We start from the raw sequence: 115,343 nt of genomic DNA on the forward strand, positions 1-115,343 counted from the left end.
GATACCACCGAGGTAAGGCCGACGATCGCGCCGGGCGACAGATCGATACCCTTGGACAAAATCGTCCACATAACGCCTACCGCCAGGATACCGATGATGGATTCGCTCATCAGCACCGACATGATATTCGCTTTGGTCACAAACGTGGGGCTGGCGAAAGCCATGGCCACACACATGACGACCAAAACCAGCCAAATGGAATTTGTGCTTACAAATTTCTTTACTCTTTCAGCGTTCATCATTCCGCATCCTTTCTTGTGCTGCCTTCGCCATGGCAAAGCGCCATGATATGTTCCGAATTCCACTGATCCGTGTTGCGCTCGACAATACCGGTCACCGCGCCCTCATACATCACGACCATGCGGTCCGACATACCCATGACCTCGGGCAGCTCGGAGGAGATCATAATGATCGACTTGCCCGTTCCGGCAAGCTGGGTCAGCAGCGAATGTATTTCGGCTTTCGCGCCCACGTCGATGCCGCGCGTCGGCTCGTCCACGATCAGGATGTCCGGATCGGTCAGCAGCCAGCGGCCGACGAGTACCTTTTGCTGGTTGCCGCCCGAAAGGTACATGATGAGTTGATCGTTGTTCGGGGTCTTGACATTCAGCTTTTTCACGAATTCATCCGTGTCCTCGCGGATCTTCTTATGGTTCATCGGCAGCCCGTACGCTTTTAGGTGCGCCAGCACGGTGTTTGCCGTGATATCCCGCACGCCGACGATGCCGTTTTTGCGGCGGTCCTCGGTCAAAAGGCCGATCTTGGCGGCGATCGCGTCCTCGGGCCGTTTGATATGCAGCTCCTTGCCATCCTTCCAAATGGCGCCGGATTGCCGCGTGCGCATGCCGAAAATGGTTTCCACGGTCTCGGTGCGGCCCGCGCCGACCAGACCGGCAAAGCCCAGTATCTCGCCGCGCCGCAGATCGAACGAAACGTTTTGTACCTGCCGGCCGGAGCAAAGGTTTTCCACCTTCAGCACGACTTCGCCGATCGGGCAATCCACCTTGGGGAACATTTCCTTGACCTCGCGGCCGACCATGCTCGCGATCAGCGCGTCCACCGTCGTATCCTTGGTAAACGCGTGGGAAACGTACTCTCCGTCGCGCAGCACGGTCACTTCGTCGCAGATTTGGAATATCTCGTCCATCTTGTGTGAAATATAGATCAGCGCGCAGCCCTGCGCCTTGAGGCCGCGAATGATCTCAAACAGATGCGCGACCTCGCCCTCGGTCAGCGAAGAGGTCGGCTCGTCGAGGATCATCACCTTGGGACGGTAGGAAAACGCCTTGCAGATCTCTACCATCTGCATCTGCGCGACGGTCAGGTTGCCCATTTTTTCTTCCGGGTCCAGTTCAAAGTTGATCTCCCGGAACAGCGCGGCGGTATCCTCACGCATTTTTTTATGGTCGATGACAGGTCCGCGCTTAGGTTCGCGGCCGACCCACACGTTTTGCGCCACCGTGCGCTCGGGAACGGGCATCAGCTCCTGATGGATCATGGAAATGCCGCTGTTCAGCGCCTCAAGCGGGCTGCGGAACGACACCTCCTTGCCGTCGAACAGGATGGTTCCCGAGGTCCTCTGGTAAATGCCGATCAGGCATTTCATCAGCGTACTTTTGCCCGCGCCGTTTTCGCCCATCAGCGCGTGTACCGTGCCCGGCGACATTTTCAGCTGCACGCCCTTAAGCGCGCGCACGCCGGGGAACTCTTTGACTATATCGCGCATTTCAAGCACATATTCGCTCATTTGTTCCACCTCCATTTAAGCTAAACTTCCCGGGCAAAGCCCCCAAAGGAAGTGCGGCGCCCGGCCCCCATGGGTAAGCCGGGCGTCACTGTGGGACGGTTTCCCATCCGTTACTTCATGTAATTTGCCACGTTGGACGCGTCGACAGGCTCAAAGGGCACCCAGTTATAGACCTCGCAGCTTTCGCCCTTGGCCAGCTTGATCGCGGCTTCCACAGCGCCCTCGCCCTGACCTACCGCGTTCTGGAACGCGCTGAATGCCTGATCGCCGTTCTTGATGGATTCCAGCGCGGAATCAGTGGCGTCCACACCGGCGACGGGAGCGGTGACCTTGCCCTCGCCCGTGGTCTTCATCGCTTCGACCACGCCCAGCGCCATCTCATCGTTGTTGCAGATGACCGCGTCGTACGGCTTGCCGGTGCCCATGAACTGCACGAATTTCTCCATTGCCTTGGCGCGGTCCCACTCGGCGGTGTCTTCAAACACATAGGTGACGTTCAGGCCGCTCGCTTCGAGCGCTTCCTTCGCGGAGTTGGTGCGCAGCGTGGTCGCCTGCATGCCGAGCGTGCCGGTCATGATGACGATGTTAACGTCCTTCTTGTTGGCTTCCTTCAACAGGTTTGCAATGTACTCGCCTTCCAGACCGCCGGCTTCGCTTTCATCGGAACCGACGTAAACGATCTCGTCGGCCTTGAGCAGCGCGTCCGGGTTGCCCGGGGTACGGTTGACAAATACGATGGGCATGTCGCCCGCCGCGTCGATCATTTCCTGCGCGTTGTCCGTGTTGACAAGGTTTACGATCATCGCGTCGTAATTATCGTTGGCGCACGCAGTCACATGGGAAAGCTGGGTCACAACGTCGACGTTGGAGTCAAAGCTTTTCAGCTCCACGCCGTTCGCCTTTGCGTAATCCATGGCGGCCTGCTCCATGGTGGAAAGCCACTGGTCGCGGTTGGACATCGTCAGACCGATCTTGAGCGAGCCCTCCGCGCTGGTCCCGGCATCCCCTCCGTCTCCCGCGGGAGCAGAAGTGTCGTTGCCGCCGCATCCGGCCAGCAGGCTTAGGGTCATAACGGACGCGGTCAAAATAGACAGGAATCTTTTCATTTGTAATCTTCTCCTTTTCATCTTCTGTTGTCTTCTGTCGGAACGTTTTCGCTCCTTTTCCATAACAAAATGATATCATTCGGCCAAAATAATGTATTTCTAATTCGTGCTCGGATTTCCGGGCGCCGCCCGAAAACCGCGCGGTATTCTTGCAAATTTATGCTTTCGTAATATTTTTACAGGAAAAAAGCGTGCCGAAAAACGTAAATATATAAACACGCGGGGACGGTTCTTCTGTGTTAACACAGAAGAACCGTCCCCATATGGTTGTGGTTTATTTATACTCATATAAATAAATGATCTTTTCTTTATGTTCCAAAATAAGTACCGTATCTTTCGTCCATCCCAATTCTCTACGAAATGCAATCGGCACAACAATACGATTATTCTCATCCACTGCTCGGATATAGGTTCGTTGATTAACTGGAATTTGCTGTTCATTATCCACTCTTTCTCTTATTTCATTTCCATTCTGGAGCGGAAGCTTTTGCTCATTTGTTGGGGTTAAGACTAGTTGCATGCTTTCTAATCGAATCTGCAAATTTTGTTTTGATACAATGTTAAAAGTTTTAGCGATATCGGATGTAAGCTGAATCCTTCCTAGTTCATCAAATTTGGTTTTCAATGTTTTCACTCCTATATTCATATTTGTCCTGTTATAGGACATAATGAGCTCGTTTCCATTATACACTATTTATGTCCTATTGCAAGACATTTGAGGTGTGATTATGGCGAGAATCATTGATAGTGAACAGTTAAATCTTATTGGTAAAAAAGTGAAACAAGCTAGAAAAAGGCTTAAAATCAGCCAAAAGCAGCTTGCAGACCGGCTGGAAACCGAAGCCGTTTATATTTGCCGCGGCTCGATCTCGCGAATTGAAAGCGGAGACAGAACTGTAACAGATATTGAGGTCGCGGGGCTATCAAAGGTTTTGATGGTTCCCATCAACGAATTATTTCCTGCCGATGCAGGTTTTCAAAAGTGACAGAGCACGACAAAGAGACACGTTTTATATCTCACACATGGCAACTGTTCTTTCCTATATCTTCAGTCTGCGAATAGTGCTTTCAAAATCAATAAAGATCGTCGCCTTGGCCGGCAACGATCTTTTTTATTGGTAGTATTTTTTCTTTTGCATTAGAAATCCAGTTGTACAATTTCCTTCATACAGGCCCGGCAAACGTTTTTAAAATAAAAATGCACGACATATTTAGCAATAGGGAAAACGATTCGTCCCAGTTCATCGATTTTCCGTAAAATACCAGTAGCTTTCATAAAGGATTACAATTTCATATTCAGCTTGCTTATCCAGCGAAATTCCCGCGCGGCATTCCTCTTTTAGGATATTCCAGCACATCCAACCAGATCAATTATATCTTATAGAGATTCATAGGTTATGAAAAATTATTCTTTTAGGATTATTTACTTCTTTTAGAATATTTCGCATTCTTTCAACGAATAGTAAAGTTTACACATCAAAATGCATTAAATGATTCAAATAGGGGTTTGAAATATGGATGTATTGATAGAATTTTCAAAACGGCTACGCACGTTGCGAGGGCAACGAGGCTATACCGCTGAACAACTTGCCGAAAAAAGTGATTTATCTGTAGGACATATCCGACAATTAGAAAAGGGCAGTAGAGCACCAACGCTTAGTTCTTTAATTACACTATCTAACGCCTTAGATGTTACGCCTATTTCAATGATGTTAAGTGATTTTACTGAGCAAAGCGAAACCAATATTGTACAGAACGAGGACATCTCTTTTTTAAATGATAAGCAGATATGTTTTATTTTAGATACGATTGACGGAATGATACTGCGTGTTAAAGGAATTTATGATGAATGCAAGTGAATTAAAAGCAGTCGGGAATCGAATTAGAATTGTCAGAGAGCGACAAGACCTTACCATTGCGCAGCTTGAAAACAAAACCGGACTTGCAGCAACACACATCCGAAATATTGAAAATGGCGCTAAGCCAATTAGCATAACCAGTCTTGTTAAAATTTGTAATGCACTGCATGCCGATATGAACTATTTGTTGTGCGATGTATCTAGAATATCCAGCATTTACGCGCTTAATAAACTTTTAAAGGATTGTACGCAATCTCTCAGCCATGACGAATATGCTTTAATCAGCTGCACGTTTAATATATTAATGCATAATTTAAAATCAGTTTGACCGTATGGCATAGAGTTGTTCAGAACAGGGAACCGGTCCGTTTTTTCTCGTTTATTGTGGCGTTTTGCTGGTTGGTGGAGACGTTTGCGTGTCCCATTGCAAGATGAGGTGTGATTATGTCTAGAATTATCGATGGTGAGCAGTTAAATCTCATTGGTGAAAAAGTAAAACAAGCAAGAAAGAAGCTTAAATTCAGTCAAAAACAGCTTGCCGACCGGCTGGAAACCGAAGCTGTTTATATTTGCCGCGGCTCGATCTCGCGAATTGAAAGCGGAGAAAGGACCGTAACAGATATCGAGATTGCCGGACTTTCTAAGGTTTTGCTGGTTCCAATCAATGAGTTATTTCCTGCCGACGCAGGCTTTCAAAAATGACAGAGCAGGACAAACAAGGGATTGACCGAGATTGTAGGGCGCGACGCCCTCGAACACATGGGGACGGTTCTTCTGTGCTGACACAGCAGAACCGTCCCCGTGTGTTTTGTGTTTTCCCCTCCCTCATATTCGCCGGGCGCGGCGAATAAAATGGGGCGAAGGGAGGGGCGCATATGCAGGAGGCACTGCGGGTCTCTATCCGCATTTCTGAAAAGGACAGCGAAAAGGCGCGCGCCGATGTCAAGACCGCGATCGCCGAGGCGCGGCGCGGCTTCGGCTTACCGCTTGCCGCACCGCGCTGCGGGCCGTGACCGCGGTTTACGCCCGCCAATCGGTCGAGCGGGCGGACAGTATTTCGATCGAGACCCAGATCGACCGCTGCAAAAGTCGGCTGACCGCCGGGGAGCTTGCCGATTGCCGCGTATATACGGACCGCGGCTTTTCAGGCAAAAACACCGCGCGCCCCGCGTTCCAATCGCTGCTTTCCGATATCGAAGCCGGGCAGATCGGCAAGATCGTGGTCTACAAGCTTGACCGTGTCAGCCGTTCGGTGCACGACTTTACCGGGCTGTGCGAGCTGCTGGGGGCAAAAAACGTGGCCTTTCTATCCTGCGAGGACGGGCTGACGCTGGATGAAACGCCCGCCGGTGCGGCCATGGCGCAAATTATGATGGTATTTGCGCAGTTCGAGCGCGAGACCATCGTGCGCCGCGTGACGGACAACTACTACGAACGCGCCAAAAGCGGCATGTATCTGGGCGGGCGGCCGCCCTTTGGCTTTGTCAAGGGACAAACCGCTGTTTTGGGCAAAAAGACCGCCTGCTTTGCCCCTGATCCGGACACCGCCCCGCTCGTGCGGGCGCTGTTTGAACGCTATTTGGAGCCGGACGCTTCGCTCGGCACGCTGATGCGCTGGCTGAACGACGAATTGCGCCTGCCCACTGGGCGCGGCGGCGCGTGGAGCACGGTGCAGCTGGGTCGCTTGCTGCGAAATCCCGCCTATGCGCGCGCGGACGCGCTGGTATACCGTTACCTGCGGCAAAAGGGGGCGCAAATGAACGATCCCGTGCTGGCTTACGCGGGCGAGCGCGGCTGCTACCTTTATGCCCCGCGCGAGGGGCGCACCAAAAGCAAATTTGCCGATTTGAACGGCGCGTTCGTTTCACTCGCGCCGCACCACGGCCTTGTGGAAGCCGATATCTGGCTGCGCGCCCAGCAGAAGCTTGACCAAAACCGCGCGCTGAAAAACACCGGGCGCGGCGCGCACAGCTTTTTATCCGGCATTATGAAATGCGCGCACTGCGGCTACGCCGTCACGGTGGTAAACAAGCCCGCGCCGCACCGGGAGCACTACATAAACTGCGGCGGGCGCAAAAAAGGGCGCGGCAATCTGCCCCGGACGGTCGCGCCCCATGACGCTGGAGCAGATCGAAGGCGCGGTGGAAAGCGTGCTTTTGCGTTTTTTGAAAAGCTACGCCGCCGTGCCCCTGCGGCCCGCGCCCATAGACCGTGCCGCCGGGGCAAAGCTGGACACTGAGATCGTCACGCTGGAACAGGAGGCCGCGCGGCTCAGCCGCAATCTAGCGCTGATCGACCTGCCCGACGTGGTGCGACAGACCGCGCGGGACCTGCACGAGAAAAACGAACGGCTGGCCGCCCTGCACCGGGAGCGGGACGCGTTGGCCGCGCCGCAAAGCGATACCGCGCTCGAACGGTTCTTCGCCGCCGTGCCGGAGGAATGGCCGCGCTATACCATTGAGCAGAAAAAGCGCATCGCGCGCATCGCGCTTGAACGAGTGGATGTTGGGGACGGTGAAGTGACCGTGACCTTTGCCGCCGGGTTTGGCGATTGCCCGCTCGCTATAGACAATTCTCTTTGACAACCGGGCCCAACCCGTATAAACTGGTGGTAAGCCAAAGGGACGGGAGGGGCCAACATGCAGCGGAGAGAACAGATCCTGCAAAACCTGCGCGCGCGGATACGGACGAACGGCCACTCAATCGGCGTGGCCGCGGGCAGCGGCATGACCGCGCGCTACGCCGTTATGGGCGGAGCGGATTTTATCCTCGCGCTCAGCGCGGGCAAGTTCCGTCAAGTGGGGCAAGGCTCCATCGCGAGCCTTTTGTGTTATGCCAATTCCAACGAGCTGGTGATGAATTTCGGCACCAAGGAGCTGCTGCCCGCGGTGCCCGATACGCCCGTTATTTTTGGGCTGAACGCCTCCGATCCCACCATTCATCTGTATGAATACCTGCAAACCATTGCCGCGTGCGGCTTTTCCGGGGTGAATAACTTCCCGACGATCGGCCTGATCGACGGAACCTTTCGCCGCGCTTTGGAACAGGAAGAGGGCATGAGCTATGCGCAGGAGGTAGAAGCCATCCGTCTGGCGCACTTTATCGGCCTGTTCACGATCGCCTTTGTCTTTAATGAGGCGCAGACCGCGCAAATGCTGGGCGCGGGGGCCGATGTGATCTGCGTGCATCTGGGCCTGACGGTAGGCGGCAAAAAAGGCGCGAAAAAAGCGGACACGCTGGAGCAAGCCCGCATCAAGACCGACCGCATTTTCGACCTATGCGATAAGACGCGGCCCGGCATTATCAAGATGATCTACGGCGGCCCGATCAGCAACCCGGCCGACGTCGCGTTTTTTTACCACAGCAGCGGCTGCATGGGGTATATCGGCGGTTCGGCGTTCGAGCGCATCCCGATCGAACGCGCCATCCTTGAAACCACGCAGGCCTTCCAGAGCTACGGCAACCCGGAGGAGGACGGCGCGGCGGCCCGCCCGCTCGCGCAGCGCGCGGCCGAGGAGGACGCGATTGCCGCCGTGCGCGGCTATATCGAAGCGAACTACCAGAGCGAGATCACGCTGCGCGACATGGCGGCCATGACGCACCTCTCCCCCTCTTATTTGAGCACCAAGTTTAAAAAAGAGACGGGCTACAGCTTTTCCGAATACCTGCTGCGCCACCGACTGGACCGGGCGGCCGCATTGATCCGAGGGAGCGAGCTGCCGCTCGTGCAAGTCGCCGACCGGGTTGGGTACCGCGATTACGCGCAGTTTAGCAAAATGTTTAAAAAATACCGCGGCCTTTCGCCCGCCGCGTTCCGCAATGCCAAGGCCGCGCCTTAAATTTGTGTTTTTATTTTTTAAGCTAATCTATATCCATCATTTTTTTGTTTTTCATGCCGGATAATTATAGGAAAAAGCAACAAAACCCAATATAAACACATGTGAAATTTTATGCTTTTGCGGTAGAATGGTCTTATCAAGAAAAGGCCGTTTTACCGCAATTTTCTTTGTACGAAAGCGGCTTACGCCAATGTGAAAGCGAGGGAGGAATACCGATGAAAACGATTTGCATTGCCGGCACGCTGGATACCAAGGGCCGCGAGTTCCAATATGTGAAGGAGCTGATCGAAAGCCTTGGACTTGGGGCCTTCACGGTGCATACCGGCGTTTACGAGCCGGCGTTTCCGCCGGACGTCGGCAACGACGAGGTGGCCGCCGCCGCGGGCTACGATATCGGCGAGATCGCCGGGCGGCACGACCGCGCCTATGCGACCGAGGCCATGAGCGAAGGCATGGAAAAGCTCATTCCCCGGCTTTATGAGCAGGGCAAGTTCGACGGTATCCTCTCCTTCGGCGGTTCGGGCGGCACCTCGCTCGTCACGCCCGCGATGCGCGCGCTGCCGATCGGCGTGCCCAAGCTGATGGTTTCCACCATGGCTTCGGGCAACGTATCGCAGTACGTGGGCACCAGCGATATCCTGATGATGCCTTCCATTGTCGACGTTTCCGGCCTGAACAGCTTTTCCACCAAGATCTTCTCCAACGCGGTATTCGCCATGGCGGGCATGGTCAGCTTTGAAAGCAAGCAGCAGATAGAACACAAGCCGCTTGTCGCCGCGACGATGTTCGGCGTGACGACGCCGTGCATCACCCGCGCGCAGGAATATTTGGAGCAGCGCGGCTACGAGGTGCTGGTCTTCCACGCCACGGGCGCGGGCGGCCAATCGATGGAGGCGCTGATAAACGGCGGCTTTATCAAGGGCGTGCTCGATCTGACCACCACCGAATGGTGCGATGAGATCGTCGGCGGCGTACTGAACGCGGGCCCCGACCGGTGCTCCGCCGCGCCGAAAAACGGCGTGCCCCAAGTTGTTTCTGTGGGCGCGCTCGATATGGTGAACTTTGGCCCATGGGACACGGTGCCGCAGCAGTTTGCGGGCCGCAACCTGTACCGCCACAACCCAACCGTTACCCTGATGCGCACAACGGCCGAGGAATGCAAGCAGATCGGCGGGGCGATCGCGGAAAAGCTGAACCTGAGCCAGCCCGGCAAGACCGTGCTGATGCTGCCGCTCGGCGGCGTTTCCGGTATTGACGCGCCCGGCCAGCCGTTCTATGGCGAAGCGGAGGACAAGGCGCTGTACGACACCCTGCGCGGCCGGGTAGACCAAAGCAAGGTCGATATCATCGAACGGCCCGAAAACATCAACGACCCCGCGTTCGCGGACGCCGCCGCGCAAAAGCTGATCGACCTGATGGAAGCCGGTTCATAACCTCACACACCTTACAATCATTTAACGGAACCACACATAAGGAGGATTTTATTATGCTGTACAAATCGAGAGCCGAGATCATTGCGGACTTTAAGGCGCAGGTAGCGCAGGGCAAAATACTCGTCGGCGTGGGCGCGGGCACCGGCATTACCGCCAAGTGCTCGGAAGCGGCGGGCGTCGATATGCTGATCATCTACAACTCCGGCCGGTTCCGTATGGCGGGCCGCGGCTCGCTCTCCGGCCTGCTGGCCTATGGCGACGCCAACCAGATCGTCGTCGAGATGGGGCAGGAAGTGCTGCCGATCGTTAAAAAGACCCCGGTGCTCGCCGGTGTTTGCGGCACCGATCCGTTCCGCGTGATGGATATTTACCTGAAACAGCTGCAAGCGCAGGGCTTCAACGGCGTGCAAAACTTCCCGACGGTCGGCCTGATCGACGGCAACTTCCGCGCCAATCTGGAAGAGACCGGCATGGGCTACGGGCTTGAGGTAGATATGATCCGCAAGGCGCACGAGCTTGACATGGTCACCTGCCCGTATGTATTCGATGTGGAACAGGCCAAGGCGATGGCCGCCGCCGGCGCGGACTGCCTCGTCGCGCACATGGGCCTGACGACCAAGGGTTCGATCGGCGCGGAGACCGCGAAAACGCTGGATAGCTGCATTCCGCTCATCCGCGACATCATTGCCGCGGGCCGCTCGGTCAATCCGGATATTATGGTCATCTGCCACGGCGGCCCGATCGCCGACCCGGAGGACGCCGCCTACATCATCAAAAACGTGCCCGAGATCGACGGCTTCTTCGGCGCTTCGTCCATTGAGCGTTTGGCTTCCGAACGCGGCATGACCGCGCAGGCCGCCGCTTTCAAGGCGATCAGCAAATAACCGTGCTCTTTCAGGAACGCCACCCACCGTGTTTACGAAAGGAAGGTTCTTTATGAGTAAATATTTGAGCATGGTATCACCGGACGACGTGGAAACACAGGTGCTTGACTGGGGCTCCTTCCAGTGGCTGAACGAACCGCGCGTGACCGGCGCGGATAAAATGATCGTCGGCATCGGCCGCATCAAGCCCGGCAAGGGCCACGCGCGCCACAACCATCCGGACAGCGAGGAATTCATTTACTTCATGGAAGGCAAGGCCCGCCAGATGATCGAGCGGCCGGACGGCACGCAGGAGCGCGACATGGGCCCCGGCGAGCTGATCTCCATCCCGCAGGGCGCGTTTCATTCCACTTTCAACGTAGGCGACAGCGATCTGGTCTTTATGTGCTGTTACCTGAACGCGGGCTCTGAGCTCGCCATCCGTAAAGACGCTATCGAAGTTCTTCCCCCGAAAAACAACTGGGCGGAAGAATGAGCTCCTCCCTTATACAGGCAGGGCCCGCGCTCAAAATGAGCGCGGGCCCTGCCGTAGCGTGTCAAATAACCCTTCGCGCCGCAGCGCGTAATAAAATTGAAAATTGAAGCTTTGCTTCAATTTGACCAAAAACCGGGAGCATGTATCTCGGTTTGCTCTCATTTAATCGCCGCACGGCGGCGGAAAATGGATAGAGGCCTATGGGCTGAACAAACCGGCGGCGAAGTGTGCCCAAAGGGCGCGCGCCAGAGCCGGAATTCTCGATCGAAATGGGGCTTTGTTTCGATCGACAGGCTGTCAAAATAGTTTTTTGACAGCCTGAGACAGGCCCGCGCTCAAAATGAGCGCGGGCCCTGCCTGTGTTTTTTGTTATGCGCCGAAGGGGGCGGCTGCAGCGGACCACTGCTTTTCTAGCTGGGTCCAGTCGCGCGCCTGCGCGAGCTCGGTCCATGTCTCGTATTGCGTCGGGTTTTCCCGGTCGTAATTATGCGAGTTGGTCGCTTCCTGCACGGCTTCATAATGCCATGCATCCTTCGGGTTATCCGGCCAAGATATGGCCGCATCCAGCACATTTTCCGCGTGCACGCGGCGGTCGAGCACCGCGTTGACCAGCGTCATCGCTTCCGCGCGGGTGATATACTGGTCGGGCTTGAAGGTGCCGTCCTCATAGCCCTTGATCCAGCCCTTTTGCGCGGCGCGGTTGATATAGGGCGCCGCCCAGTGGCCCGCGATATCGGTAAACATATCATTCCCGACATAGAGCGCGGAATCAAACCGGGCCGCGACGGCCGCGAACTCGCCGCGCGTAATCGGCGCGGACGGGCGGAACGCGCCGTCCTCATAGCCGGTCAGGATACCGGCCGCCGCCATGGTGGAGATTGCGTTGTTGGACCACTGTGTGGCCGATACATCCGAAAAGGCGTTGGTCTGGCTCCAATTTTCGGTGCGGCTGTCATCCTGCATCAGGCGAAAGAAGATGGTCGCGACCTCCTGCCGGTCGATATTCGCGTTCGGGCGAACGGTGCCGTCCGGGTAACCGATCACGTACGCAAAGTGATCTTCCGCGTTCAGGCCGGGAGCAAGCGGGATCTCCTCATCCTCGATGGTCTGATAACCGTCGTTGCCGTTGCCGCCTCCATTATCGCCGCTGGAGGTGCTTCTGCGGTAGTACTGGAAGGTCACCGCGTAGCTGCCGCCGCCAAGCGGCACCGCGACGGCTTCGGTATAGGTGTGCGCGGTATCTGGCGCGCCGTTGACGGCGACCGCCGTAGCCTGATAGCGCACCCGGCTCAGGCCGAAGAAGTCCGCGTTCGCATGCGCCGTGGCGGGCGCGGCGAGCGTCGCGACGGATTGCGCTTCATCAAAGAGGGGCTGCGCGTCCGATAGCTGGTGCCAAACCGTTAGGTCGTACGGCACATAATATACGTTGATAACCGCGCCGTCCGTAATGGTAAAGGTATGCGTTTGACTCAAGATCTCGCCCGCTTCACCGGTCGCGGTGTAGCGGCCGAACTTATAGCCCTGCGACGCCTTGCCCCTTACCTGTTCCTCCGCGAGCAGCGCGGCGGCGTCCAGCGTCAGCGTGGCGTTGGCAGCGTCGCTGCCCGGCACATAGGTTAGGGCAAAATCACTACGGCGATCGATCTCCACCTCGTTCTGGTAGATGACGACCGTATAATCCCGGTCCGCCGAGGTACGGGCGCGCCACTGAGCGGTGCTTACAAGGTCTCTTTTGACCGCCGCCGTCAGATCGATCGACGCATCCCAGCCGTTGAAAACATAGCCTTCCTCCGCTGTTTTGTCGAGGCTAAGCGTGCCGTTTCTGCCGGTGAACCACTGAGCCGGGACCGCGCCGTACGGCACGGTGAATACCGCGCTGCCGCTCACCAGTTCGCCCTTTGCGCCCTCGGCGAGAGCCAGCGCGCCGTGATCGCCCGGGCGGTAGGTGATGGTATGCCGCAGAAGCGGGTATTTGATGGCAAAATCATTCATGCCGGTTTGGTCGCTGATGACATAGGAAGCCGCGATCTCATTCGCGACCGCCTCACCGCGCCGGTTGAACATACTGCCGGTTTCGGTAACGCCTTCCGGCAGGGTGATATGCGCCGCGATCGCCTGTTCAAACTCCGCCTTTGTCACGGTATCGCCCGGATACTTGCGCGTGACGGAAATGGGCGTTGTTTCAAACGGGAAGGTCGTGGTCGAACCGCCCTCGATCTGCTCAAAGGCGTAGTAGAGCTTGACGTCGGTCTTTCCCTCGACCAGATCGGTCTCGGTCTGAGCTTCGGCCCTAGGGCCCTCCTGCGAGGTGGCGGTCGCCGTGTTTTTCACGCTTTTGCCCTCGTCCGCCTCGGTAACGGTGTAAGCGTAGGTCACCACGGCCTGACCGCCCACTTCGATCTCCCCGACCGCAACCGCGCCGCCGGAGACCTGCGCGGTCTTTCCGTTCACCTGTAGATCGGTCACCGTTTTCGGGAACATGGTGTCCTCCAGCTTGACGCCCGTCAGCTTTTGGTCGCCCGTGTTTTTAATGGTCACGGTGTACTTGACCGTGTCGCCGACGCGCAGCGTCGTATGGTCGCCGTTTCTAACGATTTCGTGCGTTTTCTCGATCGTCATGCCCGGCTTATACACAGGGATGATGGGATCGGCCTCGTCCTTTGGATCTTGGTCCTTTTCGTCCGGCGTTTTTACCGTCACGGCGTTGACAATCTCTTTGCCAAGATCATCGCCGGTGACGATATACTCGGCGTTGAAAATAACGGACTGCCCCGCTTTTACCAAAAAGTTTGCGGGATTGAGCGCAGGCGTTTGTGCCGAAATAAGCTTTACCTTGTCTGCGTTTACCGCTATGCCTGCCACGGTCAGGGTATCCATCAGGTTCAGTCCGCTATAATCCAACTGGCCCCCGTTCGTGACCGTGATCGTATAAACCAGCTTATCTCCCTCGGTTGCCTGCGTGCCCTTGCTCACCCACGCCGAATCGGAGGAGGGCTCCGCGATATCCGTCAGTTCTTTTGACACGGTCAGCGAGCGCGTCTGGGTGGTCCAGATCGCATACAGCTTAGTCGGATCAGAAAGTACCTCTACACCCGTTACCGCGGCTGTACTTTCCTTGAACGTTGCCCAGCCGACAAAGGTATAGCGGGTATTGCCGCTCTCAAAGGCGTTATCCGTCAAGCCTGAAGGCTTCTGTTTCTTGTCAGGGATCGTATAATAGCTGCCCTTTTGCACGGTTTCAAAGGCTGGCGCGGTTAAATCGCTTGGCTTCGATACGCCTGCGGGAAGGTTCAAATCATACTGTACCCTCGCTTTTTCCGAGGTATATACAATATTGATCACATTTTCGGCGCCTTCTTTTACTATAAATGGGCTGGTTTCTTGCTGCACACCCTTTCCATAATATTGCGCGGGTCTAAATTTATCCAGCTGTTCCGCGGTTAACGTAATACGATCACCGTTTTTTAAATTCTTGACAGAAGAGCTGTTTATGAAATGGGGGTCATCCTCTCCGCTTCCGACCGCATCCTTCCAATATCGAATATCGACCACCAAATCAGTCGTATCCGTTGGTTCTATGGTCAGCATATCCATGCCGCCGCCGCTTTTGGGGGAATTATCAAAACAAAACATATCGACAATAAAGGTGGTGCCTTCTCCGGCATCCGGGTAATGTGCGTACATCACATCGCCGATATTATCAATCTTTGCTTCGCAATACCAATTATCTGTTAACGGGATAGAATTCCCCTTTTGATATGCAATCGTGCCCGGCCTTTCATTCGAATACACTGCCCCATATTTATCAATAAATTGCTTGCGGGTCGATGTGCCGCTCCAAAAGGCCAGATAGCTCATAAAGTTATCGTTGGTCAGCTGTTCGCCCTCTTGGTAAACGAAAATGAATATATCATCGTTAATCGCAAGAATATTCTCCACTCGGTTCGGATTAGCCGATTTCAGACGATACTGGTCACGCGTACTAAAGCCCTCCGGCAGTGTGTATTCACCCCTAAACCGGCGAAGGGAAGGCGTTTTACCGCACAGCCAGGTTGCCGAAGGATATGAGCTGGTTCTCCCTTGTTTCAAAAAATGTTCGCAGTAATGATTTTGCTGCATACCGTCCCAAACCTTTGCCGGATCGGTAACACTGGTGCCAATATCCGCAACGTCGTCCCAGTTCCAGTTCAGCATCGCTTTTGTATCCGTTCCATGCACCGATTCCACAGGCGCTTTTGCCAAGACCTCTCCGGTATCCCCATTCACGATTTCTTCGCTGCGGCTCCAATTCTTAATGGTGGAGTGTTGTTCATAAAAATCGCGGCTAGACGACACAGCTATCGTAAGGATGCGGGGCTTGTTCTGTGTGATTGCAAGTTCATCCCCGCTGGTAAACACGGTGGAATCGCCGTTGCCATCCTGTGCTGTAACGGTCATGCTGTCTATCGTATAGCGTTCATTCGGGGTCACTGTGACCGTTCCCGGGCCGTTTTGCCCATATTGATACCCCTGTTCCGCCAGCTTGGCGCCATCCTGCACGACCTGTACCGTCAGTTTATACCCGGCGGCCGCTCCCGTCGTATTCGACGCTTCAAAGGTCACATACTTGCTAATTGCATCACCCTGCGCCGTTGTCGGCGCTGCCAGCGCCTGCGACGGCAGCATGCCGGCCAACATGGCGACCGACAGAACCCATCCTATTAATCTATTTTTTCTCATTGTGAAACCCTCCGTTCATAATGTCGCGCGGAAATCGGTCAAGACGCGGATCGACCGGCTATTGATAGCGCGTTTTTTTACGCGCGAAAGACCTGAGGCATCCCCTTATTGGGGATGCTCAGGCCTTTGTATCCTTTCAGATCACAGGATGACCCAACCCTCCTGGAGTTCATAGGTCAGCACATATGCGGTGGTATCGGCCGAAACGGTCACCACGGCGGCGTCGCACGTCAGGGTGATGCCGGGGGTCTCGGTCCATACGAAAGCGCCCAGATCAAGCTCGTCGCCGACGGTTGCTTCGATCGTTTGCTCTTCCATGTAAACGGTCGCTTCGCCGTCGTATACGATGCCGCACACCGTAATGGCAACAGGCGCAGCGGCCACGGGGATCTCGTTTTCCGGGATCTCTACCAAAATTTCTTCTTCCTCTGCGGGAAGCTCTTCTTCGGGAGCGATGACTTCTTCTTCGGTCGGAAGCTGCTCTTCAGGTTCGGTTACTTCGGGCTCTGCGGGAACTTCGGGCGTTACCAGCATGTCTTCGTCGACCGGCTCTTCGGACGGGGTCGCGGGCGCTTCGGATTCGGTGGCTTCGTCTTCCGCGGGAAGCTGCTCTTCGGGCTCGGTCGCTTCGGGCTCGGCCGGAACTTCCGGCGTTACCAGCATGTCTTCATCGACCGGCGCTTCAGACTCGGTCGCGGGAGCTTCGTTCTCGGCGGGCGCTTCGGGCGTTACCAGCATCTCTTCGTCGACCGGCTCTTCGGACGGAGTCGCGATCTCTTCGGACGGAGCCGCCGCTTCGGGCAGGACTACCGGAACGTTTTCTTCCACAGGGGCCGATTCTTCCGCAGCTTCCGTGATCTGCGGGGCTTGCATGTGCAGCTCGTTCTGCGGAGCGGAATCTTCCGCTGCAAACGCGAACGCGGTGCAGGTAAGGGCGACTGCCAAAAACATTGTGATCTTTTTCATGAGGAACTGCTCCCTTCCAAATAGAAACCTTATCGATCGATGATCGGAATGTTCATCTCTTTTTGATGTCTCTATTCTACAACGGGGCAGTTACATTTCGGTCACATATCCCGAAATGTACGGAAAAATTGTTTCCATTTTCAACAAAGCTTTTGCCTACTTTTTTGGTCATCTTTCATAAAAGCGCTCATGTGGCGGGTATGCACAGGCCGGTTATGTGTAAAGCGCCCGCCAAATGTCCCCACGCACGGGGCACGAAGAGGCGAGCGCTTTACGGAGTCTGTCGAAGCGTTGTGTATTCTTTTGTAACGCTGCCCGACCGCAAGGACCGCATGAGCATGTACTCCGGCCTTGAGGTCCGCGTGCCGTTCTGCGATCACCGCATCGTGGAATACGCCTACAACATGCCGTGGGATATGAAGGCGCTACATGGCCGTGAAAAGGGCATTGTGCGCAAAGCGTTCGAGCACGAGCTGCCCGAGGAGATCGTTTACCGCAAAAAGAGCCCTTACCCCAAGACCTTCCACCCGGTTTACACTGAGCTGTGCGCTTCCTATGTGCGGCGCATCTTTGCCGACGAACACTCGATCGCGGCCACGCTGTTCAACCACGACACCGTACAGGCGCTGATGCAGCAGCCCGAAAGCCTGACCGAGCCTTGGTACGGCCAACTGATGCGCACGCCGCAGATCTTCGCCTACATCGTTCAGCTGGACCGCTGGTTCAAACAGTATAAGGTGCGGCTTGCATAAACCGTGCGGTCACGCCTTGAAATGCTCGGCCAGTGTGTTGATAATCAGCTGGTGATCGTCCAGATGGGGCAGGCCGGAAACGCAGATCGAGCCGATCATGCCCGTGCCGCGCAGCAGGATCGGGAAGCCGCCGCCGCACGCGGCGTAATCATTTGCTGAAAGCTTGCGGCTTTCCAGCGTATCGCCGCCCGCTTCCATCCACGCCATGAAGCGCAGCGAGGACATTTCCATCAGTTCTACCGAGCGGCGCTTGCGGGCAAGCCAAAGCGCGTTGTCCGCGGTCGCGCCCTCCGGCAGGTAACGGAACACGGTCAGCCCGCCGATGGAGATTTCGATGCCGACCGGCTGGCCGAAGGGCTTTGCATTTTCATGAAGCGCAAGGCCGAGCGCAAGAGCGTCCTCCCGCGTAAAATGATCGAACTGAAAGGTTTTTTCCTGCTCTTCGCACATCGCGAGCAGCGTTTGATTATCCTGCATAAACTTGTCCATTCCTTTCCTGATAGGTGATCAAAATCCCTATTACCATTTCATTATAATGCACGCCCATCCGGAACACAAGGAGGTTTTTCCAAATGGAGGACGGAATATCCGTTTTGCGGGTCCTCGTTACGACCGCGCTCGGCGCGGTGCCGGTGCCAAACGCCGTTGTCACGGTATCCACGCCGGTGGATGAAGCCGGGAATTCCACGCTTTTATACTCGGTACAGACCGATCAGAGCGGCATGACGCCGCCGATGGAGCTGGCGGCGCCGCCGCGCGCGGCTTCGCTCACGCCCGGCGGCGGCAGGCCCTTTAGCCTGTATACCGTACAGGTCGACCATCCAGACTTCACGCCGCTCGCCGCCTTAAACGTCACCGCGTTTTCCGGCATTCCCGCCGTGCTGCCGATTACGCTGACGCCGCTGCCTGAAACCGCCAACACAGCCCCGCAGCAGTTAACCGCGGAAACCAACCCACAGGCTTTGTCAGAACAGGAGGGATAACCTTGGCTACAACCCCGGTCGTCATTCCTGAAACGATCACCGTGCATCTGGGCGCGCCCTCGGCGCCCGCGCAGAACATTACGGTGCCGTTTGATGAATACATTAAAAACGTCGCTTCCAGCGAAATCTATCCGACCTGGCCCGAGGAGGCCATCCGCGCCAACATTTACGCGCAGGTCTCTTATGTGCTCAACCGTGTGTTCACCGAATGGTACCGCGCGCAGGGCTACGATTTCGATATCACCAACTCGACCCGTTACGACCAAAGCTATGTGCCCGGCCGCGATATTTTTGAGAACATTTCCACCATTGTGGACGATGTATTCAACAACTATTTGACGCGCGGCGACGCGATCGAGCCGCTCTTTGCCCAGTACTGCAACGGCACCACGACCACCTGCCCCGGCGGCCTATCCCAGTGGGGCACGGTGCCGCTGGCCGAGCAGGGCCTATCGGCGGAGGATATCATCCGCTCGTTCTATGGGGACGACATCAACTTTGTGCGCGACGCGCCCGTTTCCCCCAACCTCGGCGGGTCGTGGCCGGGCGTGACCTTTCGGCTGGGCGACGTCAACGAGGATGTGCGCACCATCCAGAACCGCCTGAACCGTATTTCCACCAACTATCCCAATATCCCTAAGATATACCCGGTCGACGGCGTGTTCGATTCCAACACCGAAAACGCCGTGCGCGCGTTCCAGCGCCAATTCAACCTGACCGCAGACGGGCTGGTGGGCAAGGCGACCTGGTACCGCATTGCGTTTATCTATAACAATATCAAACGCCTTTCCGAACTGGACAGCGAGGGGCTGACGCTTGCCGACGTATCCCGCCAATACCCCACCGAGCTGAGCGAGGGGATGACCGGCTCCGGCGTGCAAATCCTGCAATACTTCCTCGCGGTGGTGGGCGAATATTACGACGAACTGCCGCGCTGGCAGCCCGCCGAGGTGAACGGCGTATTCGGCCCCAAAACCCGGCAGGCCGTAATAGACTATCAGCGGATGATGGGCCTGCCGCAGACCGGCGTGGTCGACCGGCCGACGTGGGACGCGCTCGTGTCCACCTATGAATCGGTTTTGCGCATCAGGCCGGTGAACGAATGGCTGCCCGAGATCGCGGGTTTTCCGGAAATCTTCCTTGTCATGGGCATGCGGGGCGACGCGGTGCGGCGCGCGCAGGAGCTGATCAACATCATTGCGCGCGGCTATCCCGAGGTGCCGCCCGTCGATCCGGACGGCATATACGGCCCGGCGACGCGCGACTCCGTATCCGTCATTCAGTCCCTGCTCGGCTTTCCCGCGAGCGGCACCATAGGCCCGCTGACCTGGGAAGGCATGAGCCGCCTTGCCGAGGATGTGGAGGCAGGCAGCCGGACGAGCGAAGGGCAGTATCCCGGCTATACCGTCGGAGAGGAGGGCACCGCCTAAATGTATACGGAAGAGCAATACAAAAAACACATATTTGATTTGCAGCGCTTTCTGCGGCGCATCCAGCTCGCGGCCAACCACGCCGCCCCGTTGGTGCCGGACGGCGTATACGGCCCGGAGACCAACGCCGCGGTGCGTGAATTCCAGCGTATGAACGACTTGCCCGTAACCGGTACGGCAGACTATGAAACTTGGACGCTGATCTACCAGCAGTACACCCGCCTTGCCGCCGGAGAGGGGGCCGACACATAAATGTATACGGAAGCGCAACTCCGGGAGCATATCTATGACCTGCAGCGGTTTTTACGCCGCATCCAGCTGGAAGCCAACCATGCCGCCCCCTTGGTGCCGGACGGGGTTTACGGCCCGGAGACCGCGGCCGCCGTGCGTGAATTCCAACGCATCAACGGCCTGCCCGTGACCGGCACGGCGGACTTTGCCACTTGGACGCTGATCTATGAGCAATACGCCATTCTCGCCGCGGGCGACGGTTTCCCGGTATGCACACAGTTTTTCCCGCCCGATTCGGACGCCACGCTGTCGCCGGGCGAAAAGGGATATTCGGTCTATGCCCTGCAGCTTATTTTAAACACGCTGGCCACGCACTTTGCAGACGCGCAGCGCGTGCCGGTCACCGGGGTGTACGATGAGAACACCACCGCTGCGGTAAAGCATGCGCAAGCGCATTTTAAGCTCCCCCAAACCGGCGTGACCGACCGCGATACTTGGGATGCGCTCGCGTCGTTCCACAATGTCTATCACCACCGTCCTCCCCTTTCCTGGACGCTGGCGGATCAGGAGCAGCCGCCCTGTTAAAAGCGCAAAAAAATCGCGCCACATGTTCAAATAAGCTCCGTGATAACACTCAGATTTTCGCTGCGGCAGGACGTCCGCTTCGCTCCCGCCGATAAACAATCTCTCTTTCCTCATTCATTAAAAAGCCTGACAGACCAAGCGCGTTGTACGCCGGGTGTGTCAGGCTTTGCTTCTATTCGTTCAGCTTTTACGGATTGGACTTTTCTGCTGATCGTTCAGAATAACGGGTTTGCGCACTACTGCCCAGTGAATGAAAACAGCGTCACTATTGCGCCCTCGGATCATTTCACGACTTAGAAAAACGTAGCGGATTTAGCCGTTTTATCAACCGTTTATTATAATGAACGCTTATTCTCAATCGCCTGTTTGATGATATTGAGAAAAGCGGCAACCTCATCAGAGGGATTTTGTGAATAGAGGAGGCCGTAGGAAACCGTATAATCCCATTCCACCGGGAGCGTCACAAGCGAAGGATGAATATCCGCCCATGCGTCAAGAGTTAGTAGCAGCGAGCCGGTTACTTCGCAAGCGTTAAAGGTTTCCATGTCGTAAAAATAAGGGGCATCCTCTATGAGTATCTGAGGGTGCGTCATTTTTAATATTTCCCTAAGCTTATCGAGATACAGCGCGTCTCCGCTTTTTACCACCACCAAATGTTCACCGTGTAAATCGTTCAAAGATAACTTTGTTTGGGATGCAAGCCGGTGATTCCGCGGAACCGCAATACAGAGCGGATAGCGACCCAGTTCATGGAACTTACTCATGCGCAGCATTTGCTGTGAGCCGAATACGCCAACCATAAAATCCATTGTAGTCCCTAGAGAGGCGACGACTGACAGAATATGTTCGTGATCATCACTATAAGGGACTATTTTGATCCTGTATTCCGTGCAGTCGGGCCGTATCGTATTCCATAAGTTGATCAATACATTGCCGGGATTTAAAAAGGACGAACCCACACGGATCGTTTTCATTTCGTTCTGCTGGATTGCTCTTGCTTGCAAGACGGCATCTTCTGACTCTGCAATGAACCTTCTTGCCGCTTTATAGATGAATTTTCCAGCTTCGGTTACTTCAATACCCCGATTGGTACGTTTTAAAAGAGTCACGCCCAGCCGTTCTTCCAACGCATTCATCTGTTTCATAATGGAGGCGGGCGTAACAAACAAGTCCTCTGCCGCTTTTGATAAACTCCCTCTGTCCGCAACTTGAATAAAGGTCTTTATCTGCTGACTGTACATGAATCACTCCGCCCCTCGTATTTACTTTTGGTAAATGCATCATATCATTTTTGGTCATTCCATGTCAAGGTAAATGCAGATACAATAAGAATAAAGAAATGCCAGCCGCTAAACAAATCTAATGCGAGGAGAACAAAAATATGGAGTACATTACTTTGAACAATGGGGTAGAAATGCCCATGTTGGGCTACGGAACCTTCCAGATACCGGCTGCGAACACGGCCCGTTGCGTACTGGACGCGATCTCCGTGGGCTATCGCAGCATCGATACCGCACAGGGGTATTTTAACGAGGAAGGGGTGGGGGAAGCTGTCAGCAAATGCGGCATAGCCCGTGAGGAACTGTTTCTAACCACAAAAATCTGGGTTTCCAACAGCGGATATGATAGAGCCAAAACATCCATTGATGCGTCGCTTCGCAAGCTGAAAACAGGCTATGTGGATTTGATGCTGATTCATCAGCCTTTTGGCGATTACTACGGCTCTTACCGCGCGATGGAGGAAGCGTATAAAGCAGGGAAAATTCGTGCCATCGGTGTCAGCAATTTTATGCCTGACCGGTTCATCGACATTGCCGGATTCATGGAGATCACACCGGCGGTCAATCAGTTAGAGGTACATGTGTTCCAGCAGCAGAAAATCGCAAGAGAAATTTTGCAAAAACATGGAACACAGTTAATGGCGTGGTCGCCGCTGGCGCAAGGCAAAAATGGGCTGTTTACCAATGAAACTCTGACTATGATCGGAGAAAAGTATGGAAAGACGGCGGCACAGGTCAATCTGCGTTTTCTGATACAGTCCGGCATTGTTATCATTCCAAAGTCCACTCACAGGGAACGCATGGAGGAAAACTTCGCATTATTTGACTTTAAGCTAACCGATGAGGAAATGTGCGAACTGAAAACGCTGGATTTAGGCCGGAGCCAGTTCATCGACCATCATGCTCCGGAAGTGGCGGAGATGTTTGTCGGGGCAGGAAAAATGTAAGGAGGCTAGAAAAATGCAATATTTAGAATTATCCAATGGGGTGAAAATCCCGCAGATCGGTTTTGGAGTTTATCAAATCCCGGATTATGAGCAAGCGAAAAAAGCTGTCCTAGCAGCGCTGAAAACCGGCTACCGACTGATTGACACCGCGCAGGGCTATATGAATGAAAAGGCTGTTGGCGATGCAATCAGGGAGAGCGGGATTCCGAGGGAAGAAGTCTTTATCACGAGCAAGCTCTGGCTTCAGGATTTTTCCTTTGAGGGGGCGCAGTCTGCAACACAGACTACGCTGGAGCGGCTTGGCTACGACTATATCGACCTAATGCTCCTGCACCAGCCTATGGGCGATTATATCGGGGCCTGGAGAGGACTTGAGAAACTCTACAAGGAGGGAAAGATTAAAGCGATCGGTATGGCGAACTGTTATCCCCATGTGCTTGCCGACCTCTGCGAAACCTTTGCAATCAAACCGATGATCAATCAGGTGGAGATGCACCCCTTCTTCCAGCAGCAGCTTAATCTGGATACCATGAAGGAATACGGCGTTATTCCCGAAGCATGGGCGCCGTTTAACGAGGGCAACCGGAATTTCTTTACCAATCCGATTCTCATGGAGATTGGAAAAAAGTATGGAAAGACAGCGGCGCAGGTGGCGCTCCGCTGGAACCTACAGCGAGGCGTAATCGTCATTCCGAAAACCGTTCACGAGGACAGAATGAAGCAAAATCTCGATGTGTTTGATTTTGTTCTTTCCAAAGCGGATATGGAGCAGATCGGGACAATGGATATCGGCCACAGCGAAATCGTAAATCACTTTGATCCGCAGTGGATCAAACTGTTACATTCTTTAAAGTTTTAAGTATTCATTTATTATATCAGCAAAACAGCCGTTTTATTGGTTTGACGGCAAATCGCCGCAGGGGATCACACAATTTCCCTGTCCAGAAAAAACGCGGCCTCCTTGATATCATGATTTACAATTTAACCAGTTTCGTTTCGGCTATGTGCCTTGACTAACTTGTTCCTCGTAAATATTCTTATCAAGAAGACCGCTTGGCATAATTTTTCTATTTTTCTTCGTCTGAAAGACGGTAGCAGTCGCGGCCCGCGGCCTTGGCCGCGTAAAGGGCCTTATCCGCCTCGGTGTACACTTCGTTGAAGCTTTGACCGCTGTTCGTCAGCGACGCGCCTAAGCTGATGGTGAGCGACGCGCCGTCCGGCATGACGATATCGTGCGCTTCGCGCGTCAGGAGCGCGCACTTTTGGCGCAGCGCGTCGCGGTGTTTCAGCCGGTGCATATAGACCACGAATTCGTCGCCGCCCGACCTGCCGACGACATCGCAATCGCGGAAGCTGCGCTGCAACATCGCGGCGACCTGCTGCAGCGCCTCGTCGCCCTGCAAATGGCCATAATTGTCGTTTACCTCTTTAAAATGATCCACATCCAGCAGCAACAGCGCGCCATGCTGTCCATCCGGCATTTCGGACAGGTATTCGCCGACCAGCTGCCGCACGGCGGCGGCGTGGAACACGCCGGTCAGCCCGTCGCGCTCGGCGCGCTGCCGCAGCAGGTCCTTTTCCCGCTTTTCCTCATCGATCACATTGATCTTACCGATCATGCCCACCGGCTTGCCCGTCTCGTCGCGCAGGGCCTGCTGCACGATACGCAGCCAGTGCTGCTGTCCGTCGATTCCGGCCATGCGCAATTCATGCGTGCCATCCTTGCCCTCTTCCAGAAAGGAACGGAATTTATCCCGATCTTCTTGCGACCACGTGCTGGACGCGGAAGTGCGATAGTCATATCGGAGTAACGCTTCGCTTTCTCCATCCCCCGTGTCGTTCGGGTTTGATACGAGCAGCGTTTGGGTGGCGTTATCATATTCAAAGAAATATTCCTGCGTCAACTGATAAATTTGCAGGCGCTTTTTCAGTTCCAGCGCATTTTTCTTTTCTGAACGCACACGCTGCACAAGGTTAAAGCCCAAAAGCGCCACGACCAACCCGCAAAACAGCATGACAAACAGTACGCTTTCCGCCGGGTGCTCCTTCATAAAGCTCCACAGGGTGGTCCTTCGGTAGGTAACCGTATTGCGGTAGACCATCGCCCGAAGCTCTTCCTCGGGTATGACGAGCAGCGCCTTGTTCATAATGCTCAAAAGCTGCTTGTGACCCGGCATGGCCACGCCAAAGCAGATTTCGCGCGGCTCGTCCGTCTGCGGCACCATACGCAGGTTGCCAAGGGCGGACTGATTCAAATAATACTGAGCGGCATAGCCGTCCGCATAGGTAAAATCGGCTTCGCCCTTACTGACCGCGCGGATGCAGTCCTCAAACGAGTCGTAAAACTGCGTTTTTCCGTCATAAGCAAAGCTATGGAGTGTTCCTTCCGGCACGGCAAGCGTTTTGCCTTCCATGCTGCCGTCCCAATCCTGCCGCATCAGCAAAACATATTGCGAGGATGCGTACGCATGCGTCATCGAAACGCCGTTTTCACGGGCCAGCGTGTAATTGTACGTCATACCGGCCACCATGTCTACCTTGCCGTCCCGCGCAAGCTCCATCAGTCCGCTTTCCGTGGATACCGGCACCAGCTCGAAGGTGAGCCCGGTTTGCTCCCCGATATACTGCAATAGCGCGGGCGCCAGCCCGGTCGTACTCCCATCTTCCGCATTGCGGTATTGAAACGGCGGTTCGTCCGTGCGCACCGCGACGCGGATCGCGCCGGTCGTGCGGATATACTGCTCCTCTTCATCCGTCAGCAGAAGATCTTCATTTTTGGGGGTAAAATACTTTTCCTGCAAGGAAATGGTGAAATACGGATCGATCTGCTGAATGCTCATGATCGCGGCGTTCAGCTCCTGCATCAGGCCCGGCTCCGCTTGCTTGGAAAGGACGAAATAAAAGGGCTTGGGCGCAAACTCCGCGATCGTCCGCATGCCGGGCATCGCGTTCAGGCTGGTATTGATCATGGCGTCCGCCCGGCCGGAAAGCACCGCGTCGATCAGCTCATCTTCTGTTTCGCACTCCACATAGCTGACGTGCAGCAGATTGATCTTTGCGTATTCCTCAAGCTCCTGCCTGCGCTGTACGCTTTTCCCATATACCGCAACGGTGAGCTGCTGCTCCTGCTGCGCGTCGATCACAATGCTGTCCGGCTGGTTGTGCGGCACCTGCAAAACAGTTTTTACCGTGCCGTAGCTATGGCCGGAATAGTCGTACAGGCTGTTCATCTCTTCGCTGAACAGCATACCGCCCATCAGGTCGACCTCGCCCTTTTGCAGCATATCCAGCAGCGTGGTCAGGCTGTTATCGATATCGCCGGGCACCTCGACAAATTCATACTGCCAGCCGGTGTACTGCGCCACCTCCTGCAAATACTCATAGGTATAGCCGGAATAATTTCCGTTTTCATCCCGTTCGCTCAATCCGGCTTGGATTGGATAGGCGACGCGGACCGTGCGTCCCCCCTGCTTTGTATCGGCGGCGAGTCCATATGGCAGCATGGCAAACAGCATAACGGCGGCCATCACCACGGCGGCAATGCGTTTCAAGCCTTTCGCCATATGATCCCACTTCCTTTCCCCGACAGCCGCGCAAACAGCCGCCTCTTACTTATATTTCTTTTATTATATAGAACCTGGCAACAAAGTACAAGGGGTACTTGCCAAACATACGCGGCAAAAGCCGGTGGAACGATGTTCCACCGGCTGAGGCTGTCGAAAAATAGTTTTTCGACAGCCTTCGATCGAAACAAAGCCCCATTTCGATCGAGATTCCGGCTTCTGCGCGCGCCTTTCAGGCACACTTGAAGTCGGTTTGTATAGCCCGTAGGCCTCTATCCATTAACCGCCGCTTTGCGGCGATTAAATGAGAGCAAACCGAGATACATGCTCCCGGTTTTTATGGATTTTGCCGCTTGCGTCGAAATCCTATTATATACACGCTGCGGCGTGAGGACTTTTTCCACAGACTGAGCCGGTGGAACGATGTTCCACCGGCTCTTGCGCGATTATAAACCTTACAGGCTGATCGTCTGCTTGAGCGCATCGACCGAGGTAACGACGCCCGCCTCGGTGGACATCGTGAAATCCTCCATTTCGAGCGATACGTCGCCGTTGTAGCCCATCATGCGGACAACGGAGAAGAATTCCTTCCACCACTGCAAATCCTTGCCGCAGCCGACGGCCACATAGTTCCATGTGCGGGACGCGGTATCGTGCACGTCCTTCCACTCGGTCAGGCCGTTTACCTCCGCCATGCCGCGCTCGATGCGGGTATCCTTGCCATGCACATGGTAGATGGCGCCCTTCAGCGCGCGGGCGGAGTGGATCGGGTCCGCGCCATAGGCGATCAGGTGCGACGGATCGAGGTTGATGCCGATGATATCGTCGCCCACGCCCTCGCGCAGGTGCCAGAACGATTCCGGATTGTGCACCATCATGCAGGGGAACTCTTCGATCGCGATCTTTTCAAGGCCGTGCGCATGGCAGAACGCGGCGAACTCTTTCCACCACGCAATGGTCGTCTTCCACTGGTAGTCTACCGCGGGCTGCATGTAAGCGGTCATCGTGACGCTGGAGGTGATCCAGTTCGGCGTGACATCGTTTTCGCTGCCGGCAGGCAGGCCGGACATACACACGATCTTCTTCACGCCCATTTTTTCCGCCAGCAGCACGCAGCGGCGCATGGACTCATCATATTGTTTGCCGGTCTCACACGGCCAAAGCGGGTTGCACGAGGTATTGAGCGCCGAAATGCGCATGCCGCGCTTGTCGAGCTCCGCCATGTACGCGGCGAGCTTGTTATCGTCCGCCAGCAGTTCCTCGGTCGGGCAGTGGGTGCGCGCGCCCCAGCCGCCCGCGGTCATTTCGACCGCGTCGACGCCAAGGCTTTTGACCTTGTCAAGCATTTCCGTATAGGACAATTCGGCATATACATCGGTGCAAATGGAAAGCTGCATCTTACTCGTTCTCCTTCTTTATATACGGTCGGCTTACTTCTGGTAGAAGGCCGGCATCTCGTCGTAGTGTACGTCCACGATGGTCTGGGTATCGCGCGCCTTGGAAGCCGCGGCGGCGGCAACCTGACAGGCATAGCCGTCCCAAGCGGAGGGGCCGTCCACGCGGCCGGCCTTGCAGGCGTTGATCCACTCTTGGAACTCCACGTTGTAGGCTTCGGTGAAGCGGGTGGACCAATCGGCGTCTACCGCGTTGCCGCGCACTGTGTCCGCCAGAACCTCGATGGTGGCGGGCTTGGGCAGGTTAAGGATCGCGTCCTCACAGACGACCTCGCAGCGGATATCGTAGCACTGGCCGTTGCACACGAAGGATTCCACATCGATGCGCACGCCGGATTTGGTGGTCAGCACCATGACCTGCGGATCGTGCAGGCCTTCCTTGGCCTTGCGGGTCGCCTTGCCGTAGCGCACTTCCGCCGTGGCGTAATCCTCGCCCAGCAGCCAGCGCAGCACGTCGATCTCGTGCACCATCGAATTTTCCACCGCGGAGGCGTTGTCCCACGGCTCGGTCACGTCCGGGTTGCGGTGCGCGCAGTGCAGCAGCAGCGGCTCGCCGTACTTGCGGCTCCGGATCACTTCCTTGAGCTGACGGTAGCCCGGATCATAGCGGCGCATAAAGCCGACCTGAACGAGCTGCTTGCCCGCGTTCATTTCCGCTTCCACAATGCGCTTGCAGGCTTCCGCCGACGGCGCGAGCGGCTTTTCGCAGAATACGTACTTGCCCGCGGCAACGGCGGCCAGCACATACTGCTCGTGGTAAGCGTCGCTCGTGGTGACCACGACCGCGTCGATATCCGGGGACGCGGCCAGCTCTTCACCGGATTCATATGCCTTCAGCGCATACTTTTCCGCGACCGACTTGCAGAAATCCACGTTTGCATCCGCGCACGCGATCACCTTCGCGCCCGACAGTCTGGTGTTGATCCGCTCGATGTGGGTACGGCCGATCGCGCCAGTACCGATCACGCCTACTCGCAGTACCTGATTTTCCATTTTTTCTTCCTCCTATAACACGGATGGTTTATATATTACGAGCTCGTGCTCGTAATCCTGCAAAAGAGAGACGCACACCCGGTTTACGATGCGCGGATGTGGTCTCGCTTTAAAGAAGGCTTTCCTTTACCAGTATTTTAATTTCCGTAAATTGCAGCGCCGGGCTTGGCGTGGCGCCAAAGATCAGCCGGTCCATGAGCAGCTGCAGTCCGTTCCTGCCCTGTGCGTGCAGGTCGGAACCCAACGTGCAGTCGACCACTTCCTCCTGCATCAGCGAAAGGATTTCGGGATAATCCTCGTGTGAAAGCACCTTTATCTCAAGCGCCCTGCCGGATTCCTTCAGCGCCCGGCCCACCTCGGCCACGCCGCCGCAGGTAATATACAGCCCGTTCAGATCAGGCTGACGCCGCAGCAGCTCCAGCATTTTGCGGTAGGTGATCTCCTTGTTTTCCAGACTTTCCACGTGATCGACGATCTCGATCGCAGGGTAATGCTTTGCCATGAACTCGCCGAAGCCCAATTCGCGGATTCTTATGTAATAGTCGTTATTTTCGCTCGCGATGGAGCTGGTCACGACGGCGACCTTGCCCCGCCCGCCTAAAAACTGGCCGAGCAGGCGTCCCGCCACTTTGCTTGCGTGTTTGGCGTTCTGCCCCACATGGCAGACGCGCGCGCAGTTTTCAATATCGGTATTGATGGTGACTACCGGAATGCCGCGCTGCGCGGCCCGGTCGATCGCCCGGCGGACGCGTTCGGAGTTAAGCGGGCTGAGCAAAATGCCATCCGCCTCGTCCTGCATGGCCTGTTCGATCAGCGCGCACTGCCGGTCCACATCGCCGAAGGGACCCAAGCGGCAGGACGCCGTGATATCGAACCCCGCCATACCGGCGGCGCCTTGCTCGATCCCCTGACGCAAATACGGCGCGGCGTCCACATCCATTAAAACAGCCGCGATGCGGTAGGTTTTGCCCTGCTTTTGCAGCGCGCGGCCGGTTGGGTTTGGGGTGTAGCCCACTTCATCGATGATCTGCTGGATACGCTGGCGCACTTCGTCGCTCACGCCAACGCGGTGATGCAGCACCTTATCCACCGTAGCGCGGTGAACGCCCGCCATCTCCGCGATCTCTTTGATCGTAATCATAATTTCTCACACCTGTCGCAGGAAAGAGCTCGAGCTCTTTTATTAGCGAGCACGTGCTCGCTCCTTACAAGTTCATTATTATCCTTTTGTCTCGGAATGTCAATGCCCTTTTTTCACTTTTCTTCTTTTCATGAATGCTGCACAAACCGGCTGCACTCTTTTTATATAAAACAGCAACGGCGCGTTGCAAAATAAAAGAATGTTCCAAATCCTTGTCATTCTGAGGAGCGAAGCGACGAGGAATCTCGCGCGAACGCGCGAAACCCACGTAAAATCCGCGCATTCGCGCGAGATTCTTCACTTCGTTCAGAATGACATACGAAAATTCTTCTATTCTGCAACGCGCCGTTGTTTTATTTCCGTTTATTCCGCGGCGGCAGCGTCGCCTTCGGCGGGCGTTTCAGCCGGAGCGTCCTCCGCGCCGGTCTGCTCGGCCGGCTTCTTGATCGGCGCATAGTCGTACACGGTCTGATAAGTGACCTTGTCGTACTCGTCCGTCGTCTGCACATCGGCCTCGCTCACCCACTGGTTGAGCAGCTCGTCGATATTCTTGCCCATGCCCATCACGATCGCGGAACGGTAGTTTTCCAGTTCGCCGTCATAATCGACCGGGATGCGCTTGATGATGTGATAGCCGTAATCCGTCTGCACCAGACCGGAGGTCTCGCCCTCGCCCAACGCCTTCGCGGCCTCGTAGAATGCGGGCATCATATCGCCTTCGGTGAAGATATAGCCGTCCGGATTACCGGCAAGGCCGGAATCCTCGCTCTTTTCGTTCATTACGGTATCAAAATCCTCGCCGCCGTTCAGGCGGTCCAGCACCGCTTGCGCTTCGGCCTTGGCCTCTTCCTCGGTGCGGATCTGGTTGCCCTGCGCATCCATGGTCTGGATCAGGATGTGCTTGGCGGCCAGATAGTTATCCTTAAAGTACTGCATCAGCTCTTCATCGCTGGGCAGGGCCACGCCGTTTTCGCCGAAATAGTATTCGTTCAGCTTGGAGAAGCAAGCCGAGGATACCATATAGTTATCATAGAACTGATCGGAAAAGCCAAACTGCGCGATGCGGTCCAGATATTCCTGCTTGCCGCCCGCGTTTTTGATTGCGACGCGGCGGTCGTCGCTCAGCTTCTTCTTGTCCCGCGCGCTCAGGGTAAGGCCGGCTTCGTTGAACTTCTCCTGCACGACGCGGACAAACACAGCCTGACTTCTTGCCATCTCAGGCATGGCGGGGCCCATCATGGCGGCGGCGTCCGGGTCGTCCCACATGCCGGTCATGCCGTAGGCCGCGTACATCTGCTCATAGTACTTCATCATATACAGCATATAGCTCGCGAATTCATCCGCCTTGACCTCGCTGCCGTTTACGGTCATCACGACCGGGGAATCGCTTTTGTTTTCGCGGTAATCCACCGCATAAGCCTGTGTATACGCCACGGTAGCGCCCAGCGATACACAAAGCATGATCGCCAAAGACACAATACGCTTTCCAATTTGCTTCATGAAATCAGACTCTCCTTATTCATACCTAAATCCCGATATAAAAGTAATATTCGGTTGCACACTTCGGTTATTATAGCACCACGACACGCAAAACACAAGTATGGACACAAAATCATCACAATTTGCGAGCTGCCGGACGGACGCCGCGACCCCAATATTTCGACTTGCAAAGAATTTTTCCGCTCCACCAAACCAAAAGCACCACATAATGTGAATTATGTGGTGCTTTTATTGATAACTCAGTAGCATTGTAGCATAATCCTTCCAATATAGCAATGGGTATTTCTCTTTATTTTGTGGAAACCCCACAAAGCTAAATGCAAATTTCAGAAGTCAAAAGTATCTTGTAATAGAAAAAACACCACATAATTCACATTATGTGGTAGACAACCATTTTTGGGGGGCGATGCCGTCTGACACTCACAAGAAGGGACAAAACAAAAAAATTCAGAACGGAGTGATTCAATGAAGTTACACAGAAAACTGGCCGGGCTGGTCTCGGCCGCGGTCGTGCTGTCCTCGCTGAGCGTGGGCGCGTTCGCCGCTTCGCCGTCGGACTTTGCCGACATGCCGAGCGACTGGTCGCGCCCCGCCTTGGAAAACGCGATTAACAACGGCCTGCTGAACGGTTCGGACGGCAAGATCAACGCCTCCGGCCTGCTCACCCGCGCGGAGCTGGCCGCCATCGTCAACCGCGCCTTCGGCGCGACCAAGACGGCGGATATTTCCGCCTATACCGATGTTCCGGCGAGCGCTTGGTACTATGCGGATATGCAAAAGGCCGTACATATGGGCACCTTTGAGGGCTCGAACGGCAAGCTCAGCCCGGCCAGCGCCATCACCCGGCAGGAAGCGTTCACCGTGCTGGCGCGCGCGTTCAGCCTAGCGGACGGCAGCGCTTCTTCCCTCTCGAAGTTCTCGGACGCTTCGGCTGTTTCCTCGTGGGCCAAGGGCCCGGTCGCGGCGCTTACCGAGGCGGGTTATGTGAACGGTTCGGGCGGCAAACTCAATCCGACCGCTTCGATCACCCGCGCGGAGTTCGCGCAGATCGCGGACAACCTCGTTTCCGCCTACCTGCCCAAGGAATACACGGGCACGGCGGACGGCAACGCGATGGTGCGTGAAGCGGGCGCGGTGCTCGACAAGGCCGACATCAAGGGCGATCTGATCCTTGGCGACGGCGTGGACGATGGCAACGTCACCATTCGGGACAGTAAGGTTGCCGGCCGTCTGGTCGTGCGCGGCGGCGGCGTACACTCGATCATTATTTCCGGCTCGACCGAGATCGGCACGGTCGTTGTTTCCAAGGTCGACGGCAACGTGCGCGTCGCGACCGAGGGCAACGCCAAGGTGCAGACCATCGTCGTGGACGACGGTAAGGACGATGTGATCATCGAAGGCACGGTAGGCAAGGTCGAAATCGCATCGGCCAACGTGCCGGTCGTGCTGCAAAACGCCAAGGTGGACGAGGTCGTCGTCTCCGCGGCCGGTGCGGATGTGACCGTGGACAAAAACTCCACCGTCAAGACCGTTACCGTGGACAGTGCCGCCGCGAACACGGCGCTGACCGTAGCGGGCAAGGTCGATACCGTGGCCGTACAGGGCGACAACACGACTGTGACCGCCGAAAAGGGCGCGACGATCGCCAAGGTACAGACCGCCGCCGCGAACACCGAAGTCAAGGGCGACGGCAAGGTGACCAAGGTAGAGGCGCAGGCAGGCTCGACCGGCGCGAAGGTAACGACCCCCGGCACCTCCATCACCGTTGATAAGGGCGCGGACGCGGTCAAGACCGATAAGGGCACGGTAGAACCCGGCAAGACCGGTTCGACCAGCGGCACGACCACCGGCGGCGGTGGCGGTGGCGGCGGTGGTTCGTCCACCACGACGGAAACGCTTGAGGGTTATCTCCCCGCTCCGCTGGCCGACGGCGCTGTAACGGATTATAAGGTAGATGTGACCAAGACCTCGAACCGTGATTATATCGACGTTAAGGTGAGCGGCACCAACCTGCAATATTCGCTGAACGCGGACACGACCTATCATCTGAACGACGATACCACCGCTGTCGGCGGCTTCTGGGCTGGCGTTGCGGTACCCGTTCCGGAAAAGGCTGATGCCGCGCATACACAGTTTAGCTGGACGGCCAAAGACTGGGCGGACGCGGAGACTTCTGCGCGTGCGTTTAAGGCAATAGACGGCCAAAGCTATGTTGTGGTGTACAGCGACTTGAGCATGACAGATAAGGCCGACCACCTGCAAATCGTCTGGAAGGACGCCGAGGGCAAGGAACTTTCGACCCAAAAATTTGTTCTGGATTATTCCGGTGTGACCGTCGATAAAGCAAGCAAGCCCGTTGCAGTCACGTGGACTATTGGCGAGGTGCTGGTCAAGACCGACTGGGTACGTACTGGCACCGTGGCGACCCTGCCCACCGATGCGGAACTTGCCTCGGCTGGGATAACTGTTCCAGAAGGGCAACAACTTGTTTGGTTCCTAAACGGCGAAATCTACAAGGATACCGCGATTGCCGATACCTCCGCGATCGTCGGCGTGATCGGTTCGGACAAGTTTTCCGGTGGCAACGGCACGGCAGACTATCCCTATATCGTGATGACTGCTGATCAATTTGCAGAGATCGCTAGCCTTTCGGAAGATATGAAAAGCAACGCTCTATCCTTTAAATTAGGCGCGGATGTTGACCTTTCGGCAGTGGACAAAACCTTTAACATCCCCTATTTCGCGGGTTCTTTTGATGGTAACGGACACAAGCTGACCGTGGATAAGGCCAATTATAAGCAGAACACCGAATTGTTCGAAATCGCGTTTAACGCTGTTTTCAAGGATTTGACACTGGATTATGTGGATACGCCCTATTCTTTGATCGGTTACGCAAAGGGAGACAGTATTCAGTTTGTCAACGTGGATGTTGAGGGCCGTATGAATTTTGGCGCCAGCAATAACTCCACCGCTTACATCTGGCTCACGCTTGCCGCACGAACCAGCTTTGAGGATTGCGATAACCGTGCGGCTCTGACCAATACCGATAACTCCGACACCAAAAAAGGTACCCTGGAACGCTGTATTTGTAGGCGGCTCTGTGGCTTCGGCAATATCTTTTAAGGACTGCAACAACTACGGAGACCTCAACATGCAGTTTGCAAGCGTATTCTATTGCAATCCGTATGCGGATAGCGCCAGTGCAACCACAACCAGCTTTGCATTTGAGAACTGCCATAACTATGGCGAAGTGGTAGGACGAAAGGGCGGCAGCATTTTCACCGCCGTATCTTCCAACTATTTTACAGGTACTGATGGCCGTGCGGATATTTCCGAATATACGGATGCATATTTTAATGCGGATGGTGGTTCTTTCACGATTGCAAACAACCATGCGTTTACCTATAGCATTTCGAACGACACGCAAATCACGTGGACAGATACAAGCCCACTGGAAGACGGCTGGTATGTTGTGACGTTATCGACGCCTTATATAGAATATCAAGTACAGGATAACGAAGCCGTAGAAATTACGCACGGCTTGGGCTATGATGTTTCAAAACGCGTTGATGTTGTGACAGGCACAACGAAATATACGGCGGACGATCTTCCTTTTGGACAATATCAGCAGACTCTCGGCAAGCTACCAGATGCAATCCAGTCCAAGCTGGCCGAGAAATATCAGGCAACAGGTGGAGATACCCTTCTGTTCGAGGCCGAAGCACGCGACGGCGATATCTATCCCGTTATTTCGGGTGATACGACGGTAACCATTATCGCTTTTAACTCCGGCGGCACACCGATTGGGTACGCTACATTGGCTGAGTAAGCGCCAATCATTATTTGTCCTCCCTCGCATTTGCAAAATGGAGCCCGGCGGTGTAAACCGCCGGGCTCCAACTGTTTTTCTTTACTTTTCCATCAGCCCCACGCAGTCGTAGAAGGGCTTTTTCGCGATGAGCTCTTTATTATCCTTGAACAGAGTGTGGCCAAGCGTGATGACCAGATAATCTGCTTTTTCCAGTATCTCGTCAAAGGAAACGTTCGAGATCCCGTTCAGATCGCCGTAGGGCGCGAAGGGATCGCAAGCGATAAAGTTTACGCCCTTTTCCTTTAGGATCTGGCACAGCTCGAGCGAGGGGGATTCGCGCATATCGTCCACATCGGGCTTATAGGACAAACCCAGAACGCCGACCGTATCGGTCACCTTGGCAAGGCTGCCGATCACCTTTTCCGCCACAAAGCGCGGCTTGTTTTCGTTGCGCACACGCGAAGCGTGGATCACCTTGGCTTCCTCCGGGAACTGCTCGTAGATGAACCACGGATCAACCGCGATGCAGTGACCGCCCACGCCCACGCCGGGCGTCAGGATATTGACGCGGGGGTGGCAGTTGGCAAGTTTGATGAGCTCGAACACGTCGATGCCCATTTTATCGCAGATGATCGAAAGCTCGTTCGCATAAGCGATGTTCACGTCGCGGAAGGTATTTTCGGTCAGCTTGCACATTTCGGCGGTCAAATCGTCCGTCTTGTGCACCACGCCCTTTTCCAGTACCTTTTTATAAATGGCGGCGGCCATTTCGGCGGCCTCCGGCGTGCGCGCGCCGACGATACGGTCGTTATTTTTCAGCTCGAACATCATGTTGCCGGGAATGACGCGCTCCGGGCAGTGGGCCACGTGGATCTTGTCCATATCGATGCCGGACTCCTCGCTGAGCACGCGGGCCAGCATCTCGGAGGTGCGGGGCGGCACGGTGGATTCGAGAATAACCAGATTTTCAGGCTTTAGCAGCTTGCCCGCCATGCGCCCGGCGGACTCGACATACTTTAAATCGGCCTTGTGCGCGCCGGAATCATCCTGATAAAACGGCGTGGGCACGGCAATATAGAACACGTCCGACGGGGCGAGCTCGCTGGAAAAGTGCAGGTGACCGCCCGCCACCGCTTCGTCAAACGCCAGCTGCAGGCCGGGCTCGACAATATGGATCTTTCCGCTTTGCAGCTGCTCGATGGTCTTTTGGTTCACGTCAAAGCCGCAGACCTCGAACCCCGCGCCCGACAGCGTGATCGCGGTCGGCAGGCCGATATAGCCCTGGCCCATGACAGTAATTTTCATAATTTTCAAACCTCGTTCAACAAAATCTTCTATTATTATACCACCTTTCCGCTGAAATTCAATTCTTGGGTTTGAATTTTTCGCCAGTATCGTCTATAATGTAGTATGTAAAAGAATCGATAATGATGGGACTGAGACAAACCGCCATGATTTTTAAAGGACTGCTGTCCGACGCGCGCACGATCCGCGACCGCGACCCCGCCGCGCGCACCACGCTGGAAGTCTTTTTGCTGTACCAAGGCTTCCACGCGCTGATCTATCACCGGCAGGCGCATTGGCTGTATGAGCATAAACACTTTTTCCTTGCCCGCGCACTTTCACAGTTTGCGCGGCATATGACCGGTATCGAGATCCATCCCGGGGCAAAAATAGGCCGCGGCCTGTTCATTGACCACGGTATGGGCATCGTCATTGGCGAAACCGCCGAAATAGGCGATTACTGCACCATTTACCATGGCGTGACGTTGGGCGGCACGGGCCACGACACGGGCAAGCGCCATCCGACGATCGGCAACAACGTGCTTATTTCAACGGGCGCTAAGGTGCTGGGCCCTTTTACCGTGGGCGATAATAGCCGCATCGGCGCAAACGCCGTGGTTTTGCAGGGCGTGCCGCCCAATTCGACGGTAGTCGGGGTCAAGGCGCGCGTCGTCAAGATCGACGGCCAGCGCGTCGGTTCTGTGCCCAGCTACGACCTCGACCAGATCAACATGCCCGACCCTGTTTCGCAGGAGCTGTGCCGCTTGCAGCATCGCGTTTATATGAACGAACAGCGCCTTGCACGCGAGGAGGAAAAGGAACAGCCCAAGCAAAACGAATCCGAACAGAAAGACGACCATACGCAACCTTAACAAATCCCGCGGGCCTTTCGGCTCGCGGGATTTTTCTATTTCTTGTTCTCTTTTCCCCGTGTTGCCTGCGGCTGTTCGATGCAATACATTTCCGTGTAGGCGGTGGCAGCCGGGTCGCCTCGCTCGGCGTCGTTATAGGGCCCGTTTGGCTGGGGGCCGAGCGCGGCGGAATCAATATGCCGGGCGTCGTCATAGCGAGGGAATCCTTTTTTATGGCACATAGCGGCACACTCCTTTCATTTTAAAGATAGTGTGCCGCGCGGCCGCGGATTTTAATCGCCCGCTTTTTTACATTGCCACCCGCTTGGACAAGAACTGTGCCGCGGTCTGGCTCAGCTTGGAATCGACCTCGCTCGCGGCGGCGGTCTCGTCCTCGCTCAAAAAGGCGACGCAGCCCGTCACATCGCCGTCCGTAATGATCGGCGCGGCGACGACGACGTGGTAGCCATCATGCTCGGAAACGGAAACATCGGTGGTATCGCCGAGCTTATGCTCGTAGATCGTGCGCTGCTCCATGAGCGTTTCGAGATCGGATGAAATGCTTTTTTCATAAACATCCTTTTTCGCGCCGCCCGCGGCCGCGATCACCGCGTCGCGGTCACAGATGGCGCAGCTGAGGCCCGCCGTGCGGCTGAGCGCTTCGGCCAGCTCGGTCGCCACCGCGCCAAGCTCGCCCATCGGAGAATATTTCTTGAAGATCACTTCGCCGTCGCGGTCTGTAAAAATTTCCAGCGGGTCGCCCTCGCGGATCCGTAAGGTACGGCGGATCTCCTTCGGAATTACGACTCGCCCCAGGTCATCAATGCGGCGTACAATGCCGGTTGCTTTCATGTGCGCGTTCCCTCCCAAATACGGAATTTCTGGTTGTGATTGTAGTATAACTGCAACTCCTGTAAATATGTATTTTTTCTAGATTGGGAATTTCTACTGCGCCGCAAAAAAAGAGGAAACGCGGTCGTTTCCTCTTTTTTCTTGTTTTTAATTCGATTCGACCCGCGCGCCGCAGATTACGCCGCGGGGCGCGCCGTGGAGCTGCATGCCGGTATAGGGCGTGTTTTGCGCCTTGGAGCGGTAGGTGCGATATACGGTTTCGCACGAAAAATCAAGCAGCGCCAGACGCGCAAAGTTACCGGGCGCGATTGCCCGCCCCGTAAGGCCGTATATTTCAGCCGGCGCTTTGCTCATTTTTTCGATCAGCTGCATTTCGGAGAGGTGACCCGCGCGCACCAGATAGGTGTTGCACACGGAAAACGCGGTTTCCAGACCCGTGATGCCCGAGGGCGCGGAAGCAAATTCCCGCGCCTTTTCCGCCGCCGTATGGGGGGCGTGGTCGGTCGCGATCATATCGATCGCGCCGTCCGCTAGACCTAAGAGCAGCGCCTGCCGGTCGGCTTCCTTTCGCAGCGGCGGATTCATGCGCGCGAGCGTGCCGTGCGCCGGCACGTCGTCCTCGGTCAGGCTCAGATGATGCGGCGTGGCCTCCGCATAGATTTTCGCGCCCAGCGCCTTGCCCGCGCGGATAAGCGCGACCGACTGCGCCGCTGAGATATGCTGAAACAGCACGCGCGCGCCCGTATCCAGTGCGAGCGCGATATCGCGCGCCACCATGGCGGTCTCCGCCGCGGCCATCGCGCCCGGTACCCCGAACGCTTTCGCCGCCTCGGAGCCGAAATTCACGCCCGGCGAGGGCACGAGCGAGGGCTCCTCCTCATGGAAGGAAAGCAGCAGGCCGGTACGCGCGGCGCGCGCCATCGCTTCGCGGCACAGCGCGGCGGAGGTGAGATTGATACCGTCGTCCGTCAGGCAAGGCGCGCCCGCGGCGGCAAGCGCGTCAAAATCGGTCAGCGTTTGACCTTTCAGCCCCATTGTCACCGCGCCCGCCTGCAACACCTCGACCGGCTCGTTTCGGGTCTCTTCGCGCACGCGGCGCACCTGCGCCGCGGTATCGCAGGTGGGCAGCGTGTTCGCCATGCAGATCACGGTGGCATAGCCGCCGGCCGCCGCGGCCGCCGCGCCGGTGTGCAGGTCCTCCTTTTCGGTCTGTCCCGGATCGCGGAAATGCACATGGCCGTCCACAAAGCCGGGCGCGACCGTCAGTCCGGCGGCGTCAAAGACCGTGCCCCCGGCGGCAGGCGCGATCGAAGGCGCGACCGACTGAATCACGCCGTCGTCCCCGATCAGGATGTCTCGTTTTTCATCAAGGCCGGTATAGGGATCGAGCACCCGCCCGTTTTGGATGAGCAGCATTTTCGTTCCTCCTTACATCTGATGGTCAAAGGTGACCACCGGATTATATCGTTCGTCTATTTCGCCCAGCTTGCTTCGCATGGCGAGCATCAGTTCGCGTTTTTCATCGTTCCCATAGCTGAACGGCAGAACCACGTCGAAAATCAGGTTGATATGCCGTTCGCCGTCCACCACGCGGAAGTCGTGCATGCTGAGCCGCTCGTCGATCTCGCGCAGTACGCCGTCCACCTGCTCGCGCAGCGCGGTGACATGCGCGTTATCGATATCCAGCGGGTCCATATGGATGACCAGATAAACGCCGGTCTGCTGCCAGACATGCTTCTCCGCCTCGTCGATCACTTCGTGCACGGCGACCAGATCGGCGTTGCACGGCACCTCCGCGTGCAGCGAGGCCAGCGAACGGCCCGCGCCGTAATTGTGGATGATCAGATCGTGCACGCCGTCGATCTCCGGATAGGACAGAACGATCTTTTCGATCGACTGGGCGATTTCGGGATCGGCCGGTTGGCCGAGCAGCGGATCGAGCGTGTCCTTGGCGATGCCGATGCCGCTCCACAGGATGAACAGCGCGACGATCACGCCGACATAACCGTCCACCGGCAGCGTGGTGAACCGGCCCGCGATCATGCCGACGATGACGACGCCGGTCGTCACCACATCGTTTAAGCTGTCCTGCCGCGCGGCCATCAGCACGGGGCTGTCGATCCGCACGCCGATCTTATGGTTGAAGGCGCCCATCCATAGCTTGACCAGCATGGATACCGCCAGAATCGCCAGCAGCACGGCGGAAAACTGCACCGCCTCCGGATGCAGGATCCGGCTGACCGAGGTTTTGAAAAATTCAACGCCGACCAGCAAAATAATCAGCGAAACGATCAGCCCCGCGATATATTCTGTGCGCCCGTAGCCGAAAGGATGCTTGGCGTCCGGCGCTTTGCCCGAAACCTTGAAGCCGACGATCGAGATCAGGCAGGAAAGCCCGTCGGACAGGTTGTTGAACGCGTCCGCCGCGATCGAGATCGACCGGGTCAGCAAGCCGATGACAAGCTTGAGCGCGAACAAAAACACGTTACACGCGACGCCGACCACGCCCGAAAGCACGCCGTACCGCTCGCGCACCTTGCCGTCGCGCGTATTGTCCGCATCCCGGATAAACAGGCGAATCAGTGTATTGGTCATATCGTTCCCCTCATATGCAAAATGTGATAGAGCCCGGCCAATATCCCCGCCTGCACCAGCATAACGGCGGGAATGCCCAGCATAAACCGCTTGTGCAGCGTTTTATGGCGGATCAGCAGCATGGTCGGATACACCCCCGGGCCGCCGCCGACCAGCGCCCAGAAAAACAGCGTCCGCTCGGGCACGCGGCCCCAGCCGCGCCCGGCCGCCAGCTTATCGTAAACACAAACGACCGCACCGATCAGGCTGACCGCTAAAAAATAATAAACCACTTGCCGCACGGCGTTTTTCTCCCTTCTCTGGAATAATGACCCTATTATTTTATCATATCGCGCCATGCGATGCAAAGCAAATGCGCGCGGCAGCAAAAAAATGCCCGGAACGACGATATATGCCGCCGTTCCGGGTCTTTTTTATCATGCAAAGTCGGTATCCGCCTGCGCGGCGAGCCGCTTGGGGTTGCCGTTGTCGAACGGGATGTCGAACGCCTGATGCAGGAACCAGCCCGCGTCAAACTGGGCGGCATACTGGCCCGCGAGCGCCGCCGCGCGTATGCGCGCAAGGCCGAACAGCTCGGGCACGGAATCGGTGCGCTGCTCCGCGGGCGACCAGAGGTTGCACCACGGGTCGTGCTCCTCGTTCAGGCAGTCCCAATCCGGCCAACCGGCCTTCATGTGCCCGGTCATCAGCGCGCCGCGCCCCAGACGGTCCTCGATCCAAGAGGCGGCGCGGTAAACGCCCCTGCTGTTTGAATACAAAAAGCTTTGCCATTTGACCATTTCGCCGAAGGCGGGGCGAAGTTCCTTGGTCGGCACGTTTTCATGGTACACCCGAAGAAGCGCCACATGCAGCAGGCAGGCCAGCACGGCCAGCTCGTCCGTTGCCAAGGCGTAGTACTCCTCCGGCTCGAACGCGGTGACGGCTTCGTGTTTTTCCGCCCGGTACAGCTTGCAGTCGATATCGCCCTCGATCTGGCAATGCACCGCCGAAGGGGAAAGCTTGGCATCCGCCGAACAGTACTGCATTTGCCGGCAGTACACGTAGGGATGGATTTCGCTATCCAGCGCGTAATGGCACAAAAAGCCGTAAAAATACGCTTCGGCCACCTCTCGCGCATCGCCGGACAGGCAATGCACGGCACGCGACAGCGTGAAAAACAATTCATCCGTTTTTTCCGCGTGCATGCGGTTGCCCGTTTTATGCAGCGGACTGCCGCCCAGCAAGCGGTGGTAAAACAGCGGATCCGGCCCCTGACAGCCCCAGCGGAAGCAGGCCGGCCGCTTGGCCGCCGCTTTTTGCGCCGGCGTGGGGAATACGTGCAGCGCCTGCTCGCCAAACATGTGGTGAGAAACAAAATCAGCCATAAAACACCCCGTCCTTTCGCCTATCATGTGTTTTCATTATACATGCTTTTCGACAAAACGCAAACCGCGTTACGAAAAATTTACAAAATACACGGCGCCGGTAAATGAATTGTATTATACCTCTGTTCATGATAAAATGGACTTAATTCATTGATATTAAAGGAGGCGTTTGATCTATGCGTGACGCGGCGCGGGAAAACATTCTCCATCTCGCTGAAAGCGACGGCGGCGAGCTCCCCTCCGGTCTGAGCCGGAGCTTTTTAGAGCTGCTTTGCATGAATATCTCCGGCGGTCTGCTGGGCGGTTACCTGCGGGACGGCTTTCCGCTGTACTGCGTTAACGACTATATGATCGAGCACCTAGGCTACGCGGACTACAGCGCCTTTGTCGCCGATATCGACGGGCAGGTCATGAACGGCATGCACCCGGACGACCGCGCGCAGATCGGCCGGCAGGTGAACGAACGCATGCGCGCCGGTCAGACCTACGAGGTACGGTACCGCATGCGCCGCGCGGACGGGGACTATATCTGGGTAAACGATATCGGCCGCCGCGTGGTAGACGACGCGGGCCGCGAAATATGCATCAGCACGATCCGCGACATCACCAAAGAAGTGGAAAGCAAGCGGGAGCTGGAACGGCGCGAACAGCGGTACGACCGCCTGTTTGAATCGGTGGTTTGCGGCATCGTCCAATACGAGCTGACGGCGGACGAGGGCCGCGTCATCTTCCACAGCGCCAACCCGGAAGCGATTCGCATTTTCGGCTATACCCCCGCGCAGTTTGCCGCCAAGGAGGATTGGCGGCTGCCCGCGCTCATCCACCCGGACGACCGCGCGCAGATTTTAAAAAGCGCCGCCAGCCTGCAAAAGCCGGGCGATAAGGACAGCTTTGAATACCGCCTGCTCCGGCGCGACGGCACAGCCTGCTGGATCATCGGCACAGCCGAGCGGATTGACGGGCCGGACGGCGTGCCGATGATCCAAAGCGTGTTTATGGACATAGACCGGCGCAAAAAAGCAGAGCTGCAAAATTTTGATCTGCTGCGGCGCAGCCGCATGTCCGACGAGCTGCTGCGCCTTGCGCTACAGGATACCGATATCTACGCGGTGCACTATTACCCCGGCGAGCGCCGCCTGATCGTTCCCGCCCGCACGCGCGAGCGCTATGGCTGGCAGGCCGCCTATGAAAACATTCCCGAAAGCCTTGCCGGCTTTGTCCATTCGGACGACCGCGCGGCCATGGGCGAGCTATTTTCCCATCTGGCCGCGGGCCGCCACACCGCGTCCTGTGAGTTCCGCACCGCGGACGGCCGCTTTTGGGTGCGGCTGACGCTTTCCGCCGTTGAAGCAGAGGAAAACGGACGGGTGACCTCGGCGGTCGGCCTGATCGAGGACCGCACCGGACAGCGGCGGGCGGAAAGCGCGCACTCCGCGCTTTCCCGCCTGAATCAGGAGGTCATGCGTTCGCTTGACCGGCTGTTCTTCGGCGTGTACCGCATCGACCTCCGCGCCGGCAGCATCCGCGCCGTGCGCGCCCCGGCCGAGCAGGACGCGAACGGCCTTACCGAACAAGACAGCCCGTACGATCCCATCCGCCTTTCCACGCTTTATCACCCGGACGACCGCGCGGCCTTTTGCCGGGAGCTTTCGCTTGATACGCTGCGCCGGCAGCAGGCCGAGGGCGTGCGCTCGGTCGAGGGCGAGTACCGCCGTAAGATCAACGGCGAATACCGCTGGGTCTCGCGCGTGGTCTATCTGAACAACACGGATTTCGGCAGCGAAAGCGCTATCATCGTGCTGACCGATGTATCCGACCGCCGCCGCCAGCAAAACGTGCTGCACGCGCTCAGCCGCGAGTATTTCGCCCTGTATTATATCGATCTGGAGGAGGACATGTTCCAGACCATTCGCACCTCGCCCACAACCGACGCGCTGCTCGACGTATCCCACCATACCCGGTACAGCGAGACCATACGCCAGTACATCCTCAAGCTGGTGCATCCGGACGACCGCGCCGCGGTCTCGGCTTTTTGCGCCCTGTCCAGCCTGCACGAGCTTACGGCGGAGCAGCCGGAACGCAGGCACACGTTCCGCAAGCTGGTGGGCGAAAACTATGAATGGATGCAGATGCGCTTTATCCTCAGCAGCGACAGCGGCGGCGCGCCGCCGTCGGTCACGCTCGCGGTGCGCAACATAGACGAAGACATTCGCCAGCAGTTGGAGACCAAGCAGCTTTTAGAGGACGCGCTGCGCCGCGCCGAAAACGCCAACATGGCGAAAAGCGATTTTCTTTCCAAAATGAGCCACGATATCCGCACGCCGATGAACGCCATCATCGGAATGACGGCGCTGGCTGCCGCCGGGACCGGCGATGAAGCGCGCGTGCGCGACTGTTTGGACAAGATCGCCCTATCGAGCAAGCACCTGCTCGGCCTGATTAACGAGGTGCTCGATATGTCCAAGATCGAAAGCGGCAAGCTTGACCTAAACCTTGCGCGCACCTCGCTGCCCGAGCTGATCGAAGGCTCGCTTTTGCTGGTGCAGCCCAATATCGAGCAAAAGCACCTGCATTTGACCGTCGATCTCAAGCATATCAAACACAAGCAGGCAAAGTGCGACGCGCTGCGGTTGCAGCAAATTCTGGTCAACATTCTGTCCAACGCCTGCAAATACACGCCCGATGGAGGCAGCATCCACTTTTGCGCCGCCGAGCTGCCCGCCTCGCGCCCCGGCCACGGCCAATACCGGCTGCTTTGCCGGGATACCGGCATCGGCATGAGCGAAGACTTCCAAAAGCATTTGTTTGAGCCCTTTGCCCGCGCCGACGATACCCGTACCAGCCGGCAAAACGGCACCGGACTGGGCATGGCCATCGCCTACAATCTGGTTCGCATGATGGGCGGCACGATCACTTGCGAAAGCAAGCTCGGCGCGGGCACGGCCTTTACCGTAACGCTGACGCTCGAACTGGCGGACGGCGCCGTCGAGCCTGCCGCCGTTCCGGTCGCTGAAGGCAAGCGGCGCTCGCTTGCCGGAAAGCGGCTGCTGCTGGTTGAGGACAACGCGCTCAATCAAGAAATCGCGCAGGAATTTTTGCGCATGGCCGGCGCGGAGGTCATTTCTGTCGACGACGGACAGCAGGCGGTGGACCGTTTCGCCGCCTCGGCGCCGCATGCGTTCGACGCGATCCTGATGGATATCCGCATGCCCATAATGGACGGCTACGCCGCGACGCGCGCCATCCGGGCGTTGTCCCGGCCGGACGCCGCGATCATCCCCATCATCGCTATGACGGCGGATGCGTTCGCGGAGGATGTGCAGCGCGCCAAGGACGCGGGCATGAACGCGCATATCGCCAAGCCTGTCGACGTGGATCAGCTGCTTCGCCTGCTCAGTCTCTGGACTTAACCCTGCAAACGGGACGCGGCGGCCGCTTAAAAGCGGCCGCCGCGTCCCGTTTGAGGAAAGGAGAAAGAAGCTGTGTGCGTCTACACAATGTGCCGTGGACGCGCACCTTAATCGTGCATACGCCACATGTTGTTTTTAACCTTCAGGTACTCGTGCAGGCCGTAGGTGCCGTATTCGCGGCCCGTTCCGCTGTTTTTATTGCCGCCGAACGGACAGGCCATATGCATGCCGTTAGGCAGGTTGACCCAAACCGAGCCCGCGTTGAGCCGCCGCCCGATCTGATACGCCTTTTTCAGGTCTTCGGTAAAGATATTCGCGCCAAGGCCGAAGTCCGTCGCGTTGGCCAGCTCGATCGCGTCCTCCAGCTCGGTATAGGTCGCCACGCAAAGCACCGGGCCGAATATCTCCTGCCGCCAAGCGTCCATATCGGGCGTTACGCCGGTCAGGATGGTCGGGCGGTAGAACGGCCCCTCCGCGCACAGGCCTTCCATATACCGTTCGCCGCCATAATACAGCGCCGCGCCTTGCTCAACCGCGCGGCGCACGTGGCCGTGCACCCGGTTCAAATGTTCCATGCTAATGAGCGCGCCCATGCGGGTCTCATCGTCCAGCGGGTCGCCGATGCGGACCTGATCGCACTTTTGGGCCAGCAGCTCCAAATACGCGTCCTTCACGCGCTCGTGTACGATGGCGCGCGTCATCGCGCAGCACACCTCGCCTTGGTTAAAGGTGAAGCCCTCGATCTGGCAGGTGGTCGCAATATCGAGATCGGCGTCCGGCTCGATGATTACACCGCCCTTGCCGCCCAGTTCGAGCACCAGCTTTTTGATGACCTTGGATGCGGCGGACAGGTGCATCAGTTGCCGCCCGACCTCTTCCGAGCCGGTAAAACCGACCACGTCCACCTCCGGGTCGCGCACCAGCCATTCGCCGACCGTCGCGCCGCTGCCCTGCACCAGATTGACCACGCCGCGCGGGAACCCGGCCTCCTCGCACGCTTCCGCGACCATGGCCGCAGTCGTCGGCGTGATGGACGAACCCTTGATCACGCAGGTATTGCCCGCCGCCAGCGCGGGCGCCATCGAACGCGTGAGCAGATGAATCGGGAAGTTATAGGGCGCGATGATCGCGGCCACGCCGTACGGCTCGTAGGTGACAAAATCAAAATCCCGGAAATTGCAATCGCCCAGCGGGATCACATCGCCCTTGATCTCAAGGGCGAGACCCGCAAAGTACTCGAACGCCCAAATGGCGACGCGGGTATCGAATCCAAACGTATCGAACACCGGCTTGCCTGTCTCGGCCGCTTCGACCTCCGCCATTTCGCGCTGCCTGCGCCGCATGACGGCGGCGGCTTTCCGCATATAGCCCGCGCGTGTTTCCGCATCCAGCCCGGCCCACAGGGGGGCCGCCGCCCGGGCGGCGCGGCACGCCTCGGCCACGTCGGCCTGCGTGGAAACCGCGAATTCGTTCACCGCCGCGCCGGTCGCCTTGTTATACGAGGCGAACCTTTTTCCCTCCGACCCGCCGCGCCACGCGCCGTCGATAAAAAGCGGAAAATAACGCATGAATAAAACCTCCTCACTCAATGGACGCGCGCATGATCGCGTCCTGATCAAACTGTGCCTTTGTGAATTCGCCGTTGATGCGGCCGCTGCGCACGACCAAAATGCGGTCGCAAATACCGAGCAGCTCGGGCAGCTCGGACGAAATGACGATCACGGCCACGCCCTTTGCGGTCAGCCGGTGGATCAACGTATAAATTTCCGCCTTCGCGCCCACATCGATGCCGCGCGTCGGCTCGTCCAGAATCATAATGGAGGGCTCGGCCGCCATCCACTTGGCCAAAATGCCCTTTTGCTGGTTGCCGCCGCTGAAATTGCCGATCTTCCGGCGCGCATCGTTCGGGCGAATCTGTAAATCCTCCATGCTGCGCGCGACCAGCGCGGCCTTGCGGCTGGAGATAAAGGCGCCCGCGACCGTGAGCCGGTCGTGGCTTGCCAGACAGATGTTATCCGCCATGGACAGGCCGAGCACCGCGCCTTCGTTTTTGCGGTCCTCCGGCACGAGCGCGATACCCGCCGCGCGGGCCTGCTGCGGCGAACGGATCCGCACGGGCTTGCCGCCCACCAGCACCTCGCCCCCGCTCGGCGTGAGCGCGCCGAAGATCGCTTTCATGATTTCGCTGCGGCCCGCGCCCACCAGACCGGAAAAGCCCAGCGTTTCGCCCCGGCGCACCGCGAAGCTCACATCGCGGAACAGCGTGGGGTGGGTCAGCCCGCGCACCTCCAGCGCGGTCTCCGACCCGATCGCGTTGTGCTTGGGCGGGTAGTATTCGCTCAGTTCGCGGCCCACCATCAAGCTGACGATACGGTCCTTTTCCACGGTACGCGCGCCGTTGTCCAGCGTTTGGATGAACCGTCCGTCGCGCAAAACGGTGATGCGGTCGCACATCTGGAGGATCTCCTCCAAACGGTGCGAAATGTAAATGATCGAAATGCCCTTGGCCGTCAGCTCGCGCATGACGCGAAACAGGCTTTCGGTTTCCTTGTTCGTGAGCACGGCGGTCGGTTCGTCCATGACGAGTATCTCGATATCGTTGAAGATCGCCTTGCCGATCTCAACCAGCTGCTGCATGGCGACGCTCAGGTACTTGACCTTTTGCGCGCAGTTACAGTCCGGCACGCCAAGGCGCGCCATGACTTCCCGCGCCTGCCGCTGCATCGCGCCGCGGCTGAGATGCATGCCCACGGTGGTCAGTTCCCGGCCGAGGAAAATGTTTGAGGCGATGTCGAGCGTTTTGACCAGATTGAACTCCTGATAGATCACGCCAACCTTGTTTTGCAGCGAATCGTGCGGGCAGGTGATTGTAACCTGCCGCCCGCCGATTTCGATCTCGCCCTCCTCCGGGCGGTAAACGCCGCCCAGCACCTTCATCAGGGTTGATTTGCCCGCGCCGTTTTCGCCGACCAGCGCGTGTATTTCGCCCTTTCGCAGGTCAAAATCCACATGGTCAAGCGCGAGCACGCCGGGGAACCGCTTGGTGATGCCCCGCATATTGAGCACCGGCTGCATACTAATCCCTCCCCCGCGCTCACTTTTTCTTTTTCGACTGCGCGAAATAGTCCACCGCACACACCAAAATGATGATCGCGCCGACCGCGACCGTCTGCCAGTACATGTTGACGTCCAGCATCACCAAGCTGTTTTTGATGATGCCGAGCAGCAGCGCGCCGAACAGCGTGCCGACCACCGTGCCCTCGCCGCCGGAAAGCGCCGTGCCGCCGACGATGGTGGCCGCGATGGTATCCATATCAAAGCTGTTGCCCGCGTTTGGGTTGCCCGCGTTCAAGCGGCCCACCATGATCACGCCCGCGATGCCGCAAAGCAGCCCGGCGAGCGAATACACCAGCACCTTATACCGCTTGACATTGATGCCGGACAGCATGGTGGCGGTCTCGTTGCCGCCAATGCTCAGAATGCGCGTGCCAAACGAGGTATAGCCCAGCAGATAGACCGCCGCCGCGACGATGACCAGCATGATGATCGCCATGATCGGGATCATGCCGATCGAATTGTTGCCAAGGGCGAGCACAAACCCGTTATTCGTTGAGATGGGAAAGCCCTGTGTGATGATGTACGTCAGGCCTCTGGCGATGTTCGCCATGCCCATGGTCACGATAAAGGGCGGCAGGTTCAGCCGGGTGATGAACAGGCCGTTGAGCAGGCCGATCAGCACGCAGGTCAGGACGCCGACAAGGATCGCGCCCCATGAATTCATGCCGATGGACATGAATTTGGTCATGACGATGCCGCCCAGACCGAGCGAATAACCGACCGATAGGTCGATACCCCCGGTGATCATGATAAAGGTTTGCCCGACCGCAATGATCGCGACAAGGCTGATCTGCTTTAAAATATTGACGAAGTTCTGCGTGGAAAAAAACGTATCCGGCCGGGCGACCGACATACCGACGAGGATAAGCACCAGAAAAATAAACATGGCGCTTTCGCGGCGCTGTACGATCTGCTTGAATGAGACCTGGGCCTTATGATTATCGGGGCTGCGCATCTTGCATCACGCTCCTTGGGGTAAAAAGTTTAAGAAAGGCGGGGCGGATGAAACCGCCGTTCATCCGCCCCGCCGGCCACGCTTTATGATTCGACGAAGGAAGGCTCGTCCGGATAGGTATCGATATTGTCAAGGGTGATCTCGATCGAGCCGGTGTCCGTGTAATCCTGCACCGTCTTGCCGTCGCACAGATCGTTCAGCAGATCGAGCACGCTGACGCCCCACGAGGTCTGCCGCTGGGCGACGATGGCCTTGATATAACCATCCTTCATGCCCTGCAGGTTGTCGGGCATGTCGTCAAACGTGATGATCAGGTGTTCGGGGTCGTTCTGCCAGCCCATGGCCTTCCAGACCGATACCGCCGCCGGGCCCGCCGTCGCGTCGATGCCGATGATGGCGTCAAAGTCGCTGTGCGCCTGAATCATGTTTTCCGTCGCGGTGACGGCCTTCTGCGCGTCGCCCTCGCTGGTCTGCGTATCGATGATCTGAATATCCGGGCACTTTTCGCCAAGGTATTCCTTGATGCCGCGAATGCGCTCGTTCAGGCTCATCTGCGTGGGCAGACCGGTCAGAATCATGATGTTGCCCTTGCCGCCGAGGTTCTTTTCGATCACGGCGCCCATGTGGCGGCCCGCGTTGTAGTTGTCCGTGCCGATGTAGGCCAGACGCTTGCTGTTCGGCGAATCGGTCTCAAAGCAAATGACCTTGATGCCCGCCTCGAGCGCTTTGTCAATGGTAGAAGCCAGCGCGTCCGGGTCGGTCGGGCCGACGGCGATGCCGTCCACCCCCATCGAGATCAGGTTTTCCACGATCTCGATCTGCTGCTGCGCGTTCGAGGAATCGGGCGCCTTGGTGATGACCTTCCAGCCTTTTTCCGCGCCGTACTCTTCAGCGTCCACGCCGATGGGTTCAAAGAACGGGTGGACGATCGGGAACACCACCGCGAAGGTGCGGCCATCCGCCCCGGCATCGCCCGCCGCGTCCGCCGGTTGGCCGGTCTGGCTCGGCTCGTCCTGCTTTGCGGCGGGCTTATCGCCGCACGCGGTCAGAGTCAGCGCCATTCCCGCCGCCAAAAATCCGGCAAAGATCCGTTTTAAATGATTCTTCATCTTTATTTCCTCCTTCAATCCGCATATCCTTGGGCCTCTCTCCCTGTGCTTTTATGCTACCAGATTATGCTTGCCCCGAATAGATAAATTCTTTTGATTAACCTGTCTTATTTTTCGTTTCTGCGCTGCACCTCTGTTTTTTCCAGCCGTGGTTTTCTATAATAAGAGAAGAGAAGTGTAAAGCGCCGCGACCGGGGAAGGAGCCGCATCATGCTGCAATCGTTTACCAAGAAAACCACGTTCCAGCGCATGCTGGTCTATTCCTTTTCCCTGCTGTCCGCCGCGATCATCCTATGCGTGGGCGGGTGGTCGGTGTACACGGTATCCCGCCACGCGGTGAAAAATATGGAGCACACGGTCGAGCAGAGCGCGAATTACATCAACCAAAATACCTCCATCTTGTTTTCAGACGCGATCGCCGCGTTTTCGCTTTCCAAAAATTACAGCGTGTCGCGTTTTCTCGTGCCGTCGGCGCAAACCAACGCGTACCGATCCGCGCAGGCGCTGCAAAGCCTGTTCGCCAACTGGCGGCTGGTGCAGGAAAGCGATTCCCCCATTGTCGATCTGAGCATTATCGGCATGCGCCGCAACGCTTACAGCGAACGAAACGGCTTTTTCTACGCCGACGCGGCTTTTCTGGAATCCGACCAATTCACCGAGCTGGCCAAAGCGCCGCGCGCCATCCATATCTGGGGCATGCCCGATCCGCTTTCCGATCAGGCGTGGGAACGCGAGGCGGTCTGTCTGGCGACGGGCATTTTCAAAACCGGCACGAACGAGCTGGCCGGGATCATGCGCGTCAGCCTGCGCCGCAACTACCTGACCGATGTGCTGATGGATTCCCGCATTTCAGAGGGCGGCCATGTGCTGATCCTAGACCGATCGGGCACGCTGGTTTTCTCGGACGCGCCCGAGGCCGAAACGCTGCTTTCCGCCGAACAGTGCGCGCGCATCGTTTCCACGGACGGACAGAGCGGCGCCTTCAGCGCCAAGCTGCACGGAGAAAAGTCCCTGATCGCCTACCGGGCGCTGGACCAGATCGACTGGTTCATCGTTTCGACCGCGCCGGAACACCAGCTGATGCGCCCGACACGCACGATCATTCTCTCGATCGGGCTTTCGCTGTTCGCGGCGGTGACGCTGATCTGCGGTATCAACATCCTTATCTCCCGCGGCCTGTCGCGGCCGCTGATCGAGCTGACCGGCCACATGCAAAAGGCCGCCGCGGGCGATCTGGACGTGATCGCGCCGGTCGGCGGCGGGCGAGAGATCCAGTTTTTGTGCGAAAGCTTCAACGGCATGCTGGTCAATATCAAGGCGCTGATGGCGCGCGTGGTGGAGGAACAGCAAAATTTGCAGCGCAGCGAGCTGAAAGCCCTGCAAGAGCAGATCAACCCGCATTTTTTGTATAACTCGATGGACAGCGCCGTGTGGGCCGCCGAAAACGGCGACAGCAAGGAGGTCATCGACCTTTTGATGTCGCTATCCAACTTCTATAAGCTGACGCTCAGCGGCGGCATGGATATCGTGCCGCTGAAACGGGAAATAGAGCACGCGCGGAGTTATCTGGAAGTGCTGCACATGCGTTACTTCGACCTGTTTGATTACGAGATCCAAACAAAGGGCGACCTCGCGGATATCATGTTTCCCAAGATCATCTTGCAGCCGCTGGCGGAAAACGCCATCTACCACGGCATCAAGGAGCGCCGCTATCCCGCGGGCGAAAAGGGCAAGCTGCTCATTGCGGTTCGGCGCGAGGACGCGTTTCTCCATATCGAGGTGCGGGACAACGGCGCGGGCATGGCGCCGGACGAGCTAAGCCGCCTGCGCGCGCGCATCGCTTCCGACCAGATCACGCCGGACGCCTGCTATGGCCTGCAAAACGTGAACCAAAGGCTGCGGCTGTTCTTCGGCCCGGCCTACGGCCTGCGCATCCGCGCAGGACCGATGCGGGGCTGCACGGTCTCGCTTTCCGTGCCCCTTTGCTTTGACCGAAAGGAGACCGAGGATGCGTTATAATGTGGCGTTCGTCGAGGATGAATACATGGTGCGCGCGAACGTGGCGCGCAGCCGCATCTGGCAGCAGGACGAATTCTGCCTGATCGGCGAAGCCTCCAACGGCGAGGACGCGCTCACCCTGCTGGAAGCCCACCCGGTCGATATTTTGCTGACCGATATCCGCATGCCCTTCATGGACGGTTTGGAGCTGTGCGCCGCGGTGCGCGAGCGTTGGCCCGCGATCCGCATCGTCATTCTAAGCGGTTACAGCGATTTTTCCTACGCGCAGCAGGCCATTCGCCTTGGCGTGAGCGAATACCTGATTAAGCCGTTCAAAGCGGACGATCTTTTGCGCGTGCTGCGTTCGCAAAAAGAGAGCATTGAGGCCGAACAGGCCGAGCGGCGCCTGCGCGGCCATTTTGCGCTGCAAAAATTTTTGAGCGATCTGGCAAGCGGCTTTTTATCCGAGGGCGAGGCGCGGCGGCAGTCGGATATCTGGGGACTCGATCTGTTCCACAGCGGCTATATCGCGGCTGTCGCGTCGGTAAGCTTTGGCGCGGCGCGTTCCTCCCAGCAGGAGGCGCTTCATGGGCTGGACCTGATGCAGGCCGTGGAAGCGCTGCTCGGCGGGCGGCGGGACGTATTTGTTTTTTCCAAGGCCGCGGATGATATCCGTTTTTTCCTTGCCGGCGAAGGGGACGAGCTGCCCGCGCAGGCGCGCCGCCTCGCCGCCGCCTTGCAGGACGCGCTGCTCGCATGCGACGGCGTGAAGGACTGCGCGATCGCGATCAGCCGCACGCAGCACTCGCTGCTGCGGCTGGGCGAATCTTTCGCCGAGGCGCAGTTCGCGCTGACCATCCGCCCGCAGGGGGAGGAACGCACCATTTTGGATGTACGCGACCTGAACGGCGACGTGACCCTGCAAACGCTCACGCTGGGCACGGAGGAAGAGCTGCTGCGGGGACTGCTTTGCTACGGCGGGGCGCAGGATATCCCGCCGTTCCTCGCGCAGCTGCGGGAAAAATATTTAAGCTGCAGCGCGCTGCTGTTCATTCATATCGGGCTGGACATGCTGTCCACGGTGCGCGAGACGCTGACCGAGCTGGGCGTGGACAACGCGGCGTTCAGTCTGGACAACTACCTGCTCGAACTGGGGCTTTGCATGGACCGGCACGATCTGGACGGTTTTTTCGACCTGCTCGACCGGTTGCTGCGCGCGGCGCTCGCCGCCCGTATCGCGCTGCGCGGCCGGAAAAACGGCGCGGTGATCGCGCTGGCGCAGCAATTTGTGCGCGAAAATTACCATGTGCCCGGGCTTTCGCTCACCGATGTGGCGCAGCATGTCAGCATGAGCCCGTCCTATTTCAGCTCGCTTTTCCGGCAGGAGACCGGGCAGGCGCTGATCGAATTCATCACATTCACCCGCATTGAGCAGGCCAAGCGCCTGCTGGGCGACCCCGCGCGCCGCACCACCGAGATCTCGTTCGACGTCGGCTTTACCGACCCGAACTACTTCAGCAAGCTGTTCCGCAAGGTGGTGGGGGTATCCCCGCGCGAGTTCCGTGGCCGCCTGAACGGCGCGTAATGCAAAAAAGCAGCTCTTCACACGGGCGAAACGCCTGTGTGAAGAGCTGCTTTTGTGTGATTTCATAGGAAGCGTTAGGCGGACGGGCGCGGGATCATCCCTCGTACTCATCCTCGTTCTCCCAGTTGTGCCAGACCGCTTGCACATCGTCGTTATCCTCAAGCCCGTCGAGCATTTTGCGCATTTTGGCCATGTCTTCCTCGCTTTCGAGGGAAACATAGTTCTGCGGCACCATTTCGATCTCGGCCTCTACAAACGAATAGCCCAGCGTTTCGAGCGCTTCGCGCACGGCGGAAAAATCCTCGGGCGTGGTGTAGATCTCAAAGGTGTCCTCGTCGGCCTGAAAATCCTCCGCGCCGGCTTCGAGCGCCTGCATCATGACGGTGTCCTCGTCCTTATCCTCGCGCTCCATGATGATGACGCCCTTTTTATCAAACTGCCAAGACACGCAGTTCGACGCGCCGAGACCCGCGCCGTACTTGTCAAACAGATGGCGCACATCGGCCACGGTGCGGTTGCGGTTATCGGTCAGCGTTTCGACGATCACGGCCGTGCCGCCTACGCCGTAGCCCTCGTAGGTGTTGGCTTCGTATTCGATCTGGCCGTTCGCGCCGGAATATTTATCCAGCGTGCGCTTGATATTGTCGTTGGGCATATTGTTGGCCTTGGCCTTGGCCACACAATCGCGCAGGCGGGCGTTGAAGTCCGGGTTTGCCGAACCGCCCTCCTTGATGGCGATCGCCATCTCTCGGCCGATCTTGGTGAAGATCTTTGCCTTTTTCGCGTCGTTCGCGCCCTTGCGCTTGGCAATATTATGCCACTTGGAATGTCCCGACATGATGGATTTCCCTCTTTCTATACTAACAATAAAATTTAAAACAGATGAAGCGCACAAAAGCGCACTATAATTTTATCAAATTTTTTGCCGCCGCGCAAGTATTCCACGCATATTTCACCGGAGTTTGGACGATACTAGGAACGAAAAATCAAGTAAAGAGGTGATTCGTTCATGAGCAAGCAGAACAATAACCAGAACAACAACCAGCAGAACCAGAACAGCCAGAACAATCAGAACAATCAGCAGAGCCAGAACAAGAACCAGCAGAACAAGAAGAACGACCAGCAGTTCTGATTTTCTCTGCAAAAACAACGGAAAAGCGGCCCTGCAGCAACCTGCAGAGCCGCTTTTTCTATTTTTTAATCAACGCGCGGCGCTTTAATTGGATGCGTCGGCGTCCTCCAGATCGCGGAACTTGATAAACCAATCGCAGAATTTCCATAGCCCAAGCTCGATCAGCAGGCCGATCACGATACCAATCAAAATCCCTGTCATCCGTAAGACCTCCTTTTCGTATCCCTCTACTTGCTATTGCCGGACGGGAAAAACCCGACCTTTACGATGGCGATCAATGTCGCCACGATACCTACCAGCAGTGCGATTTGCATAAGTAGCCTCCTTAATCCCGTTAAACCCGTTTGCGAATCAAAATATCATCGCGGCTCACGAGGGCGACGTCCTCCTGACCGCGCCGGTTTTGGAACTCGATCTCCCAATAGGGGCGGTGGATCAACTGATAATCGATGCTTTCCGCAAACTCGATCTTGCCCAGCTTGAGCGTGCGCGCAAGAAACCGGCGGGAGGAATACAGCTTTGCACGCGAGGGGAGTTCGCTGCTGGAAAGCAGCGCCTCCAAAACCTCGGCCTGCTCTTCCGGCCGCGTTTCCGTGGCCACAAAGTTGACTTGGTGATCCCGCAGATCGAGCGCGTCCGCAATCTTGCGTTTGTACACGCCGATGATCGACCAGTGCAGGATACGCGCGTCCGCCAGAAAGACGATGGTGCCCGACACCGGGCTGCCGTCCCGCTCGCGCGCCTGATAATCCGTCCGGCCCAGCCAGAACGGGCGGTATACCGCCTTGACCTGCGTGGGCGTCTGTTTCAGCCGGTGTGTCCGCACGACCGACCGGACGGCGTCCTCTCTGGTGGTTGTCTCTTTTACAATCAACATATGAAGCACTCCCCCGCCGTAAACTGTTCGCGCGTCCTCAACGATCCGAGGATCCGTCCTCCGCGCGCATGGTTTTGATCGCCTCCGGAATGCCCTTGATCAAAACCATCAGGTACAAAAACCCAAAGGTACCGAAGGATATACCGAGCGTGATCGCGTGAAACATACTCCAGTTCATAATAACCTTCCTTTCCGAAGCGGTTTAATCCATACCGTTTGCCAGACCGCGCCGTTCGCGGTAAACGCCAACAATCTTTTTCGGCGGATCCGTCTTCTGCGTCAGGAGCGAAAATACCACCATACCGACAACGGACGAGCCCATCGAGCTAAAGCCGATGACCCAAGCGTCCAGACCGAGGATATAGTTGGTGATCACCGCGGAGAGCAGGCCGAACACCAGCGACGCGCACGCGCCCCACTGATTCGCCTTTTTCCAGTACATACCGAAGAAGCACGCGACGGCTACGCCGGAAACGAACATCAGCTCCGCCAGCTTGACCACCCAGTAGATCATGCCGCCCTCGTAATAATAGCCGACATACAGCGCGCAAAGCGCGGTGAGCAAAATACCGAGGCGGATGAGGAGCGAGGTCTGCTTATCCGAAAGCTTTTTATTCTGTGGCAGCAGCGGCCCGATGATATCCTGCGGGATCATGGAGGCGCAGGTCATATAATAGGTATCCGCGGTGGACATAAAGGCCGACAGCATACCGGCGACGATCAGCCCTAGCAAGCCGGTCGGCACGATGGCCAGCATGGTTTCCGCATAGGCCGTGATGCCGCTTGTCAGGTTCGGCACAATGATCAGGCCGGCGGCGCCGATGATGACCGGGAAGCACGCGCGGGCCAAAAACGACGAGTAGCCAAGGGTAGAACCCTTGTAGCCCTCGCGCACCGAGCGGCAGGAGCACACGCGCGTGAGCGAGGTCGGATAGACCGCCATTGCGATAAAGAAATAAATAATCTGATACCAGATCGTGGGCATGCCGTAGCACGCCACCGGGTTGACGCCGGGTTCGCCCAGCGCGGCATACACGCCGTTGTACAGCGCGTCCCAGCCGCCCACGTGTACGATCGCGATAACGGAGCAAAGCGGAATGACAAGGCCCAGAATCAAAAACTGCACCAGATCAGTCAGCACAACCGACCACATGCCGCCCGTAACGGTGTAGGCCAAGGCCAAGATCAGCATCAGCGTCATAACCAGCTTGGGATCGGTGCCGAGGAACACGCCGAACATGTTGCCGAGGCCCTGCAAAAACGTGCCCAGCATGACGAGGAACGCCGCGACCATGGCAAAGCCGGCGATCGCGCGCGCTACTTTTCCGTAGCGGAATTCCATGATCTCCGGGATGGTCATGATCTTGAGCCGGCGCACCCATACGGCAAAATAGCCGCCCATGCCGGCGAGTACCGAGCCGATCACGATCACCACGCCGAGGAACATGGCGGACAGGCCGTTGTTATAGCCCGCCTCCGCCTGATAGACCATGGTGATGGCGCCCCATTCACCGGCCACGACGCTTGCCAGCATAACGTACATGCCGACGTTTCTGCCGGCTACCAGAAGCTCTTCTTTTTTACCATGCGCTTTTTTCGATGCCATCAGACCGATGGCGGTGATGCCGAGGATAAACAGTGCAACGATAACCCAATCCAATGCCGCGAGTCTCATGTAAAATCCTCCTTTTTTCTTTTCCCAATGTCTGTGCAAAAGGTAAGGAGCAGAGCACTTCTGGGACGCCCCGCCCCAGCGCAGTGTAAGCAGACCGCCTCGTCGGGCGATCCGGATATCCGATTAGTTAAACGTTTAATTAGACTATAACACCATGTATTTACCTTGTCCATATCAAAATAAACATTCTTTAAAAATCGTGAATAGCAACGAAAATCTTTCATTTTTTTATGAATGTTGTTGATTGAAAATTGTTTTCCCCCATGCAATACTAAGAAAAGAATAGTTAAACGTTTATATTTCTCCGTTTGAGAACGGGAGAGGGTGGGACGATCAGCTTAAACCGCGCGCGGCAAAACAAATGGAAAAGGAGCTTCGATCATGGAGAAAATCGGTTTTATCGGGCTTGGCAATATGGGCGGGGCGATCTGCAAGGCGCTGATCGCAGGCGGACTGGACGTAACGGTATTCGATTTAAACCCCAAGGCGCTGGCGGACGAGGCCTATCAAAACAAGGCGGCGATCGCGGACAGCACCGGCGCGGTGTGGAAAGCGTGCGACATTGTATTTCTCTCCCTGCCCTCCTCCAAGCAGGTCGTTCCCATCATAGAGGAATTTATCGCGGCGGGCGTTCAGGGCAAGACCATCGTCGATACCTCGACCAGCTACCCGCAGACGACGCGCGCGCTTTACGCGCGCATCAAGGCGGCAGGCGGCCAGCTGGTCGATCTGGCGATTTCGGGCGCGCCCGCGGACGCGCAGAACGGCAAGCTGATGGCGCTTTTCGGCGGCGACGCGGCAATGCATGAAAAGCTCGCGCCGATCGTGCGCTGCTTTGCCGACCGGTACCCTAATTTAGGCGAGAGCGGCGCGGGCCACGTGACCAAGATCCTGTTCAACTTCGTGGCCATGAGTTACGTCAATATCTACGCCATGGCTTTTCCGCTCGCGCAAAAGCTGGGGCTCGATATGGATCAGGTTTATGAATTGCTGCTCAGCACCGGCATGGGCTGCGGCACCATGCAGTTCTACGTGCCCAAAATGATCCACCAGACGTACGAGATGGCGTTCGCCCTTGAACTGGCGCACAAGGATCTGTCCTATTGCCGCAGCCTGTTCGAGGAATTTCAGGTGCCTGCCTTTTTGCTGGACGGCGAATTGGCCATGCTGCGCACCGCGATCCGCGACGGCAAGGGCAAAATGGATTACAGCGCCTGCATCGGCACGATGTTTGAATTTTTTGAGGGCAAGTAAAGACCTTCCCATAACGGAAGGCGGAAAAGAGTGCTATTATGCTGAAATGCTTTGATTTGACCGGCCAGACCGCGATTGTGACCGGCGCAAGCAAGGGGCTGGGCGAGGGCTTTGCCCACGCGCTCGCGCAGAGCGGGGCCGACCTTTTTCTGGCGGCGCGCCATCCGGAGGGCTTACAGCGGGTGGCCGAGGAGATTCGCGCGGCGTACGGGGTGCGGTGCCACTGGTGCGCGGCGGATATCGCCAAGCCCGGCGACCCGGACCGCATCGCCGCCGCCTGTACGGACGTTTACGGCAAGATCGACATTCTGGTCAACAACGCGGCGGCCATGCGCAATAACAAGCCCCCGCAGCAGACCACGCCGGAGGAATTCGAGGCGGTCATGTACCCCAACGTGATCGGCACCTACGCGCTTTGCCGCGCGGTGGGCGAAGTGATGCGGCGGCAGAAAAAGGGCAAGATCGTCAACATTTCTTCCATGTCGGCGCTGATCGTCAACCGCGGCGTATACGGCGGTTCCTACGAGGTCTCCAAGGCCGCGGTCGCCATGCTGACCAAAACGCTCGCGGTCGAATGGGCGGGCGACGGCATCAATGTCAACGCGATCTGCCCCGGCTATTACGGCACCGAGCCCAACCGCCGGTTTTTCGCGGCCGACCCCACGTTTGAGGGCAAGGTGCTCGACATGATCCCCATGCACCGTCTGGGCGAACCGAACGAGCTTTGGGGCGCGCTGATCTTGCTGTGTTCCCCGGCGGCGGACTATATGCAAGGCAGCGTGATCACCGTGGACGGCGGCTACACACTTTGGTGAGGAGGAAAGAACCCGATTATGAAATGCTTTGATACTTATTTTCCGACCAAGCTGATCTTCGGCGCGGGAACCATCGCCCGTCTTGGCGAGACCGCGAAGGCGTACGGCAAAAAGGCGATGATCGTCACCACGGGCGACGATATGAAAAACTTTGGCATTCTCGACAAGGCGACCGCGTCGCTCGAAAGCGCGGGCGTGGCCTACACGGTGTTCAGCGGCGTTGAGCCCAACCCCAAGGACCACAATGTGGACGAGGGCGTTTTGCTCTTTGCGCGCGAGGGCTGCGACATGACGATCGGCCTTGGCGGCGGCAGCGCGATGGACGGCGCCAAAGCGATCTCGATGATCAGCCGCAACGGCGGCGTGGTCATGGACTACATGCCCGGCCAAGCGCGCGCCGCGGAACAGCTGACAGAGACCAACCCCTGCATCTGCGTGACGACCACGGCGGGCACCGGTTCGGAAGCGACGTATTTTTCCGTGATCACCAACACCAAGACGCATGAAAAGCCCGGTCTCGGCTGCCCCTGCATGATGCCCGTGGCTTCCATCATCGACCCCGAGCTGATGCTTTCACTGCCGCGCGGCGTGACCGCGCAAACCGGCGTGGATGTGTTTTTCCACGCCATGGAGGCTTATCTTTCCACCGTGGCGACGCCGTATACCGAAATGGTCTCCTTGGAAGCCATGCGGCTGACGGCGCAGTACCTGCCGCGCGTGCTCGACCACCCGGACGATCTGGAAGCGCGCGGTAAAATGGCTTGGGCCAATACGCTGGGCGGCATGGCGATCGTTTTGGCCGCCACCTGCGGGCTGCACGCCATGGGCCACTCCATCAGCGGCGTGACCGATATCCCCCATGGGCGCGCGCTCGCCACCGCGGCGGTCGCTTTTATGGATTACACCTGGGACGCGGACCCGGAACGCTACGCCACAGTCGCCCGTATTCTGGGCGCGGACCCCGCGCTGCCGGACGAGCAGGCCGCCAGTGAATGCGGCAAGCTGATGGAACGGTTCCTGAAAAACAGCGGCATGCAGACGCGCCTGACCGAGCTGAACGTGCGCGAGGACCAGATCGAGGAAATCGCGGACGTTACCTGCAGCGCCATGGCCTTTTGCATGGGCGTGACGCTGAAAAAACTAGAGCGCGCCGATATCGTGGAAATGCTGCACATGTCTTTATGAAAACATTAAAGGAGTGAATCAAATATGCACGAGGAATTTTGGGTTGATCTGCTGCGCGTTCACTGCTATCCCTCAAGAGACGAATTGGGCGCGTCCTGCGCAAAGTTTGCCGCCGAGCAGATCCGGGCTATCCTTGCGGAAAAAGAAGAGGCGAACCTGATCTTTGCTTCCTCCCCCTCGCAAATGGACGTATTGAACGCCCTGCGCCGCGAGGACGTGGACTGGAGCCGGGTCAACGCCTTCCATATGGATGAATACATCGGCATCGCGCCCGACCACAAGGCTTCGTTTGTCGGGTATCTGCGCGACAACTTTTTTCAGTACCTTCCCCTGAAAAACACGTTTTATATGAACGGTCTGGCGGAGGATATCGAAGCGGAATGCGAGCGGTACAGCGCGCTGCTGCGCGAGCACCCGATCGACCTGACCTTTGCCGGCATCGGCGAAAACGGCCACATGGCGTTTAACGACCCCTATCTGGCGGACTTTTTCGACCCCAAGCTGGTCAAGCCCAACCTATCGCTAGACGAGGAATGCCGCATGCAGCAGGTGCACGATAAATGGTTCTCCTGCGAGGCCGAAGTGCCGCAGGGCGCGATCACGCTGACCATGCCCACGCTGCTGCGCGCGCCGGTCCTGATCGTCATTTCGCCCAGCGAAACCAAAAGCGCCATTGTGCAGAAATGTCTGGAAGGGCCGGTTGGCCTAGCCGTGCCCGCCACCGCCATGCGCCTGCACAAAAACGCGCAGCTGTTTTTGGATACGGCCGCCGCCGCCCTGCTGAACCGGTAAAGGAGGCGCTACCCTACCATGCGCACTGTATTGGAAAACGCCGTTATCGTCGCCCCCGCGCGGCTGTTCCGGGGCACGGCGGCGGTAGAGGACGGCAAAATCGCCTTTGTGACCGAAGGGCCGGATTATGACCGCCGGCCGGACGATCAGGTGATAAACGCGAAGGGCCGTTATCTTTCGCCCGGCTTTATCGATCTGCACACCCACGGCGCGGGCGGGCACGATTTTATGGACGGCTCGGTCGACGCGATCGCGGCGGCGTGCCGCACGCATATGCGGCACGGCACCACGGCGCTGCTGCCCACCACGCTGTCCTCGCAGGATGAGGAGCTGTTTGAAAACCTATCGAACATCGACCGCGCCGCCGCGCTGCGCGAAGGCATGCCCGAAATTTTGGGCGCGCATCTGGAGGGCCCGTATTTTTCGCCGGAGCAGAACGCGGCGCAGGATAAACGCTTTATCAAGAATCCCTTGCCGGAAGAATACCAGCGGATCTTCGCGCACTGCCCCTCGATCCGTATCTGGTCGGTCGCGCCCGAGCTGCCGGGCGCGCTGCAAATGGGCAACTGGATGCGCGCGCACGGTATCATCGGCTCGATCGGCCACTCCAACGCGGTCTACGAAGAGGTGCTGGCGGCGAGCGAAAACGGCTACGGCATGATCACGCACTTTTGGAACGGCATGTCCCGCTTGACGCGCAAAGAGGCGAAAATGTACCTTGGCGTGGCCGAAAGCGGGCTGCTCATCGACGATTTGACCGCCGAGGTGATTGCAGATGGTTGCCATTTGCCCCTATCTTTGCTAAAATTGATTTATAAGACCAAAGGGCCGGATCGTATCTGTCTGGTGACCGATTCCATGCGCGCCGCCGGAACGGATGTGGCGGAAAGCACGCTCGGCAGCCTGAAAAACGGACAGCGCGTGATCATCGAAGGCGGCGTGGCGTACATGCCGGGCAAGGCCAGCTTCGGCGGCAGCATTGCGACGGCGGACCGGCTGGTCCGTACCATGTACAGGCGCGTCGGCGTCCCGCTGCCCGAAGCCGTGCGCATGATGACGCTCACCCCCGCGAAGGCCTTGGGCGTGGAACGCCGTCTGGGCAGCATCGCGGCCGGTAAGGATGCGGACCTTTTACTCTTTGACGATGATATCCATATCGAGCTGATTATGATAAAAGGGAAGGTTTGGGCCGCCTCATGAGAATTACGATCAAAGATGTAGCCAGCGACGCCGGGGTTTCCACCGCCACAGTGTCTCACGTGATCAACAACACCAAGAATGTGAGCCTGTCCGTCGCGCAGCGCGTGCGCGAATCCATCGCCCGCCTGCACTATTACCCGAACCAGATGGGCGGGGGCCTGCGCAGCAAGAAATCCTACACCGTCGGGCTGATCATCCCCACCATTGCCAACGAAACGTTCGGCCGCCTCGCGGACGCCATTCAGTGCATCCTGTTCGAGCAGGGCTTCAATTTGATCGTATGCAACACCTACTATGATGTGGAAATGGAAAAGCGCGCGCTGGACACCATGCTGATGAAGCAGGTGGACGCTGTTTTCGCCATCCCGGCGGAGGACCGCTGCCCCAAGCTTCAGGAGATCGCCCAGCACCACTGCCCCATCATTTTGCTGGACCGTGTTTTACAGGACTTTGAGACCGACGTTGTCGCGGCGGACAACTACCGCGGCGAACGCATGGCGATCAACTACCTCATCCGCATGGGACACCGGCACATCGGTTATATCGACCGCATGCTGCAACAGTCGCATTCCGCCGCGCAGAAGCAGGGCTATATCGACGCGCTCGGGGAGCACGGCATTCCCTATAACGAGGCCTATGTCGTCAACGCGACCGGCCATTATTACGAAGCCGGTACCGGCGCGGCGCAAACGCTGATGCACCGCTGCCCGGATATCACCGCGATCGCGTGCTACTACGACCTAATGGCCTTTGGTGTGATTCGCGGCCTGCTCGACCTTGGGTTTCGCGTGCCGGAGGATGTTTCGGTCATCGGATACGACAACATGCTGGTGACCGAGGCCTCCTACCCGCGCCTGACCACGGTGGAGACCCCCTTGCAGCAGATCGCGGAGACCGCGTGCGGCCTGCTGATGCGCCGCCTGCAAGAAAATGAGGACAACAAGGACCATCCGCTCGCGGAACCGGCCAAGGAAAAGATCCTGCTGGAACCGAGGCTGGTCACGCGGGAATCCGTCGCCAAAAGAAGCGCTCCTGTAAAGCAGACCCCATAAAAAGGAGTGAAACCATATGAAAATGCTCGTTGGCGGCCGTCCCACGGACGCGCGGGACGGGGCCACCCTATCCGTCTACGACCCCGCCGCCGCGCGGCTGATCGACACCGTGCCCGCCGCGACCAAGCAGGATATCGAAGAGGCGCTGGAAAACGCCGAGCAGGGCGCGAAGGAATGGCGCGCCTGCCCGCTGCATCGGCGCATTGCCGTCATTCGCACGTTTCTGCAAAAATTTGAGGACGCCGCGGAGGAACTGACCGCGCTTTTGCAGCGCGAAACCGGTAAAACGACCGCCGCGGCGCGCGGCTGCATTCTGGGCAGCCGCGCGCTTGGCGAACACTACGCGGAGCTTGCGCGCACACTGGGCGGCGAGACCTTCGCGCCGGACAACTGGGCCGGGACGGAAAACGCGCTGGTGATGACGGTGCGCGAACCGCTTGGCGTTGTTGTGTGCATCCTGCCGTTCAACTTCCCCATTGATTCGTTCATGCACAAGGTGGTGCCCGCGCTGCTCATGGGCAACGCGGTGATCATCAAGCCCGCTTCCGAAACGCCGCTGACCGATATCCGCGTGACCGAGCTGCTGCTGGAAAGCGGCGTGCCGGGCAACGCGGCGCAGATCGTCACCGGCAGCGGCGCGAAGATCGGCGCGTGGCTGACCGCCGACGCGCGCGTGGCGCTCATCAACCTGACCGGCAGCACCCGCGTGGGCGTCGAAATCGCGCAAAACGCGGCCGCCCATCTGCACCGGCTGCATTTGGAGCTGGGCGGCAACGATCCGCTCATCATCCTGCCGGACGCCGACCTGAATACCGCCGTGGAGGAGGCGTTCGCCTCCCGCATCGGCAACGCCGGACAGGTGTGCTGCGCGGGCAAACGCTTCCTCATTCCAAGGGACCGCAAGGAAGCCTTTCTGGACGGCCTGATCCGTCGCTTGCGGGCCGTCCGCGTCGGCGACCCGGCCGATCCCCGGACCGATTGCGGGCCGCTCATCTCGGAGCGCGCCGCGAAGGAGCTGGAAGAAAACCTGCGGCACTGCGTTTCGCAGGGCGCGACCCTGCGCTTTGGCGGGCGCCGCCTGCAAGGCGCGTACTTTGAACCCACCGTATTGGAGATAACGCCCGAAGTGGACGCGGCGCGGGATCTGGAGCTGTTCGGCCCGGTCTGGTCGGTGCTGCCGTATGACACGGTGGACGACGCCATCGCGCTTGCCAACCACACGATGTACGGCCTGTCCTCCGGCGTTTTAGGCAAGGATCTGTCGCAGATGATGTATGTGGCCAGAAATATACAGGCCGGCGCCTGTGTGATCGGCGGTTCGGGCGCGTACCGGACCAGCGATCAGCCCTTTGGCGGCTATAAAATGAGCGGCCTTGGGCGCGAGGGCGGCCGGTATACGCTGGAAGAACTGAGCCAGCTGAAAACGATCGTACTCAAAACCCCCTACTCTTTTTAACCGCAGCCCGGCTGCAAACAAAGCCCCGGCGCGGGAGTCTGAACGGACTCCCGCGCCGGGACCTTTGCTTTTTCATTGCCCTTTTTCCCACCAGATGGTATGATAGGAAAGGGAAAACGCATACAAAGAGGAGAAGTATATGGAAAGCGCGGCGGCAAAGCAGGTTTTAAAGCAATATTTCGGCTATGATTCGTTTCGGCCCGGGCAGGATCGGCTGATCGAGGCCATTCTGGAGGGGCGCGACGTGCTCGGCGTGATGCCCACGGGCGCGGGCAAATCGCTTTGCTATCAGGTGCCCGCGCTGCTGCTGCCCGGGGTGACGCTCGTCATCTCGCCGCTGATCTCGCTGATGCAGGATCAAGTCGGCGCGTTGCGGCAGTCCGGCGTGCCAGCCGCTTATTTAAACAGCGCGCTTTCCGCCGCCGAAATGGGCGATACGCTGTACGAAGCGCGGCAGGGCGGCTACAAGCTGCTTTATGTCGCGCCCGAGCGCCTGACTGCGCCGGATTTTCTTGCCTTTGCCCGCGAAGCCGAGATCTCCATGGTCACGGTGGACGAAGCACACTGTATTTCCCAGTGGGGGCAGGATTTTCGCCCCAGCTACTTAAAAATACTCGATTTTCTTTCGCTTTTGCCGCGCCGTCCGCTCGTTTCCGCCTTCACCGCGACCGCGACAGCCACGGTGCGCGAGGATGTCGTGCGCGCGCTCGCCCTGCGCGAGCCGTTCACGCTGACGACCGGCTTCGACCGGCCCAATCTCTATTTCGCGGTCGAGCACCCATCCAGCAAGCCGCAGGCGCTGCTGCGCCTGCTCGCCGGGCGGCGGGACAAAAGCGGCGTGATCTACTGCGCGACGCGAAAAACCGTGGAGGATGTGTGCGACATGCTCTGCGCCAAGGGCCTTGCCGCGACCCGCTACCACGCGGGCCTGCCCGCGGAGGAACGGCAGCAAAATCAGGATGATTTTTTGTATGATCTGAAGCCGGTCATGGTGGCGACCAACGCTTTCGGCATGGGCATTGACAAATCGAACGTTTCCTTCGTGATTCACTACAATATGCCGAAAAACATGGAAAGCTACTATCAGGAAGCCGGACGCGCGGGGCGCGACGGCGAACCGGCGGACTGTATCCTTTTATACAGCGGGCAGGATGTGCACACCGCCCGCTTCCTGATCGAGCGCAGCCGCGAGGCCGCGCCCGAGGAGGGACTGGACGAGCAAACGCGAGCCGCCCTGCTGGATCGGGAATATGAACGCCTGCGCCAAATGACCTTTTACGCCACCACGACCGATTGCCTGCGCCGGTTCATCCTAGGCTATTTCGGCGAAGCCGCGCCGGTATCGTGCGGGCACTGCGGCAACTGCGACACCACCTTTGAAGAGGTGGACGCCACCTTGGACGCGCAGAAAATTTTATCCTGCGTGTACCGGCTGGCCGAACGCGGGCTGCATTTCGGCAAGATCGTCGTCAGCGCCGTGCTGTGTGGCAGCCAAAGCGAAAAAATAGAAAAGTTCGGCCTGCAATCGCTTTCCACCTATGGCATTATGGAAGAGCAGACGGCAAAGCGCGTGCGGCAGCTGATCGATACCTTGATCGACCGGGGCTGCCTGCAAAGCGACGCCGAACGCCACAACACGCTGTACCTGACGCCTGCGGGCAACGCGCTCATGCGCGGGCGCGACACCTTTGTAATCAAGCTGCCGCGCGAAAAGCCGCCCGCGCTCAAGGCCGCGGAAAAGGCCGGGGCCGCCGTGGGCACGGCCGATTCCACGCTGTTCGACCTGCTGCGCGACTGCCGCGCCCGTCTGGCGCGGCAAGCGCATGTGCCGCCCTATATTATCTTTTCCAACGCCGCCTTAAGCGACATGGCCGCCCGCAAGCCCATTACCGCCGAGGAATTCCTTGAAGTGCGCGGCGTGGGCGAAGCCAAGGCCGATCGCTACGGCGTACCCTTTCTGGAAACCATCAAAGCCTATTTGCGCGAAAAAGATTGAGGGAAACCGTTCGGTTCCCCTCGATCAGTCATTATTTCGCCCAATATGCAACGGCGTCGCGCAAAAACGCCGCGCAGCCCTTTACGTTTTGGTCATAATAAGCGGTGAAGCGCTCATCCGCCACATAGCCCTCGGCCAAACCGCGGTGCGCCTCGGCGCTGTAAGCGCGCCACGTCATGCCAAGCCAGCTTTTGTGCAGCGCGGTGATCCGCTGCCCCGCGTCGCCCTCGGGCGGCTCGTGGCTTTGTACCGCCTGCTCCAGCCGGCGCAGAATTTCCGCGCCAAGCGTTTGGAAGCGCTCGTAATCCGCTTCCGTCATGGCGAGCAGTTTGGCGTTCGACGCGTCCATGTCCGCGTCGCCGTATTTTTGGCGCGCCTCCGCGCCGTAAGCTTGTTCGTTTTCACGCACCACGCGCGCTTTGAACGCTTCAAACTTTTCTTGATCGGCCATTTTTGTTCCTCCTTCGATGCTTGCAATGGTTTTCTTTACGGTTTCGATGAGGCGCGCGGTCTTTGCCTGCCGCGCGTGCAGAGCGGACAAATGCCCCCGGAGCGCGTGCAGCCGGTCAAAATTATCCGCGTTGATCATGCGGGCGATTTCGGCAAGCTCCACGCCCAGCGAACGGTAAAATAAAATCTGCTGCAGCAGATCGACCTCGCGTTCGCCGTACCTCCGGTAGCCGGTCTCGCGTACGGCGCCGGGCTTTAGCAGCCCGATCCTGTCGTAATAGCGCAGCGTGCGGGTGGTGATGCCCGCGAGCTTCGCCAATTCTCCGATCGAGTATTCCATTTGCTCTCGCCTCCTCATGAGGTCAGTATAATGGTTGACGCAGCGTCAAAGTCAACGCTTTTTGAAAATCTTTTTTCGCGCCGTTTCCAGCTTTTTGGTATGACGGCGCCACGGGAGGCCCACACTATGATCTATACGGTCACGCTTAACCCTTCGATTGATTATATTGCCCATGTCGACCGGCTGAATCCCGGCGCGCTCACCCGTACAAACGGCGAAGCGATCTATCCGGGCGGCAAGGGGGTCAATGTGGCGCTGGTGCTTTCACGGCTCGGCCTTCCCGTGCGCGCGCTCTGCCTGACCGCGGGCGAGACCGGCGCCATGTTCGAGCGACTGCTCGCCCCCACCGGACTGCCCTGCCGCTTCTTCCGTTTAACGGACGGCATGACCCGCATCAACGTGAAGATCAAGGGCGAAAAGGAAAGCGAGCTCAACGGCACCGGCCCCCGGCTTTCCGCCGAAGCGCTGGGGGCGCTGGAACGCGAGCTTTGGCGGCTGGAGGCGGGCGATTGGCTCGTCCTTTCCGGCGCGCTTCCGGCGGGCGCGCCGACCGATCTGTACGCGCGTTTCGCCGCGCTGGCCAAAAGCCGCGGCGCGCGCGTGGCGGTCGACACGGCGGGCGCGCCGCTGACCAGCGCCCTTCCGGCGCAGCCCGACCTGATCAAGCCCAATTTGGCCGAACTGACCGAGCTGACCCGCAGCGCCGCGCAGACCCTTTTGGATGTCGCCGCGAGCGCCGCCGCCCTGCAAAGCGCGGGCGCGCAGACCGTTATGGTCTCTCTGGGCGGCAAGGGCGCGGTGCTGCTGGACGGCGCGGACGAAGCGCTGCGCCTGCCCGCGCCCACGGGCACGGTGCTCAACACGGTCGGCGCGGGCGATTCCATGGTCGCGGGTTATCTCAGCGGCCTTGCCTGCGGCCAAAACGGTCGCGAAGCGTTTCGCCTTGCCGTCGCGGCGGGCAGCGCCGCCGCCTTTTGCGATTGGCTGCCCGATCGCCACGTGATTGACGCGGTGTGCGCGCGCACCGCCCGGCCGCGCCCTATCCGCTTATGACCATCTTACCACAGAACCCATAGAAAAAGAGGTATTTCCCTATGAGTATTGCCACCCGTGTGTGGATCACCGGCGCGAGCGGCCGCCTTGGCTCGGCGCTCAGCCGCCTGTTCGGCGGTACGGCCGCGTATAAGCTGCTGACCAGCGACCACGACGTACCCGTCGGCGATAACCGCGCGGTCGACCGCTTCGCGGACATGAACCGGCCCGATGTGATCATCAACTGCGCCGGACTGACCGATGTGCGCGAATGCGAGTTAGACCCCGAACACGCCTACAAGGTAAACGCGCTCGGCGCGCGCAACCTTGCCGTCGCCGCCAGACGGCTGGACGCCAAGCTGATCCAGATCTCGACCGACGACGTGTTTGACGGCACGGCTTCAGGCGCTTTGTGCGAATTCGACGAGCCGCACCCGGTGACCATGTACGGCAAAAGCAAGTACGCGGGCGAAAAGCTGGTGCGCGAATTGACGGATAAGCACGTGATCGTGCGCTCCTCCTGGCTGTACGGCGCGGGCACGTACGACTTTGTGGACGAGGTGCTGGACGGCGCCCAAACCGGCGGCCCCCTTTCCCTGCCCGGCGACGAGATCTCCTCGCCCACCTCGGCGGACGCGCTCGCGGGCTTTATCAGCTATTTGGTGGACGCGCGCGAATACGGCCTTTACCACGCCTCCTGCGAGGGCGCGTGCTCGCGCGCGGATTTCGCGCGCGAGATTCTGCGCCTAACGGGACTGGAAAACGTACCGGTGGAGACCACGGTCGCCGGGGAAAGCCTGCGGCCCAAGTTCACGCTGCTTGACAATATGATGATGCGCATGACCGGAATTTATCAAATGCCCGGCTGGCAAGACTCGCTTGCCCGTTATCTGACGGATAAAAAGACGGGAGGCCGCGCATGAGCGAACCTAAAAAGCGCAAAAAAACCGGCCTGACCACCCGCATCTTCGTGGCGCTGCTGCTCGGCGCGGCGCTGGGCGTGGCGCTGCACTATGCCGCGCAGGGCAGCCCCGCGGTGCAGCGCATCGTGGTGGACGGCGTGTTTAACGTGGTCGGAAACGGTTTTCTGCGGCTGATGAAAATGCTGGTCGTGCCGCTGGTGTTCTGTTCGCTCATCTGCGGCGCGGCGGCCATCGGCGATACCAAAACGCTGGGACGCGTGGGCGTCAAAACCATATGCTTTTACCTGCTGACGACCGCGCTCGCGGTCGGCGTGGCGCTGGCGGTGGCGGGTATTATCAATCCCGGCATGGGGCTCGATATGTCGAGCGTTGAGACCGTGCAGCCCGCGTTGGCCACCAAAACCGCCTTTGCCGATACGCTGCTGGATATCATTCCTGAAAATCCGGTCAAATCGCTGGCAGAGGGCAACATGCTGCAGATCATCGTGTTCGCCCTGCTGATCGGCATCATTTTGGCAAAGCTGCAGGATAAGGTACAGCAGGTGACGAACTTTTTTCAGCAGGCCAACGATATCATGATGGAAATGACCATGATGGTCATGAGCCTTGCGCCGGTCGGCGTGTTCTGCCTGATCGCCAAAACCTTTTCCGAGCTTGGCCTTTCGGCCATGAAGCCGATGATCTGGTACATGGTCGCCGTGCTGCTCGCGCTGGCGGTGCAGTGCTTCGGCGTTTATCAGATCCTGCTGAAGCTGTTCACCGGCCTGAATCCCTTGCACTTTGTCCGCAAATTCCTGCCTGTGATGGGCTTTGCGTTTTCCACCGCGACCTCGAACGCCACCATCCCGCTCAACATCGAAACGCTGGAAAACAAAATGGGCGTATCGCGCCGCATTTCGTCCTTTACCATCCCGCTCGGCGCGACCATTAACATGGACGGCACCTCGATCATGCAGGGCGTGGCGGTCGTTTTTGTGGCGCAGGCGTTCGGCATTGCGCTATCTCCGGCGGATTACCTGACCGTCATCGCCACGGCGACGCTCGCCTCGATCGGCACGGCGGGCGTGCCTAGCGTCGGTCTGGTCACGCTGGCCATGGTGTTCGATTCGGTCGGCCTGCCGGTCGCGGGCATCGGCCTGATCATGGGCATCGACCGGCTGCTCGATATGGCGCGCACCGCGGTCAACATCACGGGCGACGCGGTCTGCACCACGATCGTCGCCTGTCAGGACGGCTCGTGCGACCGCGAGGTGTTCCGCGCAAAATAGCGTTTTATTTCCATTTTAGGGCGGTTGACATTTGACAGCAAGCCCTTTGGTCTGCTATAATAAATAAAGCGCGCCGCCATGGCGGAACTGGTAGACGCAAGGGACTTAAAATCCCTCGCTGGCAACAGCGTGCCGGTTCGATTCCGGCTGGCGGCACCATAAAAAACGCCCTGCATTTTAACGAATGCGGGGCGTTTTCATGCATTCTTTTAAAAAATCATTGCAAATAAGCTTGACATGGAGTGAACTCCAAGGAGTACGATAGGATCAGAAATAAATTTGGAGGAATGCAACATGAAGCAGAAAAAGGTATTGATCCTTTCCGCCAGTCCCCGGCAGGGCGGCAATTCGGACACCCTGTGCGACCAGTTCCGAAAGGGCGCAGAAGAGGCCGGACACGCGGCGGAAAAAATTTTCCTGCGCGATCACAAGGTGCAATACTGTACGGGCTGCGGCCTATGTGTCGGCCGTAAGGGAACCTGCTCGCAGCAGGACGATATGGCGGACATCGCGCAAAAGATGCTCGCGGCCGATGTGATCGTCATGGCGACGCCGGTGTATTTTTACACCATGGACGCCCAGATGAAGACTTTGATCGACCGCTGCTGCGCCTACTATACCGGCATGGAAAATAAGGAATTCTATTTTATCGTCACCGCCGCGGATCAGGATATTTCCGCCATGGAGCGCACGATCGAAGGCTTCCGCGGATTTACGCTCTGTCTGGACGGCGCGGTGGAAAAGGGTATCGTTTACGGTGTGGGCGCGTGGAACAGGGGCGAGATCGTCCATACGCCCGCCATGGCGCAAGCCTATGAAATGGGAAGGCGTGTATGACACGGGAGGAAAACCCTATGAAAAACTTTGGATTCGGCTGCATGCGCCTGCCGATGATCGGCGGGCTGGAAGGGCGGGTCGATCAGGCGCACTTCAACCGCATGATCGACCGGTTTCTGGCCGAAGGCTTTACTTATTTTGATACCGCCCACGGTTATCTGAACGGAAAGAGCGAGACCGCCATCCGCGAAGGGCTGGTAAAGCGCTATCCGCGCGACGCTTATCTGTTAACCGATAAGCTAACCGAAAACTACTTCCGGTCCGAAGCGGATATCCGGCCGTTTTTCCAGCAGCAGCTGGAAGCCACCGGCGTTTCGTATTTTGATTATTATCTGATGCACGCGCTGACCGTGGAGCATTATCAGAAATTCACTGCCGCGGGCGCGTTTGCAGTCGCCGGTCAGCTCAAGGCGGAAGGCAAAATTCGCCACCTTGGCATTTCCTTTCACGACAAGCCCGCCCTGTTGACCCAGATCTTGACCGAGCACCCGGAGATCGAAGTGGTGCAAATCCAGTTCAACTATGCCGATTACGACAACCCCAGCATTGAAAGCCGCGCCGTGTACGAGGTATGCCGTCAATTCGGCAAGCCGGTGATCGTCATGGAGCCGGTCAAGGGCGGCGGGCTGGTCAACCTGCCGGACGACGCCCGCGCCATTCTGGCCGGCCTGCGCGGCGGCAGCCCGGCCAGCTACGCCATCCGCTATGCTGCCTCCTTTGAAGGTATTTTCATGGTGCTCAGCGGCATGAGCACCTACGAGCAGCTTGAGGACAATCTGAGCTTTATGAAGGATTTCCGGCCGCTGGATGAAAATGAATTTGCCGCCATCGAGCGCGTGCGGGACATTCTGAAACGGCAGGACACGGTTCCCTGCACCGCCTGCCAGTACTGCGTTGCGGGCTGCCCCAAGCGCATACGGATCCCCGACCTGTTTGCCTGCCTGAACGCCAAAAAACAGTACGCGGACTGGAACAGCGATTTTTATTACGACGTCAGCACCGCCGGACACGGCAAAGCTTCGGATTGTATCGGGTGCAAGCAGTGCGAGCGCGCCTGCCCGCAGCACCTGCCCATTGCCGAACTGCTGAAAACCGTGACGGATACCTTTGAAGGAGGCGCAAACGCATGAACAACACCCTTACCCTGACTAGGACCACAGTCATTCAAACCGCGAAAGCCCGCACCGCCGCCACGCTGGCGGCCGTGATCGCCGCGGTGGCCGTTCCCCAGTTCTTCCATATGCTCGGCGCGGCTTCCGGCATGGGCGCCGCGTTGGGACAAACGCTGCTGCCAATGCATCTGCCCATTTTGCTGGTCGGCCTACTGGCCGGGCCCGCGGCCGGTCTGGTCGCGGGGGCGCTGGGGCCCATTGCCAGCTTCGCGCTTTCCGGAATGCCCGGCGCGGCCATGCTGCCTTTTATGATCTTGGAGCTCGCGGGCTACGGGCTTGCCGCCGGACTGCTGGCCGGGACCAAGCTGCCCGCTTTCGCTAAGGTACTGCTCGCCCAGCTTGCGGGCCGTCTGGTGCGCGCCATCGCGGTTTTGGCCGCCGTTTACGGTCTTGGCGCGCAGACCGTTGCCGTCGCTTCGATCTGGACGTCGGTCGCCGCGGGTCTACCCGGTCTGGTGCTCCAGTGGAGTTTGCTGCCCCTCATGCTGTTCTGGCTAGAGCACCGGGAGCACGGCGATGCATGATCTAGAGCAGGCCAAGGCTTTGCTGCGCGCGGGCGGCTATACCTGCGCGCTTTGCCGCGGCGGCGTTACCTATACCAGCACGGCGCGCGGCGTCGCGCCCATGCTGGAATTGATCTCCTCCGGCACCGAGCTGACCGGTTTTTCCGCCGCCGACAAGGTGGTGGGTAAAGCGCCCGCCATGCTGTTCGCGCTCGCGCGCGTGCGCGCGGTCTATGCGCCGGTCATGACCGAAGCCGCGATTCAGACTTTGACGCGGTACGGTATCGAAGCTTCTTATGACCGGATCGTCCCGATCATTCAAAACCGCGCGGGCACCGGCCGGTGCCCCATGGATGAAGCCGTAAGCGCGCTGGACGATCCGAGGCAGGCGTTGGAGGCGATACGCCGCAAGGTTCAGCTGCTCGCCGCCCAGCCCCCTCATGCATAGAACCAATTCAAACATCATGTAACGAATGAGCCGCCGCCGTTTTCACAGGCGGCGGCTTTTTTCGTATTTTGTTGGCACAAAGTGCTTCCGTATCACGCAGAATGCAAAGCGGCCGGCTTGTTTCGCCCCTGAAAGGAGCGTATAATATACGAAGAAGGGGTGTTTTATATGAGGAAAAAAAGACTTTGTGCCGGATTGCTCGCCTTGCAGCTCGTATGCTCCGCCGGCGCGGCGTATACGGACAACGGCGTAACGATGACCCGGCTGCAATACGCGGACGCGGCTTACGAAATGCTGCTTGACGCGGGCGCGGCGGAAGATGCGCAGACGGCGGACCGTCCGTTTACGGATACCGACGCTGCTTCGGTATCCGCTCTATACCATTGGGGCATTCTCAAAGGCACGAGCGACAAGGCCTTTTCCCCCGCCGACAGCCTGACGCGCGAGGAAGCCGCCGTTATCCTTGACCGGTTGCGAGCGCTGCTTCAGGTAACCCCGGCGAAGGCCTCGGGCGAGCCGTACCGGGACGACGCGGCCATTTCAGACTGGGCTAGCGGGAGCGTATATGCGCTGCGCGATCTGGGCCTGATGCTGGGCACCGGCGAAGGAAAATTTTCTCCGGCGGACAAGCTGACCGACCGGCAGGGCAAAACGCTGCTGACGCGCCTGCAACGGCTGGCAAGACCCGCCGCGCTGACCCGCCTATCCTACGAAAACACACTGGATTCCGTGGCGGACGAAAGCCGCTGGTCGGGCACGCCGGGCGAACAGGCCGCGGCAAAGGAGATTGCGGCCGCCATGCGTGGCTGGGGCTACGAGGTGACCGAACAGCCCTTCGATTTTACGGACGCGCCGCAGGGCAAGCAGATCAGCAAGCAAGCGACCAATGTGATCGCGGTAAAAAAAGCGAACCGCGACCCGAACGGCGACATTCTGGTGATCAGCGCGCATCACGATTCGATGCCTTCCACCGTGGGCGCGGACGACAACGCTTCGGGCACCGCTATGCTGCTTGAACTGGCCCGCGCCTTAAAGGATATCGAAACCGATACCGAATTGCGCTTTATCTCCTTCTCCGCTGAAGAGCAGGGGCTCAAAGGCTCTACCTACTATACCGCGCAGCTTTCCGACGCGGAAAAGACCCACATCGTCGGCGATATCCAGATCGACATGATCGGCCACTATATGAGCGATACCACGACGGTCAAGACAACGGACGGCGCGCCCTCGCTTTTGGGCAATATGCTGCTGGCCGCTTCTAAAAAAGTGACCGGCAACACATGGCCGGCCGGGATAGAGGGCGCGAGCGACCACATGGCGTTTCAGCGCGAGGGCATTCCCGGCGTATTGGTCGAACAGGACCGGTTGGGTACGGAAAACCATAAATGGAGCGACCGCCCCGCCGTGATCGACCCCGCCAAGGCCCTGCCCGCCGGTCAGGCGGTAGCCGAGGTTGTACGCGAGATCGCTTCGGCGGAGACCGGCCCGCTCGCGCAGCAATCGCATAGCATGCTGAAAGCCGATAGCGCCGTCACCATCACCGACCGTATGCCGATCTTTACCGGCATGCAAAAAAATGAGTTGGAGGTGCGCATCGGCGCGGCGGGCGCCTTTGAAAAAACCGAGTACGACGACGAGCTGGGTTGGCAGCTGGACCATTATGTGATGAATGCCAAATGGTTTGGCTGGAGCGAAGCGCTGCCGACCGACTTTGTCTATCGCCGGATCGACGACTCGCTTTGGCTGGAGAAGCTATACATTCGTACTGCAAGCCTTGGCCTAACCGACGAACAGCTGGCCGCGCGGCTGACCGCAGCGCTTGGACAGCCTCAAACCGAAAATAGCGGCGTCCAATACTGGGGCTTAAACTCCATGGATCAAAACCCGTCTATGCTGCGCTGGCAGATCAGCGCGCAAGACGGCGCGCAAGTGCTGACCATGGTGCCGGTCATCCACACGCTGGTGGGAGTAGATTTAAAAGCGTTTGACTTTAGCAGATCGCCCGCCTCCTATGCGGCCGAATGCGACGCTGAGGAAAAAATGCTGCTTGAGACGATGCATAAAATCATTCCGCCGGAGGACAAATATGTGAAACGCATTATTTCCCTGGACGGACGGTTACAGCGCGATCCTCGGTATGTGCCAGCCGCAAGACGCCAGCACCCTGACCGCTTTTGATATCCGTATCGACCGGTTCGATTGTTTTAACGAAGACGGCGCCCTTTACAACATAGACAAAACGTTGGCGACCATGGTTCATGAGTACGGCCACGCGCTTACCCTGAATGCAAGCCAGATCGACCCATCGAAGCGTGACGATTCCTCCGGCTTTAACGACCCCGCCGCCTACCGCGACGGCTCTTATCTCAAAGCTTTTTACGATCAGTTTTATGCGGGCGGCGCGGCATCCTACATTGACCGCCCGGAAAACTATGTGGATGAATACGCTTCTTCCAGCCCGTTTGAGGACATCGCGGAAACCTTCATGGTGTTTGTGACCGGCGGCAAACCCACCGGTTCCACCATGGCCGACCAAAAGGTCGCGTTTTTCTACGGCTACCCGGAATTGCAATCCGTACGCAGTTATATCCGCACCAACTTTGCGTTCCCGGCGGATTAACGGCGATAGCGCCAAAGGCCGCGCTGCGTTTAGTCTGTGACTGAGCGCAGCTCGGCCTTTCTTACTCGTCTTGCGGTTCCTTTGCTGTTTTAGCCATGATCGTGTTGAGTATTCTCGTTTGCAGGAAGGTAAAAACAATGCCGAAGGCGATGGACAGCCCTCCGTAAATGGCAAAGCCCAGCATCAAAATGATCATATTGATGCCGAACATCAGCCACGATACATTCAGGCGCTTGTATCGCTTATGCAGGATCAGCGCGATCGTATCAAACCCCAGCGCGGTGGACTGCGCGCTGATGCACAGGGCGTATCCCGCGCCGACAAGCAACGCCGCCAGCGGCACGCAGAGCGGCAGCGGCAGGGGCAGCGACCAGTGCAGCGATTCCAGCGCCGAAAACATCGCCATGTAGCAAACGCCCGAAAACAGCGCGCCAATCAAATAAACCTTTCCTAAGAAAATGCGGCACAGCAGCAGGAGCAGAACGGTCACGCTGTTCACGATCACCGGAATGGCCCATCCCGTGCACTGTGACAGGATCATCGCAAAGCTGGTGGTGCCTCCGTTGATGATGCCATGCGGCACCGTGATAAACGCGTAGGCGCATGTGATCAGCAGGTTGCCCAGCGCGATCTTACGGTATCTCGTCAGTTCGCCCCCGCGCCACTTCCATGGAAAGCATAGGCTCCGCCTGTTTTTCAGGCACTTTCGTATTCTCATTACCTTTTCCATCATTCATCCCCATCTCCAACTTATCGGTTCCATAAGTGTTTTACTTTTCGTAACCGATACTACCACGCCGTCCGACTTAGGTATATAGAAAAAACAAAGGACTTGAGGGCAATTTTCTGCAAAAGAGGCTGTAAAAAAACTGTTGCAAAATAGAAGAGTACCCAAATGTCATTCTGAACGAAGTGAAGAATCTCGCGCGAACGCGCGTTCCCAGCGTAAATTCCGCGCGTTCGCGCGAGATTCGCACTCATTAAAATGCCGCTAAGCGGCAGATTAAGGATAGCAGACTACGGTCTCGTCGCTTCGCTCCTCAGAATGACAGAATTGGTAGCATTTTTCGCTTTACAACAGTTTTCTATTCATTTGTGAGAACTTATTTTACAGCCCCCGATTTATTGACGGTCTTTCGCTTTTTCACGATATTCGCTTGGGGTAACGCCAAGATGCTGCTTGAATACCTTGGTAAAATAGTGCGCGTCCACAAACCCTAGCGAAAAGGCAAGTTCTTTCAAGGAAATATCCGGATGCTCGCGCATGCTTTGCGCCGCCAAATCCACGCGCAGAGAGTTGATCAGGGCGTTAAAGGGGCGGCCGGTCTTCTTTTTGATCAGCTGCCCCAGATAGATCTGATTAACGTGAAAAAGCTCGCTGAGCGACTGAACGGTGAGCGGCTGCGTATAGTGTTCATACAAATACGAAACGATCTGCTCCCCGATATCCGGCGTCGCGTCGGAGCGCTTGCAGCTATCCAGCAAGCCGCAGACCGCCTGTAAAAAGTGCTTTCTGGATGCGAACTGAAGCAGATACAGCTCCTGCGCGTTACGCAGGAAAAGCGGCTGGCCCGTTTGCTGCGTAACGCAGGTATTGACCGTACCCATTACGCGCTGCAACGCGGATACGAATGTTTCCGGCTGGCGAACGGCTTTTTCCATGGCGCGATGGAGGATATGCTTACATTCTTCATACATCTGCAAGTGGAACGCGACGGTGAATTCGCTTTGAAACGAACCGGTCGCCTGCTCCGCCGCTGTCTGTTCGCTTGGCGCAAATATCCGCGTTTCTCCGGTATCCTGTAAGAATCTGCGCAGCATTTGAAGCAGCGCATCGTAATACGCGCCGAAAAGGCTTTTTACCGGCATGGGGCCGCCGCAGGAGAGGTACAGCCGCCCGCGCAGCTCCGGCGCCAGCCGGCACACCGCGTCGTACACGCCCGAAAGCAGAAAAGGCGAAAGCTCCGCCTCCGCCGGTTCATTGAGCACCGCGGCGCAGACATGGCGGCTGACCGGGAGCAGCAGGCATTTGGCGGGGTAACAGAGCCGCTCCACAGCCTGCTCCGCCTCGCGCCGCAGTTCCACGGAAAGCGGCGCGTCCCCGGTCTGATCCGAAGGCAGATTCAGCAGCAGCACTTGGCAGCGCGGCATATCCAAGGGATAGGAAAGCTCCTGCAAAAGGCGCTTGAAGGCGGCATGATCCATGCGGGAAAAAAGAAGCTGGGCAAAGACGTTTTCAAGCTTTTCCCTATGGTACAGCGCCTTGTAATGGTGCGCCGTGTCCTGTACGGACGAAGCTTCTCTGTATTGCGCGATCTTTTCCGCCGCGTGCCGCAGCGTTTCGTGCAGCTCCTCCGTGCCGATGGGCTTTAAGATATAGTTCAGCACCTGTAGCTGAACCGACTGCTTGAGATACAAAAAGTCGTCATGACCGGAAATGACGATAAACTGTAAGCCGGGATGGGATTTACGCGCCTTCCGTATCGCAAAAAAACCGTCCGCGCGCGGCATTTTGATATCCGTAATGACAATATCGGGACGCAACCGGTCGATCTGCTCGCATGCCTGCCGTCCGTTTTCCGCCTCTCCGGCGCAGCACATGCCGAGCGCCTCCCATTGGATACGCTTGATGAGGCTTTTGCGGATCATCGCGTTATCATCCACAATCAAAACTTTGAGCAGCTTGGCTCCCCCCTTCCCGTGTTAGCCGCGGCGCGCGCGCCGCCATTCTGCCGCCGCGCGGCAGTCGAAGCGTCACTCTGGTTCCGCCCAGCGGGCTGCGATCAATCCACACCGCCTTTGCGACCCGGCAGTGCAGGCACAGGCGGGCGTTGACATTGCGCAGCCCGATGTGCTTGCTGCGGCGGATGAAACAGGCAAAGCTCTCGCTGTCGCTTTGCAGCGCTTGCTCCAGCGCCCGCTGCCGTTCCTGCGACATCCCTTCCCCGTCGTCCTCCACCACGATGCAAAGCGCCGTATTCTCAAAGCCGATCGTCAGACGAAGGCGGCACACCTCGTCCGACCGTTCCCGAAATCCATGCTGAAAGCAGTTTTCCAGCAAGGGCTGTAGGATCAGCTTGGGCAATTCGGCTTCCAGCGCCGCCGCGTCTATGTCGTACTGACAGGTGAGCAGCCCGTTGCGCAGGGCGTTCTGGAAGCGATAGATAGTCTTTGGCGTACGCCGCCTCCTGCCGGAGCGGAAGAACATCGGGCGCACGCAGACTATACCGGAACAAAACGCCCAGCTTTTGTATCAGGTACGCGGTTTGCCCGGCATCCTCCAAAATCGCCTGACTGTTGATGAATTCCAGCGTGTTGAACAGAAAATGCGGGTTGATCTTCTCCTGCAGCACCCCTAACTGGCTTTCAATGCGCAGCAGGTTTTCTTTCTGGTTTTTCTCCATCAACTCGTTTAGCTGCAACATCATGTCCCGATAGGACTGCGACAGCGTTTCGATCTCTTCCAGTTCCGAGCCATCGATATCGATATAGTTTAAATGACCCTGCCTATTTTGCCGAATGGAGGCGATCAGGGTGGTGATCGGGCGCACCAGCTTTTCGGAAAGCTGCTTGGCAAGCCAGTAATTGATCACAAAAACGAACAGCCCGATCGGCATCAGGCAGGCCAGATACGCCAATACGGAGCGATACCCGACCTCGGCGTTGACGATCGCAACGCCGGTCACGCCGCCCTTCAAACGCGCGGCGGCCTTTTCCTCGTAGCGGTAGGCCACGGAGGTATCATAAAGGATACCTCCCGCTTGGTCGTACAGCGCGAAAGAGACGGAGGCGGGTATCGTTTGCTCTAAAAACTCGGCAAGCGCGCTTTCCGGTAGAACCCATGTCAAATATCCGATTGGCTCGGTCCCCGTTGCCTCTTTAAGCGGAATATAGCACCGAAGCGACGACGGGGTCTCGCGCAAAAGGGCGGCGGCGTCCGTTACGCCACCGGCGACCGGCCTTAGGTCTTCCGTTCGCGGATAGATCTGCCGTTCCAGATCGAACAAGGCGAGGCCTTGCTCCAAATCCAAGGTTTGCGCGGCGGCCTTGTCCCCGGAAGCGTCGCGGCAATAGCGCTGTATCTGCGGGTCCTGCCGGTATCGCTCCGCCTGCGTTTCATACGGCTTTAAAAACCGTTCGACCGCCCGTTCGACAAAAAGAATATTCTCTTCCGCGCGCTGCACGTTTTGATAGTAAACAGCCGTATAGATCGCAAGCGTGGAGAATAAAAAAATCAGCAGGAGCAGAACAAAAACAATCTTCATCTGTTCCGATACGATATAGTCCCTAACGGACCGGATTCTCATACAGCCCACTCCCTTTTCGCGGCCTGCCGTATTATAAAAGCCGCCCAGCCATGCCGGGCGGCTTTTATGACAGCCTTGTTTACGCCGCCTGATCGGGTATGCAAACCGTCTGCCGGCGGCTCATGATCCGGCGGCCCAGCACGGTGGTCGTAGCGACGCCGGCGATCGCCATGCCGATCACCACGGTGAAAATGATTTGATACGCCTTTTGCGCATCAAAGCTATCTATGATCTTACCGTAAACCGGATAGGCCCACATCATGGGGGAATAACCGATCGCGCTTGCCACGGACATGGCGGTCGCGCTCATTTCACGCGGCACGCCGGCTTCCCCGATCGGCGCATAATAGATTCCGCGCACCAGATAAACGCACAGCGCGGAAGCCATCAGGATGACCATGCAGGGTATGACCATGACCTTTGTTTTGGGCAGGATGAGCGCGCTGGTCAGCATGATGGCCAGCCCGACATAGCAGATCCGCATCCAATGCGCGCTGGATTTGAATTTTTGATCGGCCAGTATTCCCGAAACCGGCGTGGAGCAGATCGAAACCACCTGCGAATTAACCAGCCCAAACACGCCGACCAACGCGGCGGGCAATAAAAACACATCCTGCAAATAGGGGATAAAATACGTGCTGGTGCAGCAATAGATCGCGTAAACGCAGGAGGCCGCGATACCGGTCAGCCAAACCTCCGGCATTTTCAGCGCTTTCAGCACGCCGGAAAGCGCCAGCTTGGTCTGGCTTTCGCCAGCCTGCGCACGAACAACGCCCACCTCCGGCATAAAGAACCAGATCAGCACGCCGGAGCCGATCGTCAGGCACGCGTTGATCATCATCGCGGTACGCATGCCGAAAACCGAACTGCCCAGAACGGTAAACACCATCAGCGAAAGCATCTGATAAATCAGTCCCGTCATGCTGCGGCCGGATTCCGCAAAGCCGAACGCCGTGGCCTGCTTGTCATCTCTGGCCAGCGAACGGATGCTCTTTAAGTAGCTCGCCCAGTACAGCGGTTCGCTGAACAGGCCGTAAATAGCAAAGCAAACCAGAAGCTTCGTATAAGTCAGGTTGGGCGCGAAGCAAATGTAAAGCGAGGTCGCGCCCACGATCATCGTATCGATCGCCAAAACCTTTCGCGGAGACAGCAAGTCCTGTATCCAGCCGAGCGGCACGTTGCCGAAAGTGGAAAGCGCGCCGGTCAAGCCGATCAAAATGCCCAGCTGCGCGTTGCTTACGCCCAGCACATCCAGATACGGATTATAAAGTACGCCGCGCACGCCGCTTATCGAATAAATCAAATTGCTGTTTACCACGACCAGTAAGAACGCAAAAAACATTTTTTTGCTGAAACCGAGTTTTCCCAGCAGCTTGTTGATCATTTTGTTCATCCCCCTGCAAATTTCATATCAGCGATAGGACCGCACCAGTTCTTCGAGCCGCGCCCCGCTTGCCTGCGCTTTTTTCAAAAACGGCTCGTTCTCGTCATTCCGGGAAACCTCCAGCGTCACCGGCAGTTCATACGGCGATTTTGCGATCCATTTTGCAAGGCCTGTCCAATCGAACGTGCCTTCAAACGGCAGCGCGTGCTGGTCATAATCCCCCCAATTGTCCGACAGGTGGATAAAGTACATCCTTTCCCAATACCGTTCGGGCAGTTCGAGCGGCGCGGAGGCTTTGCTGATCAGCGCATGTCCCGTATCGAAGCAGAACCCCATATAGCTTTTATCGTATCGGTTGAACATCAGGTCGAATTGGGCGATTTGATGTTCATTGGGAATGCCCTGCAGGTTTTCTAGGCACACCCTTACGCCGCGCACTTTACAGTACGCCTCCATTTCATCAAAGGTCTTAAAAATTGCTTGGTAAAACCTTTCCCGCGAACCCGGCTGCTCGTTGAACATGTGAAAGGGCGGGTGCAGATGTAAAACGATCAGATCGGTGCCCAGCGCAACCGCCAGATCGACACGGTTTTTCAGCAGCTCCACACCCGCCAAACGGTTCAGTTCATTGGGCGAGGTGAAATCCTTGCAGTTGGGGTCCACCGTGTCCAACTCCTCGTCCATCCAATGGCCCTCCGTCGCATGGACGCCCTTGGCTTTCAGACCGTAGCGGTCGAGCCACCGGCGGATCTGAATCATCTCGTAGGTTGAATACAAGTAATCGCCGCTCCACTGATGGCACCAATGAATATGGGTCATTCCTGCTTCCGCTAATTCGCGCAGCGTCGCCTCCAGTTCCTGAATATTTTTGCTTTCTCCATTCCAATCCGAATTAAATGCAAGCATTGCTTTCATCCTTTCCCCTGAACCTTACTGTCCGTTTCGGTATCCCTATCTTATGCGATTTGCGGATAGGCGTAAATGGAAAAAGATTTGTCTTGAGGTGGAATTTTTTTAGCGGCCCGGCTTGCCGCAAAAAACAAAACGTGCGTCCGCATAAGCGGGCGCACGTTTTGTTTTTGCTAGGTTGTTTGCCTTTCTGTCTGCGGTCAGCCTCTTTTTTTCATGTGCTTGCCCTTTGGCCGGAAGATCAGCTGCGACAGGCACAGCACGGCGGCCAGACCGAGGGAACAGGCAAGGCCAAGGGCCCACAGCGGAATGCGATCCCGCACGCCGGTTTCAGGAATTGACGAAACACGGTTGCCAGAAGAGGCCGTTCCGAAAGCACCCCCGGGGGTGCTTTCGGACGGTACGGTTACCGTACCGTCCCCCTTGCTGGGATCGCCGGGCTTATCGGGGTTTGCGGGGTCATCGGAACCGCCCGGCTTCGATGGGTCGCCTGCATCTTGGGGATCATCCGGGTTTGTCGGATCGTCCGGCTTCGCCGGCTGATCCGGGCCCGTGGGATCAGCCGGATTGACCGGGTCGGTCGGCCCGACCGGAACCACGGGCGTTTCCGGTTCCTCTGCGGGCGGTTTCGGACGCGAGGAGGACGACGAGCGCCGCCGCGCGTTCTCCACGACCTGTTCGACCGGCTGCGCGCCCTCGGCGCCCTCGCCCGTCTTGATCTCGATCAGGCCGTCCGTCAGAATACGGTAGCCGCTCGGCGCTTCGGTCTCTTTGAGATAATAGACGGTTTCGGGCTGCAGGTTCAGGAACTCGGTCACGCCGTTTGCGTCGGTCGCTTGCGCGGCGCGAAGCAGGCTTTTTCCCTCCGCGTCGCTGTACAGCTCAAATTTCGCGCCCTCCAGCTTGGTTTCCGGGTCGCCCTCGCGTACCTTGATCACCCGAATGCCGACGAGGATCTTTTCGTTCACTACCGTGGTGGCAGCGGGTTGGGCCGCGTCAAACGCACCGGTTTTGACTTCCGTCCACTCGTTTTTGATGCGGTAGCCCTTTGGCGCTTCGGTTTCCCGGATGTAATACGTGGTTTCGGGTTCCAGATTTGTGAAGGTGGTTTCGCCGTTCGCATCGGTGGTTTGCGCCGCGTGCACTAGAGTGGTTTTGTCTGCCTCGTACAGCGCGAGCTTTGCGCCCGGCAGACGGGGCCCCGCCGCACCGTCGCCTTTCTTTATCACGTGAAGGGATACCAGTATCTTTTCGTTTGTGATTTTTAATTCTTTTGGGACAAGGTCGGTAAAGTCCTTGGTCGTCACCTCGGTCCATACGTTTTGCGGGGTCTTGTAGCCCGTCGGTGTTACAGTCTCCTTGACGTAATAAGTAGTTTGGGGCTCCAAATTTACAAAGATAAGCTCACCGTTACTGTCGGTCGCTTTCTCGCTGCCCGCAATCGTTTGTTTATCGCTTTCGTATAGTTCAAACTTTGCGCCCTCGATTTTCGTAGCTTCCCTACCCTCGCGCACTTTAACGACCTTAATGCTGACGAGGATCTTTTTGTTTGATACGGTTATTTCTACCGGTAGATTAGCATTATTTTCTCCGGTTTCTATTTTGATAAGCTTATTCAGCAGCTCATCCTGATTCTCATAACCGCTTGGCACAACGGTCTCCCTTAGGTAGTAGATTGTATTCGGCCGCAAGCCCTTAAATTCTGCCACGCCGTTTTCATCAGTTTCCAGTTCATCGCCCTTTTGAACCGTGCCCTTTTCATCGGCAAACAGCTTAAACTTCGCGCCCGGAAGCTTGATATTTGGATTATCCTCGCGCACCTTGGTAATTCTAATCACGGCTTCGGCCTTGGCGTTTATAATTGAAAACTCCTGATTCGTCCCCGCCTCAAAGGCGTAAACCGTATCGCTTAGCACATGCGTATCCGGTGCGGCCAGCTCTTTGACGTAGTAGGTGGCGCCGGGGTACAACCCGGTAAAGGAGCACTTGCCTGCGGCATCTGTTTCAGCGGTTGCTAACTCGTTTTTCGCATCCGGGTCGCTGAAAAGTCCAAACTGGACGCCCGATATCGGATTGTTGGTATTATCCGTCTTGAGCAAAGCGATTTGTGCATTCAGCGTCGCATTTTCTTTAATATTCACCATGGCGATTTCGTATGGACTTGGCGTCGAATCAGTAATCGTGATCTCCAGCGGGTTGGGGTTCGGTTGATATCCGTCAGGCGCCTTGATCTCTTTGATGTAAAGCTTGCCATATTGAAGCGCTTCTTTTTTGGGCAGCCCCACCAACCAAACACCGGTGCTGGCAGTTGGCCCTGATGAAAGCAGTTGCTTACACGCGCTGTCTTGATACAATCCGAATACCGCTGCATCCTCCGGTTTCGTCCACGTAATGATATGGTTAGTGGCATCTGCCTTGGAAACTTCAATAGAGAAAAAATTCGGCGGCATGCCAAATGTTGCACCGCTAGAAGCAGAAAACTGCAGGTCATGATTGGTCGAATCCAAATTACTGTCATGAGGCATTCTACTGCCAAAAAGTGAAACATTGTTGTTTAATTCCACTCCCGTTCGAGTCGCGTAAGCGTTATAGGTAATGTAATACGGCGTTTTATCCTCCAAATTGGGAATCGTAATCGCATTTTGTGCTGAATCATATCGAATATCTGCAATGCTGACCGGTTCGCCGGCAGCCATATGAATTGCGCATGGGACCTTAGTCAAGTCGGCGGTCACCGCGCCCTTGCATACTTTTATGGAGTCAATATCCGGATACAAGCCGGGTGACAAGGTGTCGGTCAAAGAAAGTTTTGTTGTACCGTCATCCGGCAACAATTTGATACCCAATGGGTTGAGTTTCACCGTATAGGTAACCATATTGTTGTTAAACAGCTTTTCTGGCGCTTCTTTAGTCAGTGGCTGATTATCCAAAGCAAAGGTGTGCTTAACCGACACGCCATTAGGATACTGTTTGCTTATCAGTTTTGCCTGATTTTCAAATGAAACTGTTGACTCCTTTAAAAATTCGTTTACCTCGGTGGATTCAATCGAGGTATTATAGGAAAGCTCTGCTTTCTTTTTGTCTGCTTGATCTTTCAGGTCAAAGATAAGCGTCGGTTCATTATTCGTAATATTGCTTTCATCAAACTGTTGGTCGTCAATTTTTGCTGAACCGGGAACGTAATGTAGTCCTTTCGGCAAGGTATCCTCGATCGTAACACCTGTTAGCGGAACACCGCTCTTGTTGACGGTCAACTTCCATGTTATCTGTTTTGTCGCCGGGTCGTAATGTGTAGTTGCCTTTTGCAGCACTGTTACCGTAGCATTTTGCGACGCCTGAACAGTAATAGAGTTAACTGCTGTGCTGTTAACCGTTATATCATCAGCCTGAATCGTATTTGAGAATGTTTTCTGCCCATTGTTCGCCCAAATTCCGGGTTTGTCGACATAGGTGACATAATCGAATGAAAATGTCTTGCGCCCTATTGCGGGCAGCCTCATTGTCATCGTTTTGTGCGTAAGCGTATAACCCGCGTCTGCTACCGAATCGGTTATCCCCACGTTTTGGAGCGCGGCATTGACGGCGGCTAATAGCGTCGCCTTTGCTTCAGCCTCACTTACTTTATCATCGTTTTCATCTGTTTTTGAAAAGCTATGCGCGGGATCTACGCTGGTCAGATCTTCTTTCAGAGTCATGGCCGTCAGATCGACCCTATGCGGGTTTATCGTGACGCGCCACGTCAGCGCACGCGTAGTGGGGTCATATTTTACGGCGTTTTTTGAAATTAGAGTATCATCCAAACCCGTGATATCTTTAGGACCTTTTATAATTTCAGGAGACTTAGGTGTCTCACCCGGCCCAATTACACCGGTCGGCCACGCCCAATCCAGTGTTGCGGTATTGGTTACATCTTCGTCAGTTACCGTGCCGGTATGCTGGAAATAGTCTGGCTTTACTTCGGTGGTGTATGTGATCTTATATTGCAGAGCTGCTTGTTTAGATGTATTTGCAGTCGTGCCATCCGGGATCAATGCAAAGGCCACGTTTGTTGGAGCGTCCGCTGAGCCCGTGTGAGTGACCGTAATCTCATTTGTTACATCTTTACTGTCTGCAAGGATTTTTACATTGTTTTTGTCAAAGACCAGTTCCTTACCCAGTGTATCGTTTACAACCAGCTTGGTAAAGGTTTGCTTGGCGGCATTTACGAGGATTGTCCAGTCAATGTAGTACTTTCCACCATCTATACGTACGTCAGCGCCCTCTTTGCTCAATGGGTTGCGGCCTGACCAGTCATCCGGTATCGTCGCGGTTGCTTCTTTCTGTAGTATCGCATCATCGGAAAGTTTATCGTTAATATATCCCTGCACTATGTTCTTGAATGCAGAGGACCCTGCCGTCTTTTTTAGGATATTAACCATCTGTTTTGCTGTAATGCGCGTTTGATAGGTAAATACATGCTCCCCCGCCATTAAATCCGTCGGCAGTGTAATATCCATGATATTGTTTAAAACCTGCACATCACTTGGCGGAACCGTGTTGTCGATTTTAAACGAATTTGCTACATATTCCATGCCTTCCGGTAGGATGTCCTTAAGTTTGGTAGGGATATCACCCTTATATGCTCCGGTTGCGGGCGTATACTTAATAATCCAAGTGACCGTGCCGTCATCTGAGAATTTGCTATCCGTAGATTTTTCAAGCTTCGGTGGGCCCGGCATTTTTTCAGTTACCTTTATGGAAACCTCTTTACCTCCGGGCAGCTGGATTTTTACAACACCCTGATCATCTGCGTTTAACTGACCCTCCTGCAGCTTGCAGTCAAATTGAAGGTGAACATTCTTCGTATATTTCGTTTCCGTATTCGGCGCACCCGTCTGGTCCTTAATCTCCTTAAACGTGACCTCCAGTAAGTTTGAGCCTTTTTTAACTGAATAAGTAGCAACTGTAACATTGGGAAACCCGTCCAGCGTGATTTGTTGATCACTAATGTCCACATTTGCTACGCCCAGTTCTGGAGGAAACGCAAATTGATACGGGTTTCCAATCAGTACGCCGTCCAGATCACCTTTGTCCTCTGCTTTTTCCCCAGTCCATTTTACTTCCAGACCCAGCGTATCATTTAAACTAATTTGTTCTCCCGTTGTCTTGAGAGGTGTGTACTTTCCATCCGATCCTCGTTTTAAAATTTCCATCTCCGGCGCTTTCAATCCGCTTATAAGCAGTTGAACACCGCCAATGTTAATTTCTGCATTTTTCACCGTGGGGTCGATTTTACACGGCACCGAAAGGGTATAGCTGTCCCCTGCTGCGGCGGCATGGGGCACCAGAGAGAAAAACGCGGCGCTGAACAACGCTTCGGGATCAATACCGGCAGCGGGCTCCTCGGGCGTTTCGGACTGCTCCGGATCGGGGGCGGGCTCTGGCTCGCTGGGCGCAGTAGGCTCCTCCTGTATCTCCGGGTCGATTTGCGGTGAGGTCTGGGGCGCAGTCTCTTCGGGCTCTTCCGGCTGCGGTACCAACTCTGGTTGTTGAGGCTCGCTCTGCTCCGGTTCGGATACTTCCGGTACTTCAGGCTCGCTGGGTTCGGGCGCGGGTGTTTCCGGCTCCGGCTCGTTATCCTCCGGCTGTACATACTGAACCGGCAGCATATTCGCCACCGCCCCGGTATCTGCCGGTTTTGCAACAGTAATTTTTGTAGCAGCTATATCCACAGAAATTTTGTATAAATCCGAGCTGTCAGGCCTAAAAAGAATTGCATCCGCTCCCGTAGTTAGCAGCCCGGTTGGTAAATCAATAGTTTGGGTCGTATTGCTGTCAAAGATAACAGATTGCTCCCACGTCAGCGTATCGCTTTGCAGCACGATATCGTTATTCTTTAGTTCGATACCGCTCCGTTTAAGTGTTCCGCTGTCTGCGCCGCCTTCCGTAGCCAGCGCCATCTGGAGCGGCGCGCCCAATAGGGGCAGCAGGATCATGGCCGCCAGCAGATAGGCTGTGCCGCGCCGTCTGTTTCTTCTGTATGAATGCTTCATAATCTGTTACTTCCCCATTTCTTATTGCGCCGGTGCCGCACGGAGCCGCCCGACCAGCGCAAGCCGGGCATTCTCAAATTCATAGGTACAGGTGGACAGGATGACCAGACGGTCGCCCCACACCGCGCGCGCCTGCGTTTCAAAAAACGACTGCGCGCGCACTTCGTTTAGATAATCCGCCATCCCGGCTTCGTCCGCAAAGCCAATGGGATAGCTGCCGCTTGTGCCATCCACCAGATACGCGGCGAGCAGCTCGATCTGATACGCCTTCTGCGGGGTATAGAGCGCGATCGTCGGATGCGCGTCGTAGTAGCTTTGCTCCTTATAGCCGGATAAGCTGCCGAACAACTGCCCATCCCGCATATCGTGCCCATAGATGACGGATACGGGCGAGGACCAATCGCTTTCCGCCGCGCAATCCAAAAACAGCGCGCCGAGCTTATTAGGGCTGCCATCCGCCAGATGGGACAGGTAAAACTCGTTATCCACCGCCTGCATAACCGGGTAGTCCAGCTGCGTCCCCTCGCACCGCAGCCATGCGGTCATGCCGGGGAGGGTTTCCTTTGCCGCTGCAACCCAATCCAGATCGACCGTTTGTTCCTGTAAAGGCGGCGAATCGTCAGGCATTGGTATCGATATGGTTTGGCGCAGCGCCGCGTAGCTTTGCCGCGCGGACCGATAGGTGGCCAACTCGTGCAAAAGGCCGGTCAGGCAGACCGCGGCGGCAATTAGGCATGCGCCAAGCAGCATAAAAAAACGCCTGTGCGTCATACGCATTGCGCAAATTCCTCGCTTTCCCGTGCTCCCAGCAGTTTTACCCAATCTTATACGTTATTTTAAGCTTTCTATCTTTCTCTTTCAAGTACAAACGCTTCCATTTCACACGGTCTGACGCCGCTTCACACAATTAATCCCCCCAACCCTCTATTTTTACGTGAAGTAACACATTTATCCGCAAAATAGAGCAGGTTCCCCATCCGTAACCGGATAGGGAACCTGCTGTTTTATTGCATGAAATGCCTCTATTTATACATGAAGTAGTAATCGCACATCAACGCCTTGGTCGTTGTGATCACATCCTGCAAATGCACGGCCATTGCCTGCCCGGCCGCCTCCGCGTCGCCGTTTTCGATCGCCGCGAAAATGACTTCGTGCTGATCGATCGAACGGGCGATTCGCTGGTTGTTGCGCTGGTTTTGAAAAATCGACGCACGGCGGCACTGCCGGATGATCATTTCCATATAGGAAATCAGCCGGTGATTAAAACTGGCCCGGGCAATGCACATATGAAAGTTATCCTCGTACTCGGTGTTGTCGAATACGCCGGATTCAAACAGGCGGCGCTGGTTGGCGATGCAGGAGCGCATCTCCTCGAGTTCCTGCTCGCTCCGGCGCGAAGCCGCCAGCCGCGCGGAATGGCTTTCGAGCGCTTCGCGGATCTCATACAGTTCCAGCACATCGGTCAGCCCGACCTTAGATACCACTGCACCGCGTTCCGGCACCAAATCGACATACCCCTCGAACGACAGGCGATTGAGGGCGTCCTTGACCGGCGTACGGCTGATATGCAGCTGCTCGCTCAGATCCCGCTCGGACAACGTCGTGCCGGGAATATACGCATTGGTCAAAATTTTATGCAAGATCGTGTCGTACGCAGTCTGCGCCTTGCTCGCCGCTTTCTTGGGTTCCTTTTTGTTCTGGCTCATATCGTGTTCCCTCCGTCAGGCGGCCTCAAAACGGGCCTCCGCTTGATAACAGGTGTGCATACCGCCGGTATGTCAGCAGATTCAATTTTCATTCTTTCAGCGCCTCGGCATTCCACCTGCACGCCAATCGTGCCATTCAAAATGCCACCAATGAATTTGCAAGAATTTCGTTTATTTGCCGATAAATCGGCCTTTTCTTTCCATTTTCATCTACTATTATACTGGAAACCGTGTAGCAATCCATATGCATACTGCACAAAAAAACTTTTATTTTCTGGTTATATATGGCGTTGACAAAAAAACTTGCGCTTGAGATAATGATTTTGGAATTCAACTGGTATACCACTTAAATTTTAAACAGGGAGGATACAGAAATGAAAAAGCAAGTAACCGCATTGGGTCTGTCCCTCATCCTCGGCGTATCCCTGACCGCGTGCGGCGGCGCATCCGCCGGCGACGCTTCGGCCGGGGGCGGCCCTTCCTACCAGTGGACCGCCGCCAACGCGCAGCCCGCCGGTGGCTCTTGGGACGACGCGCTGATCGAATTTTCCCGCCTGCTGAGTGAAAAGAGCGACGGCGCCATCCAGCTGACCGTGTATTCCGGCGCACAGCTTGCCAGTGAAAAGGAAAGCATCGAGGGTGTGCAAATGGGCACCATCGATTTTGCGATCTGTTCCACGGCTTCGCTTTCCAGCTTTACCGATTCCAACAACGTATGGGATCTGCCCTATCTGTTTCAGGATTTGGAAAGCGCGCGCACGGCGCTTTTGAGCGACGCGTCCGAGCCGCTGCTTGCCGCGCTGTCCGAGGCCGGCATAAAGGGGCTGTCCTATTGGGAAAACGGCATTTACGCCATTGGCTCGACCAAGCCCATCCGTTCGCTGGACGACATGAAGAACCTGCGCATTCGCGCGATCGACAGCGCGCTGCAGGCCGATACCTACACCGCGATGGGCGCGAACGCGGTCGTACTTGCTTGGGGCGATATTTACACCGCGATCCAGCAGGGCGTGATCGACGCAATCAGCTCGACCACGGTTGTGAACATGCACAACTCCAACTTTGAAGAGGTCGCGCCTTACATCACCCTCACCGATCATGCCTATTCGCCCGCCCCCCTGCTGATGAGCCAAACGCTATGGGATTCTCTGCCCGAAAATATCCGGCAGATCGTGCAGCAGGCGGCGACCGAAGCGCAGCAGTACGAATTCCGTGCCATGGACGATTCCTTTACCACCGCTAAGGAGAAAATGACCGAGGCTGGCGCGGAATTTATCGATGTGGATACCGCTGCCTTTGCCGCAGCCGTGCAGCCGATCTATGATCGGTATGTCGGCACCTCGGGCATCGACGCAGCCACGGTCGAAACCCTGCGCAATGCAGGTAACCAATGAAAGGACCGGCGCTGTCCGAAAGGAGGAAGGGTCTGTACCCGGCAGACCGCGCAAGACCATGCTTGATAGATTGGATAATATCTTTGTAAAGATCGAACGCACGATCTGTGTTATTACCTTTTTAGCCATGGTGGCCGTTGTTTTATGGAGCGTGCTTTGCCGCCGCGTGCTGATGATCCCTTTTCTCGCGGGAGAGGAGTTGACGCGCTATCTTGCGATCTACAGCATCTTTTTCGGCACCAGCGTTGCCGTTAAAGAAAAAGGCACACGTCGGCGTTGAGGTATTCATCAACCTGCTGCCGCCACGGGCGCTGAAAGCCGCAAGGCTGCTGGGCGACGCGCTGACCTGCGTGCTGTTTGCCATAATGCTTGCACTTTCGGTAAAAATGCTGCTGCAATACGGACAGACCCGCCAGCTTACCACCATCACCAAACTGCCCATGACCCTGATCTATTGCTGCGTGCCCGCCGGAATGTTCCTGAGCGTACTGCATGGGCTGACCGGCCTTGTCCAAACCATTCGCGCCGGAAAGGAGGCTGACGCCGCATGACCACCTTTGTCCTGTTCGCGGGCTTTGCCGTCATCCTCATTTTGGGCATGCCGGTCGCGACCGCGCTGCTCGGCGGCAGTCTTGCCGCGCTTCTGGTCAACGACAGCGTGCCCTTGCAGGTCGCGGCGCAAAAGCTGTTCGGCTCGGTCGATAGTTTTACGCTTGCCGCCATCCCCTTTTTCCTGTTGGCCGGCGCGCTGATGAGCAGCGGCGGTATCTCGCGGCGGCTGACCGATTTCGCCAATTCGCTTTTGGGTTGGCTGCCCGGCGGTTTGGCCATTGTCGCGGTGTTCACCTGTATGCTGTTCGGTTGTCTGTGCGGCTCGCCCACCGCGACCGTCGCGGCCATTGGTTCGCTGATGGCGCCCGCGCTGGAGGAGGCCGGATACAGCCGCAAGTTCTCGCTCGCCATATTGGCTTCCGCGGGTATGTTGGGCACGATCATTCCGCCTTCGACGATGATGATCACCTATTCCTCCGCCACGGGCGCGTCTGTCGGCGATCTGTTTATGTCCGGCGTATTGCCCGGTGTGATTCTGGGCGGCATGATGATCCTGTACTGTGTATATTACGGGGTGAAGGAAAAAATCCCGCGCGTCGGCTTTTCCCTGCGAAAGCTTGCCAAGACCACCTATCACGCGATCGGCGCGCTGCTCATGCCGGTAATCATTCTGGGCGGTATCTATAGCGGCGTATTCACGCCGACAGAATCCGCGGCGGTCGCGTGTGCCTACGGCCTGCTGGTCGGCATCGTCTTTTACCGCGAGATCAAGCTGCGCGACCTGTTCCGCATCATCTCAAACGCCGCGTCGACCTCGGGCATGCTGATGTTTATCGTCGCATCCGCCGGTGTGTTCGGCCTTGTGATGACGCACGAGCAAATTCCGATGCACGCCGCGCAAGCCATTTTGAGCATTTCCTCCAGCAAGATCGTTTTTCTGCTGCTGGTGAATATTCTGCTGCTGATTGTCGGCTGTTTTCTGGAAGCGACCGCCGCAATCCTGATCATCGCGCCCATCCTGTATCCGGCGGTTATGGCTTTCGGCATCAGTCCGGTGCATTTCGGCATCATTATGGTGCTGAACCTCTGCGTCGGCCTGATCACCCCGCCGCTCGGCGTGAATCTGTACGTGGCGGCCGGATTGAAAAACGAAAAGATAGAGACCGTGATCAACCGGCATTTGATCATTTTGATCTTCATTTGTATCATCAATCTGCTGCTGATCACGTATTTCCCGCAGATTTCCCTGTGGCTCCCCGGCAAAATGGCCGGTTGACCCAATAAATCACATTTTTTATTGTTAGAAAGGACCGATGAAACCATGGATATTCACAATTTGACGATCACCGCCGCACAGCAGAAGGAACTGATGGAGAACCGCGCGAAGTGCCCCTATCTTGTCCCGGTCGAGTGCGGCAAGAACTACCCGATCCCAAAGCTTGTCGGCGCGGTGCGCAAGATTCTGGTCGATCAGGACAACATGGGCGCGGAGGATCTGACCATCGGCTACGCCGTGTTCCAGCCCGGCGATTACCACGAGCCGCACGCGCATAAGGAATGCGAAGAGTTCATGTACGTCATTTCCGGCAAGATCGTCGGCGGTGTGGGCGACGGAGAGGAAAGCATTCAGCAGGAAGGCGACGTTCTGTTCATGCCGCGCGGCGCCAAGCACTGGTTCTATAACCCCTTCGACGAACCCCAGACCCATCTGTTCGTATACACCCGCCCCAGTTTGGCTACCGCCGGTTACTCGCTGGAAAGCGAAGGCTTTGAGGAGATCGGCGCGAAGGTAGAAAGCGCACAAGGTGTGAACGCTTGAACCACAGTTTCTCTCTCTTCTTTATACATCCCGCAATATTTCCATACGAAACGGCGCGTTGCAACTCATTTTGCAACGCGCCGTTTTATGCCGCCGGAGAAGAGGTAGAAAAACAGCGGCCGAACTTGGTTTCAACATTTAGAAATTGGAAACGTTTTGGGCTGTGACCGCTTCAAACGGCAGGTAGACCGCGTATTCGCTGTCCGCCGCGGGCGTTACGCCCTCCATGCCCTCGTCAAAGGGCTTGCCTTCCAGCAGGTTGATGGCGGCGCGTACCGCGCCCCGCGCTTCCCCTGCGGCGTCCTGACGGGCGGTCATCAGCATTTTCCCTTCGGCAAGGGCTACCTTTGCGTCGTCCAGCAGATCAACGCCGACCACCGGCAGCGCTTCCGCGCCGTCGCCCTGCGGCTCAAGGGCGGCCAGCGCGCCCAGCGCCATCGCATCGTTATTGGAAATGATGCAATCATACGTTGTTCCAGCGGGTAGGTTTTCTACCGCGGTCTGCGCCTTGGCGCGGTCGTAATCGCAAACGAGCGGCTCTACCGCGGGCGTCGCCTGAATACCGGCTTGTTCCAGCGCGACCAACGCGCCCTGTGTGCGCAGTACGGTGTGCTCCAAACGGTCTCTGCCGCTGAGCAGCAGATAGGAGATCTGCTTTTTGCCCGCCGCTTCAAAATATGCGGCAAGCGCCTCCCCCTGCAGCCGTCCGCTTGTCGTTTCATCCGCGCCGATATAGACCGTGTTTTCATTCAAAAGCGAACGGTCCGCCGGGCAGCGATTGACGAAAACAACCTTCATGCCTTCGGTCTCCTCGAGCAGGTTGGCGGCAAGCTCGCTCTCGGTCAGGTTGACGATCAGCACCTTCGCGCCGCTGTTTTTCGCCGCGGCGATGCAGTCCATTTGCTTTGCCGGATCGGCGCCCGCGTCATAGCTTTGCAGCTCGTACCCGGCCTTGGCCGCTTCGCTTTCGATATTTTGCTCCAACACGCTCAAAAACTCATCGCGCTCCGCCATCAGCAGCGCGATATCCGCATTCCCCTCCGCATCAGGTGTTCCGGTCTGTCCGCCGCACCCCGTAAACCCGAGCAGCATGCAAAGCCCCAATGTGAGCGATAATACCTTTTTCATAATCAATGCTCCTTTCCCAAATCTGGTTATGCGATCATCTGTTGTCAAAAAGTTTCATTTCGTTTATAATCGGAAGTATCTGGAGGTACGTGCGTAAAAATGTTTCCATATCGATGGTACCGCCTCACCGTCGTGCGATCTTGAAGTAAGCCGCGCGACAAATACGGATTTTTCTTTCCGGCCTATGCGATGTTTTGCCGTTCCACGGTGAGCGCGGGCAGCGGCGCGGCGCGCTTTTCTCCGTGCAGCCACAAAAGAAACAGCGCGAATACCGCGAAAAACGGAACGGCGCACAGGGCGAGAGCGGCCGCCATGCCGACGCGCTCCGCCGCAAGCCCCACCGCGAACGGCACGATCGAATTGCCGAGAAAGCTGAATAGAAAAGCGGCGGATAGCACGGTCATACTGTCCGCCGCGCCGTGCTCCATGACCCGTCCGACAAGCAGCGGCCAAATACCGGACAGGCCAAGTCCGAGCACAGCCGCCGCGGGCCAGAACGCCGCGCCATGCAGCAGAGGCAATAGCAGCGCCATGAAAATGCAGGCGGGGATGAGCGCAAACAGCAGCCGCGCGGCGGAGACCCGGCGCGCCGCCCGCTCACAGCCCGCGCGGCCCAGAAAAATGCACAGCCAGATCACCGCCGTGACTCCCGCGCCCGCCAGCGCGGAAAAACGCTGCTCCTGCACCAAAAAGGTGGAAAGCCAGCTGCATACCGCGCTTTCCGCGCCGGAATATAGGGTACAGCAAAGCAAGACCGGCCAATAACGGCGTTTGCGGAGAAAACCGCGCAGCCCGCTTTCACCCGCCGTGCATACCGCTTGCGGAAACGCGACGCGCCAGCAAAAAGCGGCGGCGGCAGCGGCCCCCACGGCAAACACAAGGTAGGCGATGCGCCACGGCAGGCCGAGCGTTGCCAGCGCGCCGCCGAGCAACAGCCCGCCGCACGCGCCCAGCCCGTTCAGCGCCATCACGCCGGCGATCGCGGAAGCCGCGCGCGTCCCGTCCAGATCAGCCGGGATGGCGTTGGTCGCGATCTGCAAGCCGAGGCTGCACGCGCCGGTGCCAAACAGCAACGCGCAAAGCAGTACAAAACGCGGCGCGCAGGCTATACAGGCGGAAAACGCCGCCATCAAGGTGAGCGCGCAGCAAAGCACGCGCGCCTTGCCGAACCGCTCCATGATCCGCCCGGCAAACAAACAGGCGGCAAAATTGCCGGCGAAAAAGGCGGATAGCAGCAATCCGCTTTGGCCGAGGCCCACGCCGAGGTCGGCGCGGATGGGCAGCAGCAGCGGCGCGAGCAAATTGGTGCAAAAGGACAGCAAAAAGGCGGTCAGCTTGCACGCAAAAATTGTTTTTTTAACCATTGGTTGTGTCTCCTGTCTAAGATGACATAAAAAGAGGAAAGAGGTGTGTGCCATGTTCCAGCTATACGGAATCCCCGCCGCCCCCTCTATTTTCGAGGGCGAAGCCCTGCCGCGTCCGGTCTATGTTTCGCACACCCGCTATCACGAGGGGGAACGGACGCGCGCCATCCACAGCCATGTGGATATCACCGAGGTGCTGCTGATCTACCACGGCACGGGCCTGCATCAGGTGGACGACCACGTTTATCACAGCCGTCCGGGCGACCTGATCATCAACAACGTCGGCACGCTGCACAATGACTTTGCGCAGACGGAGGAGGGCGTGGAATACCTATGCCTTGGCATGACGGGCCTTCGGCTTTTGGGGCTTCCCGCGGGCTGGCTCGCGGAAAACGAATGGCAGATTCACCTGCAAAGCGGCGCGCATTTTGACGCGCTGCACGAAATGCTGGAACTGATGGAACGCACGCTGCATGGCAACGAAGCGTATTGCGGCGAGCTGGCGCGCCATTTGACCGCCGCGTTTGCCGTGTTGGTGCGGTCGATCGCCGTGAACGCGCCCGCCGGTGCGGACGGCGGCGTGGACAGCAAATCCGCCCTTGTGCATAAGATGCTCCGCTTTATCGACCGGCATTATACTGAGAATTTTACGCTGGACGAGCTGGCCGAAGCGGCCGGCGTGAGCCGGTATTACGCATCGCGGCTATTCCGCCAGCAGACCGGCAGTTCGCCCACCGGCTACCGCTTACAGCGCCGCATCGGCGAGGCGCAATCCCTGCTTACCGATACCGATTATTCGATTACCTATATCGCGGGCGCGGTGGGTTATGACAACCCCAATCACTTCACGCAGCGCTTCACGGAAATGATCGGTGTTTCGCCCAGAGAATTTCGGAAAAGAAGCGTCAAATCCAAGGTCGCAGCCAGACGGCGGTGACCGGTCGGCGCCGTCCGCCGCTTCCCTTCCGACACCATGAGTATACCGCCGTACCGTCTTTTCCGCATTCGTTTATTTGCCCTTGCCGATCGTATGCATTCCCACAAAGTCCAGCAATAAGGTCGTCTCCAAAAATATTTTTGGAGACGACCTTATTCTTTTTGCAGTTTTATCAAAAAAACGCGCCGCGGGCGGTTGTAACCGCCCGCGGCGCGCCTCCGCGCTTGGATATTCGGTTTAGTCGCCCATGGAAAGGCCGAGGTCTCGCGCGGCCTGCACGATATCGGAATCGGGCGGAACGGTCTTGAGCTTGCCGGCCACGTCGGACAGCTTGACGGGCACGATCTTGTTGTTTTGCACGCCGACCATATAGCCGAACTTATTCTCGCGGATCAGCTCCGCCGCGGCCACGCCAAGGCGGGTGGTGAGCAGCCGGTCGTACGGGCAAGGCGCGCCGCCGCGCTGGTAGTGGCCCGGGATGGTGACGCGGATCTCCTGTCCGGTCAACGCCTGCAACTCTTCCGCGATGCGGTAGGAGATGGACGGGTGGGTCATTTTTTCACGCGAAGCCTTGAATTCCTTCTTGCTCATCTTGGCTTCTTCCTTGCTGATCGCGCCTTCGGCCACGGCGAGGATGGAAAAGCGCTTGCCGCTCTTGGAGCGTTTTTCAATCGCTTCCGCGATATGCTTGATGTGGTACGGGATCTCCGGGATGATGATAATATCCGCGCCGGACGAAATGCCCGCGTACAGCGTCAGCCAGCCCGCCTTATGGCCCATCGTTTCGACAATGAACACGCGGGAGTGTGAAAACGCGGTGGAGTGGATGGAATCGATCACCTCGGTCGCAATGTTGACGGCCGACTGGAAGCCGAACGTGACCTCGGTGCCCCAGAGATCGTTATCAATCGTCTTGGGCAGGGTGACGACGTTCACGCCGTTTTCCGAGAGCAGGTTTGCCGTTTTATGCGTGCCGTTGCCGCCCAGAATGACCAGCGCGTCCAGCTTGGCGTACTTGATCGTTTCCAGCATGCGCTGTAGCTTGGTCTCCTCGCTGTCGTCCGCTTGGAGCATGGTTTTAAACGATTCGCGCGAGGTGCCGAGAATCGTGCCGCCGAGCGTGAGGATATCCGAAAATTCGCGCGGCTGCATCTCATGGTAATTGCCCTCGATCAGGCCGCGGTAGCCGTCCTGAATGCCGTAGAGCGTCACCCCGTCTCCCAGTTGGTTGTACAGCGTTTTGGCAACGCCGCGCAGCGCCGCGTTGAGGCCTTGGCAATCGCCGCCGCTGGTGAGCATACCGATTTTCATGTAAATTCCCTCCTCCAAATGTTTTCCCTTTCGGTATCTTAATCATACCCCGTTTTGCCCCGCTTGTGAAGATAAAATATGGAAAACTTTTTGTTTTTGCGCGCGTGCCTTTCCATTTGGCATGAGGATTGACGGTTTCAGGCGCGTTTTTTTGTGCGTTCCGGCTATTGCGGAGCGGCGACGAACATGGTATGCTTTATTCATAGACAAGCCCCCTGCTACTGACGGAACGAGGTGGAACGTTAAACCACCGGGGAACAGGGGCGCTACGAAGAATGCCGACCGTCTGGGCAGTGTCGCATGGATTTGCGGCGCTGCCCTTTTTTGTTCTAATAAAGCGTAAAAGGACGGCGCCACCGGAGAAAAGGAGATTTCTTTGATGAACGCATGGTTGACCTTTCACAGCGGCGATTGGCAGAACGAGATAAACGTCCGCGATTTTATCCAGAAAAACTATGTTCCCTATGAGGGCGACGGCGCGTTCCTTGCCGGGCCGACCGCGCGCACGAACGCGATGCGCGAGAAATTCGAGGGGCTGCTCGCCGAGGAGCGCGAAAAGAACGGCGTGCGCAACGTCGATACCGACACTGTGATCACGATCACGGCCTTCGGCCCCGGCTACCTCGATCAGGAGAACGAGATCATTTTCGGCCTGCAAACGGACGAGCCCTTGAAGCGCGCGTGCAACCCCTTCGGCGGCATGCGCATGGTGCGCGACGCCTGCAAGGAATACGGCTACGAGGTGTCGCCCTTGATCGAAGAAAACTTTAAATACCACAAGACCCATAACGACGGCGTGTTTTCCGCCTACACCAAGGATGTGCGGAACGCCCGCCACGTCGGCCTGCTGACCGGCCTGCCCGACGCTTACGGCCGCGGCCGCATCATCGGCGATTACCGCCGCGTGGCGCTGTACGGCGTCGACCGCCTGATCGCGGAAAAGCAGCAGGATAAGGAGCGGCTGGGCGACGTACCGACCACCGCAGAAGAGATCCGCTGCGCCGAAGAGCTGACCGACCAGATCAAGGCGCTGCGCGATATGATCCAGATGGCGGCCTCCTACGGCTTTGATATCTCCCGCCCGGCGGAAAACGCCAAGGAAGCCGTGCAGTGGACCTATTTCGCCTACCTTGCCGGAATCAAGGAGCAGAACGGCGCGGCGATGAGTTTGGGCCGCGTTTCCACCTTCCTAGACATCTACTTTGAACGCGATATCACGGCCGGCGTGCTGACCGAAACGCAGGCGCAGGAGATCATGGACGATTTCGTGCTGCACCTGCGCATGGCGCGTCACCTGCGCACGCCCGAATACAATGAGCTGTTTGGCGGCGATCCGATGTGGATCACTGAGGCTGTCGGCGGCGTGGGCGAGGATGGCCGCCCGCTCGTTACCAAGAACTGCTTCCGCATGCTGCAAACGCTGTACAACCTGAACCCCGCCGCCGAACCCAACCTGACCGTGCTGTGGAGCGAAAACCTGCCCGAAAACTGGAAGCGCTTTGTCGCCAAGGTATCGATCGACACCGACGCTTTGCAGTACGAGAACGACGATGTGATGCGCCCCTACTATGGCGACGACTACGCCATTGCCTGCTGCGTTTCCGCCATGCGCGTGGGCAAGGATATGCAGTTCTTCGGCGCGCGCACCAATTTGGCAAAGCTTTTGATGATGAGCCTGAACGGCGGCCGCGACGGCATCAAGTTTGTTCAGGTCGGCCCTGAAATGCCGGTTTACGAGGACGAATACCTCGATTACGACAAGGTCTGCGAGCGCATCGACTTCTACCGTCCGTGGCTTGCCAAGACCTATGTTTCCGCGATGAACACCATCCACTATATGCACGACAAGTACGCCTACGAAAAGAGCCAGATGGCCCTGCACGATACCACGGTGCGCCGCCTGATGGCCTTCGGTATCGCGGGCATGAGCTGCATGGCCGATTCGCTCTCCGCGATCAAATATGCCAAGGTCAAGTGCATCCGCGATCCAGAGACCGGCGTGATCGTCGATTTTGAGACCGAGGGCGATTTCCCCAAATTCGGCAACGACGACGACCGCGTCGACCAGATCGCATGCGAGCAGGTGGAAAAGTTCTACGAAGCGCTGAAACAGTACCCGCTTTACCGCGACGCCGTGCACACCCTGTCCATTTTGACCATTACCTCGAACGTGATGTACGGCAAAAAGACCGGCAACACGCCGGATGGCCGCCGGAAGGGCGAACCGCTCGCGCCGGGCGCTAACCCCATGTCGGGCCGCGATACCTCGGGCGCGCTGGCTTCGCTCAATTCGGTCGCCAAGCTTTCCTATGAATACTGCCGCGACGGCATTTCCAACACCTTCTCGATCACGCCGGGCGCGCTCGGCAAGACCGAGGATACCCGCGTAGACAATCTGGTGTCCATCCTGACCGGCTATTTCGGCCAAAACGCGCACCATTTGAATGTGAACGTTTTAAACCGCGAAACACTGATGGCCGCCTATGAGCACCCCGAGGAGTATCCGAACCTGACCATTCGCGTATCCGGCTACGCGGTGAATTTCTACAAGCTTTCCCGCGAGCAGCAGCGTGAGGTCATCTCGCGCACGTTCCACGAAGCGATTTAAATCCAACGGATTTAAATCATCTCAGGTAGGAGATATGGGGAATTAGGAATTAGAAATTAGAAATTAGTAGTTAGTAATTTAGGTGTCGCGCAGCGCGCGATAACTTAAAAAAACCGCCTATGGCGGTAACTCCTCTCTCCTAATTCCTAACTCCTAACTAAAAAAGGGGGTTGTTTTGATGCTGGGTCGTTTGAATTCCATTCAATCTCTTGGCGCGGTGGATGGGCCGGGGCTGCGGTATGTGGTCTTTTTGCAGGGCTGCCCGCTGCGCTGCGCCTACTGCCACAACCCGGACACATGGCCCGCGGACGGCGGCGAGGAGATCGAAGCCGACACGCTGGTGCAAAAGGCGCTGCGCTTTCGCCCCTATTGGAAAAACGGCGGCGGCGTTACCATTTCGGGCGGCGAACCGCTGTATCAGGCCCCCTTTGTCGAAGAACTATTCGCGGGGCTGCATGAGCACGGCGTACACACCGCGCTGGATACCTCGGGCGTCGGCAATCTGGCCGAAGCTGCGCGCGTTTTGGATCACACCGATCTGGTGCTTTGCGACCTGAAATTCCTAACCAAGGCCGATTATATGAAATACTGCCGCGGGGATCTGGCACAGGTCGAGCGTTTTTTGCACCTGACCGCCATGAAACAGGTGCCGCTTTGGATTCGCCACGTGGTCGTGCCCGGTCTGACCGACGGCGTCGACCACCTGCGCTTGATCCGCGACAAGGCGGAAAGCCTGCCCAACTTTGAGAAGCTGGAATTTCTGCCCTTCCACAAGCTGTGCATCGAAAAGTACGATCGTTTAGGCATTCCCTTCCCCTTACGCGATACCCCCGCCATGAACGACGCATGGCTCAAGGAACTGATCGAAAAATTATAAAAGTCAAGGTCCTGTTGCTGTCGCAACAGGACCTTGACTTTTATTAGGTTTCTTTTTTCAATATGATGTTTTCAAATTGATCAACCGGTATCGGCTTTGCGAAATAGTACCCCTGCCCGATATCGCAGTGGATCGATTCCAGAAACGCAAGCTGTCCCTCGTTTTCGATCCCCTCGGCCACCGTTGTAATGGAGAGCGCTCGGGCAAGGTGGATCATGCTTTCTATCACCATTTTGCCGCGCGGCGAGGTGGATTGCTCGGATAAAAACTCTTTATCCAGCTTTAGCTCGGCAATATCCAGATCCTTTAGAGTATTGAGCGAGGAATACCCGCTTCCGAAGTCGTCCATCGAAATGGTGAATCCCATATGATGCAGCTTATTGATCACCATTTTCACCTGTGTCAGGTCGCTCATCGCCACACTTTCCGTCACTTCCAGTATGATGAGCGAGGGATCAATATGATACCGGTCCACTGTTTGACGGAACTTTTCCAGATAATTCTCATCATAGAAAAAGACTCTGGACTGGTTGACCGAGATCGGCACGGCCGGATACCCCTGCTCGATCCAGTAGGATACCCGCTTGCAGGCCTGCTCCAGCATAAACATATCGAGCTCTGTGATAAATCCGTTTTCTTCAAACACGGGGATGAATTCATCCGGATAATGGATCGTTCCGTCCTCCGATACCCAGCGCACCAGCGCTTCGGCGCTGTGCAGCGTCTGGCCCTTTAGATAGTACTTGGGCTGCAGGTACATGTGAAATTCCCCATTTGCCAGCGCCGCGTGCATCAGGCTTTCTATCTCGGTCTTTTTGCGCGCCTTTTCATGGATGGCCTCATCGTAAAAGGCGATCGGGTACGAGGTATTGCCACTCACGCTGTTAAGCGCCAGCAGCGCGCCGTTGAGCACCGCGTCGGGCGCGAGCACCGCCTTTTCCTTCGGGCTGTTCGATTGGATAATACTGATACCGAAATTGCAGTTGATGCGATAATCCTGATTGGGGCTCACGGTATAGTCGTTTATCTCTTGATATATTTTATGGATCCGGGCCATGAGCGTGTCCTTATCCGTATAATGCAGCAGCAGGCCGAAATGGTCGGCGTTGTCCCGGTAATAGCGTTCGCCCTGATCCATATTCGCCGCCAGTACGGCGGATATGTGCCGCAGCAAAAGGTTGCCCTTTTGAAAGCCGAAAAACTCGTTCACAAATTTAAAACCGCTGATATTCATCAGGATCATGGCATGATCCCAAGGTTCCTGCAATAGGGCGGGCAGGTCGGTCACGAAACGGTTGCGGTTATCCGCGCCGGTCAGGATATCCTTGTAGGCGAATCTTTGCAGCGTTCTCTGCTCTTTTCTTAAAATACTGTAAATGTACAGGAAAAGAATGCTGAATAGCACGAAAATGCAAATCATGACGCCCACAAACACGAACAGCAGCGTGTTGAAGTTGTGGTTTAAAAAGCTTTGCGGCACCAAGCAGAAGATTTGCCAATCATTGATGCCGATCGGGATAAAGGTCACCCAGTAGGCGTTGCCCTGATACCGGAAAGTGGCGAAGGCATTTCCGCCTTTCTCCATATCGGCAAGGATGGACGTGCGTATTTCGCTCGAAATGTCTCCGTCGTCAAAGATATTGTTCAGCGGTTTTGGGATCACCGCGTGGTCAGAGCGAATGATGAAATTGCCTTCTTGGTCAACGATATGGACGAACGCGGCGCCGTCGAATATCTCCTGACTGATGATCTTGGAGAAGTTGGAAGTCAGACGGGTGGCGGTGATCGCTCCGGTGATCGTTCCGTTATGCACGACCGGTACGCCGTAGCAAACAATCGGCTGTCCGGTAAGCTTATCCTCCATAATATCCGACACGACGGACGCCCCATTCAGGGTCTTTTGCAGAAAGGCTTCATCGCTAATATCGATCCCGTAGTTCTTTTCCCCGTCCGTATCGATAAAATATCCTTTCTTATCCGGCGAAACAAAGCCCATCCGGTTAAACGCGTTGCTGCCGCTTTCCAATTCCAGCCGGACAAGGATCGCGCCGAGATCCATGGTCTCATCCTGCCCCAAAAAGGTGGCGAGCGCTTCCAGCGTTTGCAGATCCCCGTCGATCTGCGTGGTGATGATAGTTTTATACTGCGAAACGATCTCATTCATATACTTTTGCGCGTCCTTTTCCTGCGCGCCCTTGATACTGGAATAGATCACCCCGCTTATGAGCACCAAGACCACGCTGATCACAGCGACCAGCACGCTGGATATGGTAATTTGTCTCTTCACGTTCTCCTCTTCCACCGCTCGTCCCCCCTTTTTTCACAGGTTACCGATATTTCCATAGTACATGATTATTTTAAGAATTGCAACTTATAACCTGACAAACAAATAGGGGCGCGGTTTAGCAAATATGCCTGTATCAAAGCAAAAGGACGCGCCGCAGATCGAAAGGTCTGCAACACGTCCTTTATCATCGTTATGCTTTGCGGTACAGCAGCCGCACGGAGTTGAGCACGCACAAAAGCGCTACGCCCGAATCCGCGAACACGGCGAGCCACATCGAAGCGATTCCCGCGAGACCAAGCACCAGCACCAACGCCTTGATCAGCAGGGCGAACGCGATGTTCTGCTTCGCGATGCGCCCGGTCTGGCGCGCGATGGATACCGCGTCCGGCACGGCGGAAAGCTCGGCGTGCATGAACACCACATCCGCCGCTTCGATCGCGGCGTCCGCGCCCGAGCCCATGGCCGCGCCCACATCGGCGCCCGCCAGCACGGGCGCGTCGTTGATACCGTCGCCCACGAACAGCACCGCGCCGTTTTTCGCGCGAATCTCGCCCAGCGCGTCCAGCTTATCGCCCGGCAGCAGGCGGGCGCGAACCTCGTCAATCCCGACGGTCTGCGCAACGGCCTCCGCGCTGTCCTGTCCGTCGCCGGTCAGCATTGCGGTTTTCAGGCCCTGCTTTTTCATGCGGGAAACGGCGCCGGCCGCGTCCGATTTCACCGTATCCGCAATCTCCAAATGGCCGATGAAACGGCCTTCGCAGGCAAGCAGCACCTCGGTGCTGCCTTTCGCGCCGCGGTAGGCCGAAAGGTCGATACCGTACCGCGTCAGCAGCTTTTGATTGCCGCAAAGCACGGGCTTGCCGTTCCACCGCGCCGTCACGCCCTCGCCAGCCTGTTCCTTCACCGCTTCCACCGTTAGGGGCGAAACGCCCTTTTCCCCGGCGGCGGCCAGAATAGACCGCGCGATCGGGTGCGTGGACGCGGCCTCGCAGGCCGCCGCTAGGGCGAGCAGCTCATCCGCATCCTGCCCTTCGGCGGGGGCGGCGCGCTGCACCACAAAGTTGCCCTCGGTGATCGTGCCGGTCTTATCCATAACGACCGTTTTAATATCTTGCAGCGCTTCGATCGAAACGCCGCCCTTGAATAGGATACCGCGTTTGCTGCCCGCGCCGATCCCGGCAAAATAGGTAAGCGGCACGGAAAGCACCAGCGCGCACGGGCATGAGATTACAAGGAAGGTGAGCGCCGTATAGACCCACTTGCTCCAATCGCCGGTGACAAAGCCGGGGATCAGCGCGGTCAGCAGCGCCACGATGACGACCGCCGGGGTGTATAGGCGGGAAAAGCGCGTAATGAAGCGGTCCAGCTTGGGTTTATTGGCCGCCGCGTTTTCCACGCTGTTCAAAATGCGCGTAACCATGCTTTCCGCCAGCACGTGCGTGACCCGCATTTTGATCAGGCCGTCCGTGTTGACGCAGCCGGACAGCGCGCTGTCGCCGGGCGTCACGCGCACGGGCACGGGTTCGCCGGTGACCGCCGAGGTATCCAGTCTGCTTTCGCCCTCCACAACCACGCCGTCCAGCGGCACGCGGTCGCCGGGCCGGACGAGGACGATATCGCCCTCCTTCGCGTCGCCTGCCGGAATGGTGCGCGTTTCGCCGCCCACCGCTAATTGCACGACCTCGGGCCGCAGGTCGACCGCGTCCATGATCTGGCGGCGGCTGCGTTCAACCGCGCGGTCCTCGCAGAATTCGCCAATGCGGTAAAACAGCATCACGCCGACCGCCTCCGCGTAATCGCCGATGGCGACCGCGCCGATCGTTGCAATGGACATCAGGAAGTTTTCATCAAACACGCGGCCTCTGGTCAAGTTGCGCAGCGCCGTCCACAATACGCGCCAGCCGAGCACCAGATACGCCGCGATCAGCAGCGTAAACTTCGCCGCGCCCTGCGGCACCAGCAGCCCCGCGGCGAACAGCGCCGCGCCGCCGACCAACTCGCCGAGGGGCGAGGAGCCTTCCTCGTGCTCTTCCTCGGGCGCGAGCACCTTGGCTCCGCTTTCGATTGAGCTGCAAATTTCGCGCATTTGCGGCAGCAGACGGTCGGGATCCGCGCCGGTCACGCGCAGCTGCTTTGTTTCGTACACCAGCACGCAATCGTTTACGCCGTCGAGCGCGCCGATGCGCTGCTGCATCTGCGCCGCGCAGTGCGCGCAGCCCAGATTCTGCATGGTGTAAACGCGCTGCTTCCCCTTGCCGCGGCCCGTTTTGCTTGGCGCCGCCAACTGCTCATGACCGTGTTCGTGACCGCAGGCGCCGTGCTCGTCATGCTCGTGGTGGTGCTCGTGCGCGTGGTGATGTCCGCAAGCGCAAGGCTCTTCGTGGGGATGATGGTGCTCATGGCCGCAAGCACAAGGCTCCTCGTGGGGATGGTGATGCTCATGACCGCAAGTACAAGGCTCCTCGTGGGGATGGTGATGCTCGTGACCGCAAGCACAAGGCTCCTCGTGGGGGTGATGATGTTCGTGGCCGCAGTCACAAGCGCTTTCGTGGGTATGCTCGTGCTCGTGGCCGCAGGCGCATGCCGCGCCGTGTTCATGCGCTTCTTTTCGCATTGCTTCCGCCATGTCAGCTCGCCTCCTAATATATGAATGATTGCTCATATGTTCATGTATTCATATTATATCCGAAGCCGCTGTTTGTCAATAGCATTCCATAAAAAATTGAAAAAAAGTGGGCGCGTTGTTCGCGCCCACTTTTGGGTTTTTCGACTTTTTATGTTTGATCCGCCGCAAGCCGGTACAGGGCGGCGTACACGCCGTTTTTCCTCAGCAGTTCTTCGTGTGTGCCTTGTTCGGCCACGCCGTCCTCGGTCAAAACAACGATCTTATCCGCCGAGCGGATGGTGGACAGGCGGTGCGCGATGGTGAGCACGGTGCGGCCCTTTGCCAAGCGTTCCAGACTCTGCTGCACCAGCCGCTCGGATTCGTTATCGAGCGCCGAGGTCGCCTCGTCCAATATCAAAATGGGCGGGTTTTTCAAAAATACGCGCGCGATCGAGATGCGCTGTTTTTGCCCGCCGGAAAGGCGAACGCCCCGCTCGCCAACATAGGTATCGTAGCCGTTCGGCGTAGCCATGATGAAATCATGCGCGCCCGCCTGTTTTGCGGCCTCTATTACCTGCTCCCTCGTCGCGTCCGGCTTGCCATAGGAGATATTATCAAAAATTGTGCCGGAAAACAGGTAGACATCCTGCTGCACCACACCGATTTGCCCGCGCAGCGAATCCAGATCGGCTGTGCGCACGTCATGGCCATCCACGGTCACGCGGCCCTGTGTCACATCGTAAAAGCGCGGGATCAGATTGCAGATGGTCGTTTTACCGCCGCCCGACGGGCCGACCAGCGCGACCGACTGGCCGGCGTTGATATCAAGCGTCAAATGGTCGAGCACGGTGGTGTCCGGGTCGTCCGCATAAGCAAAGCACACGTCCTCAAAGCGGATATCGCCGCGCAGCCGCGGCAGCTTTTCCGCTCCCTCCGGCGTTTTGATTTCGGGCGCTACGTCCATGACCTCGAAAAAGCGTTCGATGCCGGTCATGCCGCGCTGGAACTGCTCAGTGAATTCCACGATGCGGCGTATGGTGGCCAGCAGCGTGGTGACATAGAGCAGATAGGCCATAAAATCCGCCGGATCGATGTGCCCATAGACCATGAACAGGCCGCCCGCGATGATCACGGTCAGGTACATCAGGCCGTCAAACGCGCGCGTGGCGGCGGTAAACGCGCCCATCCAGTGGTAATTCTCCCGCTTGATACCGAGCCACGCGAGGTTGCCTTGCTCAAACTTTTCTATTTCGCGCTCTTCGCCCGTAAAGGATTTGACCACGCGCACGCCGAGCAAGCTATCCTCCACCTGTGCGTTTACTTCGCCCACCTGCTGGCGGTTCTTGCCGAAGGTGATGCGCATTTTATGGTTGAACTTGCTTGAAATAACGATCATCAGCGGTACCACCGCAAAAACGATCAGCGTCAGCGGCACGTTCACGGTGCACAGAATGATGAACGATACCACGATCTTCAGGCCCGCGATGAAAAACTCCTCCGGACAGTGGTGTGCGAATTCGGTCACATCGAACAGGTCGGAGGTAATGCGCGCCATCAGCTGGCCGACCTTGGTATTCGCATAATAGCTGAAGGACAGCTTTTGTAAGTGCCGGAACAACGCCGAACGCATATCGGTCTCGATCTTCGCGCCCATCACATGGCCGACATTGGCCATAAAATACGAGGCCGCCACATCGATCAGCCGCAGCACCAGATACAGCGCGGCAACGCGCATCACAAGGCCGACCGATAAAAGCGCCATATCCTCCATACCGCGCTGCGCCAGATAGCGCACCATCATCGGCAGCACGATCTCGCACAGCGTGGTCAGCGCCGCGCAAAAAAGGTCGAGCGCCAGCACGCCGCCGTACGGCTTAAAATAAGGGGCAAAGCGCCCCATCAGGACGCCGGTTTTCTGTTTCATCTTTATCACCATCATTATTATATAGATACCGAACTAATTTATTGTATCGTGTTTGAGCGGTGCAAGCACGCCCTTTATTTGCTGCAATCTTTTTAATGTACGCCTTACCGACTATGTAAATTGTATGTTTATCCAGCCATAAAGCGCAATGCAAAATAACTTTGTCAAAGACCATAGCAAAGCCGCCGCGTTCCCATGAAAGTGCGGCGGCCCTGTATGGCGCTCAGTCGAACTGATCCAAAAAGCTGTGGCGGCCGTTTTCATCGCGCCAGCCGAGGATCTTGGCGGTGTCGACGTTTTTGACGGCGTTGAGGATATTTTGCTCCACCTGCGGATTGTCCCGCGCGAGCGAGGCGATCATGGCCTTGATCTCGGCGCGCTTGGTATCGCTTAAGCGTGTTTTGGCCGGACAATCGCAGGGTAAAAAGGTCATATCGCAGGCCTTTGCAAAGATGGTGACCTCCCGCTCGCGCACAAAGTACAGCGGGCGAATCAGCTCCATCCCCTCAAAGTGCTTGGAGCGCACGCGCGGCAGCATGGCCTGCACCTGCCCGCCGTATAAAATACCCATAAGGACGGATTCGATCGCGTCGTCAAAGTGGTGGCCGAGGGCGATCTTATTGCAGCCAAGGCGCTGCGCCTCCGCATATAGATAGCCGCGCCGCATTTTGGCGCATAAAAAGCACGGATGCTCGGCCGCGTGGTTCTGCGCCACGCGCAGCACATTGGTTTCAAAAATATGTAGCGGGATGCCGAGCTGCGCGGCATTCGCTTCCAGCTTGTCACGGCCGTCCGGGCTGTACCCGGGGTCCATGGCGAGGTAGCAAAGCTCGAAATCGACCGTGCGCTGCGCTTCTCGCAGCAGCAGGGCGAGCAGCATGGAATCCTTGCCGCCCGAGATACACACGGCGACGCGGTCGCCCGGCTGTACCAGCCGGTATTTCCGCATCGCGTAAACGAACGGCTTGCGCAGCGTACGGGCAAAATCGGTTTGTAGTGCGCGGGAAATTTCTTCTTTTGTCATTTAGTCCCCTTTTTCCGTTGGAAATGATAGGTGATGCGGGCGAGCATGGAATCGGACGCGAAATGGCGCGCGGCGGTCATGGCCTTCATAGCGGCGCCCGGCACGACGGCGGCCTTGCCCGCAAACATGCCTTCCACCGCTTCGCGGGCGACGCGCGCGGCGGTCAGCCCGCCCAGCGCGAACGATACGCCCGCGACCTTGTTGAACTCCGTGGCGACCGGGCCGGGGCAAAGCGCCGTGATATGCACCGCGCTGCGCTCGCGCCGCAGCTCCTCTCGGATGGCCTGCGTCAGCCGCAGCACATAGTTTTTGCTCGCGTAATAAGTCGCCATCAGCGGGCCGGGCAAGAAACCGGCCGAGGAGGCGACATTCAGGATATACCCCCGGTTTCGCGCGGTAAAATCCTTAAGCGCCAGCTTGGTCAGGATATGCACGGCGCGGATGTTGGTATCGATCATGCGCAGCTCTTCCTCAAGGTCGGTATCCTGAAACGCGCCGAACAGGCCGAATCCCGCGTTGTTGACGACGATCTCCAGATCATCCCCCGCAGCGGCCTGATACAGCAGGCGGCACTCGTGTTCATCCGATACGTCGGCCGCGATGACGTGGCAAACGGTAGGCAGCTCGGCCGCGAGGACGCGCAGCTTATCCTCACGGCGGGCGGCAAGCGTCAGCTCATAGCCCCTTTCCGCCAGCAGCTTCGCGATCTCGCGCCCAATGCCGGACGAAGCGCCGGTAATCAATGCCCGCATTTTCTACACCTTCCTTTTCCGCAAAATCGAATAACTTTCCATTTTTAGTATACCACAAACCGGCTGAAACCGCAACCCGCGCACTCGTGGAACCGTTCGCCCCACTTCGGCAAAAGCCGCCCCGAAGGGCGGCTTTTGGGTTTACAGCGGTTTGAGCCATATCTCCATGCTTGTCGTCTGCGGGCCGTGGCAGGCGTAGCGCTCGGCGCAGAACGGCTCGGTTTGCAGCCCATGGCGCGGCAGCCATACCCCGAACATATACTGCTGCGCCTTGTAAAGCGCGTCCATCACCAGCGCTTCAAAGCTTTCCGCTTCAAAGGAGCATACGATGTATTCGCCCTGCGGCAGCAGCCAGCTTGTAAAGCCGGGCACAGCCTTTTCGGACAGCGCTTTAGCGCCCGCAAAGTAGGTAAAATACCGCGTATCCCGCGAGGGGTAGGAGACCCCAAGCTCCTCGCTGTCCTCGGGTATGCCCAGCGCCGCTTCCTTTTGTTCGTGCAGGCCGCGCCACAGCGCGTCCAGCGGATCAACGCCCGATGCGGTGCCCAAGCCCTCGACAAATCGCACCGGCATTTGCTTTTCCACCCCCACAAAGCAAAGGGGCGCGGCGAGCCGCCGCCGGCCGACCTCGAGCACGGTGCCGTCCGTGATGAGCGGCACGCCCTCGTCAATCAAGGTATAATGGAGCGCAAGCTCGGGTTTTGTCATACGGTTCAGCGCCTGTGGATGCGAGCGGTATTCCTCCGGCGTTATAGCGAACGCCTCCTTAAAAGCGCGCGTAAAATGTTCATGCGAGCGAAAGCCCACTTGGAGCGCAATGTCCAGAATGCGCCGGTTTGATTGCGGCAGCATTTCCGCCGCCTTGAACAGACGGCGCAGCTTGACATACTCCGCGACCGGCTTTTTCACCAAACGGCTGAACAGGCGCTGAAAGTAAAACGGCGACAGTGCGGCCAGCTTGGCCAGTTCCTGAATATCGATCTCCTCCTCCAAATGCCCCTCTATATAGTCAAGGGTCAGCTGGATCTGTTCCCATGCGTGCATGATAAAGCACCTCCCTGTATCCATAGGATACCATATGCGGCGGCAGCGCCGCTTGACTGTGCATGCTCTTTTGGAGCAGTCTATCCGCTTCTTTCCAGTGTAATACGGGCCGTTTCTGTACGGCCCTCTTTTAATCCAGCGCAAAAAATGGTATAATAGCCGCAGACGGCCATTATACCGTTATTAAATAAATGATACCACCAGCAGCGCCTCAGTCTATTCTGACGGTTCAAAATGCCTGCCGCTGTGGTATACTAGAACGAATGAAACGGGAGGGCTGATTATGGAACCAAATGAACTGGACAGTGCGCTTTACGCGCTGCTATCAAAGCCCATGCAGATCGAAGACATCCGACGCGCGCTGCCCAACGCGGAAAAGCAGGCGCTGAGGGACAGCCTTGACCGGCTGATCGCGGCGGGCCGCGTGATGAAAAACAAAAAGAACCGCTTTGCGCAGGTCGGGCACTACGGCTGCGTCGCGGGCACCTTTCTCGCGACCGAGCGCGGTTTTGCCTTTGTGCGGCCCGACGCGGAAGGAGACGCCCCCGAACGGGCGGACGACCTGTTCATCCCGCCGAACGCGGGCGGCGGCGCGTGGCATGGCGACCATGTGCTGGTAAAGGTATATGAGCGGGGCGGCAGCCGGGGCCGGACCGAGGCCGCCGTGCTGCGCGTTTTGCAGCGTGCGGGCGGCGAACTGACCGGCGCGCTCATTCGGCGCGGCAAGGACTATTTCGTACAGCCGAGCAGCAAAAAGTTCCCCGAGATCGCGATCGGCCGCCAGAATCTTGGCGAAGCTTCGGTGGGCGACCGCGTCGCGGTCGAGGTGTCGTATTACGGCAGCGATACCGTGATGCCGCAGGGCAAGATTCGCGCCGATCTGGGCGAGGACGGCACGATGGAAGCCAGCATCGCGGGCATCCTGCGCGAGAACGGCGTACAGGACGTATTCCCCGCGGATGCTTCGGCGGCGGCCGAGCGCGTGCCGCAATCCGTCGATCCCGCGGAGGCGGCCCAACGCCTCGACCTGCGCGACAAGCTGATCTTCACCATCGACGGGGACGACGCCAAGGACTTTGACGACGCCGTATCGCTGGAAACGCTGGAAAACGGCCACCTGCTGCTGGGCGTGCACATCGCGGACGTGAGCCACTATGTCACCCCCGACTCGCCGCTGGACGCGGAGGCCTTCCGCCGCGGCACCTCGGTTTATTACCCGGGCCATGTGGTGCCCATGCTGCCCTTCGCCCTGTCGCACGGCATTTGCTCGCTAAATCCGGACGAGGACCGGCTGGCCTTTTCCGCAATGATGGAATTCGACAAGGACGGCCGCCGCCATAAGGCCTCCTTTGCCAAGTCCGTCATCCGCTCGGGCGCGCGCATGACCTACCGGAACGTCAACAAAATCCTCGCGGGTGATGAGGACCTGCGCGGGAAATATGCTTTTCTGACCGAAGCGATCGAGGGAATGAACGCGCTCGCGCAGACGCTGAACCGCCGCCGCATCGAGCGCGGCGCGCTTGAGCTGGACATC

Annotated in this window: 99 protein-coding genes, 1 tRNA gene and 1 riboswitch (2 of these 101 cut by a window edge); of the genes, 52 read left to right on the plus strand and 48 right to left on the minus strand. The window is 57.4% G+C overall.

Annotated elements, in window-relative coordinates; genetic code table 11:
- The 4 genes from RWV98_RS18035 to RWV98_RS18050 form a co-directional block, all read right to left on the minus strand.
- Positions 1-239 carry the beginning of an ABC transporter permease gene (locus tag RWV98_RS18035; RefSeq protein WP_317862589.1) on the minus strand. 748 nt of this gene lie to the left of the window's left edge, so 239 of the gene's 987 nt are visible here — the first part of the coding sequence; its start codon is at positions 237-239; its stop codon lies beyond the left edge, outside the window.
- Complete coding sequence (locus tag RWV98_RS18040) at positions 239-1,747, minus strand: sugar ABC transporter ATP-binding protein (RefSeq protein WP_317862591.1); 1,509 nt, start codon at positions 1,745-1,747, stop codon at positions 239-241. The genes RWV98_RS18035 and RWV98_RS18040 overlap by 1 nt, the downstream gene beginning before the upstream one ends.
- Before the next feature lie 110 nt (positions 1,748-1,857).
- The gene (locus RWV98_RS18045) at positions 1,858-2,853 is read right to left on the minus strand and encodes a substrate-binding domain-containing protein (RefSeq protein WP_317862593.1); all 996 of its coding nucleotides are present in this window, start codon (positions 2,851-2,853) and stop codon (positions 1,858-1,860) included.
- 274 nt (positions 2,854-3,127) lie between these two features.
- On the minus strand, positions 3,128-3,478 hold the full coding sequence (locus RWV98_RS18050; RefSeq protein ID WP_317862595.1) for an MraZ N-terminal domain-containing protein: 351 nt from the start codon (positions 3,476-3,478) through the stop codon (positions 3,128-3,130).
- A 103-nt stretch (positions 3,479-3,581) separates the two neighbouring features.
- Between RWV98_RS18050 and RWV98_RS18055 the strand changes: the two genes are divergently transcribed.
- The 11 genes from RWV98_RS18055 (at position 3,582) to RWV98_RS18105 (ending at position 11,343) form a co-directional block, all read left to right on the plus strand.
- Complete coding sequence (locus RWV98_RS18055; RefSeq protein ID WP_317862597.1) at positions 3,582-3,839, plus strand: helix-turn-helix domain-containing protein; 258 nt, start codon at positions 3,582-3,584, stop codon at positions 3,837-3,839.
- Between the two features lie 528 nt (positions 3,840-4,367).
- Complete coding sequence (locus RWV98_RS18060) at positions 4,368-4,712, plus strand: helix-turn-helix domain-containing protein (RefSeq protein WP_317862599.1); 345 nt, start codon at positions 4,368-4,370, stop codon at positions 4,710-4,712.
- On the plus strand, positions 4,681-5,040 hold the full coding sequence (locus RWV98_RS18065; protein WP_317862601.1) for a helix-turn-helix domain-containing protein: 360 nt from the start codon (positions 4,681-4,683) through the stop codon (positions 5,038-5,040). The genes RWV98_RS18060 and RWV98_RS18065 overlap by 32 nt, the downstream gene beginning before the upstream one ends.
- Positions 5,041-5,156: 116 nt before the next feature.
- Positions 5,157-5,414, plus strand: coding sequence for a helix-turn-helix domain-containing protein (locus RWV98_RS18070; protein WP_317862603.1), 258 nt, complete (start codon positions 5,157-5,159; stop codon positions 5,412-5,414).
- Between the two features lie 173 nt (positions 5,415-5,587).
- Positions 5,588-5,725, plus strand: coding sequence for a hypothetical protein (locus RWV98_RS18075; protein ID WP_317862605.1), 138 nt, complete (start codon positions 5,588-5,590; stop codon positions 5,723-5,725).
- Positions 5,722-6,951, plus strand: a complete 1,230-nt coding sequence (locus tag RWV98_RS18080; protein ID WP_317862607.1) for a recombinase family protein — start codon at positions 5,722-5,724, stop codon at positions 6,949-6,951. The genes RWV98_RS18075 and RWV98_RS18080 overlap by 4 nt, the downstream gene beginning before the upstream one ends.
- Positions 6,869-7,294, plus strand: coding sequence for a hypothetical protein (locus tag RWV98_RS18085; RefSeq protein WP_317862608.1), 426 nt, complete (start codon positions 6,869-6,871; stop codon positions 7,292-7,294). Before RWV98_RS18080 ends, RWV98_RS18085 begins: the two co-directional genes overlap by 83 nt.
- Positions 7,295-7,351: 57 nt before the next feature.
- Positions 7,352-8,551, plus strand: a complete 1,200-nt coding sequence (locus RWV98_RS18090; RefSeq protein WP_317862610.1) for a phosphoenolpyruvate hydrolase family protein — start codon at positions 7,352-7,354, stop codon at positions 8,549-8,551.
- Between the two features lie 215 nt (positions 8,552-8,766).
- Positions 8,767-9,984 (plus strand): Tm-1-like ATP-binding domain-containing protein, encoded by a 1,218-nt coding sequence (locus RWV98_RS18095; protein ID WP_317862611.1) that lies wholly within the window; start codon positions 8,767-8,769, stop codon positions 9,982-9,984.
- Positions 9,985-10,037: 53 nt separating this feature from the next.
- Positions 10,038-10,868: a phosphoenolpyruvate hydrolase family protein gene (locus RWV98_RS18100; RefSeq protein WP_317862613.1), complete on the plus strand. Its 831-nt coding sequence runs from the start codon at positions 10,038-10,040 to the stop codon at positions 10,866-10,868.
- A gap of 52 nt (positions 10,869-10,920) precedes the next feature.
- Positions 10,921-11,343 (plus strand): cupin domain-containing protein, encoded by a 423-nt coding sequence (locus RWV98_RS18105; protein WP_317862615.1) that lies wholly within the window; start codon positions 10,921-10,923, stop codon positions 11,341-11,343.
- 369 nt (positions 11,344-11,712) lie between these two features.
- Here RWV98_RS18105 and RWV98_RS18110 read toward each other — a convergent pair whose 3' ends face one another.
- Positions 11,713-16,062, minus strand: coding sequence for an S-layer homology domain-containing protein (locus tag RWV98_RS18110; RefSeq protein WP_317862617.1), 4,350 nt, complete (start codon positions 16,060-16,062; stop codon positions 11,713-11,715).
- A gap of 141 nt (positions 16,063-16,203) precedes the next feature.
- Positions 16,204-17,028: a hypothetical protein gene (locus tag RWV98_RS18115; RefSeq protein ID WP_317862619.1), complete on the minus strand. Its 825-nt coding sequence runs from the start codon at positions 17,026-17,028 to the stop codon at positions 16,204-16,206.
- A 293-nt stretch (positions 17,029-17,321) separates the two neighbouring features.
- On the opposite strand from RWV98_RS18115, the gene RWV98_RS18120 reads away from it, so the two are divergent.
- Entirely contained in the window at positions 17,322-17,780 is a 459-nt protein-coding gene (locus RWV98_RS18120; protein ID WP_317862620.1) for an asparagine synthase C-terminal domain-containing protein, read from the plus strand.
- 9 nt (positions 17,781-17,789) lie between these two features.
- Here RWV98_RS18120 and RWV98_RS18125 read toward each other — a convergent pair whose 3' ends face one another.
- Entirely contained in the window at positions 17,790-18,257 is a 468-nt protein-coding gene (locus tag RWV98_RS18125; RefSeq protein WP_317862622.1) for a heme-degrading domain-containing protein, read from the minus strand.
- A gap of 95 nt (positions 18,258-18,352) precedes the next feature.
- Here RWV98_RS18125 and RWV98_RS18130 point away from each other — a divergent pair, with 95 nt between their 5' ends.
- The 4 genes from RWV98_RS18130 to RWV98_RS18145 are packed head-to-tail and all read left to right on the plus strand — an operon-like array spanning position 18,353 to position 21,009.
- Complete coding sequence (locus RWV98_RS18130; protein ID WP_280963464.1) at positions 18,353-18,763, plus strand: hypothetical protein; 411 nt, start codon at positions 18,353-18,355, stop codon at positions 18,761-18,763.
- 2 nt (positions 18,764-18,765) lie between these two features.
- Positions 18,766-20,193 (plus strand): peptidoglycan-binding protein, encoded by a 1,428-nt coding sequence (locus tag RWV98_RS18135; RefSeq protein ID WP_317862624.1) that lies wholly within the window; start codon positions 18,766-18,768, stop codon positions 20,191-20,193.
- The gene (locus tag RWV98_RS18140; RefSeq protein WP_280963466.1) at positions 20,194-20,445 is read left to right on the plus strand and encodes a peptidoglycan-binding domain-containing protein; all 252 of its coding nucleotides are present in this window, start codon (positions 20,194-20,196) and stop codon (positions 20,443-20,445) included.
- The gene (locus RWV98_RS18145; protein WP_280963467.1) at positions 20,446-21,009 is read left to right on the plus strand and encodes a peptidoglycan-binding domain-containing protein; all 564 of its coding nucleotides are present in this window, start codon (positions 20,446-20,448) and stop codon (positions 21,007-21,009) included. It begins immediately after the preceding gene.
- 335 nt (positions 21,010-21,344) lie between these two features.
- On the opposite strand, the gene RWV98_RS18150 is transcribed toward RWV98_RS18145, so the two are convergent.
- Entirely contained in the window at positions 21,345-22,250 is a 906-nt protein-coding gene (locus tag RWV98_RS18150) for a LysR family transcriptional regulator (RefSeq protein ID WP_280963468.1), read from the minus strand.
- Positions 22,251-22,390: 140 nt separating this feature from the next.
- Between RWV98_RS18150 and RWV98_RS18155 the strand changes: the two genes are divergently transcribed.
- Both RWV98_RS18155 and RWV98_RS18160 read left to right on the plus strand, forming a co-directional pair.
- A complete protein-coding gene (locus tag RWV98_RS18155; RefSeq protein WP_280963469.1) occupies positions 22,391-23,236 on the plus strand; it encodes an aldo/keto reductase in 846 nt (281 codons plus the stop codon).
- A 13-nt stretch (positions 23,237-23,249) separates the two neighbouring features.
- A complete protein-coding gene (locus RWV98_RS18160; RefSeq protein WP_317862626.1) occupies positions 23,250-24,095 on the plus strand; it encodes an aldo/keto reductase in 846 nt (281 codons plus the stop codon).
- Between the two features lie 208 nt (positions 24,096-24,303).
- On the opposite strand, the gene RWV98_RS18165 is transcribed toward RWV98_RS18160, so the two are convergent.
- The 5 genes from RWV98_RS18165 to RWV98_RS18185 all read right to left on the minus strand — a co-directional run bounded on the left by RWV98_RS18165 (position 24,304) and on the right by RWV98_RS18185 (position 31,887).
- Positions 24,304-26,799 carry a transporter substrate-binding domain-containing diguanylate cyclase gene (locus tag RWV98_RS18165; protein ID WP_317862628.1) on the minus strand — a complete coding sequence of 832 codons (2,496 nt, stop codon included), beginning with the start codon at positions 26,797-26,799 and terminating at the stop codon, positions 24,304-24,306.
- 455 nt (positions 26,800-27,254) lie between these two features.
- Positions 27,255-28,196 (minus strand): sugar phosphate isomerase/epimerase family protein, encoded by a 942-nt coding sequence (locus RWV98_RS18170; RefSeq protein ID WP_317862630.1) that lies wholly within the window; start codon positions 28,194-28,196, stop codon positions 27,255-27,257.
- 33 nt (positions 28,197-28,229) lie between these two features.
- Entirely contained in the window at positions 28,230-29,246 is a 1,017-nt protein-coding gene (locus tag RWV98_RS18175; RefSeq protein ID WP_280963473.1) for a Gfo/Idh/MocA family protein, read from the minus strand.
- A gap of 109 nt (positions 29,247-29,355) precedes the next feature.
- Positions 29,356-30,387: a LacI family DNA-binding transcriptional regulator gene (locus tag RWV98_RS18180; RefSeq protein WP_280963474.1), complete on the minus strand. Its 1,032-nt coding sequence runs from the start codon at positions 30,385-30,387 to the stop codon at positions 29,356-29,358.
- Between the two features lie 363 nt (positions 30,388-30,750).
- Positions 30,751-31,887, minus strand: a complete 1,137-nt coding sequence (locus RWV98_RS18185) for a peptidylprolyl isomerase (RefSeq protein WP_317862632.1) — start codon at positions 31,885-31,887, stop codon at positions 30,751-30,753.
- Positions 31,888-32,352: 465 nt separating this feature from the next.
- Between RWV98_RS18185 and RWV98_RS18190 the strand changes: the two genes are divergently transcribed.
- Both RWV98_RS18190 and RWV98_RS18195 read left to right on the plus strand, forming a co-directional pair.
- Positions 32,353-35,010, plus strand: coding sequence for an S-layer homology domain-containing protein (locus tag RWV98_RS18190; RefSeq protein WP_317862633.1), 2,658 nt, complete (start codon positions 32,353-32,355; stop codon positions 35,008-35,010).
- 28 nt (positions 35,011-35,038) lie between these two features.
- The gene (locus RWV98_RS18195; protein ID WP_317862635.1) at positions 35,039-35,716 is read left to right on the plus strand and encodes a hypothetical protein; all 678 of its coding nucleotides are present in this window, start codon (positions 35,039-35,041) and stop codon (positions 35,714-35,716) included.
- Between the two features lie 81 nt (positions 35,717-35,797).
- Here the strand turns inward: RWV98_RS18195 and RWV98_RS18200 are convergent, their stop codons facing one another.
- Positions 35,798-37,003 carry a nucleotide sugar dehydrogenase gene (locus RWV98_RS18200; RefSeq protein WP_317862637.1) on the minus strand — a complete coding sequence of 402 codons (1,206 nt, stop codon included), beginning with the start codon at positions 37,001-37,003 and terminating at the stop codon, positions 35,798-35,800.
- Positions 37,004-37,125: 122 nt separating this feature from the next.
- Between RWV98_RS18200 and epsC the strand changes: the two genes are divergently transcribed.
- Positions 37,126-37,854, plus strand: coding sequence for a serine O-acetyltransferase EpsC (gene epsC / locus RWV98_RS18205; protein WP_280963478.1), 729 nt, complete (start codon positions 37,126-37,128; stop codon positions 37,852-37,854).
- Positions 37,855-37,889: 35 nt separating this feature from the next.
- On the opposite strand, the gene RWV98_RS18210 is transcribed toward epsC, so the two are convergent.
- The 6 genes from RWV98_RS18210 to RWV98_RS18235 form a co-directional block, all read right to left on the minus strand.
- A complete protein-coding gene (locus RWV98_RS18210) occupies positions 37,890-38,075 on the minus strand; it encodes a hypothetical protein (RefSeq protein WP_280963479.1) in 186 nt (61 codons plus the stop codon).
- Positions 38,076-38,142: 67 nt separating this feature from the next.
- Positions 38,143-38,685 (minus strand): stage V sporulation T C-terminal domain-containing protein, encoded by a 543-nt coding sequence (locus tag RWV98_RS18215; RefSeq protein ID WP_280963480.1) that lies wholly within the window; start codon positions 38,683-38,685, stop codon positions 38,143-38,145.
- 147 nt (positions 38,686-38,832) lie between these two features.
- Positions 38,833-40,101: a dihydroorotase gene (locus tag RWV98_RS18220; protein ID WP_317862640.1), complete on the minus strand. Its 1,269-nt coding sequence runs from the start codon at positions 40,099-40,101 to the stop codon at positions 38,833-38,835.
- A gap of 12 nt (positions 40,102-40,113) precedes the next feature.
- Complete coding sequence (locus RWV98_RS18225) at positions 40,114-41,280, minus strand: cation diffusion facilitator family transporter (protein ID WP_317862642.1); 1,167 nt, start codon at positions 41,278-41,280, stop codon at positions 40,114-40,116.
- The gene (locus tag RWV98_RS18230; RefSeq protein ID WP_317862644.1) at positions 41,277-41,561 is read right to left on the minus strand and encodes a DUF1294 domain-containing protein; all 285 of its coding nucleotides are present in this window, start codon (positions 41,559-41,561) and stop codon (positions 41,277-41,279) included. The genes RWV98_RS18225 and RWV98_RS18230 overlap by 4 nt, the downstream gene beginning before the upstream one ends.
- Positions 41,562-41,696: 135 nt before the next feature.
- Complete coding sequence (locus RWV98_RS18235) at positions 41,697-42,644, minus strand: hypothetical protein (RefSeq protein ID WP_317862646.1); 948 nt, start codon at positions 42,642-42,644, stop codon at positions 41,697-41,699.
- Between the two features lie 176 nt (positions 42,645-42,820).
- Here RWV98_RS18235 and RWV98_RS18240 point away from each other — a divergent pair, with 176 nt between their 5' ends.
- The gene (locus RWV98_RS18240) at positions 42,821-46,054 is read left to right on the plus strand and encodes a PAS domain-containing protein (protein WP_317862648.1); all 3,234 of its coding nucleotides are present in this window, start codon (positions 42,821-42,823) and stop codon (positions 46,052-46,054) included.
- Positions 46,055-46,161: 107 nt separating this feature from the next.
- Here RWV98_RS18240 and RWV98_RS18245 read toward each other — a convergent pair whose 3' ends face one another.
- From RWV98_RS18245 to RWV98_RS18260, 4 genes are all read right to left on the minus strand, one after another.
- On the minus strand, positions 46,162-47,622 hold the full coding sequence (locus RWV98_RS18245; protein WP_317862649.1) for an aldehyde dehydrogenase family protein: 1,461 nt from the start codon (positions 47,620-47,622) through the stop codon (positions 46,162-46,164).
- Positions 47,623-47,635: 13 nt separating this feature from the next.
- A complete protein-coding gene (locus tag RWV98_RS18250; RefSeq protein ID WP_317862650.1) occupies positions 47,636-49,129 on the minus strand; it encodes a sugar ABC transporter ATP-binding protein in 1,494 nt (497 codons plus the stop codon).
- A 19-nt stretch (positions 49,130-49,148) separates the two neighbouring features.
- The gene (locus RWV98_RS18255) at positions 49,149-50,126 is read right to left on the minus strand and encodes an ABC transporter permease (RefSeq protein ID WP_317862651.1); all 978 of its coding nucleotides are present in this window, start codon (positions 50,124-50,126) and stop codon (positions 49,149-49,151) included.
- A gap of 83 nt (positions 50,127-50,209) precedes the next feature.
- Positions 50,210-51,235: a substrate-binding domain-containing protein gene (locus RWV98_RS18260; protein ID WP_317862653.1), complete on the minus strand. Its 1,026-nt coding sequence runs from the start codon at positions 51,233-51,235 to the stop codon at positions 50,210-50,212.
- Positions 51,236-51,445: 210 nt separating this feature from the next.
- On the opposite strand from RWV98_RS18260, the gene RWV98_RS18265 reads away from it, so the two are divergent.
- A complete protein-coding gene (locus tag RWV98_RS18265) occupies positions 51,446-53,254 on the plus strand; it encodes a cache domain-containing sensor histidine kinase (protein WP_317862655.1) in 1,809 nt (602 codons plus the stop codon).
- Positions 53,244-54,818, plus strand: coding sequence for a response regulator transcription factor (locus RWV98_RS18270; RefSeq protein ID WP_317862657.1), 1,575 nt, complete (start codon positions 53,244-53,246; stop codon positions 54,816-54,818). The genes RWV98_RS18265 and RWV98_RS18270 overlap by 11 nt, the downstream gene beginning before the upstream one ends.
- A gap of 94 nt (positions 54,819-54,912) precedes the next feature.
- On the opposite strand, the gene RWV98_RS18275 is transcribed toward RWV98_RS18270, so the two are convergent.
- Positions 54,913-55,656: a YebC/PmpR family DNA-binding transcriptional regulator gene (locus tag RWV98_RS18275; RefSeq protein ID WP_280963661.1), complete on the minus strand. Its 744-nt coding sequence runs from the start codon at positions 55,654-55,656 to the stop codon at positions 54,913-54,915.
- Between the two features lie 171 nt (positions 55,657-55,827).
- On the opposite strand from RWV98_RS18275, the gene RWV98_RS18280 reads away from it, so the two are divergent.
- Positions 55,828-55,950, plus strand: coding sequence for a hypothetical protein (locus tag RWV98_RS18280; protein ID WP_317862660.1), 123 nt, complete (start codon positions 55,828-55,830; stop codon positions 55,948-55,950).
- A gap of 334 nt (positions 55,951-56,284) precedes the next feature.
- On the opposite strand, the gene RWV98_RS18285 is transcribed toward RWV98_RS18280, so the two are convergent.
- The 3 genes from RWV98_RS18285 to RWV98_RS18295 are packed head-to-tail and all read right to left on the minus strand — an operon-like array spanning position 56,285 to position 58,502.
- A complete protein-coding gene (locus RWV98_RS18285; protein WP_317862662.1) occupies positions 56,285-56,827 on the minus strand; it encodes a hypothetical protein in 543 nt (180 codons plus the stop codon).
- Positions 56,828-56,864: 37 nt separating this feature from the next.
- Positions 56,865-57,005, minus strand: a complete 141-nt coding sequence (locus tag RWV98_RS18290; protein WP_280963658.1) for a hypothetical protein — start codon at positions 57,003-57,005, stop codon at positions 56,865-56,867.
- Positions 57,006-57,029: 24 nt separating this feature from the next.
- Complete coding sequence (locus RWV98_RS18295) at positions 57,030-58,502, minus strand: sodium:solute symporter family protein (RefSeq protein ID WP_280963657.1); 1,473 nt, start codon at positions 58,500-58,502, stop codon at positions 57,030-57,032.
- Positions 58,503-58,883: 381 nt separating this feature from the next.
- Between RWV98_RS18295 and RWV98_RS18300 the strand changes: the two genes are divergently transcribed.
- From RWV98_RS18300 to recQ, 8 genes are all read left to right on the plus strand, one after another.
- Entirely contained in the window at positions 58,884-59,756 is an 873-nt protein-coding gene (locus RWV98_RS18300) for an NAD(P)-dependent oxidoreductase (RefSeq protein ID WP_317862665.1), read from the plus strand.
- 38 nt (positions 59,757-59,794) lie between these two features.
- Positions 59,795-60,571, plus strand: coding sequence for an SDR family NAD(P)-dependent oxidoreductase (locus RWV98_RS18305; protein WP_317862667.1), 777 nt, complete (start codon positions 59,795-59,797; stop codon positions 60,569-60,571).
- Between the two features lie 18 nt (positions 60,572-60,589).
- Entirely contained in the window at positions 60,590-61,756 is a 1,167-nt protein-coding gene (locus RWV98_RS18310; RefSeq protein ID WP_280963654.1) for an iron-containing alcohol dehydrogenase, read from the plus strand.
- Positions 61,757-61,780: 24 nt separating this feature from the next.
- Positions 61,781-62,548, plus strand: a complete 768-nt coding sequence (locus tag RWV98_RS18315) for a glucosamine-6-phosphate deaminase (RefSeq protein ID WP_317862669.1) — start codon at positions 61,781-61,783, stop codon at positions 62,546-62,548.
- Between the two features lie 18 nt (positions 62,549-62,566).
- A complete protein-coding gene (gene nagA, locus RWV98_RS18320) occupies positions 62,567-63,748 on the plus strand; it encodes an N-acetylglucosamine-6-phosphate deacetylase (RefSeq protein ID WP_317862671.1) in 1,182 nt (393 codons plus the stop codon).
- The gene (locus RWV98_RS18325; RefSeq protein WP_280963651.1) at positions 63,745-64,800 is read left to right on the plus strand and encodes a LacI family DNA-binding transcriptional regulator; all 1,056 of its coding nucleotides are present in this window, start codon (positions 63,745-63,747) and stop codon (positions 64,798-64,800) included. The genes nagA and RWV98_RS18325 overlap by 4 nt, the downstream gene beginning before the upstream one ends.
- A gap of 16 nt (positions 64,801-64,816) precedes the next feature.
- Positions 64,817-66,256, plus strand: a complete 1,440-nt coding sequence (locus RWV98_RS18330) for an aldehyde dehydrogenase family protein (protein WP_317862672.1) — start codon at positions 64,817-64,819, stop codon at positions 66,254-66,256.
- Between the two features lie 139 nt (positions 66,257-66,395).
- Entirely contained in the window at positions 66,396-68,252 is a 1,857-nt protein-coding gene (recQ, locus tag RWV98_RS18335) for a DNA helicase RecQ (protein ID WP_317862674.1), read from the plus strand.
- A 31-nt stretch (positions 68,253-68,283) separates the two neighbouring features.
- Here the strand turns inward: recQ and RWV98_RS18340 are convergent, their stop codons facing one another.
- Positions 68,284-69,042: a MerR family transcriptional regulator gene (locus RWV98_RS18340; RefSeq protein WP_317862676.1), complete on the minus strand. Its 759-nt coding sequence runs from the start codon at positions 69,040-69,042 to the stop codon at positions 68,284-68,286.
- 126 nt (positions 69,043-69,168) lie between these two features.
- On the opposite strand from RWV98_RS18340, the gene pfkB reads away from it, so the two are divergent.
- The 10 genes from pfkB to RWV98_RS18390 all read left to right on the plus strand — a co-directional run bounded on the left by pfkB (position 69,169) and on the right by RWV98_RS18390 (position 77,845).
- On the plus strand, positions 69,169-70,095 hold the full coding sequence (gene pfkB, locus RWV98_RS18345; protein ID WP_317862678.1) for a 1-phosphofructokinase: 927 nt from the start codon (positions 69,169-69,171) through the stop codon (positions 70,093-70,095).
- A 41-nt stretch (positions 70,096-70,136) separates the two neighbouring features.
- A complete protein-coding gene (gene rfbD / locus RWV98_RS18350) occupies positions 70,137-70,997 on the plus strand; it encodes a dTDP-4-dehydrorhamnose reductase (protein WP_280963013.1) in 861 nt (286 codons plus the stop codon).
- On the plus strand, positions 70,994-72,265 hold the full coding sequence (locus RWV98_RS18355; protein ID WP_280963012.1) for a dicarboxylate/amino acid:cation symporter: 1,272 nt from the start codon (positions 70,994-70,996) through the stop codon (positions 72,263-72,265). The genes rfbD and RWV98_RS18355 overlap by 4 nt, the downstream gene beginning before the upstream one ends.
- Positions 72,266-72,337: 72 nt before the next feature.
- Positions 72,338-72,424 (plus strand) — tRNA-Leu (locus RWV98_RS18360).
- Between the two features lie 135 nt (positions 72,425-72,559).
- Positions 72,560-73,102 carry a flavodoxin family protein gene (locus tag RWV98_RS18365; RefSeq protein ID WP_280963011.1) on the plus strand — a complete coding sequence of 181 codons (543 nt, stop codon included), beginning with the start codon at positions 72,560-72,562 and terminating at the stop codon, positions 73,100-73,102.
- Between the two features lie 17 nt (positions 73,103-73,119).
- On the plus strand, positions 73,120-74,232 hold the full coding sequence (locus RWV98_RS18370; protein ID WP_317862681.1) for an aldo/keto reductase: 1,113 nt from the start codon (positions 73,120-73,122) through the stop codon (positions 74,230-74,232).
- Complete coding sequence (locus RWV98_RS18375; RefSeq protein WP_280963009.1) at positions 74,229-74,798, plus strand: ECF transporter S component; 570 nt, start codon at positions 74,229-74,231, stop codon at positions 74,796-74,798. Before RWV98_RS18370 ends, RWV98_RS18375 begins: the two co-directional genes overlap by 4 nt.
- Entirely contained in the window at positions 74,791-75,225 is a 435-nt protein-coding gene (locus RWV98_RS18380) for a DUF1893 domain-containing protein (protein ID WP_317862682.1), read from the plus strand. The genes RWV98_RS18375 and RWV98_RS18380 overlap by 8 nt, the downstream gene beginning before the upstream one ends.
- Positions 75,226-75,393: 168 nt before the next feature.
- Entirely contained in the window at positions 75,394-77,403 is a 2,010-nt protein-coding gene (locus RWV98_RS18385; RefSeq protein ID WP_317862684.1) for a M28 family peptidase, read from the plus strand.
- On the plus strand, positions 77,363-77,845 hold the full coding sequence (locus RWV98_RS18390) for a hypothetical protein (RefSeq protein WP_317862686.1): 483 nt from the start codon (positions 77,363-77,365) through the stop codon (positions 77,843-77,845). The genes RWV98_RS18385 and RWV98_RS18390 overlap by 41 nt, the downstream gene beginning before the upstream one ends.
- A 61-nt stretch (positions 77,846-77,906) precedes the next feature.
- Here RWV98_RS18390 and RWV98_RS18395 read toward each other — a convergent pair whose 3' ends face one another.
- The 9 genes from RWV98_RS18395 to RWV98_RS18435 form a co-directional block, all read right to left on the minus strand.
- Positions 77,907-78,578, minus strand: coding sequence for a YitT family protein (locus RWV98_RS18395; protein ID WP_317862688.1), 672 nt, complete (start codon positions 78,576-78,578; stop codon positions 77,907-77,909).
- A gap of 389 nt (positions 78,579-78,967) precedes the next feature.
- Positions 78,968-80,494: a helix-turn-helix domain-containing protein gene (locus RWV98_RS18400; RefSeq protein WP_317862690.1), complete on the minus strand. Its 1,527-nt coding sequence runs from the start codon at positions 80,492-80,494 to the stop codon at positions 78,968-78,970.
- Positions 80,495-80,501: 7 nt separating this feature from the next.
- Positions 80,502-80,930, minus strand: coding sequence for a sensor histidine kinase (locus RWV98_RS18405; protein WP_317862691.1), 429 nt, complete (start codon positions 80,928-80,930; stop codon positions 80,502-80,504).
- Positions 80,827-82,152 carry a sensor histidine kinase gene (locus tag RWV98_RS18410; RefSeq protein WP_317862693.1) on the minus strand — a complete coding sequence of 442 codons (1,326 nt, stop codon included), beginning with the start codon at positions 82,150-82,152 and terminating at the stop codon, positions 80,827-80,829. The genes RWV98_RS18405 and RWV98_RS18410 overlap by 104 nt, the downstream gene beginning before the upstream one ends.
- Before the next feature lie 79 nt (positions 82,153-82,231).
- Entirely contained in the window at positions 82,232-83,536 is a 1,305-nt protein-coding gene (locus RWV98_RS18415) for an MFS transporter (RefSeq protein ID WP_280963003.1), read from the minus strand.
- Positions 83,537-83,563: 27 nt separating this feature from the next.
- On the minus strand, positions 83,564-84,442 hold the full coding sequence (locus tag RWV98_RS18420; RefSeq protein ID WP_317862695.1) for a sugar phosphate isomerase/epimerase family protein: 879 nt from the start codon (positions 84,440-84,442) through the stop codon (positions 83,564-83,566).
- Between the two features lie 203 nt (positions 84,443-84,645).
- Positions 84,646-90,477 carry a SpaA isopeptide-forming pilin-related protein gene (locus tag RWV98_RS18425; protein WP_317862696.1) on the minus strand — a complete coding sequence of 1,944 codons (5,832 nt, stop codon included), beginning with the start codon at positions 90,475-90,477 and terminating at the stop codon, positions 84,646-84,648.
- Between the two features lie 21 nt (positions 90,478-90,498).
- Positions 90,499-91,227 (minus strand): class B sortase, encoded by a 729-nt coding sequence (locus RWV98_RS18430; protein ID WP_317862698.1) that lies wholly within the window; start codon positions 91,225-91,227, stop codon positions 90,499-90,501.
- A 272-nt stretch (positions 91,228-91,499) separates the two neighbouring features.
- Positions 91,500-92,183 carry a GntR family transcriptional regulator gene (locus RWV98_RS18435; protein WP_317862699.1) on the minus strand — a complete coding sequence of 228 codons (684 nt, stop codon included), beginning with the start codon at positions 92,181-92,183 and terminating at the stop codon, positions 91,500-91,502.
- A gap of 374 nt (positions 92,184-92,557) precedes the next feature.
- Here RWV98_RS18435 and RWV98_RS18440 point away from each other — a divergent pair, with 374 nt between their 5' ends.
- Genes RWV98_RS18440 through RWV98_RS18460 form a run of 5 tightly spaced genes read left to right on the plus strand, consistent with a single transcriptional unit; the run spans position 92,558 to position 95,948 of the window.
- A complete protein-coding gene (locus tag RWV98_RS18440) occupies positions 92,558-93,577 on the plus strand; it encodes a TRAP transporter substrate-binding protein (protein ID WP_317862700.1) in 1,020 nt (339 codons plus the stop codon).
- 58 nt (positions 93,578-93,635) lie between these two features.
- Positions 93,636-93,857: a TRAP transporter small permease gene (locus RWV98_RS18445; protein ID WP_317862701.1), complete on the plus strand. Its 222-nt coding sequence runs from the start codon at positions 93,636-93,638 to the stop codon at positions 93,855-93,857.
- Complete coding sequence (locus tag RWV98_RS18450; RefSeq protein ID WP_317862702.1) at positions 93,823-94,128, plus strand: TRAP transporter small permease; 306 nt, start codon at positions 93,823-93,825, stop codon at positions 94,126-94,128. Before RWV98_RS18445 ends, RWV98_RS18450 begins: the two co-directional genes overlap by 35 nt.
- Positions 94,125-95,405 carry a TRAP transporter large permease gene (locus RWV98_RS18455; protein ID WP_317862704.1) on the plus strand — a complete coding sequence of 427 codons (1,281 nt, stop codon included), beginning with the start codon at positions 94,125-94,127 and terminating at the stop codon, positions 95,403-95,405. The genes RWV98_RS18450 and RWV98_RS18455 overlap by 4 nt, the downstream gene beginning before the upstream one ends.
- A gap of 45 nt (positions 95,406-95,450) precedes the next feature.
- Positions 95,451-95,948: a cupin domain-containing protein gene (locus RWV98_RS18460; RefSeq protein WP_317862706.1), complete on the plus strand. Its 498-nt coding sequence runs from the start codon at positions 95,451-95,453 to the stop codon at positions 95,946-95,948.
- A gap of 138 nt (positions 95,949-96,086) precedes the next feature.
- On the opposite strand, the gene RWV98_RS18465 is transcribed toward RWV98_RS18460, so the two are convergent.
- Together RWV98_RS18465 and RWV98_RS18470 are read right to left on the minus strand one after the other, a co-directional pair.
- Positions 96,087-97,076 carry a sugar ABC transporter substrate-binding protein gene (locus RWV98_RS18465; protein WP_317862708.1) on the minus strand — a complete coding sequence of 330 codons (990 nt, stop codon included), beginning with the start codon at positions 97,074-97,076 and terminating at the stop codon, positions 96,087-96,089.
- A gap of 182 nt (positions 97,077-97,258) precedes the next feature.
- Positions 97,259-98,440, minus strand: coding sequence for an MFS transporter (locus tag RWV98_RS18470; protein ID WP_317862710.1), 1,182 nt, complete (start codon positions 98,438-98,440; stop codon positions 97,259-97,261).
- 52 nt (positions 98,441-98,492) lie between these two features.
- On the opposite strand from RWV98_RS18470, the gene RWV98_RS18475 reads away from it, so the two are divergent.
- Positions 98,493-99,377: an AraC family transcriptional regulator gene (locus RWV98_RS18475; RefSeq protein ID WP_317862711.1), complete on the plus strand. Its 885-nt coding sequence runs from the start codon at positions 98,493-98,495 to the stop codon at positions 99,375-99,377.
- Between the two features lie 237 nt (positions 99,378-99,614).
- Here the strand turns inward: RWV98_RS18475 and RWV98_RS18480 are convergent, their stop codons facing one another.
- Positions 99,615-100,688 (minus strand): 6-phosphofructokinase, encoded by a 1,074-nt coding sequence (locus RWV98_RS18480; RefSeq protein ID WP_280962991.1) that lies wholly within the window; start codon positions 100,686-100,688, stop codon positions 99,615-99,617.
- Positions 100,689-100,730: 42 nt separating this feature from the next.
- Positions 100,731-100,892: a hypothetical protein gene (locus tag RWV98_RS18485; RefSeq protein ID WP_317862712.1), complete on the minus strand. Its 162-nt coding sequence runs from the start codon at positions 100,890-100,892 to the stop codon at positions 100,731-100,733.
- A 3-nt stretch (positions 100,893-100,895) separates the two neighbouring features.
- Positions 100,896-100,987: riboswitch (ZMP/ZTP riboswitch) on the plus strand.
- 77 nt (positions 100,988-101,064) lie between these two features.
- Between RWV98_RS18485 and pflB the strand changes: the two genes are divergently transcribed.
- On the plus strand, positions 101,065-103,296 hold the full coding sequence (pflB, locus tag RWV98_RS18490) for a formate C-acetyltransferase (RefSeq protein WP_442872083.1): 2,232 nt from the start codon (positions 101,065-101,067) through the stop codon (positions 103,294-103,296).
- Positions 103,297-103,474: 178 nt separating this feature from the next.
- Positions 103,475-104,173 (plus strand): pyruvate formate-lyase-activating protein, encoded by a 699-nt coding sequence (pflA, locus tag RWV98_RS18495; RefSeq protein ID WP_317862715.1) that lies wholly within the window; start codon positions 103,475-103,477, stop codon positions 104,171-104,173.
- 43 nt (positions 104,174-104,216) lie between these two features.
- On the opposite strand, the gene RWV98_RS18500 is transcribed toward pflA, so the two are convergent.
- The 6 genes from RWV98_RS18500 to RWV98_RS18525 all read right to left on the minus strand — a co-directional run bounded on the left by RWV98_RS18500 (position 104,217) and on the right by RWV98_RS18525 (position 113,809).
- Entirely contained in the window at positions 104,217-106,460 is a 2,244-nt protein-coding gene (locus RWV98_RS18500; RefSeq protein ID WP_317862716.1) for a bifunctional diguanylate cyclase/phosphodiesterase, read from the minus strand.
- 190 nt (positions 106,461-106,650) lie between these two features.
- Positions 106,651-109,086 carry a heavy metal translocating P-type ATPase gene (locus RWV98_RS18505; protein WP_317862717.1) on the minus strand — a complete coding sequence of 812 codons (2,436 nt, stop codon included), beginning with the start codon at positions 109,084-109,086 and terminating at the stop codon, positions 106,651-106,653.
- Positions 109,087-109,234: 148 nt separating this feature from the next.
- Entirely contained in the window at positions 109,235-110,989 is a 1,755-nt protein-coding gene (locus RWV98_RS18510; RefSeq protein ID WP_317862719.1) for an ABC transporter ATP-binding protein, read from the minus strand.
- Between the two features lie 223 nt (positions 110,990-111,212).
- Positions 111,213-112,013, minus strand: coding sequence for a tRNA lysidine(34) synthetase (locus RWV98_RS18515; protein ID WP_317862720.1), 801 nt, complete (start codon positions 112,011-112,013; stop codon positions 111,213-111,215).
- Complete coding sequence (locus RWV98_RS18520) at positions 112,010-112,765, minus strand: SDR family NAD(P)-dependent oxidoreductase (protein ID WP_280962982.1); 756 nt, start codon at positions 112,763-112,765, stop codon at positions 112,010-112,012. The genes RWV98_RS18515 and RWV98_RS18520 overlap by 4 nt, the downstream gene beginning before the upstream one ends.
- 141 nt (positions 112,766-112,906) lie before the next feature.
- The gene (locus RWV98_RS18525) at positions 112,907-113,809 is read right to left on the minus strand and encodes an AraC family transcriptional regulator (protein WP_317862722.1); all 903 of its coding nucleotides are present in this window, start codon (positions 113,807-113,809) and stop codon (positions 112,907-112,909) included.
- Between the two features lie 283 nt (positions 113,810-114,092).
- Here RWV98_RS18525 and rnr point away from each other — a divergent pair, with 283 nt between their 5' ends.
- Positions 114,093-115,343: the 5' portion of a ribonuclease R gene (gene rnr, locus RWV98_RS18530; protein WP_317862724.1), read on the plus strand. 996 nt of this gene lie beyond the right edge of the window; only the first 1,251 of its 2,247 coding nucleotides appear in the window; the start codon lies at positions 114,093-114,095; the stop codon falls past the right edge of the window.

The organism is Agathobaculum sp. NTUH-O15-33 (assembly GCF_033193315.1).
In the GTDB taxonomy this organism is placed as follows: domain Bacteria; phylum Bacillota; class Clostridia; order Oscillospirales; family Butyricicoccaceae; genus Agathobaculum; species Agathobaculum faecihominis_A.

Excerpts from the sequence above, each read along its gene's own strand:
- RWV98_RS18525 (WP_317862722.1), bottom strand. The coding sequence starts at position 113,809 with ATGCACGCATGGGAACAGATCCAGCTGACCCTTGACTATATAGAGGGG.
- RWV98_RS18445 (WP_317862701.1), top strand. The coding sequence starts at position 93,636 with ATGCTTGATAGATTGGATAATATCTTTGTAAAGATCGAACGCACGATC.
- RWV98_RS18250 (WP_317862650.1), bottom strand. The coding sequence starts at position 49,129 with ATGCAGCCGGTGCTCAATATGCGGGGCATCACCAAGCGGTTCCCCGGC.
- RWV98_RS18375 (WP_280963009.1), top strand. The coding sequence starts at position 74,229 with ATGAACAACACCCTTACCCTGACTAGGACCACAGTCATTCAAACCGCG.
- rfbD (WP_280963013.1), top strand. The coding sequence starts at position 70,137 with ATGAGTATTGCCACCCGTGTGTGGATCACCGGCGCGAGCGGCCGCCTT.
- recQ (WP_317862674.1), top strand. The coding sequence starts at position 66,396 with ATGGAAAGCGCGGCGGCAAAGCAGGTTTTAAAGCAATATTTCGGCTAT.
- RWV98_RS18225 (WP_317862642.1), bottom strand. The coding sequence starts at position 41,280 with ATGACCAATACACTGATTCGCCTGTTTATCCGGGATGCGGACAATACG.
- RWV98_RS18295 (WP_280963657.1), bottom strand. The coding sequence starts at position 58,502 with ATGAGACTCGCGGCATTGGATTGGGTTATCGTTGCACTGTTTATCCTC.
- RWV98_RS18170 (WP_317862630.1), bottom strand. The coding sequence starts at position 28,196 with ATGCAGCTTTCCATTTGCACCGATGTATATGCCGAATTGTCCTATACG.
- RWV98_RS18145 (WP_280963467.1), top strand. The coding sequence starts at position 20,446 with ATGTATACGGAAGCGCAACTCCGGGAGCATATCTATGACCTGCAGCGG.
- RWV98_RS18435 (WP_317862699.1), bottom strand. The coding sequence starts at position 92,183 with ATGAGCCAGAACAAAAAGGAACCCAAGAAAGCGGCGAGCAAGGCGCAG.
- RWV98_RS18240 (WP_317862648.1), top strand. The coding sequence starts at position 42,821 with ATGCGTGACGCGGCGCGGGAAAACATTCTCCATCTCGCTGAAAGCGAC.
- RWV98_RS18315 (WP_317862669.1), top strand. The coding sequence starts at position 61,781 with ATGCACGAGGAATTTTGGGTTGATCTGCTGCGCGTTCACTGCTATCCC.
- RWV98_RS18400 (WP_317862690.1), bottom strand. The coding sequence starts at position 80,494 with ATGATCCGCAAAAGCCTCATCAAGCGTATCCAATGGGAGGCGCTCGGC.
- RWV98_RS18275 (WP_280963661.1), bottom strand. The coding sequence starts at position 55,656 with ATGTCGGGACATTCCAAGTGGCATAATATTGCCAAGCGCAAGGGCGCG.
- RWV98_RS18380 (WP_317862682.1), top strand. The coding sequence starts at position 74,791 with ATGCATGATCTAGAGCAGGCCAAGGCTTTGCTGCGCGCGGGCGGCTAT.
- RWV98_RS18235 (WP_317862646.1), bottom strand. The coding sequence starts at position 42,644 with ATGGCTGATTTTGTTTCTCACCACATGTTTGGCGAGCAGGCGCTGCAC.
- RWV98_RS18340 (WP_317862676.1), bottom strand. The coding sequence starts at position 69,042 with ATGGAATACTCGATCGGAGAATTGGCGAAGCTCGCGGGCATCACCACC.
- RWV98_RS18175 (WP_280963473.1), bottom strand. The coding sequence starts at position 29,246 with ATGGAAAATCAGGTACTGCGAGTAGGCGTGATCGGTACTGGCGCGATC.
- RWV98_RS18110 (WP_317862617.1), bottom strand. The coding sequence starts at position 16,062 with ATGAGAAAAAATAGATTAATAGGATGGGTTCTGTCGGTCGCCATGTTG.
- RWV98_RS18140 (WP_280963466.1), top strand. The coding sequence starts at position 20,194 with ATGTATACGGAAGAGCAATACAAAAAACACATATTTGATTTGCAGCGC.
- RWV98_RS18390 (WP_317862686.1), top strand. The coding sequence starts at position 77,363 with ATGTGCCAGCCGCAAGACGCCAGCACCCTGACCGCTTTTGATATCCGT.
- RWV98_RS18180 (WP_280963474.1), bottom strand. The coding sequence starts at position 30,387 with ATGATTACGATCAAAGAGATCGCGGAGATGGCGGGCGTTCACCGCGCT.
- RWV98_RS18395 (WP_317862688.1), bottom strand. The coding sequence starts at position 78,578 with ATGATGGAAAAGGTAATGAGAATACGAAAGTGCCTGAAAAACAGGCGG.
- RWV98_RS18265 (WP_317862655.1), top strand. The coding sequence starts at position 51,446 with ATGCTGCAATCGTTTACCAAGAAAACCACGTTCCAGCGCATGCTGGTC.
- RWV98_RS18045 (WP_317862593.1), bottom strand. The coding sequence starts at position 2,853 with ATGAAAAGATTCCTGTCTATTTTGACCGCGTCCGTTATGACCCTAAGC.
- RWV98_RS18330 (WP_317862672.1), top strand. The coding sequence starts at position 64,817 with ATGAAAATGCTCGTTGGCGGCCGTCCCACGGACGCGCGGGACGGGGCC.
- RWV98_RS18325 (WP_280963651.1), top strand. The coding sequence starts at position 63,745 with ATGAGAATTACGATCAAAGATGTAGCCAGCGACGCCGGGGTTTCCACC.
- RWV98_RS18470 (WP_317862710.1), bottom strand. The coding sequence starts at position 98,440 with ATGGTTAAAAAAACAATTTTTGCGTGCAAGCTGACCGCCTTTTTGCTG.
- RWV98_RS18190 (WP_317862633.1), top strand. The coding sequence starts at position 32,353 with ATGAAGTTACACAGAAAACTGGCCGGGCTGGTCTCGGCCGCGGTCGTG.
- RWV98_RS18210 (WP_280963479.1), bottom strand. The coding sequence starts at position 38,075 with ATGTGCCATAAAAAAGGATTCCCTCGCTATGACGACGCCCGGCATATT.
- RWV98_RS18385 (WP_317862684.1), top strand. The coding sequence starts at position 75,394 with ATGAGGAAAAAAAGACTTTGTGCCGGATTGCTCGCCTTGCAGCTCGTA.
- RWV98_RS18505 (WP_317862717.1), bottom strand. The coding sequence starts at position 109,086 with ATGGCGGAAGCAATGCGAAAAGAAGCGCATGAACACGGCGCGGCATGC.
- RWV98_RS18160 (WP_317862626.1), top strand. The coding sequence starts at position 23,250 with ATGCAATATTTAGAATTATCCAATGGGGTGAAAATCCCGCAGATCGGT.
- RWV98_RS18300 (WP_317862665.1), top strand. The coding sequence starts at position 58,884 with ATGGAGAAAATCGGTTTTATCGGGCTTGGCAATATGGGCGGGGCGATC.
- RWV98_RS18070 (WP_317862603.1), top strand. The coding sequence starts at position 5,157 with ATGTCTAGAATTATCGATGGTGAGCAGTTAAATCTCATTGGTGAAAAA.
- RWV98_RS18510 (WP_317862719.1), bottom strand. The coding sequence starts at position 110,989 with ATGAAACAGAAAACCGGCGTCCTGATGGGGCGCTTTGCCCCTTATTTT.
- RWV98_RS18440 (WP_317862700.1), top strand. The coding sequence starts at position 92,558 with ATGAAAAAGCAAGTAACCGCATTGGGTCTGTCCCTCATCCTCGGCGTA.
- RWV98_RS18485 (WP_317862712.1), bottom strand. The coding sequence starts at position 100,892 with ATGAATAAAGCATACCATGTTCGTCGCCGCTCCGCAATAGCCGGAACG.
- RWV98_RS18075 (WP_317862605.1), top strand. The coding sequence starts at position 5,588 with ATGCAGGAGGCACTGCGGGTCTCTATCCGCATTTCTGAAAAGGACAGC.
- RWV98_RS18465 (WP_317862708.1), bottom strand. The coding sequence starts at position 97,076 with ATGAAAAAGGTATTATCGCTCACATTGGGGCTTTGCATGCTGCTCGGG.
- RWV98_RS18215 (WP_280963480.1), bottom strand. The coding sequence starts at position 38,685 with ATGAAAGCAACCGGCATTGTACGCCGCATTGATGACCTGGGGCGAGTC.
- RWV98_RS18355 (WP_280963012.1), top strand. The coding sequence starts at position 70,994 with ATGAGCGAACCTAAAAAGCGCAAAAAAACCGGCCTGACCACCCGCATC.
- RWV98_RS18090 (WP_317862610.1), top strand. The coding sequence starts at position 7,352 with ATGCAGCGGAGAGAACAGATCCTGCAAAACCTGCGCGCGCGGATACGG.
- RWV98_RS18125 (WP_317862622.1), bottom strand. The coding sequence starts at position 18,257 with ATGCAGGATAATCAAACGCTGCTCGCGATGTGCGAAGAGCAGGAAAAA.
- RWV98_RS18165 (WP_317862628.1), bottom strand. The coding sequence starts at position 26,799 with ATGGCGAAAGGCTTGAAACGCATTGCCGCCGTGGTGATGGCCGCCGTT.
- RWV98_RS18430 (WP_317862698.1), bottom strand. The coding sequence starts at position 91,227 with ATGCTGCTTGGCGCATGCCTAATTGCCGCCGCGGTCTGCCTGACCGGC.
- nagA (WP_317862671.1), top strand. The coding sequence starts at position 62,567 with ATGCGCACTGTATTGGAAAACGCCGTTATCGTCGCCCCCGCGCGGCTG.
- pfkB (WP_317862678.1), top strand. The coding sequence starts at position 69,169 with ATGATCTATACGGTCACGCTTAACCCTTCGATTGATTATATTGCCCAT.
- RWV98_RS18520 (WP_280962982.1), bottom strand. The coding sequence starts at position 112,765 with ATGCGGGCATTGATTACCGGCGCTTCGTCCGGCATTGGGCGCGAGATC.
- pflA (WP_317862715.1), top strand. The coding sequence starts at position 103,475 with ATGCTGGGTCGTTTGAATTCCATTCAATCTCTTGGCGCGGTGGATGGG.
- RWV98_RS18475 (WP_317862711.1), top strand. The coding sequence starts at position 98,493 with ATGTTCCAGCTATACGGAATCCCCGCCGCCCCCTCTATTTTCGAGGGC.
- RWV98_RS18305 (WP_317862667.1), top strand. The coding sequence starts at position 59,795 with ATGCTGAAATGCTTTGATTTGACCGGCCAGACCGCGATTGTGACCGGC.
- RWV98_RS18480 (WP_280962991.1), bottom strand. The coding sequence starts at position 100,688 with ATGAAAATCGGTATGCTCACCAGCGGCGGCGATTGCCAAGGCCTCAAC.
- RWV98_RS18415 (WP_280963003.1), bottom strand. The coding sequence starts at position 83,536 with ATGATCAACAAGCTGCTGGGAAAACTCGGTTTCAGCAAAAAAATGTTT.
- RWV98_RS18105 (WP_317862615.1), top strand. The coding sequence starts at position 10,921 with ATGAGTAAATATTTGAGCATGGTATCACCGGACGACGTGGAAACACAG.
- RWV98_RS18260 (WP_317862653.1), bottom strand. The coding sequence starts at position 51,235 with ATGAAGAATCATTTAAAACGGATCTTTGCCGGATTTTTGGCGGCGGGA.
- RWV98_RS18150 (WP_280963468.1), bottom strand. The coding sequence starts at position 22,250 with ATGTACAGTCAGCAGATAAAGACCTTTATTCAAGTTGCGGACAGAGGG.
- RWV98_RS18410 (WP_317862693.1), bottom strand. The coding sequence starts at position 82,152 with ATGAGAATCCGGTCCGTTAGGGACTATATCGTATCGGAACAGATGAAG.
- RWV98_RS18245 (WP_317862649.1), bottom strand. The coding sequence starts at position 47,622 with ATGCGTTATTTTCCGCTTTTTATCGACGGCGCGTGGCGCGGCGGGTCG.
- RWV98_RS18280 (WP_317862660.1), top strand. The coding sequence starts at position 55,828 with ATGAGCAAGCAGAACAATAACCAGAACAACAACCAGCAGAACCAGAAC.
- RWV98_RS18310 (WP_280963654.1), top strand. The coding sequence starts at position 60,590 with ATGAAATGCTTTGATACTTATTTTCCGACCAAGCTGATCTTCGGCGCG.
- RWV98_RS18095 (WP_317862611.1), top strand. The coding sequence starts at position 8,767 with ATGAAAACGATTTGCATTGCCGGCACGCTGGATACCAAGGGCCGCGAG.
- RWV98_RS18115 (WP_317862619.1), bottom strand. The coding sequence starts at position 17,028 with ATGAAAAAGATCACAATGTTTTTGGCAGTCGCCCTTACCTGCACCGCG.
- RWV98_RS18420 (WP_317862695.1), bottom strand. The coding sequence starts at position 84,442 with ATGCTTGCATTTAATTCGGATTGGAATGGAGAAAGCAAAAATATTCAG.
- RWV98_RS18425 (WP_317862696.1), bottom strand. The coding sequence starts at position 90,477 with ATGAAGCATTCATACAGAAGAAACAGACGGCGCGGCACAGCCTATCTG.
- RWV98_RS18290 (WP_280963658.1), bottom strand. The coding sequence starts at position 57,005 with ATGAACTGGAGTATGTTTCACGCGATCACGCTCGGTATATCCTTCGGT.
- RWV98_RS18255 (WP_317862651.1), bottom strand. The coding sequence starts at position 50,126 with ATGCGCAGCCCCGATAATCATAAGGCCCAGGTCTCATTCAAGCAGATC.
- RWV98_RS18455 (WP_317862704.1), top strand. The coding sequence starts at position 94,125 with ATGACCACCTTTGTCCTGTTCGCGGGCTTTGCCGTCATCCTCATTTTG.
- RWV98_RS18130 (WP_280963464.1), top strand. The coding sequence starts at position 18,353 with ATGGAGGACGGAATATCCGTTTTGCGGGTCCTCGTTACGACCGCGCTC.
- RWV98_RS18270 (WP_317862657.1), top strand. The coding sequence starts at position 53,244 with ATGCGTTATAATGTGGCGTTCGTCGAGGATGAATACATGGTGCGCGCG.
- RWV98_RS18220 (WP_317862640.1), bottom strand. The coding sequence starts at position 40,101 with ATGCTGCTCATCCAAAACGGGCGGGTGCTCGATCCCTATACCGGCCTT.
- epsC (WP_280963478.1), top strand. The coding sequence starts at position 37,126 with ATGATGGGACTGAGACAAACCGCCATGATTTTTAAAGGACTGCTGTCC.
- RWV98_RS18185 (WP_317862632.1), bottom strand. The coding sequence starts at position 31,887 with ATGAAGCAAATTGGAAAGCGTATTGTGTCTTTGGCGATCATGCTTTGT.
- RWV98_RS18195 (WP_317862635.1), top strand. The coding sequence starts at position 35,039 with ATGCAGTTTGCAAGCGTATTCTATTGCAATCCGTATGCGGATAGCGCC.
- RWV98_RS18200 (WP_317862637.1), bottom strand. The coding sequence starts at position 37,003 with ATGAAAATTACTGTCATGGGCCAGGGCTATATCGGCCTGCCGACCGCG.
- RWV98_RS18055 (WP_317862597.1), top strand. The coding sequence starts at position 3,582 with ATGGCGAGAATCATTGATAGTGAACAGTTAAATCTTATTGGTAAAAAA.
- RWV98_RS18060 (WP_317862599.1), top strand. The coding sequence starts at position 4,368 with ATGGATGTATTGATAGAATTTTCAAAACGGCTACGCACGTTGCGAGGG.
- RWV98_RS18155 (WP_280963469.1), top strand. The coding sequence starts at position 22,391 with ATGGAGTACATTACTTTGAACAATGGGGTAGAAATGCCCATGTTGGGC.
- RWV98_RS18040 (WP_317862591.1), bottom strand. The coding sequence starts at position 1,747 with ATGAGCGAATATGTGCTTGAAATGCGCGATATAGTCAAAGAGTTCCCC.
- RWV98_RS18285 (WP_317862662.1), bottom strand. The coding sequence starts at position 56,827 with ATGTTGATTGTAAAAGAGACAACCACCAGAGAGGACGCCGTCCGGTCG.
- RWV98_RS18460 (WP_317862706.1), top strand. The coding sequence starts at position 95,451 with ATGGATATTCACAATTTGACGATCACCGCCGCACAGCAGAAGGAACTG.
- RWV98_RS18515 (WP_317862720.1), bottom strand. The coding sequence starts at position 112,013 with ATGACAAAAGAAGAAATTTCCCGCGCACTACAAACCGATTTTGCCCGT.
- RWV98_RS18100 (WP_317862613.1), top strand. The coding sequence starts at position 10,038 with ATGCTGTACAAATCGAGAGCCGAGATCATTGCGGACTTTAAGGCGCAG.
- RWV98_RS18370 (WP_317862681.1), top strand. The coding sequence starts at position 73,120 with ATGAAAAACTTTGGATTCGGCTGCATGCGCCTGCCGATGATCGGCGGG.
- RWV98_RS18365 (WP_280963011.1), top strand. The coding sequence starts at position 72,560 with ATGAAGCAGAAAAAGGTATTGATCCTTTCCGCCAGTCCCCGGCAGGGC.